Below are 112,069 nucleotides of genomic sequence, written 5' to 3'. Positions count from 1 at the left end.
GCTGTCATCGGCGTGGCCTGCTCCGACGCCTACGCTGCCCGAGACGTCCTCGGGCACCACGGGATGCGCTCCGGCATGACCTCACAGCAGGAACAGGAAGTCGCCGGCGTGCTCGCCGCCTCGGGGTTCGGCGCAGGAAGCCTCACAGAAGCCCACTTGGACGCCCTCACCGCAGCAGTCCGTCAAGGCGAGGGCAGCTTGCGCGCCATGCTCGGCACGGCCACGAGCGTCGTCAGCGGGCACGCCTCGACCTAGGGCCTGTACGGAGTTCTGATCTCTAGATGGGTTGGAGGCTTCGGACCCACAGCATGGCTCCGCGGAGATGAAGACCTGCCAGATAGCTGGTGGGGGTTTTGTCGAAGCGGAAGGCCAGCCCGCGCCACTCTTTCATCCGGTTAATCGCCCGTTCGGCCGTATTGCGCTGCTTGTAGAGATCTGGATCATGGGTGACCGGGCGGCCACCGCGGGAGCCGCGCTTCTTGCGGTTGGCCGCCTGGTCACTCTTCTCCGGGATGACCGCCTTGATCCGGCGCCGGCGCAGATAGGCGCGGTTGGCGCGGGAGGAGTAGGCCTTGTCGGCGGCCACCGCGCCCGGGCGGGTGCGCGGCCGGCCAATGGGCAGGCGGATCTTGATGCGCTCCAGCACGGCGCGAAACTGCGGGCTGTCTCCGGCCTGGCCGGGGGTCAGGACGAAGGACAGCGGACGGCATCGCCGGTCGGCGGACAGATGCACCTTGCTGGTCAACCCACCCCGCGAGCGGCCCAGCTTGGCCGCCGTCAGCCGGAACCTGCGCCGGCGTCGTAACCGCCCGCGTCCGTCCCCGTCCTCATCCCCGTCCCCGTCTCCGTCCCCGTCTCCGTCTCCGTCTTGGCCGGGGTCGCCGTCGTGGGGGTTTTGCCCCTTTGGCGTAGCCCCTTTTCCTGTTCGGCGGCCTCGTCCAGCGCCTCGGCCAGCTCGCCGTCCAGGACCATCCCTGCGGCGTGGTGGTGGGCGCGGGCCGTCGTGGAGTCGACGCTGACCAGGTCGAGGTCGGCCTGCCCACGGGCAGCGGCCTCGGCGATCATCGCCTGCATCAGCTGCTCGAAAACGCCGGTCCTCGCCCACGACCGGAACCGGTCGTAGACGGTGGACCAGGGCCCGTACTCGGCGGGCAGGTCCCGCCACGGACTGCCGGTCCGAAAACGCCACATCATCGCGTTGAACTGCTGCCGCAGGTCCGGGATCGGGCCTCGCTCACCCAACGGCAGGTGAGGCTCGATCAAGGACCATTCCCCATCGGTGAGGTCTCCACGCGCCATGGCGAAGGCGTACCAGGATCGCTGGCCGTAGCGCAGCGAATCCCTCTGATCTCAACTTCGTACAGGCCCTAGAAGCCAACCCGGCCGTGGTTGCGAACCCCGCGGATCAACCACGGCGGCCGCCCCGGTTTCGGGCCCGGTACCGGGCGGCGCGGCCGTGGGATGCCGACGCTGAGCGCCATCCCACGGCCGCAATGCTTCGCTCCTCCCGACCAGAAGCACCACCAGCGAAGGACACGCCATGGTTCCCCTCCCCGCTCCTGACGGCGGCTATTACGGCTGGCTGCCCGGCATCGAGAACGCCGAGTTACGCGACTGTTGGAAACCGGTGGTGCGGCTCCTGCGCAGGTTGCCGCCAACAGCGCCTCCCACCCCGGGCGCCCAGCCAGGGCAACGAATGCCGCAGGACAGCGGCGCTCGCCTTTAGCCCTTCCAGGGTGGGCCCTGCCGTCAGCCCGGACCGCCCTGGATGCGAACCCACGTCATCGCCTGGCTTCTTGGACGCTCAAGGGAGATTCATGCGTTTCGCCGGCATCTCGGTGGACTGCGGCGGCACACTGACCGACCCACGAGCGCCGTCGCCACCCGCCCTGTCGGCCACCAACCCGAGCACGGGAGACTGGTGGGGACGGCGGGAGGGCTCGTGTGCGGAGGGCGGTGGGTGGGTGGAACACTGTCTGCGCCGGCCGGACGACGAACCTGACGCTCCATAGCGGCCACGAACGGAAATCCCAGACCCCAGCCCCGGACCATCGCACCTGGATCAGCCGCGCACCTGGAGCTGCTGTCTCACCAACTGCGTGAGAGCACCCCGGCCGCCGAAGAGCGCGCGCGCCTGGCCTCCCCCGCGGTGCTGCACCTCGCGTCCGCTGGGCTGGCGTGATCAGTTCAACAAGTAGCGGTAGCCCTCTTTTCCGTACGCTCGGACGCGTTCCGGTGGCCACGCCCTTCATCCCGGTGAAAGGATCACTCCCCATGAGCTACGGCCATCCCGTGCCGGTGCGCTACGAGGGAGGCCCCCTCGACGGCGACATCAATAAGGACGACTACCCCGAGGATGATCTACGGGAGATGCTCGAGAACGAGGCGACGTTCGACTCCGCGCCCGCCACAGTGCGACATGACGCGCTCGACGTGATCGAGCGATACCGGCTCGAACGCCGCGACGGCGAGTGGGTCTACACGCACGTGGGCACGTTCGAGCGCCCGATGCAGGAGCGCAACTTCACCGCCGTGTTCGTGGGTGGTCCCAAGGACGGGGAGACGACGACGTTCCTGGCCGCGATGCGCCGGAACGCGAGAAACGCCACCCTGATGTTCCCCGGCTACACGCTGCGGCACACTGGGGACGACATCTTGTCCGGCTGGCAGATGGCCTACGACGCCGAGGAGCTCGAAGCGTGAGCGACAACGTGCCGTGCGCCACGACCGTGTGATGCCCTGCCCAGGGCGAGGAGGTTCGGAGGAGATCAGCTTTCGGAGCGCGTAACGACGAGCTCTTTCTCGCCCAAGATGCCGAACCACAGGCGCGAGAGCCGTCTGGCGCATGCCTGGTCTCGGAGCTTCCGGCCTCGGCGGCCGCGGAGGCCTTGCCTGCAACGAGCTCGGCCCCGTCCTGCCCGGGCACTGGGCGACCGGGCGCGCTGTAGAGGGAGATGTGCCGTCTGCTCTGCGGCCCGTAGGGCGCCGCCCCAGTCGCCGGTACAGCAGCGCACGCGCTTTCGTTCGGGCGTGGGCCGCGATCTCGCAGGTTCATCGCCTGGTTCGCTTGGCCGGCAGTTTGACCCCGGCTGCCCGGGGCGCCTTGGTGCGGTGGGGTAGCTGGATGCCGGCCCAGTAGCTGCACCGAGCACTCGGTACAGCCATTGGCCGAGGGCCAGGCTTTCGGGCGGTGGGGTGACGTACGTCGCTGGCACGTGGACGCTTCCGTTGTGAGCGCGTTTGTAGGCGCACAGCGCCTTGAGGTTGCGGTTGAAGCGGTGCTCGTGCACGCCCGTCGTATTGGAGGACGAGGCCACCGGTGTACTGGCGGTCTCCCCGAAAGTGCGTCGCGACCGGTCAGGACCTCGCTGAAGCCCGCTGCCGCTTCTACGCTCCCATCATGGCCGACCTCGGATTACTGCAGGCATCACTCGATCGTGAGGGGCCCGTGTTCCTACATGTGCAGATAGCGGACCGGGTCAGGGGGTGCATCGCCTCAGGCGACCTTGCCCCCGGCGCCGCCGTACCCTCAGAGGTCGATCTGGTAAGTGGATATGGCGTAACCAGGCAGACCGTTCGGCGCGCGCTTCGGCTCCTCAAGGAGGAGGGCGCAATCTACTCCATGCAGGGGCGCGGCACGTTCGTTGGGCCACCGGATGCGCCGCAATCTCCCCACAGGAAGATCCCGGTCTACCAACAGATCGCCGGCGAGCTGATCGAGCAGATCAAGGCCGGAGAGTACATTCCGAATCGCCCCATCCCCAGCGAAAAGACACTCAGCCAACGCTACGAACGGGCTCCAGGCACTATCAGGCAAGCTTTGGCATGCATGCGCGACCTCGGGTGGGTCATCACCGTGCCCCAGAAGGGCACCTACGTTGCTGAGACTCAGGACTGGCCAGAGAACAACGGCCACAAGCAGTAAGCATGTGTGGCGGTGGCTATCCCTGCGGGAAAGGTGTCCAGGGTCGGCACACCCCTGCGTCCGGCCGGCCGCCAGCACACTGGGACGGCTGCTGGCCTGCCTGGACGGCGGCGCCTTCGACGCCGCGACCTGCGCCTACCCCGCCACGTTGACCACCGCTCACCCACCAAAGACCACCGCGAGCATCCGGGCGATCACTCGGCCTGGCCGTGGACGGCAAGACCCTGCGCGCAGCCGTACCGGCGACGGCGCAGTCCACCTGCTGGCCGCCATCCGCCACGACACAGGCGACCACCCTGGTGATCGGCGAGCAGGGCCTGTCGGCCACGTACTTCGACAATGCCGACCTCACCGGCGCGAACGTCACCCGCACCGAAGCGACCGTGAAGGGCCTGGATGCGGCTGCCCTTCACTGGCACGCCGCTCGGGAACTGGCCGAGGAGACCGGCCTCGACACGGCGCCGAGTGAGCTGTCCCTGTGGCTGGTCACGCGCGGCGAGAACGGGAGCGTGGGTGATGTTCCTAGCCCCGCACCGGCCGGCATCGCTGCTGCGCGAGCGATTCGCCGCTCTGACGTCCGCCGAGGCGGCACAGGGACGCGATCCGGAACTGGAGCAGATCGCTTTCGTCCGCTCCCCGACCGAGGTGGCAGGACTCGGAGGCGTGTGCGTGGACTACCTAGGGCCGCTCGTCCGCCACTACGTCAACTCGGGCTCCTAGAAGGAAGCGCACCGGTTGCCCAAGGGCGCTCGGTGGTGTCGCCTTAGGCGACGGCATGTTCGCGAGCGTCGTTCAGTAGTTCGTCCGGCGCCCGGGTATCGGCGTGCGTTCCGGCGCCGGGTCGGGACAACCTCCCTGACAGTAACCATTTGTCACGATGAGCCGTCCTCGAGCGGAGGTATAGGAGCTGGGTTGCGCGGAGACGATCACACCCTGGCAGGTGGGGCAGGTGATTGGCTGGCTGGCTGTCATAGGAGCTCTTTCCGGGGTCGTCATGGTGGGCGTAGGCCCCCTCGGGGCACAGCCTCGTCAACGCGTCAGGGCCGCACCGGCTCAGCCGCCGCGTGGGAACTACTCACTCGAGACCGTTACCTGCGTGGGCGTTCCTCGTCTCGATGATCCTCGCCGCAGCAAGTTGGATCATGACGAGTTTGCACGCCGACGCCGCCGAATCTCCGAGCCTGTCGGCCTCGGCGTACTCCTCAATCAGCCCGTCAAGCAGGTCGGACCGCTTCGTCCGCATGCGGACCTGCTCCTCGAGATATACCGTGTTCAACAGAGTGACACCCTGTGCCGCGGCATGCTCAAGCTGCGCATTCATCGCGCGGGAGATCGACCGGTCGTCGTCGATGAGCTCCTGGAGCGTTACAACCGATTCGTGCATGTGTGACACTCTCTGGACATTCGGGACGGATAGGCATCATCCCTTTTTCCCGTTGCGGATGTCACTAGCAGAATCTGTCGCGAATGTATTCCAGGTTTGGGTCAGGCTTGATAGCCGCAGCCCAGCCAGCGAGACGTCGACCGGTGCGGCCTGACCCTGCTGTTCCCCACCACCATGACGCTGTACGGAACCGTGCAGCCAGGCGCGGTCGCCGGTTGGATCTGACCGGTCCGCCGGTCCTCTCACCCAGCGAGGGGCGGGGTGGCGAAGGAAGAGTGCGCCGATCACGTGGGCTGGAGGGGCTACCGGTCAGTGCCGAAGAGGAAGAGGCGGCCGGCCGGCCACTTGAGGAGGAGGCGGCGGGCGAGGTCGGCCAGCTTTGGGTTCCGGACCCGCTTGGTCAGGTAGCGGGTCCAGAATCCGGTGATGGTCTGCTGGGCGTGCTCGTGGGCGGGCACCGGGCTGGGGTAGAGGTCGTCGGGGACGTGTCGGCCGTCCACGGGGCAGGTGAGGACTCCGGCGGCGCGCAGCGCGCACAGGCGGTGCTGGCCGTTGGTGATGGAGTCGTGGCCGTCGTCCCAGGCGATGGGGTCGATCTCGAAGCTGTCGAGCCAGTGCTCGTCTTGCCGGGTGAGGCTGGCGGTGTCGGCTGGGGTGAGGGCGTCTCGCCAATCGCGCTCGGGACCGGCGACGGCGCGGCGGGCGATCTCGCCGATGAGCGGCCAGTTGGCTTGATGGTAGGGGCAGGCGGCGAAGTCCTGTGCGCTCAGTTGGGTGAAAAGTTCGGCGTGCGCGGCTTGGGATGCGCCGTCGCTGTGCTTGTCGTGGGGGTAGCCGCGGGCGAGGCGTTCGCCGGCGGGTGCGTGCGCGCATTTGAACAGGCCGTGGGGCCAGGGCAGGCTCGACAACGGCACCAGCCGCACCCTGTTGACGCCGTGCAGCAGTCGCCGCCGTTCGGCCGGGTCGGTGTAGCGCTGGGGGTAGAGGTCCGCTTCGTCGGCGGGCACGCGCACGGCCTGGCGCAGCCGCTCACGATGCAGGTGGGCGGCCTGCTCCTCGGCGGGGGTGAAAGGCCGGGAGGCCGGGACTTTGGGGTCGAAGGGCGGGCCGTCGCCGTCGGGATCGAAGCTGCCCTCGAAGGCGGCTCGTTCCGGGTTGACGTAGGCCAGTACCCGTACCGGGGAGTCGGCGGGCAGCAGCAGGATGTCTCTGGCGCTGCGCAGTCTGACCAGTAGGAGCCGCTGGTCGCGCCATGCGGGCTGAGCGGTGAGGTGGCCGGTGTGCTCGGGATCGAGGGCCTCGATCCATTGCACGCGAGCGAATCCTTCATCCGGGCTGCGGTCGGCAGCCGGGTGACGGGCCGCGATGGCCTCGAGATAGTCGCCGGGTCGCAGCGCGTGGGCGGGCATGGTCATCGTGGTGGCCATGCGCGGTGGGCGGCCATCCCGGCGGACGAACGGTACGACCGTGGCGTCGGCGGCCGGCGGCTGCCGGTCGGCGGTGACGACGTGCGCTCGTGTGAAGAATGGGGCAGGCAGAGATGACCACCACGGAGCGGCCTGCTCGTGGTGGTCACGGTCGGCGTCGACCTGGGCCAGGATCTGGTGATCGCCGCAGTGCAGCACGAGCGGGCCGGGCACGCCGTGGCAGAAGACGGCCACCGGCCCTCGCCCATTGAGGCCCCGGGTCCGGATCACGCCATCGGCGGGAAGGACCTCGATGCGTTCGGTCCGGGCGTAGAACGCCGACGCCTCGACGTGGAAGGGGCTGTACTGGTCAAAGATGATCCTGAGATAGTCACCGGGCGCCAGGGCGTGGGCGTCCGTGCGGTGGCGAGGGATTCGAGCAGGCATCCAAGAGGCTCCGGGTGGTCGGCTGGGCGTTGCGGGGAGGGAGCTCCCGGGCCCGCGGCGGGGATGTGGGCAGGTCCGTCCCAGGACGTGATCGCCGGCGTGTCTACGGCAGCGGAGGGCGCCGGTGACGGAACTGGCGGAGCGGGCTTTCCAAGCTCCGGGACAGCTGGTGGCGACCATGGCCCGCCCGCAGATGCCAGAAGGTGGTCAGCGGTGGCGGTTGGGATGCAAGGCGACCGGCGCTGGCAGGGGCCGCAGCGGCGTTGATGGAGGCCCTGGCCCTGGGAATTGTTCAGGACATAAGGGAGAGCGGGGGTTGCGTCCGGCCGGGGAATGTCTATCGTCGGGGCATGGCCGCCCGCCGCAATCCCAAGAAGGACAAGGCCGCCCGCCGGCGCCGCCCCGAGCGGCGCGTGGCGTCGCCGGGCCGGCGGGTGCGGATGAGCCTGGAGACGGTCACCACCTTGATGATGAACGCTCCGGCGGAGGCGTTGCCGCTGCTCGGGCTGGCCGGGGTGTGGCTGTGGAACGTCGCCGAAGACGGCAAGGGCGCCGCCTACTGTGTAGACGGCTGCCTGACCTTGCACTACGCCCTGGCCGAGTACGGCATCGCCTCGCGGGTGGAGGCGGTGATCCTCGACCTGGAGGGCAACGGCACGCACACCCGGTACGGCGGCGACGGCCCTCACTACAACCCGGACGGCACCTTCAACGGGCACGCCGTGCTGATCGTCCCTGCGGCCGACCGCCTGCTGGACCCGACCCTGCAGCAGTACCGCGAGGTTCCCGACACCGAGGCGGCCACGATCCCGCTGATGGTCAAACTCAACGGGACCAGTTTGGGCCCGGGCGGAGATGGAGGTGGCCCGCAGCGATCACCGGGTGCGTTACCACCCCGTGCCGGAGCACCTGCGCGAGGTCTGGTGCAACGCCACGATCACGGCGAACGAGGGCGCCTACCGGTGGGCGGGCGCCAACCTCGCGGCGAACGTGTTCGACATGCTGCGCAGCGAGTTCTTCCGCGACGCCACCCTCGCCTCGCCCTACCCCCGCTTGCACCGCCTGGTGCGGGCGCTGGGCGAGGCCAAAACGATCGCCGACAGGCAGGGCGGCTACCGGTTCCGCCCGGCCGGGGCGTCCGGCGAGGTCCGCCTGACCGACATCCCCTGACCCCCGTCTGCACTCTCGCACCGCTCGCACGGCGCTCATAGGTCTTCGACGTAGCCGACGGCGATCTCCTCGGGCGGGTTGGTGTACAGCTTCAGGTACCGCTCGTTGGCGTGGCCCAGGCGCCGTTCCAGCTCGGCCCGGTTGTGACCGGAGGCTTGGGAGAGCAGGTAGGCGAAGGTGGCGCAGGTCGTGCGGGCGTAGCACGCCGAGCTGCCGGTCGGCGCCTGCGACCTGCAGGTCGTGGATGGCGCCGATCTCGCCGACGATGGTGTTGATCGAGCGCGGCGACAGCCGCCCATCGGGCCGGCGGGCGGCGATGGAGGAGGCCGCCAGGAACAGCGCGGTGGAGTCGGGCGCGGCGTCGCGGTCGCGTTCATGTTCGAGGTAGTCGGCCAGCGCGGTGCGGGCGTCCAGACCGAGGAAGACGCTGCGGCTGGTGCGGCCCTTGCCGCGCACCCCGTTCAGTTTGGCCTTCTTCACCCGGCGCAGCTGGGCGGGTTCGCGCGGCTCCAGTTGGGCCAGGTCGAGGCCGGCGATCTCGGCGCGACGCAGCCCGGTGCCGAGCATGGTGTGCACGATGGCGCGATCACGCAGCGGCCGGGCGCGGCTGTCGGTGGACTGCCGCGCCCTACTGGCGGAGTTGGCCTACCACTACGGGACCTTCTTCGACCTGTTCGGTGTGGGCGAGGAGTACAAGCCGTTCCCCCTCCTGGACGGCTCCGACCCGGACGAGGGGTTCGTCCGGTTCACCGCCAAGATGCTGCTGGTGAGGTCCGAGCTCGGCCAGGCGCACGCACGCCGAAGCCGCCAGGGAACTCGCCGAGGAGCTTGTCCGGGGGCAGGTCTCCTTCATGCTCCAGTCCGGGGACTACCTCATCGTGAACCAGCGCCGCTTCCTGCACGGCCGGGAGGCTCTACGCAGCGGCCAGGAGACCGTCCCGGTCGCCGACCGGCGGCTGCTCCTCCAGTTCCTCCTGCGCGCGGAGGCCGGCGACGGCTCGGCCGCCTAGCCGGTCGACGGCACCGGTGCCCCACCGAGTCCCGCCCCGAGCCCCCGAGCCCGCGGCACGGCCAGGGGGCGGGGCCCGGCTCGGGCTCCCTTGGAAACGATCGTGCACCGGGCTCCCCGGACCCGTGTACGGGGCTAGATGCGCGAGTTGCGCAGCGACTGCCACACGGCGCCGGCCAGTGCCCGCGTCGCCTGCGGGACCGACAGATGCTCGTGTTCGCGGTACAGGACCCAGTTGTACTTGACCAAGGACATCTTGTTGGAGGACAGCGATCCCGCCTGGTGGGCCCGGTACACCGCAAGCGGCTCAGCCAGACCCCGGGCGTCAGCACCGTCCCGCATGATCGACAGCCAGAGGGCGTAGTCCTGGCGCTTGCGCATCGCCGGCATCAGTCTCGTACCCAGGACGTTGCGGTCGTACATGGCGGTGAGAGCACCGATGTGGTCCTGAACCAGCATCGCGCGGTAGTCCACGTGCTCTCGCGCACGGATCACTCGCCCGTTCGGAACCCAGTCGGTGCTCTCGCCGGCGTAGTCGGCGTCCATCTTGAAGTACGAGGTGAACGTCAACGGCGCATCGCCTTCTGCGGCGAAGGCGAGCTGCTTCTCGGTCTTCTCCGGCAACCACATGTCGTCGGAGTCGAGGAACGCGATGTAGTCCCCGCGGGCCCGCTCGATCGCGAGGTTGCGGGCCCGGCTGGCACCGCCCCGTTCGGGTGCCGACTCCGGCAGAACGCGCTCGTCATGCTCGGCGAACTCGCGAAGCAGATCCATGGAGCCGTCGGAGGACTGGTCGTCGGTGACCAGCAGCTCCAGGTCGCTGTGAGTCTGCGTGAGCACCGATCGGACGGCCGCGCCGAGGATGGCCGCCGAGTTGTACACGGGCATCACGACAGACACCAGGGGCACAGCACATCTCCTTGCCAGATCAGGAACGACGGTCCATTCAAGCACCGCAACCGAATAGGAGCTTGGTGGTGCTCGGCACGCTGACGCCGATCGGCGACGCGCTTGCCACCGGCGGGCCCGGCGCGATCGCCGAGCTGGCTGAGCGAATGTGGCGGGTCACCACCACTGCGACGATCCAAGCCGATCAGCCGGCCACCGTGATCGGGCTTCCGGACCCTGGCCTGACCGACCTGCTTGACAGCTGCGCTGACCTGGAATCGGCCGACCTGCACGCACGCATCGGGCGGCTGAGCCCGACTAGCGTACGGCGTTACCTCGATACCGGCGCTAGAGCCGAGGACCTGCTGACCGCCTTGGCCTGCGTCGCGCCGGCCGGCATCCCACAGGTCGTCCACTACCTGATCAGCGACGCGGGGCGCCGGCACGGCATGTGCGCGTCATGGGCGTCTGCGTGGAGACGATCGACGAGGCTACCCGCCACCCAGATCCTGACCGATCCGGCGATGAGCGGGCTACGACCGCGCCGCATCGGGCCAGCCGCGCTGGTGTGCGCTGGCGACCTGAAGACGGTCTTGGCCACGCTGCGCGGCGGGGGTACGCGCCCGTTGCACAGACCATCCTTGGCGCTCCGATGCCCGTGCCTTCAGTACCGAGGATGACGTGACCGTCTTCCACAACGACAGTCGCGGCCGGGTCGTGGTCCGCCCGTCGGGAATCGAACCCGGCACGCGCCTCTATCTCGAAAGCGATGCCCACACCACCGAGCGCATCTCGGCCGCGCTCAGCAGCGTGTGTCGGTGGTCAAACGGTCGGCTTCAGGTATCCGGCGGCGGTCAGCCCCGCGAAAGCCATATCGGTGTCGGTCAGCTGCCCGCTGAGAACATGCTGCACGAACTCACCGACCGGCATCAGCACGGTCTCGACGAACTCGCCGTCCTCCAGAGTCGGCTCAGCCACTTTCCGACACCCACGGGCCAAGACCGCGTGGCGGCGATGCGAGGCATACGACGCCAGATACGTCTGCATGACGACCTTGAGCGTCGCCGCCTCGTAGCCGGTCTCCTCCAGCAACTCACGGGCCGCCGCCACCTCGACCGGCTCGTCTCCGTCAGCGTTTCCGCCCGGCAACTCCAGCAAGACCCGCCGAGGCCCCGGCCGGTACTGGCGGGCGAGAACCACTTGGTCGTCCTCGGTCACTGCGACGATCGCGACGGTGGCGCCCCCCTCGAGGATGTCCCACACTCCCTTGTTGCCATCCGGATAGCCGTACTCGTAGGTACGGACTTTCAGGAACCCCGCCGGCCCGGGCATCTCACTCAGCTGCGTCCACTCGCTGACCCTGACATCACCCACACCCGGTAGCTTACGGATCAACAGGCCCTCAGCGTGGGCGCATCGCCAAGACGATGGATATGGCTGCCCGGCAACCGGTGAGCTGGCACCGCAACATGTACGGCGTCACCGACGACCTCGGCTGGCCGAACACCCTGCGCATGGCCATCAAGGTCGCCCACTAGCTCACCGACATCACCGCCGTCTCTCTGAAAGGTGCCACTCATTGAGAAGAGTCTCACCGGGATGGGTGTCTTCCGCAGGCCGCTAGGGCAAAGGCCAGGAAATCGCGATCTTGACGTGGCCCTTGGTCACCACAGGGCCGTCAGCGCTCTGATGGTCGGTGTCCACTGGGTAGATCGTGTACCTAGGGCCTGGCCCATGACGGTGAACGCGGTCCCACGTCCGCACGAGGTCGGCCCAGGTGTTTGCCAAGGCGGGAGCGTCGAGCCCGAACGCGTGGCTGCCAATCTCGACGGTGTCCTCGCGCAGTTCCCGCTTCGTGAGGTAGGCGAGGCTCTCTCCGTCGACAAAGCCGTTGCACATCGAGGAGATGAGCGGGTCCGCGAAGCTGCCGGCCAGATCCTTATCCTCGTTGTCGAAGGACAGCAGGCAGGAGCTGGCGAGGCTGGTGGCCAGCCAGGTTTGGAGCGTGTCGAGCGACTCGTCGGGCCGGACGGTAACTCCCGTCCAAACCTGCGCCTGTCCAGCTGCGAATGCACGCTCCAGGGCCTCGGGGTCGGTCGGGCAGGGATCCTCATCGAACTGAAGCCGCACCTTTCCATCCCGCAGCGGCACCCAACGCCGGGGCCGCTCGCCGTCTCCCTGCATCGGGACGAAGCCAGCGAGCTCCTTCGACGTGCTCACCAGCCAGTTACTGCGCCTAATGAAGCCGATCACGCGGGTGAAGCCTCGAACCCGCAGCGGCACCGTGAGCGTTCCTCCTTCGATGAGCTGCTCAATCCACGCAGGTGGGATGTCCGCAGCCTCGACGGTCACCACGATCGCGTCGAAGGGCGCAGAATCGGGGCAGCCGAGTTCGCCGTCTCCGAGCACCACGTGGACTGTCGAATACCCAGCCTCGTCCAGCAACCGGCGGGCGCGTTCGGTGATATCGGCGTCGATATCGACTGTGGAGACGTGGCCTCCCGGCCCGACAAGTTCGGCGATCACCGATGCGTTGTAACCACCAGAACCAAGCTCCAGAACCCGCATGCCCCGCGTGATCCCGGCCTGCTCCACCATCCGCGCCTGAATCTGCGGCGCTGACACTGAGCTGATCGCGATCCCGTCCGCGTGCCACTTCGTCCGAACGACGACGTCCGTGTCGTAGGCTTCCTCCGGCGTCGCCTCAGGCGCGAACACATGCCGGGGCACACGAGAGAACGCTGCAGCGACTTCGTCTCTGCGGATTGCTCCGAGCTCCCGCAGACGGTCGACCATGGCCGCGCGCAGCGACTCTTCTTCGGTGCTGGGCTGGGCGTCGTCCACTTGCGCAGCCTACTCATGGGAGTGCCTGGCCAGGGGCGGGATGGCGGTATGACCGCGGTTCCGCGTTTCGTGCTTGGTGTAGCTGATTCGATGAGGGTCTGCGGGATCGTGGCCGCAGGTCCGGTTTGAGTGGTCCGGCGTTTGGAGCGGTCACGGACGCATTCTGCTGCTCGGCCCGCCGGGGACGAGGTGTCACGCGAGTGGGCTGCGGCGACGGTGTGGCGCGGCGTACTGTCGTGATCATGCCGGTGCGGATGAAGCAGCCGGGCCTGGCTCCCCTTGCCGCAGTCCCACCGCCGCACTTCCCGATCACCGAGGCCAACCATCAAGATCAAGACCCCAGAAAGAACACCAAGGGCAGAGCGGCATGAGCAGACGATCCGATCGCACTCTCGGCGGGTCGCCTGTCAGGGCTGATCGCGGTGCCCCGTGGGCGGTCGGCGCGGGAGTTTCGGGACTTTTGGGACACCCCTACGCGCGCGTGCGCGCGACCGGAGTGCCTGTGACCTGCGACGCTCGCTGGCCGGGATCGGCAACGCTGTTTGGCCGGGGTCATCGCGGGTGCGGCCAGCTTCGGACGAACTGGCGCAGGAGCTCGATGTCGTGTCGTTCGTCGTCGATGGCTTGCTGCCATGCCTGCTGGTCGATCCAGCGGGCGATCGTGGCCTCGATGAGGCGGCGCAGCTCAGCGGGGTCGAGTGCTTCGGCCTCCCACTGTGCTGGGGCGACCGGGTCCAGGTCATGGCGGGCGGCGAACGCAGGCCAGCGCGGATCTCCGGCCTTGCCCGGCGCGGCGGGCAAGGCGTAGGCGAGCACCTGCTCGTGGGTGAGGGCGATCCGTTCCACGCTGGACCAGCAGCCGCTGGTCCGGGCGAGCCAGTCAGTCAGGATCGCCTCGCCGCTCGCGTCGTGATCGCCGACGTAGGCCAGCACGGCTGGCCGGGGATCGGCCGCCAGGCGCTCGCGGACCCGCCGCACATAGGTCTCGCTGGAAAAGCCGCGCAGCACCAGGACGGGCAGTCCGTACTCGAAGGTCCAGCTCGTGATCTGGGCCCGCAGAGTGTCCTTTTCCGCGGCCAGTACCAGCGTCACCGGCTGGTGCTCGGTCCGGTCACGACGGTACAGGTTGGGGACCTGTGCGAGGATCTCGCCCGGGTCGGTGTAGGCCAGCGGGGCGTGGATCTCGCGTACCGCGTCGATGAGGTCGGGGAAGCCGCCGAGGCGGCGAGCCTGGGCCAGGTGAGCCGAGAGCTTGCGATACGCCGCCGCGGTGTTCGGGATGGCGCCGGCGACGGCTAGGCGGTAGAAGCACTGACGCAGCGTCACTCCGCCCTCGTAGGCGATGATAACCAGGCGGGCCTGCTCGACGACCTCGGCCCACCGGATGCGGCTTGGGTACATGTATCCCTTCTTCCCGCCTCGGGACATCGCCGCGCTCACTCTGAGGAAGCCAGGCAGGACGCGATCGAGCACGCGCTGATCAACCGGTTGCGCGTCGCCGGGCAGGAGCGGGGCGACATCGGCGCGATCTTGCATGAGTAAGCAGGGAGCAGAACAACGGACCTCTCGCCCGGCCGAGCGCATCCGTCAGCGAAGTGTTGACAGTGCTGCACAGCCTCGCCGCCCTCGATTGTGGCGTTGGAGCCTGCCTGCGCAGTTTGCGTGAGCAAAGCGCTGTCACTCTCAAGGATGCGGCGGTTTCAGTGGACGCTTCGACGGCCACCATCCGGAGGTGGGAGGCCGGCGAGGTGATCCCGAAGCGACCGGCCCTGCGGACCCTGCTCGACCTCTACGGTGTCTCCGCCGCCCGCAGCGCCGTGGTGGAGGAGGTTGCCCTCACCAGCCGACAGGCCCGCCTGCCGGCGGTTCGTAGCGGCTGTGAACGTGGCGAGACCGTTCTGGCGTGCCTGGAAGCACAGGCCGACGCCGTATACGACTACCAGTCCTTCCTGTTGCCTGCGCTGGTACGGACGACGGCGTACATGCGGGCGATTTACACCGGTCGCGGCGCGCCGGAGCCCGTCGAGCAGGCGCTCGCACTGCACGAGCGCCGAATTGGCGCCGCCGCCAGTGGCCGCTGCAGCCTGTCGATCGTGGTCGAGGAGAGCGTACTGCGCCGTCCTATCGGCGCGACGGACGTGATGCGGCAGCAGCTCGATCACCTGCTCGAGGTGGCGAACCGTTCCTGGGCCATCGTGCAGGTGGTCCCCGCCGATGCGGCGCTTCTGGCGGGGGAAGCCTTCACCCTGGTGCGCTTGCAGGATGAACGGGGCATCGTTCACTGCGAGACAGCGCACGGCTTCCGGCTCCTCGACGACGCTCATGTCGCCACCTACACGCAAGCCTTCGCGCGCCTGCAAGCCGGAGCACAGTCTCCCGAGGCCAGCGTCGCATTGATCGCATCAGCGCATGCCGCCTGCGGCGAATAGGACCTTCCTGTGTCTGCCGGTGGGGATGATCAGGTCTTTGCGGATGTCTTCGACGCGTTCCCCGGCGGCCTTGCGGCGCAGCACGGTGTGCAGCATGTCGTCGAGGGTCACCGGGGGCGGCCGCCGTGCTTGCCCTTGCGGGCGGCGGCGTCCAGGCATTCCAGGGTGGCCTCGCGGATGGCTTCGCGTTTGGTCACGGCCATGGCGGCGAAGAAGGCGAATAGCATCCGGCCCGGACGGATCGTAGATGCCGGCGAGCGGCCCGGCGAGCATCTCCAGCACCAGGCCGTGCGCGGTCATGTGGTCGGCCAGCGCGGTGAGTTCGGCGGCGTCGCGGCCCAGTCGCTTCATCTCATACACCGTCAGGATGACCCGGCAGTGTGGGGCGTGTGCCTTGATCTGCCGGGCCAGCGTGAGCGCCGCCTCGAACTGGGGGCGTACCTTCATCCGGGTGGAGATCTTCTCGGAGAAGATCTTCTCGCGGCCGATGCCGTGCGCGGCCAGTGCGGCCAGTTGCGATTGCAGTTCCTGGGTGAGGGCGGAGCAGCGTGTGTAGCCGATCCGAATGTCGGCCGTCGGCCCATCGTCACTGAGCGGCGCGGGCGGTGGTGTGCCCCGCCGCCACGGCTGGCCCGGGCTCCGGTCGGCGGGAGCACTTCCGAAGCCACAGCATCACGTTCGAAGAGCAATTCCCCGCCCGTATCGAGGAAACGGCCCCCGCCCGCCTGGACGGCGACGGTGAATCCGCCGACGCTGCCGCCTATCTCACCACGATCGCCTGGTGGGGGCCCCGGCCCGAAGAACCGGCAGAGGGCCGACGACCTCGTCCGGCTGTTCTACGATCACGAACGCCAGCATGGCGTCCAGCACGGCTACGACTCCTTCGGCCGCCTCGTCGTCCGATGCCCCGCAGCCCACGCCTTCGCCGTCACGTGGCCCGCCCACGGACCGATCACCGTCGCCGACGTCACCGGCCTCTACCACCCTGGCTTCCACCGGCTCCCCGACGGCCGCGTCGACCTCCTGCCCATCGGCGATTCGGCAACCTGACCTTGCCCGCATGGGACAACTACATGCAGATCAGGGACAGCGAGCTTCGTGCAGACTCTGACGGGTTCACTGGCTGAGATCAATTACCGGGTCAACGTTCGGGGACGGGCCACAAGCTTCGTGCTCAGGCTGAGGAATTCGCGGACGACCGGGACGTCGCGATGGGGGGCTAATTGATCGCGGAGGTCGCTGAGCGCGTCGGAGGGACGGGAGGAGTCGGCGCCCTTGTCCTGGGTGAGTGCTTGCGTGGCGGTTGCGCCGGTCTCGGGCCAGCCGAGTTCGGCCACGGCCGCGCGCGAGCCGGCGCAGTCCGGTGAAGATGCGGTGTTCGACGCGGGCGTCGAGAGGGGGGATGACTCGACCCGCGACTCATCCCCGAAACGCCTCGATCTCGATCTCGACCAGCATCCGCTTGTCGATCAGTCCCGCCACCTTGACGCCTGTGCACGCTGGTCTGACGTGTCCGAGCATCTCCGACAGCGCCGTGCCGACCTTGTCGTAGTGGCTGTCATCCACCACGTAGTAGCGCACCATGACAACGTCCTCCCTGGTCAGGCCGGCCGCCTCGACTGCGTTGAGCGCGATGTCGAAGGCCGTCATGGCTTGCAGGTAGGCGTCGCCCTCGTGCTGTACTTCACCGTCGACCGTGGCCGTGCATCCGGAGACCACGACCCTTGGCCCTGCCACCACCGCCCTGGCGTAGCCGTACTTGGCTTCCCAGACGCCGTCCGAGAAGATCCTCGTCTCCTCGCGCACGCACCTTGCCTGAACCATCACGCGTCCCTTCGTCAGGCCCCAGCCGCGGTCTGCGGCCAGGGCGTCTGTGACCGGCCGCGGTGCGCGGGTCGGCGCCCCGCGCGGCTGCCTCGGAGGTGCAGCCGGAACCGGAGGCAGAGTTCCGCCACCCGACCAGGGGAAGGTGGCAGATGCGGCCGTCCGGCGGTACGGCCGTCCATCATGGCCGAGGACCGCTGTCTGATGGCCGGTCATGATGTCTCCCCGCCCTGCGAAGTGTTACCGCGGTCCTGTTGGAGGAGCCATAGATCGCGGAAGAGCCCGGGCTGGGTCGTCAGCTGGGCCGGCCAGGTACTGAGCCAGGCGCTCCGAAGTCGGCTCAAAGGGGAAAATCTCGTGCAGGTTGTGGTGATCGAGCTGGGTGTCCAGGAAGTTCTTGAACGGCGCGAGGTCCCCGAAATCGGTAATGAAGCCCGGCCCCTCCAGTGCCTGCGCGGTGAGGATCACCTCGACCTGATAGCTGTGACCGTGCTGCTGCGAGCACTTGTGCCCAGGCGGGAGGCCAGGCAGCCGGTGCCCGGCCTCGAAGTCAAACGCCTTGCCGATACTGTGCCTGCCGGACGGGAGTGGTACGGAACTGATGTCCATGACTCTTCTTGGGGTGAGGTTCGGCGGTTGGACCAAGTCCGGGCTTTCCAAGCCCGGACAGGGGGTAGGGCAGACGACCGGGAGTTCTCGGTTGGATCTCGGTGCCTGGACAGAGCGAAGATCCTGCCCAGGCACCGAGCTTGAGGCGGGGGCACAGGCTGGGCCGTGGCAGTCGTCGAGCTTTGCCCGGCCCGCGCCGCCGCGCATGTCGGGGTGCTCAACCGATCCGCTCCTTGAGCCAAGACTGCTCGCCGCCATGCAACTCCGCGTGACGGAGTGCGATACGGCGAGCGGCGGTCGCCACGTTCGCTGTGGAGGCATGGTTGTAGATCCACCGGCCTCGCCCGGTCGTGTGGCCGGTCCACCACCACCAGATGCCCCCGTCGGTCCAGACGACCAGGTCGGTCGAGATCAGCACCAGCGCGACACCGTCGCCGTGGCGGACCTCGGAGGCGATCCGGTGCGCTGCGTGGAGCCGATCCTGAAGCTGCTCGGCTGCCGTGTCGGCCGGTCGCAGGCCGGGCAGAAGCCACATGGTCGCCGTCATCGCTCGTCACCTCCGCCAGCCACGGTCAGCATGACGAGCTCGTGAAACGGCTGCGGCAGAGGCTGTTTCACGAGGTCGAGGTATTGGGCCATCAACCGTGTGGCCGCCGTGGCGGGAGCCCAGGCGAGCGTCCACAGGACGGTTCCGCGCGCGCTCGGGTAGGGAGTCTGCCAAAAGATCGCCTGCCCGGCCATCAATGCGACCAGATGGGGCCACAGCGACACCGCGGCCTTGTCATCGCCGCCCAGGACATGGGCGGGGACGTTGAGCCGCTCCAGCTCGGCTTGCGGCTGGTGAGCCAGCGCGAGGGCTGGTTCAGGTTTGCGGGCGGCCGGTTGGGCTGTGCTGTGGGGGTGCACGGGCTGGAGCTCCGCTCTAGTTGGGGTGCGAGTCGGCCGGAGGGCTGAGAACTTCGGTCCATTCCTGGTCGGTCATGTCTGCTGCGCCGAGTCGGTCGCTGACGGCATCCAGGCCCGCAGGCGTCAGGTGCCATCGCTGCATGAGCGCGATCACCCGGTCCCGATGCTCCCCTGCGGAATCGCCCCTATCCCATCCCACAGCCCTCCGCTGCTCATCGCTGATGGGGCCGCAACCGCGTGCTTCCAACAACCGATCCAGGCGGACGCGGGTCACGTCGTAGGGGGCGAGCGTCAGCGCCCAGCCGATGGCGATGACGAGCTCCGCGCACCGCCGGCAGGCGACTGCGCAGGTGTGATACCACCACGGGATCGTTATCTCCGTGGTCGCCGACGGCGCGGCGAGCGCGCCGCACATGGCGGTGGTGGCCAGGCCGACAGGGGCGTTCCAGATGGCCGCGTGCTCGGTGTCGTCCAGGTCCCCGGCCAGTGCGTAGTGTCCGGGCCCGGGCATGGTCGTGTCCCTGTGCTCGTGGGCGTGAGTAGCGCGCACCATGGGGCATAGCGTCTGCTCGGCCGGGGCTTCCGGGTTCACCGCGCTGACTCCGCCGCCGACGTGTTGTGGCCGCTTTCCAGCTCGGACAACTGCTCGCCGATCCGGCGGGCAGTGTCCTCGGTCTCCCATGCGGGAGCGTGGCCGGTGGCCTCGTCGGGCGCGAGGTCCACTGGATCACCGATGGCCCACCGCAACTCTCCACCGTGCTCGTCGGTCCACACGGCCAACGTGATGGCGTCGAGGCGGGGCCGCCCCCCGAGGTAGCTGATCGAGGTCTCCACGCCGTGGCTGCGCAGCTCGGCTTGCAAGCGCTGGATGGCGCGTTGGCCACGGGTCATCGCATCCAGGATCTCGCCTGCGGGCGTTCCAGGAAGGGGATGCACCACGGGGAACTCCTCTGATCGGGACGGGACGGGCCGGGGCCCCGGGAATCTGTCCGGCGCGACCTGGGGGTAGGTGGCGGGTGCCAGTGAGTGTCCCGGGACCCCGGCGTTGGGCAGACCTGGTGACCCGCCATGTACGGGGATGGGCGGCGTGGTCACGGTGGGAGTGGGCCTGCCGGGGGGTTAGTTCGTGAAGGGTGACGCTCGTACAGCGGGATGTTCGGCGAGGCGTTCGGCGGCTGCTACGCGCTCGATCATCGGGACTTCCTTCGGGTCGGAAGTGCGAGGTCAGGTGCTGTGGGCCAACCATCTCAACTGGAGGGAGGTCTGGTCACGGACGGTAGTGTCCAGGTCTTCCGGACAGCTCCACGTCGCGCTGAGCTGCTGGAACATCTGGTTGAGGCGGCGCTTTTGGACGATCCGGCGGCTTTGGCCAAGCCGCCGCGAGGCGGGGTGCGGTTACCGTGATGCGTGGAAGCCACCGCCACAGGAGCACAGATGGCCGCAATCCCCAAGTCAGGCTCACGGGCCCAACGCGAGGCTCTGCGCGAAGAAATGCTGGCGCGCGGGTGCCGCCACGCGGACATCGCCGCGGAGATGCGAGCGCGCTGGCAGATGCGCCCGCGCGAAGCATGGCGCCATGCGTACGGCTGGACCTTGCAGCAGCTCGCGGACCGCGTAAATGTGCCGGCAGCGTCCGGGCCTGATGGGGCTTTGGCCACGGACGCCTCGCTCGTCGGCAAGTGGGAAAAGTGGCCTCAGGGCGGCCGGCGCCCCACGGCGCGAGCGCTCGTTCTGCTCGCCGAGGTCTTCGGCTGCGAGGTAGACGAACTGCTCGATCTGGACGACCGACGCGAGCTTCCCGACGTCGAGTTGCGGCTGATCAGCCGCCCAGACTCCGTCGCCGAACCTCCTGCGGCCACCACTGCGGAACCGGCCGAACAGGTGCTGTCTGCCAGCACAGCCGAGTTCGTCCACCATGCCGCCGCCGAGTCGGCTACCTGGGCACAATGGGCGGAGGCCTCCAACGTGGGCGACATCGCGCTTGAACAACTCCTGTCCGACACACGAGCGCTGGCCAGCAGCTACCTGAGCGGCGACCCGCTCACGGTGTTCGGCGCGGTGCGGGCGCTTCGCGACCGCGTCTTCTCCTTGCTGGAGGGACGGCAGTACCCGCGTCAGAGCACGGATCTGTATGCCGTGGCCGGCTACTTGTGCGCCTTGCTGGCATGGATCAGCTCCGACCTGGGGCAGATCCGAGACGCAGATACCCAGGGACGCACCGCGTGGTTGTGCGCCGAGTTGTCGGGAAGCAACGACCTGCGGGCGTGGGTCCTGTCCACCCGAAGCAAGATCGCATTCTGGGACGGGCGGCTGCGTGAGGCGATCGGCTTCGCTCGCCGCGGCGCCAGCTACCAGCCTCAGGGGACGGCAGGGATCCTGCTGGCCTGCCAGGAAGCCGACGCCTGGTCCACCCTGGGCGCGGGAGGCGAAGCGCGAGAGGCGATTGTCCGAGCGGCGGACGCTCGCGGCCAGGTGGCTGGGATCGACGAAGTCGCCGGCATCTTCTCCTGCTCGGACTTCCGCCGATCCAACTACGCTTCGGCGGTCCTGCTGCGGATCGGTGCTCCAGCAGAGGCGCTGCGCGAAAGTGAGGAAGCGCTGAGCAGTCGACAGCCACAGGCGTACGGCACGGCCGCCCAGGTCCGCATCGTGCAGGGATTCGCTCACCTTGCGCTGGGGGAGCCCGATGGGGCTGCGCAGGCGCTGCGGTCGGTCCTTGCGCTGCCTCCACAACGGCGGCTCGACACGCTCACCCGCCGGGTGCGAGAGCTGGCCGTCGCCTTGGCCCGCTCTCCGCTGGCCGACAGCGGTCCAGGGCGTAGCCTCCAAGCAGAGATCGAAGCGTGGAGCCTGGAGTCGCTGCCTCGCGCACTCGCCCTTGCCCCTGGGAAAGAACTGGCCTGAGGAAATACGATCATGACTGAGCAGCACATGGCGGATCACTGGTGGTGGCGTCCCGGCTGGAGTCGCGGACGGCGCTTCTACACCTGGCACCTCACCTTCCAGCACGCCCCGGAAGTCCATCGGATCGCCGACGAATACCGCCAGGGCCTGGCCAAAATCGAGGGCCTTGACCTCGTCCCCGACCAATGGCTGCACCTGACCATGCAGGGACTCGGCTTCACCGATGAGGTGGACGAGCATGACGTGCGAGCGATTGTCCAGGCGGCGACCCGCCGCCTTGCCGCGATCCCTGAGTTCGAGCTGAAGCTCGACCGGCCCCGTATCACCCCGGAAGCTATCCGCTGGGAAGCCACGCCTGCGGCCCCTCCGGCAGCTGTGCGAAGCGCCATCAGGGAGGGCATCGCCGAAGTATGGGCGAGCGTCCCGGAACCGGAGGACGGGTTCGCCGCCCACGTGACGATCGCCTATAGCAACGCGAGCGGCCCCGCGGCCCCTGTCGCCGCTGCCCTCGCCGAGGTGAACACCGCACAAGCATCGGCTCGAATCGACAGCGCTGAGCTGATCGTGCTGGGCCGCGACCGGCAGATGTACGAGTGGGAACCGTTCGCCTCGGCGCCACTGGCCAGGCGCTAACACCGCCGGGCCATGACGTTGCGCGTCGCCATTACCGGCCACTGCGGTCTGCCGCCCGTCGTCGAGCAGCTCGTCGACCGCGAGCTCCGCGACGCCCTCACCGACCTCGACCACGGTCATGGTCTGGGACATCATGAACCCCTTCTCGTTGGTCGGCTTGGTGGCCGTTTACAGGCGCTGGTGGTCGCGGATCTTGTGGCACATGTCGGTGACGGCCTTGACGATCAGCTCGGGCTCGTCGACCTGGATGTTGTGCGCGGCCCGCTCGGCAACGATCAGCGTGCTGTCGCTGGACAGGCTGGCCAGGTCGGCTTGGATGCGTGCCCAGACGCGGTTATAGCGCTCGGCCACGTCCGGCGACCGGCTGGCGAAGTATTCGTAGTAGTAGGTGCCGGGGGCCGGGTACGGGGCCTTGGAGATGACCGTCAGCGGCATGCTGCCGAAGTGCGTGCGCTCGGCCTCCAACGCCGTGACCACTCCTGTCCGGCCCAGATCCTCCTGGACCTCCGCACGGCGCTGCCCGCTGGTGAGCTCCAGGGCTAGGCCCAGCTCGACCATCTCGGCCGGGAGCTGGTGCCGCATCCGGCGCAGCAGGTCCGGTTCCTGGCCTCGCCGGATCGCCAGACGAAGCCGGGCGCGGACCAGGCCGCACGGCGTCAGGGCGTAGGTCAGGGCCTTCTGCCAGTGCCGCAGGGGCCCGTACTGCCACCGGCCGAACTCCTCGGCCATCCAGGTCATACGCTCGGAAGGCGCGTCGACCAGCGCCATCCCCGCGACCTGGCCGCGGTGGCGGGCCGCGTAGAGCCGGGCGATCTCCCCGCCCATCGAGTGGCCGACGATCAGGTAGGGGCCGGACTCCCCGGACGCCTCCAGGACCTCGTGCAGTTCGTCGGCCAGCGCCGAGGCGCCGCGCCACTCCCACCATGGCGCGGGCTGGCTCCAGCCGAGTCCCGCCCGGTCGTACTGCCACACCCGCTGGCCGGGCGCCAGTCCCCGCCGGACGTTGACCCAGCCCAGGCCGTTGTCGGTCATGCCGGGCAGGATGACGACGGTCGGGCCGCCTTCGCCTTCGGCCTGTACATGCAGGCGGCGGCCCCGGACGGTGACGAATCGGCCGGGCGGGGGAAACCGCCGGCTGTCTGCCCGTTCGCTGAATGCCTGGTAGGCGGCACTGGCGATACCGGCCGCAGCAGCGGTGATGGCAGCCGCAGTGAGCCATCGAGGGGGCACGTTCACTCCTCTGGTCGTCGTGATGCGGGGCGTAGACCTCATTCTTGGAGCACTAACTGACGTTGCGCAGGCCGCCCGGGGGCCGACAACGCGGTTGCCGGGTGGCAAGTTCGATCGGCCGGACCCCGTCGCCTCTGGCCACCCTGGCGCGCAGTTCGGCAGGAGACGTTGCACACGCGAGGCTGACCTTGTCACCCGCCGTGTCGCGACGGAAGCGATGAAACCGCCCCCGGCCCCGTCCATCACGATCCAGCCCTCGATGGTGAACGGCTGCGGGATATCCCACCTCATCCGTCGACCACCGCAGGTACGGCTGTCCTCCAATCGCTGGCCAATGTCCGGCCGTTATCCGTGACGACCCGAAAGCCTCCGCGCTCCGGCGTCACCAGCGCCCGGCGGTCGCTGCCCTTGAAGACCTCCAACGCCGGCGCAAGAAGGCCCGGCCTGACGTACCGCCTCTCGCTCAGGGTGATCCGCACGCTCATGACGAGCAGTGCGGTAACCCCGTGATCGAAGCCGCTCCACGACGGCGGCGAGGTCCCTGGTCAGCTTGTCGGCCTGTTCGTCATTGATCTCGGCGGCTGTGGAGGTCATGAACTCAGGGTGAGCCCAGCTCGGCCGCGACTCCACCGCCTTGCGGATGCTTGCGGAAAAGCCTCTACCCGAGGGCCTCCAGGCCCTGGCTTACGCCACAGCCCGCGACGGGAACGCCTGCCGGAGGGCTCTCGCCGAGGCCGAGCAGGCGGTTGCCGCGAGCGAACGCGCCGCCTCCCCGCCCCGGCCCTGGGTGTTCCCCTTCACCGCCGCGAAGCTGGCGGGCTACCGGGCGCTGTGCGCGGTCCGGCTCGCCCAACCCGGTGAGGCGCTCACCGCGTTCTCCGAATCGCTCACCGCGACGCAGCCAGCCGAAAAACAGCGTGCAATCCTGATACTGGAAATCGCGGCGGTCAAGCGAATGAAGGGCCAGTTCGACGAGGCGTTCACCCTTGCCGCTACGGCACTGTCGACGGGTGTCCTGTACGGGGCCGAGGGGTCATCCAGGCCGCTAGGAAGTTCCGCACCTCCTACACCGGCCCGGTCCTCCCGGCCGTCCGCACGTTCGATCAGCGGCTGCTGGCCGCCATGGTCGGCTGACACAATCCGGGCATGATGTGGCGCATCGCCACCGGCCACCGCGCTCTCCCGTCCGCCGTCGAACAGCTCGTCGACCGCGAGCTCCGCGACGCCCTCACCGCCCTCGACCACCAGGAGGTGACCGGGCTGTCGTGCATCGCGGACAGCGCCGACGCCCTCTTCGCCCGCGCTGTCCTCGACGCCGATGGGCTCCTGGAGGTCGTGGTGCCCGCCCACAAGTACCGTGAAGGATTTCCCGCCGAGCATTGGCCCACCTACGACGCCCTGTTCGCCGCCGCTCGCCAGGTCCACGAGATGGACGTCGTCGAGTCCACCAGCCAATCCCACCAGGCCGCCTCCGAGCGCATGCTCGAACTCGCCGACGAACTGTGGGCGGTGTGGGATGGCCTGCCCGCGCGCGGCTTCGGAGGCACCGCTGACGTTGTAGCCGCCGCCCGCGATCGAGGACTCCCGGTTCGGATCTTCTGTCCGGATGGTGCCACGCGCTGAGCGACCTATCAGTGTCCAGAGGCAGCCATGAGCGAGTAGGGGTGTCGACTCGGCACCGCTTCTCATCGCGCCGCCTCCAAGCGGACCTTCGCAAGAAGCTCGGAGAGGGTGGCGGCCTCTGTCATTCGCTGGTCTGGGTGGCGTGCCGTCCATGTGATGCCGTCGAAGGTGGCTGACCAGTCGGGAAAGCCCTCCAGGACGGTGGCGTCCGCCGCGTGCCCGTCTTCCACTGCAAGCCTCCAGCCTGCTCTGGCTGATGAAGTCGTGTGGTAGTGATCGAACGCTGAATGGTGGGACGTCACCAGAGCTTGCTCGGGGACGTTGCGGGGCCTAGCGTGAAGCAGTCAACGTCCCCAAACGCCCCCGCGGGATCACGCCTATGGCCAACGAACGCCTGCGCGCCGCCCTACTGGCCAGCCCCTTCACCGAAGAGGCGCTGGCCGCTCACCTGGGTATAGACCCCAAAAGCGTCCAGCGCTGGATCACTCGGGACGTAACGCCTCGCCGAGCCACAGCTCACGAGGCAGCGCAAGCGCTGAACGCCCCTCTCGCCTACCTCTGGCCCGCATTGGCGGCCGACCCTCCCACCGCCTCAGAAGCGGAGATCGTGCGCCTGTATCCGCACCGCTCGGCCACTCCCCGCCAGCTCTGGCTTGATCTCCTCACCCGCGCCACCAGCCACGTGTGGCTGTTCGCCAACGCGAGCCTCTTCTTGCCAGAGGACAACCCGGAGTCCATCACCGTGCTGATAGACAAGGCCGCGGCCGGCATGTCGGTGCGGATCATGATGGGCGACCCGGACACGCCCGAGATGGCGCTGCGCGGTGTGGAAGAGCGGCTCTACGACGCGATCCCCGGCAGGATACGGATGGCCCTGGCCTACTACAGCCCCTTGATTGACGTGCCCGGCATCGAGTTCCGGCTGCACCGGACGTCTTTGTACAACTCGATCTTCCGCTACGACGACGAGATGCTGATCAACCAGCACATCTACGGCACCTACGGCTACATTGCGCCGGTCCTGCACCTGAGGAGGGTCGACGGAGGAGACTTCTTCGATACCTACATCCGCAGCTTCGAGCGAGCGTGGGAAACCTCTTATCCGATCCAGGAGTCGAACTTCCACCAGCAGAGGCAGGTTCGGCTGTCCGACAGCGCAACGCCGCCTACGCCGCAGTCACCCGAGCTTGAATCGCGGTGACCGCGCGCACAAGAGCCGCCACATCGACCAAGTCGGGGAAGGCCGCCTCGGCGCCCTCGGCCAGCAGCTCCGCCATCGTGTTCGGCCCGGTAGCCACACCGATCGCGACAGCACCACCATTCAGTGCTGCTTGGACGTCACGAACCGTGTCGCCGATCAGGATGGTCGTCGACGTCTGAAGGTCTACGCCGTACTTGGCGCGGGCCCGCTTCCGAGCCACCTCTACCAGGTTGGCCCGCACGATGTCGTCGGAGCCGTACCCGCCGACCTCGAAGTCGAGCCCTTGGTGTAGCTCGAACGCCTCGACCTTGACGAACGCATTGGGTTGGATGTTGCCGGTCAGCACGGACTGGATAACTCCCGGCACCCTGCTGAGCGCGGTGATCGCCTCCTGCGCGCCGGGCAGTCCGTAACCCAGCTCGCGCAGCCGGTCGCGGCGCGCGGCTAGTGAGGCTTGGAGGACCTCGGGCAGCCGCGTCATGTGTGACTCGGTGGCCTCGACCCCATGTCGTGAGAGGAGGTTTGTCATGATCTCCAGATCGGTACGACCGTCAGTCTCAGCTCGGAATTCCGCAGGCCGTCCGGTGAGCAGCTCGAACGCCCCGGCGTACGTCTCCTTGCTCACGCCACCGTTCTCGATGAGCGTGTGGTCAACATCCCACAACACCAGCACAGCAGGTACGGCCGAATCCACGGGGCGTCTCCGATCTGTCAGCAGAGCCCACATCGTAGCCAGCGCTGCTCTCACAGCGCAGAGGAGCAGGGCGATTGGTCATGCCGCCCGTTGGGGTCAGGGTACTCACCCAGCCTTGGGCGTGACGCCGGGGAAGTCCTGGCCGGATTTGCCGCGGGTGAAGATGGTCACCTGGTGGCCGCGCTTGAGAGCCTGCTCGGCCACGCGGCCGAGGAACCAGGTACCCCCAAGGATCAGCATTCGCATGGCCACGATCCTGACTCATGGCCGCTTGGCCCGGCGCTGCAGCTGGCCTGCGCCTATCCCGACGTGGTGGGCGCGGTGGAATACCAGGTCCAGTGGGAGCCGCGCCGTCAGGCCCACTTCACCACACCGCTGCCCGTCGCTGAGGGGCGCGTCCGCCTGCCGGACGAGCCCGGGCTGGGCCGCACCCCGCGCCGGGCGGCGCCATGAGAGCCAGCGAGCACGGGCCGGTCATCACGGTCAGCGGGCACGTCCGCCACACCAGCAGCCCCACCAGTACGGGGTTCGGTACGGGGCCAGCTGTAGCGGACGGTCTGCACCTGGTGTGCGCTGCGCGGTTGGACGGCTACGACACCTTCCTGTCCGGCGAACTCCTCCTGCCCGACGGTCGGCAGGTGAACGTCCGCATCCTGTCCTTCGACGACCTCACCGTGCTGCTGCCCCGCCAGCAGGTGCCCAACTGGGCCGACGGGCAGGCGTGGAACGGCACCCTGCGCCTTCGCGCGGCCAGGAAAGCCGCCGTCCCCGACGACGTCGCCGAGGCGATGCGCGCGGCGGGCCTGGTCGAGGCCGCCTACGATCCGGCCGAGCTGACGCATCTGCTGACCTGGCTGGCCGAAGCCGCCGATCCGCAACTGCGCCGTCAACGCCTGACCGTGATCGTCGCGTCGTTGGCCGCACGCACCACCGCCGGCTCAACTGCCGAGCCGTGCGATCCTACCGGGGCCGCATGATGGCCACCCCGCCACCGCTCGGGCCCGCCCCGCAGCTGATCACCCTGGACATCGGCTACACGCTGGGCGCCCCGGGCGGCTCCTCCCTGACCGTCGTGCTCGCCGAGGACCTCCCGCTGCCCGAGGCCGAGGCCCGGCGAATCGTCCAGTGCCACCTGCACACCCTGGACGTACTGGACGACGAGACCATCAGCCGGGTAAGCCAGGACCTGCACATCCCCGCTGGCGCCTTCCCCCGCGATCACCGGCTACCCCGCTTCGACTTCTGGCCGGGCGCGATCGAGGCGGTGGCCGAGCTCGCCCGGCTGCTTCCGGTGGCCACGCTGTCCAACATCACCCGCGCCGACGACGCAGCCTCGGCGGTCGCCCAGACGCTACGGCCCTACCTCAGCGGCCACCACCCCTCCTACCTGCTGGGTTACGCCAAACCCGACCCGCGCGCCCTGCGCGCGGTGGCCGCCGCCCACGGCGTGTCACCCGAACAGATCATCCACCTGGGTGACAGCGTCGAGTGCGACGTACGCACCGCCCTGCAGGCCGGCGCCCGCGCGGTATGGATCAACGAATGGATCACCGATCATCCGCTGGCCCTGCCAGCCGAGCTGGCTGATGACGCGGGGCGCCTGCACGTCGCACCAACATTGACCGCCGCTGTCGCCTACGTGCGTGGCCTGCTGAACCCCTCCACACCGCCATCACCGACACTGGACAACAAGGGAGTCGTTCTATGAGCAAGTTCGCCGGCACCGCCCGCTACTACCGGCTGTATCGGCTGGGCATCCCGGCCGAGGCCGTTCAGCTGCTAAGGGCCGAAGCAGACCGCCTGGCGCCGACGCGCCGCCTGCTGGACCTGGGAACGGGAACCGGCCAGGTGCCCGCCGCCCTGCACCAGACCTTCACCGAGATCGACGCCGTCGAACCGGACGCTGACATGGTCGCCCAGGCCAACGCGGCCCTGCGATCCCTGATCCCGGAGGTGCGCCTGCACCACCAGCAGGCCGAGGACTTCACCCCGCCCTATCTCGGCTGGCGCGCCGACCTGGTGACGATCTGCCGCGCCTTCCACTGGATGGATCAGGACGCGCTGCTGAAGAAGCTCGACACCTACGTGGCCGAGTCCGGCGTGGTCGCCGTGATGGGCGACGGCAGCCTGTGGACCGCCCGAAACCCCTGGACCGACGCGCTGCGCACACTCATCCAACACTTCCTCGGTGAACAGCGCCGCGCCGGCGACCAGACCTACGCCCACCACGACCGGCCGTACGCGCAAGTGCTGGCCGACTCGGCGTTCTCCCGGGTGAGCGAGCACCCCATCGCGCTCAAGCGCGTCTGGACGCCGGAGCAGGTGATCGGCTACCTGTATTCGACCTCGTTCGCCGCCCGGCCGTTGTTCGGCGAGGCGATCGAGGAGTTCGAGGAGGAGGCGACGACGCTGCTGCAGGAGTTCGCCGCAGGCGGCCCGCTGCTGGAGGAGGTCGAATTCCAGGTGGTGCTGGCTCGCCGCCCCACCCAGCGCTGACACCCTCCGTCCCGGACGGGACCCCGGCCCAGCCGCGGCCGAACCCGTCCGGCACCTGTTTCTGCCGACCGGCCGCTCCCGGCTGGAGGCCGCCCGAGCGCGAGGCCATCCGCGAGGCCACCTGGAAGGCCTGGACGCCGCCGCCCCCGTCATCACCGACGACATGCTCCACACCATCCTGCGGCGCAAGGCTCGCCGGCTCGGTGTCGCCTGCGGGGCCGGTTCCAGTGCGGAGGTGGACGGCGATGCCAGTGGTTAAAACCTCCACACGAAATGACTGGGTGAGCGTTTCTGCAGGGAAACCACGGGCCCCGGGGGCGAACGCCCCCGAGGCCCGTTTTCATTGATCCACCAAGAAGGCCCGCAGCCCGTCCGGGCTGCGGGCGCCGTTGCAGCGCAAGGGGGTCAGTACCGCAGGTGCGCGGCGGTCACTCCGCCGTCCGCGCCCGCGCAGGCAGCCTGTAGCGCCGCCTGGTGCACCTGCTCGGCGGAACGGCCGGCCAGCGCGACGGGGCTTCCGGTGAGGGTGTACCACTCCTCGGCCCCGGTGTACTGCACCTGCACCCGGACCGCCTGGGCGTCGTCGACGGCGGCTTCGGTACGGATGGTGAGGTCACCGGTCACCACCCCGACCTCCTGGGTCATGACGCCGCCGGACCCGGCGGTGACCTGGTCTTCGTAGTGGGTGTTACCGGCCATGGCGGGCGCCGTCGGCCGGGCAGGTGTCCAGCATCCCGGCCAGGGCGGTCTTCTCCTCGGCCGTCACGGCCAGAGCGTAGCGCTGCTTGATGTCCACCCAGGCCCGGGAGTAGGTGCACCAATAGCCGCGCAGCGCGGGCTTCCACTGCGCGGGGTTCTGGTCGCCCTTAGCGCGGTTGCTTGCCGCGCTGACCGCGATGAGCTGCGGGTTTTGCAGGTCGTTCGCGAAGGCCTTGCGCTGGGCGGTGGTCCAGGTGTCGGCTCCGCTGCGCCAGGCGTTCGCCAGGGGCACCATGTGGTCGATGTCGACCTGGGAGGCGGCGGTGAGAGTACGGCCGTCGTACTCGGAATACCAGCTGCCGGCCGTCGCGCGGCACTGCTCGTCGCGCTGGACGCCCTGGCCGTCGCGGGCCAGCACAACCTCGCGGGTGTCGCACGCCTCTCCTTGGCCGCTCCAGTGCGGGAACTTGGCGCGGCTGTAGCCAGTCATCGGTCGCGGCTCTGCCACCAGCAGGACATCCAGTGCCGTCCGGGCGTTCGCCGCGGTGATGGGGGTCGGCAGCCCGGCCGGGTGAGCGGGGACCAGAGCGCTGCGGGCAGCGGCGCCAGCGGGGGTGGCGAGGACGGCCAGAGCGAGGGGCAGGGTGAAGACGGCGGCGGTGCGCCGCATCCAGGTAGACATGGATCACAGCTATCAGAGATCGTCGCTCTATGTGCTGCATCTGTGACTTTGAGTACCCGGAGTGGTGTGGGCGGTGAAGTAGGTCCTGCCGCCAGAGGCAGCGGTGAAGACCTCCCCTGCCTCGTCAAATAACTAATGTCGGCAGACGTGCGCCATGCCGACACGGCGCGGAGGCCGCGTCGTCCGCCGATCCACCCGACGCTACGCCGCAGAGTTCGACCTTCCCTCAACGAGGCCACCCCGCTGGCGCGCGGGCCGGTATGTGGGGTGCGCCGCGGCGGCTGTCAGCGGCGGTTGGTGGAGAATGGCAGCCGGTCCAGGCGGCGGGCGACGAAGCAGGCCAGGTAGCCGGCGAACAGGTGGGTAAGCAGCGGCGACAACTCCTCGCGCGCCACGCCGCGTAGCGGCAAGACGACTTCGGCCTGCTCGGTCAGGGCCATGTCACGGTCGTCGACCACGGCGATCACGGTGCGCCCGTAATCGCGGGCGCGGGTGGCCACCGCCAGTGCCCGGTCGCGGCTGCGGCCCGGCGCGGCGATCACGAAGGTCGGCATGTTGCGGGGGCGGGCCAGGACCTCGACGTGCTCCCACTCCTCCAGGTCCTGGCCAGCGGCGAACACGCCGGCGGTTTCGATGAGTTTGGCGGCGGCGAACAACGCGGTGCCGTAGCCGGGTCCGCTGCCGGTCATCATCATCACCGGTGCGTCGGCTATCCGGTCGGCGAGTTGTTCGCAGCGCCGCTCCACGGCGGCGACGGTGGCCTCCACGGCATCGGCGGCGTCTAGCACTTCCTGCTCCAGGACACCCTCTTGCGCCGCTTGGTGGCCGCGTACCCGGCCCAGCTCGATCGCGATCAGTAACAGGCCCAGCAGGCTGGCCTGGTAGCTCCGTATGCCGGGACAGGGCCGAACACCTGCCAGGGGCAGCAGTAATGCGGCGTCGGCTGCCTGCGCCAGAGGGCTGTTCGCAGTGCCGGTGACGGCCAGAGTGCGGGCGCCGTGCTCACCGGCCCGTTCCAACGCCTGGATGACGCGCTGGTTGCAGCCGGAAGCGGAGATACCGATCATCACCGCGCCTTCGGGCAGCGCTTTCGCCTCTTGCCAACAGGTGCCGTACTCCAGCATGCGCAGCGCGCTCACCGGCTCACACGGCAAGCCCGCGAACTGATGGAAGGCCATCTGCGTGGCCACGGCGGCATGGTAGGAGTCGCCGCTGCCAGTGAGATAGACCCTCGAAGCCGTCGCTCCGGTACCGCCTGACAGCAGGTCGCGCACCTGTGCCAGTGCAGGACCGTGCAGGTCGCGCAGGTCGTCGGCCAGGGCACCGCTCTGGCGGAGCATTTCCTGCAGGGTGTAGACCGGCTGGGAGGGGGAGGTCATCGCAGGCTTCCTCGCCTTCTGATGCGCGGGTGGCCGCTGGTCGGCGGTGGTCGACGTCGATCATCAGGCAAGCCCGCGCACGATCTGGACGTAGGCCTTGACCTTGTCAACGTCGATGGGACCGCCCCAGCCGTCGCGTTCCAGGCAAGTGCCGACGAACGCGCCGTCAGCCCCGTCAGCCGAGGCCAGCAGCCGGGCGGCGTTGCCGTGATGGGTGTGTCCGGCCAAGATGATCGGCAGTGCGGGAACGGCGGCGCGTACCGCTGCGATCATCTCCAGCGTGACGTCGTCGTCGGGGTGACACAGCGACACCGCATCCGCGCCGACCTGCCGGGCGGCCTGAGCGACCTGAGCCACCGTCTTGCCGCCGCCGAACCAGGTGTAGTGCATCGACTCCACCTCAGCGATGATCTTCACATTCCAGGCGTTGATCTTCTTGCGGTAGTCCATCACCGCCAGCGGGTCGGCCTGGATCATGCCGTGTGTGCTCAGTGTGGCTCCCACGATCGCGCCCACCCGCACGAAACCGCCACCGGCGACCTTGGCCACGGCCAGCGACGCTTGCACCGCGTTGCGCATCAGCTGCACACCCACCTGAAAACCGGAACCGACGGCGTCGGCGACGGCGCGCGTGATGAGAGTGATCGCGGCGATCCGCGCCGGGTCACTCTCCTCCCCCACGGCGTAGACCCGATCCACGGTCTGGATCAGGCAGCCGTCCGCCCCGCCGTCGTACAGCGCCCGCGCCGAGTCCACGGCCGTGCCCAGGATCTGCTCAAAGCTACCGTCGTGGTGAAACGGCGTACCAGGCAGCGGCTTCAGATGAACCATTCCCAGGATCAGTTTGCCGCTGGGCCAGCGCGGCTCGTCCTGCTGCACCATATTCACTCCCCAACCACGGGCGGACGACGAGATCAACGAGCCTGAACTCAGACTCTCATCCCGCCCGCGGGTCGAACAGACCCGTCGCAGTGACCAACCGCTACGACCATCCAGGCCTGGTGCGGCGTCGATGCGGTCAGGGCGGGATTGTGGATCTGTTGGGTCCTGGGTCGGTAGCCTGCGTGGGTGGCCGGTGAAGCACCAACAGCATCATTTGGCCCCTCTCTCGTGCTCAGCGACGGTGAGCTGTCGGCGTTGGAGGTGGCCTTCGACCTCGGTGGTATGCGTGAGACACCTATCCACTTGGCTGATGGCCTCATGAATCCGAATTGGCGACTGTCCACTGGTCGTGGCCAGTTCGCGCTCAAGCGAGTCATCGACGTGCCGGTGGAGATCGCGCGACGTAACCTGCATGTGATCGGGCTCCTGGCCCGCGAAGGCATACCGGTCTGCGCCCCCGTGCCGTCTACGAGTGGAGATCTGGTCGTCGAGGTAGGTGAGCACGGCTACAGCCTTTTCCCGTGGGTGGCGGGCAACCACGTGCGCGGTACCGCTCTCACGCTGACGCAAGCGGAGGAGCTTGGCGCTCTGCTCGGCAGGATCCACCGATCCCTCAACATGCTGCCCGGCGAGGCTGGTCTTCCGGGTCTTCCTCCGAAGGTACGCGCCAGTGTCGAAGCGCCGGAAACGGCGCTGGCCGAGGCCGACAGGTTCGCCTGCATCATCAGGGCCAAGAACACCGCAGACGCCTTCGACGAGCGCGTTCTTGAGTTTGTCGAGCAGCGCAAGGTGCTGGTGAACAAGTACGCCGGCACCCGCCCGCCCGACGATGCGCCGCAGGGTCCGCTCGGTTGGACGCATGGCGACTACCACCACTTGAACATGATCTGGCGAGATGGGCAGGTGGCGGCGGTTCTCGATTGGGACCGGATCCGTGTGCAGCCCCTGGCTGCCGAGGTCACCCGATCGGCCATGCTGCTGTTCGCACTCGATGTTGGTCCGCTGGATCTGCGTCGGGTGACGGCTTTCGTGTCCGGCTACCGGCGGGAAAGCCCGGTGACGGTGGCAGAGCTGGCGGATGCGGTTGAGCGACTGTGGTGGACGAGGATGTGCGATTTTTGGCAGCTGGTCTTTCACTACGACCGCTGTAACCACACCACCGATCACCTGTTCTTCTCCGCGACGGCGCTGTTGCACTGGTGGAGCGACCACCGTCAAGAGGTGCAGGCCGCGTTCGCCGTCGCTTAGGTCGAGCCCCGCTGACGCTCCCGTCGGTCCATGCCGATGCCGTCCGTGAAGTCGATCGGCCCGCATTGGCCCTGACAATCGACGTGAGGAATGTGGGCATAGCTCCCGATCGGCCAAGCGCCTTCCGCGCCCTGGCTTCAGGTGACGATATCTCCCGCTGTCGCAGGGACTGGGCCGGCGCAAGAGGGATCGTCAGCTGAAGGCACGTACGCGGAAGGCGTTGCGGATGCCGGACAGCTTGCCAGGCAGGCGTACGCCGCGTTGGATGTGCTGGTGTCGGAACGGAGCGGGTGAGGCTGGATGCGAGGGGGCGTGGATGACACCTCGGGGGACGCCGGTGGCGGCCCCTTCAGTCCGGTGCGCGCGGCGCACCAGGATCACGACAGTGTGGTGGAGCTGACCCGGGAGCTCGTACGTGTTCCCAGCCGGGGCGGCATCGACGCGTACGAGCCGGTGCTGGACCACATGGCCGGTTGGCTGGCCGCTCACGGCCTGCCGTGCGCGCAACTGGCGGGCCCGGGCGGAAGCGTGGTCGCGCTGGTGTGCGAGGTGGTCGGCGACGCCCCGGGCCCTTGTTACGTGCTGGACGCCTGCCTGGACACCGCGCCGTTCGGTGATGAGGCGGGCTGGGCCTACCCGCCCACCTCCGCGAAAGTCCATGACGGATGGCTGCATGGCCGGGGCTCCTCGGACTCCAAGGCCGGGGCGGCGATCTTCGCCCATATCGCCGCCCGGCTCCGCCAGGCGGCCCGCACCTGGCGGGGCAGCGTGGTGTTGCTGTTCGACGTCGATGAGCACACTGGCGGCTTCGGCGGCGCGAAAGCCTTCTTCGAGGGGCAGGCTGTGCCGCGCCGCGTCGACGGGGTGATGATCGGCTATCCCGGCCTGGCCCACGTCGTGACCGGTGGCCGCGGCGTGCTGCGCGCCCGCGTGCAGGTGCACGGCATCGCCGCCCATTCCGGCGGCAGCAGGGCCGCGCCGTCGGCCATCCTCAAGGCAGCCGAGGCGACTAGGCGCCTGCACCAGGCGCCGCTGCAGGGTCCCGGCGGGCCCGGCTTTCCGCTGCCGCCGAAGCTGACCGTCACCGCGATCCACGGCGGCGAGGGCTACTCCACCATCCCCGACCTGTGCGTCCTTCACATCGATGTCCGCCTCACCCCGGCGTTCGAGGCCGAGCAGGCGCTGGACCTGCTGCGCTCGACGCTCGCCGGCCTGGACGCGGATTGGCCGGACACACCGCCGACCGACCTGTCCATCACCACCCAGTGGCCCGCCTTCGCCCTCCCCGAACACGAGCCGCTGCGCGCGGCGCTGCTGGCGGCGGCCAAGGCCACCGGGCTCCACCCGCAGGCCAAGGTGGCCGGGCCGTCCAACATCGGCAACTACCTGGCCGGGCTGAACATCCCCGCGATCGCCGGGTTCGGCGTGGACTACCGTGGCCTGCACGCCACCGACGAGCAGATCCGCCTGGACTCCATCCCGCCCGTCCAGGCCACCTATCACCGAGCCCTGCTGTCGCTACTGCCAGCCTGCTGACCGGCGGCGCACCCGGCTGCGACGCCCTTTGTCGGCCACCAGGATCTCGCCCACGTCCTGACCGCCCACATTCAACAGTGGGACGCGGCGGGCCGACCCGGCATCAGCGACTGGACCGTGGGGTTCGCCTGGTCGTCCGATGCCCACGCTGCGTCACTGCGGCATCCCACCGCCTGGGCTCGCTGACCACGATCGTTGCCTCTCCCTGTCACCAGCGGCGGGTGATGGCGCGGGGTCACGTGCCAGAGGAGGACATGTCCGTCGGCGGCGGTTGCATCGGCAGGCCGAGCGGGCTGGCGCCCAGTAGGTCCATTAGGCACGCCGCCCACAGGTGCTTGGCCTGATCAACATCGGCCTCGGTCAGCCGATCGGCGTCGGCCAGAGCGCCCGAGGCGAGCAGGTTCGCCCAGGCGGCCCGCGCCGGCCGGTCTCGATCACATGATCGGCACAGTTCGGCCAGACCGCGGCCCCACCGGCGCAGGTCCACCGACATGAGGCTGTTTGCCCGCAACGAGAGCAAGGGGGCAGCTCGTCGGTGTCGACCGTGTGCATGGCGACTCCGGGCTGATCATCCATCGTGCGACGGTAACACCACCATGGGTGACAGAGGGAGGGTCTGCTTCGGCTCCTCAGACAGCCTCACCTGGCTTTGGCCGGGTCGGCCCGTAGAGAGATTCCGTACGGAATCCGGCGTCTAGCGTTGTCGGGCCTGGTCGGAGAATGGCGTGGCTTGACATAAAGAGACATATCGATCAGCGTGACCTGCGGAAACAGCCTGCTGATCGTTATCGCGCCGGACTTATCCCAGCATGTTCGAGCCGAAACAGACGCCGTGATCTACACCGTGAGCTGGTCCGGTAGCGCGTCGGTGGTGTTGATGATCTCGGGCAGCCCATACCGTTCCCGCAGGTCCTCCATCGCCTCCCAGTGCGCCATGGGCGGCTTCTCTCCAGCGGAGATCATGGTGGTGGCCACGTCACGCACGCGGACGATCAGCGAGTGAGCGAGCGCGAGCGTCTGCGTATGGCTGCCCGCGTAGGGCAACGCCACCGCGCCCGCCTCGGTGACCACGGCGATCCGCTGCTCGACCAGCCAGCGCGCGAACGAAGAATCTGCAGGCCGGATCACCACGTGGCTGTAGGCCCCGCTGGACCCGAGCAGAGCGGCGGAGGGGTCGGCCTGCGCCGCCTCGAAGTAGGCGATCAGCAACGCTTTCTCGAACCGCTCGAACGTCATGATCAGGACCCTGCCCGCCTTGCAGTCACCGCCACCCAAGGTGCCGGTCAAGCCCCGGTAGCGGGCACAGCCCCCCACCAGGCCCAACAGCGCTATACGCCGGATTCCGTACGGAATCTCTCTGCGGGCCGGGTCAACGCAACGGCGCGCTTGGGCGCGCGCGGTTCCGCAATTGACAGCGTCTTGGCGGAATCCACTGGCGACCGCAGGATTTCCTGACAGTATGGGGTGTCAGGAAATCCTGACGATCTTCGGAGGGGGGAACGTGGGCTACCAGAGCGACGACGGAAAGCACGAAGGGTGGTGTGCCGCCGTCTTCCCGGACGGCCGGGTCTCGACCGGCTCGAAGAACGGCGGGGCCAAGGTGTACCCGGTCGGGCCGGACGGCCGCATGGGCACCGGCCCCGGGGACGTCGCGGACGGCCGGACCGCGATCGGCTGGCGCGGCCACTGCGAGTGCGGCTGGCAGGGCCCGCTCTGGGAGCGCGTGGCCACCGCAGAGGAGCAGAACACCATCGACCGCAAGATCTGGTGGCCCGACCTCGACCAGTACGGCGACGCCCCGGCCGACGTCCAGGACGCGGTCTGGAACGAATGGGGAACCCACCTCGACCCCAACAGCATCACCGCCGTCCGCAAGGCCGCCGAAGCCGTCCGCGAAGCCGAAGTCCGCCTCGACGCCGCGGTGCGCGCCGCCCGCGACGACGGCCGGTCCTGGACAGAGATCGGCGAGGCGGCCGGCATGCGACGCCAGTCCGCCCACGAACGATGGGCGAACTGACCATGACGGACAACTCCGCCAACCAGAAGAAGGCGCGCGGCGAGCTCGCCCAGCACGCCTTCGAAACCGCAGGCCGCGTCCAGCTGCTCGCCGAGCACATGGAGATCGTGGGCTGGCGCATCGACGGTTACAGCACCGACCAGCTCAAAGAGCTGGCGAACCTGCTCCGCGGCACGGCGATCCGGGCCGCGCTGGCCAGCGACGACGCCACGATCGTCAGCATGGTCATGGGCAAGCCGATGAAGAAGCTCGACCCCGACGAGAACGGATGAGTCATGCGGCAAGGTCTAGACGTCGCGCCACAGGTCGCGGAGCTGCTTTCCTCCGAGGACCTGGACCGGCTCGCCCGCGCGGCCGCCGCCTCCTACGAGTGCTGGATCTGCATGCGACCGGGGAAACTGCCCGAGCTGCCCACAGCCGTGCTCATCATCCGCGACGGCCCGGTGGCCTTAGCCAAGCTCACGCACCAATCCTGTGCACGGTCGGGGCTGATGGACGCGCCCGGCCTGACCGCCGTGATGTCTGACCCCGCCAGGGCGGTCAGCGTCGACGCGGTGGCGGCGTTCCTGCCCTACCAGGCAGGCCACCGCCCAGCCCTGCTGCTGGAGGCCCGCGCGACGGTGAGCACGGACGCCGGACGGGGTGAGCGCGTCGACCGGGTGGCCGGCTGGCTGCTGGAGCACGGCTTGCACCTGGTGGCCGCCACCGGCGGCGAGGTCGAGGCAGCGCCCAGATGGGCCGTGCACCTGCGCGGCGGCGGCACCGGGCTGCGGGTGATCGGGCCGATCGGCGAGCTCTACGACGGCGACCTGCAGGCGGACCCGGCCTGGCAGCGCGAGGCCACCACGCAGGGCCGGCGCCTGCTGCTGGCGGGCGGCGACTTAGGTCTGGACCAGGCGCCGCAGAGCATGGAGGAGGTCATCGCCCGCGTGGACGCCGTCGCCGGGCTGGGACGGCTGACCGGTGGCCTGGTGGCAGTCGAAATTCACTGACCCCGTTCCTCCGGTACCGCGGACCATGTCCCCGGTCCTGGAGACAGCCGCTGCGACGCCTACCCCGGAGGCGTCGACCGATTGGAGCCGCGACGCTGAACACCCCACTCCCCGGCATGCCCGTCCGTGGCCCGGGGCGACTGCTGTCAGAAGTCGTCGTCGCCCAGCTTCGCCGCCCAAAACAGCGTGTTCTCGCAGCCCTGGAGATAGCCGGCCGTGCGACCCTCCTGCCACCGGCGGCCACGCTCGCTGCTGCCGCTCATCGCCTGGTGGGCGTACTCCGCCTCGTTCGCGATGTCGTCCATGCTCGGCGGGCCGTCGAGTGTCGTCCCGCTGATGGGCGATTCGGCCGCTTCGCCCATCACCCACAGCAGGCTGGCCCGCGCACCACGCCTGTGCTCACGCTGCCCGGACTCCTGGTAGTACGGGTCGTCGAGCTCACGCAACTGCGCGGCCAGTTCCTCCCGCGTTCGCGGGGCCGGGGCGTCGTCGAACATGCCGTCGTGCGGCGTGGCGTTCATCGGGACTGCCTCCGCAGTGGGGGACGTGACGGCTACGACATGTACCACCCCGCGCATGATCGGATGCAACTCTTCTCCACAGGATCAAGGCACCCTCTACACGGCCGCACTGCCCCGCCCGAGCCATCTTTGACCCGGTGGTTGCCCCTGCCTGCCCCAGCGATGAGCCATCGACCGGTAGACGTGGCCGCATGAGCAGCAGACACACTCCGTGGGACAAGGAAGCCGCCGCCCGCGTGCAGTCCGCGGCCGCCAAGAACCCCGACAGCCCCAGCGCCCGCGACGGCCTGGACCGCGAAGCGCAATCACAAGCCGACAAGAACGAGGACCAGGAGGACGACCAGGACGACGACGCCGCCTGACACCAGCGCGCCCGATCGTCACCGCGATGCACCCATGCATCTGCGATGTATGGGACGCCGAGTTGCCGAAGATCATGGGCGGAGGTGGGACGATCGGCAGACCTCGGTCCCGTCCTGAAGGGGCTGGGGGCCCCGCGTGCGTGGCCAAGGCCTACCGGGCCCGTGAGAAGTTTCGCCGCCGAGTACGAGGTGATCGTGGCCCAAGCCCGCGCCTAGCGGGGCACCGCGAGCACCGAGCAGCTCGCCGTGGTGGCCGCGTAGCCCCGCTGCGCCCTGATACCTCTGCGCGTCATTCTCGGTGTCGGCCAGGCAAAGTTATCTTCCAGGGGCGCACAGGCACCCACAGCTGCTTCGGTCCGCGATGGCAAGATCGCGCGTATGACGGCTCAGACAGGCACGAACACAGCTTCGGAGCAGGACGCGCCTTCCCCCGGCAAGACCAGCCCCGGCTCCGATCCCTCTCCTGACGACCTCGACTACTACCTCCTGGCACGGTCTGAGGTCCTGCACCTGGCGGACCTGTACGCCTTCCGGCGCGCGCTGCAGCTCATCCACAGCATCATCCCGTGCGACGAGTGCCCCGAGACCATGTTCGCGGACGTCTGGAACAGCCTGACGAACGAGCTGGACCTGGAAAACCGCGATCAGGTATTCGAGGCCGTTCTCCGCCTCGCGGCCAGCATGGTCGACGAGCTGTGCGGCGACCAGCATGGCGAACCCCCGCCCAGCTGTCAGGCGCGCCTGGACGTGCTGCAACGGTACGCAGGCGTCTTCCTGCTTGACCTTCACGCCGCACCAGCCACGCCACGCCGAATCACCGCCGACAGCGGCGAGGCAGCAGGAGTCCCGGCACGCTGACACCCCTGCGCGTCATGGTGCGGTGGCACAGCGGGTGATTCTGTCGGTCCTGCGACGTACAACGGCCGCATGGACACCTTCGATGTCGTCTTGACGTTCAGGGGCCAGGGAAAGGCTCGGCTCGCTGACCAGCGGGAACCCCGTAAACTCCGGATTCCGTTCCAAATCTCTCTGACCCCCGCGAAATCCCAGATAACATGCGAACCCAAGGGTCGAGACCGGGCCGTTGGGTGGTTTGGGAGGTTATGCACTCTCGGGTTTGCCGGAGCCCAAGGCCGTCTGCGGTCAGCCGGGCACCGGGCGGCGCCCAGGACTCGGCGACGGCGGCTGTCCCGGCCCGGCGAGCAGCTCGGACACCTGAGGTTGGGCCGGTACGGAAACCACTACCTCGCGCCCGGTGAGCGCCGCCGTTGGCGTCGGTCGTGATGTGCCAGCATGAGCCGGTGACCAAGCCACTGCCGCGGCCTCACCACCCCGGCGGGGCTTCGGCGCGCTCGTCCTCGCCGGGCGGCTCGAACCGGGCGTAGAAGTCATTCAGCGTCTCGGGCGTCACCGTCAAGGCGTCGGCGTCATCGCGCAGATTGCGTTCGGCCAGCCGCCGCAGCAGCTCGTGGCGGGGCAAGTCGAAGTACAACAGCCGCCACCGGCCCCCAGCCTCCTCGACGAGCTTCTTCCACTCCTGGCGGTCGCGCCGCAGCCACAATCCATGGTCGACGACGACATCCGTCCCGGCTTTCACCAGCTGGGCCAGGCGCTCACGAACCTCAGCGAGCACCGGCGCCTCCCGGGCGAAGTACTCCGGCTCGGGGTAATCCACGCCATAACGGCCGTGACGCCGGTAGACAAGCTCGTCCACCGACAGCCGCAACGCCCCGGCCGGCTCCAGAACCTGCCGGGCGTAGGTGGTCTTGCCCGAACCGGTCAGCCCGACCAGCAAGTACACCACCGGCCGGGTGTCACCGCCGCCGGCCCTCGGCCCGCGCATCTTCGCTGCCCCTGCCATCCCGTCGATCCCCTGGCCCGACGCTGCTGTCCCTTGCCCCAGCTTGCCACGATCCCCGGCCCGGTGCCGCACAGAGCCCATCCCCACCGAACGGAGCCCCGCCGTGATCTCAACTCCCGTGCTCAGCGCTCTGCGCGCCTACATCCGGCACGCCCCCGGCCGCCTGGGCAAAGCGGCACTGATCGAGCAGACGCTGAATCAGCACCTTGAGCGGCGCCCCGTCACCGCCACTGCCCGGACCCGGTTCGGCGCCCTCTTCCCCGTCACCACCAGCGACCTCATCCAGCGCTACCTGTACCTGTTCGACATCTGGGAACCCCACCTGACCGCATGGCTACGCCACCGGCTGCGCCCCGGCGACACCTTCGTCGACGTCGGCGCGAACATCGGCTACTTCACCGTGCTTGCCTCCCGCCTGGTCGGCCCCTCCGGGCACGTCGTCGCCATCGAGGCCTGCCCGCAGTTCCACCAGGCGCTGACCCAGAACCTGCAAACCAACAAGTGCGGCAACGTCCGCAGCGTCAACACCGCGGTCTACGACGCCGCCACGTGCCTGACCTTCTACCTTGAGCACGCGACCAACCTCGGGGCCACCACCATCATCCGCCCCCGCACCGCGCACTCATCCTTCGCGATCCAGGCGCGGGCCCTGCCGCAGATCCTCACCGACACCGAACTCGCTCAGGCCCGCCTGATCAAAATCGATGTGGAGGGAGCCGAAGGCGCGGCCGTACGCGGACTAACCCCGCTCCTCGATCGGCTCCGGCCCGACGCCGAATTCATCATCGAGGTCACCCCCGACGGCTGGACAAGCTCGGACACAGCATCGACGACGTCCTTCAGCCCCTGCTCGCACACGGCTTCCACCCCTACGCTGGCACCAGTCGATCACCGAGATGAGCGACCTGGTCTTCTCCCGCATCGACGCCGACACACTGACGTGAGGTGCCATATCCAGGGTTGAGTGCGCAGGAAACAGCGGCTGGACCGCGGTGACTCCCCGAAGCTCGACGTGGCCAGCGGCGCCGATCGCACGTCCACCGCTGCCGGTGCACATGGCAGACCTTGGTCACGGGATGTCAGCCAGCCGGACTTCTGCGCCACCTCGCTGCCGGAAGCGGTAACCGTGCCCGTCCGCGACCGATTCGGCTCCCTCCAGGGCCTCCACCAGGCGGTGCAGCCTCGGGTAGGGCGAGGCCAGTGTTTTGTCCCGGAGGTGTTCCAAGCGCAACATGTCCAGGACGTTCGCTGCCAGGTTCGCTCCCGCCTGCCGAAATTTCGCGTCGTGCGCGACCGCCCCGGGGCCACGCCAGGCGTTGCGCTGCTCCTCGGGCACGGGGTGATACACCACCAGGTGGTCGCCGCGGTCGAGCGGCAGAACTGCGGCGCCGAAGGCTACGCCCTCCGGCAAACGCCCCATCAGCAAGCCAGCCCGTTCAGTGTTGGGCACCTCCGCGTACTGCTGCAGCGTCGCATCCAGGAACCGGCCAGCCTCCGGCACCACCAGCACGGTGTGCCCATTGAAGGTACCGTCGCTGTTCCAGCAAGGCCCATCCCCGCCGTACAGGGTGTGCGAGTCGCTTCCCTCCACCTCCAGGATCACGGCCTCTATCCGGGAGCTGATCCCGTACTCCGCCAGCGCGTAGTGCAAGGTCAGGCAGCCCGCCACGCAATAGGCGGCGCTGGGAGCGTCCTGGGCGAGGTTCCACAGCCATACTCCCGCGACGCCGACCAGCGGCAGCGCATCCGGAGAGGCGGCGAGCATCAGCTGGGAGACTGTTTCCACGCTGATGCGCGCCTGGTTGCCAGCGGAGGGGTGACGGGTGGGGCGACGACGTCGGGCGGACTTATCCTTCTTCGGGTTCCGACGGCGAGCCACGCCTTCGACGATAGACAGCCCTCTGCCAGAAGCAACCCCAAGCTCATATCCACAGCTCGATCCACCACCCGCCTCCTACCGGGGGCGGGCAATGCACTGGTGGAAGAAGCAGCGGACGGGCGAGGTAGTCCTCGATCGGCCAGAAGATCAACGCCCCGGCGCGGGCCAGATACATGCCTAGCTGGTGGATGGGGGTAACGCTACCGACGGCGGGGACGGGCACGCTAGGTTCGCCGATATGACCGACGATGGGCTCGACTCGGCGCGGCAGCGCACGGTGGAGCTGGTGGCCGCGCTGGAACGGGACGACATCGAAGGGCCGTATGGCGCCCGCGCCATGCTGACCCACCTGGGCCGGGCCGGGGAGCTCAGCGTCATGCTGATGACGTGGGCGCAGGTGCTGGCCATGTTCGGCCCCAGCGCCGACCACATCTTCGCCGGCCGCGCCGCAGCGAACCAGCCGTGGTTCCCGCACGCCATCGCCCTGGTCGATACGGCCATCACCGCTGAACGCGAGGGCCGCGACAGCCTGCCCGCGATCGCCGCGCCGCTGAAGCGGGCCCTGGCCGATCTGGAGGACGAGCAGATCTGGCAGCTGACCTGGGCGATGCTCATCGAGGTCCACGCCCGCACCTCCACGACCGGCGGCCTGACGGTGCTGCAGCAGGTGCGCCGGATCCACCAGGAGGCGTGCGAGCCCGGCAGCGGAGAGGAACGGCTGGCCGGGCGCTGCGCCGTCATCATCGCCACGGCGATGCACGGCCGCCTGGTCCAGGCCCACGAGGCCCTGACCGCCTTGCTGGCCACCTCACGCACCACCGTCGCCGAGGTGGTGTCGCTGTGGCTGTTCCTGGCCGCCACGCTGATGACCAAGCCGGGTGAGGTCCTGCTGCAGCTGGACGCCACCGGCACCCCGCACGGCCTGATCGACCCCGCGCTGGCGCTGGACGCCGGCGTTGACGAGCAGACCCGCAGAACGGCCTCCGTCATGCGGGTGGCGACGCGGGCGATCACCGGGATCCGGGCCGGCGATCTCGGCCCGATGGAGGACCTGGCCCGCCTGAGCGAGGCGGAGCGGATGATCCTGGCCTGGAACCTGGCGGGCAGCCTGGCCCTGCAGCTGCGCCGCCAGCAGCCGTCCGGCCGTCAGGAGGTGTAGTCCTGGCGGATCATCGCGGCCAGGATCTGGCTGTACACCATCAGAACGCGGTGCCGCTCGGTGACAGAGGCCACGGCCGCCCGCGCGTCCGCCCACGCGGCCAACGCCTCCGTCATGTCGGGCAACGGGCCGGCCGCCTCCTGCCGTACGACGTCGCGTAACGGCTCGGCGATCGGAATCGCGCCATAATCGGCCTCGCCACGCTGGCGCTGATCCCATTCCAGTCGCACGGCCACACCGACGGCCTCGTGCAGGCGCACGGCCAGCGCGCGTTCCGCCTCGCTCGGACGCCAGCCCTCGCGCGTGAGCATCCGCTCGACCCGGCCGAAGACGGCAAAGGCCGCACGCATCTCGGCGACATCCTCCGTCATGGCGGCAGTCTCCCGCACCCGCTGACGCTGCGCACCACGGTGGGCCTGACCACCGCGAATAGCGGCCCGTCGGCGAGCGCCGTGGCGGCCGACGAAAACCGGGGCGCGTGAACGGCTGGCGGCGTAGCGTCACGGCCGTGACAGACCAGGACGCCAAGGCCGCCCCGCCCAGCGAGGACACCGACCCGGTGCTCGCGCTGGCCAGGGCCTGCGAGCGCTTCGCCGCGCACGTGAGCCTGCTGACCGACCAGATGACGGCCGCCGAGCTGAGCCTCGAGGACGTCGGGCGGGTTCAGCACGTTGTGCACCGAGCCCTCGCGCCGGCCGCGCCGGCCGCTGGATTGACCACTGGCCTGCAGCGCCCCACCGGCGGATGCACGCCATCGGCGAGTACACCATCGCCGACCTGATGAAAGTGTTCTCCATCGGCCGCGCCACCGTCTACCGCGTCCTGGACCGTGCCCCCGGCTGGCTCGACGAAAAGCTCGAAGATCAGGCAGTGTCATGAATAGCGCGCTCGGCCCAACCCCGAAGCCAGCGCCGACTCCGACAGACGGGAGCCCCCGTGGAGATCAACCAGCGGCAACTCGATGAGATCCTGGCCGATTTCTCCGCACTCGGCCGAGCCACCTATCTCGACGATCCGGTCCTGAGCTTCGGCTACGCCGCCACTGAACAAGATGACCTGGGCATACCCCGGTTCAGTCCAGAGCTGCCGCAGGTTCCCGTCGCCCTGGTCCAGCGGCACCAGGCGCTGTGGACCCACCCCGACAACGACGGGCCACAGCAGGAGATCTGGACCGAACACGCGCTGTCGCAAGGGATGCGGCGCATCGGAGACCACGGGGTGCATCACCTTCCGAACCTGGAAGGGTGGCTGATCGCCGAATGGCCACGCGACGGTGGGCTCCAGCTTCAGCAACCCGACGGCGCCCTGTTCGTGTACGCGCTTTGCGCGCTCGACCCAGCCTGGATCGCGGCGGCCCAGCACTACCACGAGGTGCTGGTACTGCACGGACCGAATCTCGGCCTGCGCGTCCCACCCGATCTCGCCGACGCCGAGCATCAACGCAAAACCGAACTGGCGGCCGCCCGGAAGGACGGGCTGGTCACCGGCGGGCTCATGCGCTGGGGGCAAGTCCGAACCCTGTGAGCAGCATGGAACGGGTGCCGTCGCCCGGTGGGGCCTGTGGATGCGGCCTGCCTGCAGTGTGCGGGGAGCAAGTGCCCGGCCGGGCGACGCAAGGTCCGAGCGCTGTGCCAGGCGCACGGCCGCCCACCCCGACAAGTTCGCCATCGACCCACCTAAGCGTGACCAGCCATACCTCCGAGCAGGATCAGCCGTAATTCCACAGGTTCTCGACGTCGATGAGGTCGGTGTCCAGGGTGACGGCGGCACCATGGTGATTGGATGCCTCCGCGGGGGTGTCCAGGATCCGGCCGTTGAGGAGGGCGGGCGCGACCGGTGAGGTGACCAGGATCCAGTCGATCCGGTCGCTCTTACCGGTGCGGCCCAGCAGCTGGTCGTTGCTGGTTTTGCCGTGAAGGTGGACCATGGCGTCGACGTAGCCGTTCTCCGCCATGATCTGAGCGACGTCGGTGTTGGGGACATGCGGCGGATCACCGAGCGGGTCTTTGAACCGGCGAGCGACGTTGTAGATCAACATCGACTCAGGAGAAGCGAGCGAACCGAACGGCGGATAGTTGAAATCGGCGCCAAGGACACCGAAAGGGCCGGCCCGGTACCCGCGGACGGCGAACGTCTCCGCCTCGATCATCGCCTTGATCTTGCTCATCGGGGTGATGTGCGCGACCCCGACGGTGAGCAGGGACGGAAGCCCGACATCGAAGCCTGCGATCGCCATGCCATGCGTGAACTCGTCGCTGAAGTCGGGGTTCCAGAACAGCCACGGCCCGAGCTTGTCGCGCCGGTAGAGCATCGCGGTCGCGTATCCCGACCTTGACGGCGACAGCGGCAGCGCCTCCAACCCGAGGTCGCGGGCCGCACGGCCGAGCCGCTCATGACCGTTCTCGGCCCAGTGGTTGCATTCGTTGAGCAACAAGACGTCCGGCGCCGCGTCGGCCAGCCGCTCCAAGATCAGCGGCCACCGATCCCGGCGCTCACCCTCGCTGTCGCGTACCCCGCCATGACCCAGGTTCTGCAGCACGATGGAGATCTGCACAAGACGACGGTATTACGTTCTCACGTTGTAGGTTCGGTTCTCCTCAGGGATGGGTCCGCCCGGCGTCCGGCCGTGCGGGAGTCGAGGGCTGGCGGTCAGACGGGGAAGGCCCGGCTGCTCGGGCTCGTTGGGTGTGCGGGAGCAGCGGGAGCAGATCTCGCCCTTGTCGCAGCGGTAGACCTGGCCGCCGCAGCCGTCGCAGACCATGTCGCCGTCGCCGTCGTAGTGCCAGACGAGCGGCACCTTCAGCCACTCGGTCTCGAGCCAGGCCAAGGCGGCGTCCCGGGCGTTCTCCCACGACGAGTAGGGCGACAGGCGGAAGATGTCGTCGTACCGCACCCTGCGGATCTCCATGCACCACGTCCAGCACGGCCCGCGCCCCCAGACGGCTTTTATCTGGAAGATGCGGACACGGTAGGCGGGAAGCTCCTGGAGGGGGTAGCGGCGAGGCAGGGGCCGACGGCGAACGCCCGCCCTGATAACCATGACGGGCGGCGCGGCGTAGACCTCGCTGAGTACGCCGGTCCACGTCTTCGCGGGATCATTCGGGTCGGCGACGCGAACGTAGGCTTCCTGCCGGGCTAGGCGGGCCAGTTCATGGAGCGAGCGGCGGAAGAGTGCCGCTTTGGGGGTGGTCATGGTGTTCTCCAAGAGGGCCGGGCGGGAGCGGCGCCGCCCGGCATGGGCTACGAGGGCAGAAACCGGACTTGGCTGCGGGCTTGGCGTTCTCCAGCTCGTCGCGAACCTGCTCGAGGTCCGCGTCATCCTCATGATGGCGCGGACCTCGCTGTCTGCTGGCGTGTGGCAGGGGCCGGTGAGGCAGGCCGCTACGGCAATCTCGGGTCGAACAACGGCTGGCTGGTGCCGCTGAGCAGCGCGGCCATGCGCGACAGCTCGTGTTCGAGAAGATGGCTGAGCCCCGCCCTGTCGGCGCTGAACGTCTCGATCTGAGGCTCCGTCGCAGGCCGTCGGACATGCGCGAACTCGCCGGAGGGGCGCCCGGCGGCCGCGATGCGGGCGCGCCGCCTCTCCGGGTGGCCGGGCGTCGCCACGTAGTCCTCGGTGACGATCGCAACCGCGAGCAGTCCCGGCGCGGGTGCGGCCTTGTCGTAGTAGGCGGCGGCGATGATCTGCCGATACGTGCGGACGCTGTCGTAGACGGTCCCGCGCAGGTGCCACCACTCGACGGGCACTTTGCGCGCCTCGTACCGGTCTGCCGCGGGTGCCGTGGACAGGAGGAGGTATAACGCCGGCGGTCGTTCCCAGCCGTCGCGGTCGTGGTATTCCTCCAAGTGGATGAGTGAATGCGTGAGGGATTTGATCATGGTGGCCTCTCGTGGACAAGGGGGCTGCGGCGGGAGCCTGTACCGGCCAACCCACTTGCCCGATAATACGCATAAAAACATGCAGGAGTGTTAATAATGCTGTGGCGCACGCTGTCGAGCGCCCGGCTGCTGCTTGTGGATGGAAGTCGGACCCCCTTTTCCTGGTGGGTCTTCTGTAGGGGATGAGACTGTCCCTTCGCGCGGGCGCGGGCGCGGGCGCGGGTGCGGGCGCGGGCGCGGGCGTGCGTGGGCGGGCGTGGGCGTGTGTGGAGGGGAAGAGGCGCCAGGCGGTGGGCTGGGGCGCCGGGCGGTGGGGTGGGGCGGCGGGGTGGGGCGCCGGGCGGCGGGGTGGCGTCTGGCCGGGCGTCCCTCGCGGTGGGTGGGTGGCGGGGGTGTCTGTCCTGTTCGTGCGTGGATTTGCCTCCGTAATTAACGTCCCTGTATTGTTTGATGTGTCCGAGCGGGAGGGGTGCGATCCTCCCGCCCAACATCCAGGAAGGGCCAACATGTCGGCTTTCCGCCTCACCCCCGCGATCCGCGCACTCCTCGCGCTGCTCGCCCTGCTGGTCACCCTCACCACCGCGCTCGCCGTGACCGCCACCACCGCCGCCGCCACCACCGCGACGACCACCAGCGCCGCCGCCGCGCCGAGCGGCACCCTCACCCTCAACGCCGCCACCCTCAAACAGGGCGGCACCGTCGAAGCGGTAGCGGTCACCGTGGGCACCTGCACCGCCGAACTGTCAGCCATCGCCCCCGACGGCACCAGCACACCACTCGGCACCGCCCCCGCCGACCCCCTCTGCAGCGGCACCACCTTCGCCGCCTCCTTCACCGCCGACCAAACAGGCACCTACACCGTCCGCCTGACCAGCGACGGAACCAAACTCGACACCGCCACCGCCACCGCCACCCCGAACACCACCCCCAACCCCACCCCCACCGCGACCGCCACCGTCACCACCACCCCGAACACCACCGCGACGGCCACCCCCACCGTCACCACCACCGCAACCCCGACCGCCACCCCCACCCGCACCATCACCGCCACCCCCAAGGCGAGCACGAAGGCCACCACCAAGACCAGCGCGAAAGCCACCCCGACCGTCACCATCACCAACCCCAACCCCACCAACCCCAACGGCTACGCCAACCCCTACACCTCCGCCGTCAACAACGCCCCCACCAGCAACAACACCACCGACACCGCCGACACCACCGCGACCATGCCCCCCGCCTCCCCCATCATCGCCACCACCGAAACCGCCCCCGCCCCCGCCATCGACCCCGCCGCCATGGCCGCCAACACCGCCCCCCTCACCAACACCCTCAACCTCATCGCCTACCTCATGGCGGGCGCACTCCTCCTCCTCATCACCCAGAAAGCCGCCACCCACTACCGCACCCACAAAACCAACAAGAACAACACCAAGGACAAGACCACGCAGGAGGGACACCAGACCCGCACCAGCGACGAGGACGCCCCCACCGCAACCCTCTAACCCCGCCGCCCCCGCCCCCGCACAGGGCGGGGGCGCTCAACCCGAAGCCTCGCGCTCACGTGAGCGCGAGGCTTTCTGCCGCCTCCCTCATCCCGCTGCCCATGGCGCGCCGCCCCTGCCGCATGCGCCCACCGTGCGGACCTTGATGCCCCGAACGGTGGCGCGGCGGTACGTCGTCGCTGCAGTTTCCGCAACGATCTCCCCCGCGTCACCAGTTCGGGCGTACCATGGCCATATGGACACCGCACTCGCCGAGATTCGCCCTCTCAGCGCGGACGACGTCACGCGCTGGAAGACGCTCCTGGCCGACGCCACGGGCGTGGTGCCCGACGAGACCGCGCTCGCAGACGTGCGCCGCAACTTCGCCGAGATCACGGGCGGTACCCCCGACCAGTGATCGGCGGCCGAATCTTCGACACCAGCGCGATTCTCGACTTCAGCCGTGGGCGCGGTGGAACCCAGTACACCCAGGCCGTGGTGTGGTCATCCTTGGAGGACGGCCTCGTCATCGTCGTGCCCGCCCCTGCGGTCGCCGCAGCGATCGCCCAGCTGCCCGATCACCGTCACGATGTGGTCGACGTCCTGCTGGGCATGCCGATCACCGTGGTCACCGAGATCACGCGGGGCAGCATCCCTGCTCTTGCACAAACACTCCGCGCCGCCAATGCCCGAGCGGCGTACGCCGGGACCATCGGCGCCGTCGCCCTAGCCGCCCAGCAGCGCGGATGGCCGGTTCTGACGCGGGAACCCGCACCGCTCTCCGAGCTGTGGCCAGACGTGCGACTCGAGGTCATCCCCTGATCGACCTGCAGGGCTTCTGCTCGGAAGCCATGCCAGCCACTGACGCGGTACACAAGCTCAGATTCAGCCCGCCCTACCCTCCGGGCACGGGCCGGAAACTGTCGGCGCACCGGCGTATGGTCACGCTCAGAATGTCGGCCTTGGCCGTCATACTCGACGGTCGGTGCACGATCTTTCCCTGACGCACTCCCCGGGAGACCTGGCCGCACCACTGCCCTTCCCGAGAACCGGCCCGGGGCCGCGTCGTGACCGCGGCTTACCCTCACTGCCTGGGTGTTGCCCCGGCTGCTGGCCGGTCAGACGTCCAGACGGGGTGTTCCTGTCCGACTGGCGCGCGCTAAGTGTGGGCGCCGCGCATGGCCGAGACGTCGTAGGAGAGCCGCGCCAGCATCCAGGCCGCTAGTGACCAGGCGGGGTTCCAGTAGGACAGGTCTCCTTCCTGCACGACGACCTGGACCGGTGGTTCCCAGCTCTCTTCGGCCGAGTCCGGCCCGCGCCACATGGGTGAGACATCCTCGGCGTGCTCACAGGAGACTGCAGCGCTCTCGACGAGGTCGTCCCCGATGGACACGGTAACCGTCCAATCTGTCCATGGGCTCCCTCTCAGCTCAACGATCACCATCTCGCCGCCGGGGCCGCGCAGTTCGGTCTCTGTGGTGGGCCATTCGTCGGGGAAGCTGAGTCCGGGGATGGTGCTGAACGCCTCAAGGAGGTCCTGGAAGGCCGCTTCGGGCTCGTCGAACAAGACCGTCTGGAACACCGCGGCCTCGCTTAGGGACTCCGCCCCGATTACAGCGCCGCCGTCGCGAATCTCGAACGACATCTCGGTACACACCAGAACGTCCTCGATCTTCATGCTGTTGGTGCGACCGTCGTGCAGGTACAGCACATCGACGGTACCGAGGAAGAACACGCGAGCCTGGGCGCTGTGTGCGACGCCGTGCTGAACGGCGCGTGCTGGCGGGGCGGCGGGGTCGGGTTCTTGGACTGTCACGTTCATGATCCCGGCCACAGCTGTCAGCTCCGTTACCGTCGCTGAGGTCACCGGACCGCCCGCGCCGTAGCTGGTGATGTGATCTTCGGCGAGCTCCAGCAGTTGCCCGGGGTCGCCGGTGACGGTGAAGCCGCAGGAGGCGGCCGGGTCGGTCTGGCCGAGTCGCTCTCGCAGGAAGGCAATGATCAGCCGGGTCACGCTCGCATCGTCATCGTCGAGCGTGAAGTCGAACAACGTTGGCAGGAGCTGCGGCCAGTTGCGCAGCAGCGGCGGGGTGACGCCCCATTGCGTGCACGCGTTCACAACGTCCCGGTCGCCGCTCACTAGCAAGATCTGACTTAGATCTCCGTCGGCCCGCTCGCGCAGGTCCCGTAGCCAGGCGGAGTCACTCGCTCCCGTCTTGACCGGCCCCGACTTGGAGTCTGTGGCTTTGAGGCGCCCCGGTGGGCGCTGCAGAATTTGGTCTTTCACGCCTTCGAGGGCGTTGGCCGGCGACAGCGGGATCACCACGAGGTTGTCGATCGCGCGGATCGCCGCGAGGACCCGGTCTTGGACCGCTTGAGTCTGCTGAGTGAACGGAAGCGGTGGTAGGTCGATCCCCGCCGCTCGCAGACGCGTATACGGCTGGGATGCGGCGGCGGTGAACTGCTCCCACTGCCGTCCGGCGTGTTCGGCCCATTCCCACGCCACGGGTTCGGGGATCCACACAGGGAGCCCGATCATCTTCAGCCGGGTGGCCAGCGTCGTCAGTTTCCCGATGTTCACCTGGCCGCGGTCAATGGCGTTGGTGTCCAGCGCGACCGCGCGCAGCCGCCCGCGGGCATCCAGACCGATGCCTAGCGGTTCCTGGTCTCCGCTACCTGATGCTCCACGTGCCATCAGACCAGTATCGATCATGATCGTCGCGCTGAGGCATGGTTATGCGCCATCAGGTGTGAGGCCAGTTGCTGCGCCTGCGCCGTTTGACAGGCGACCCGCCGAGAGTGTTCGCCGGGTCGCCTGCTCATGCCGCTCTGTCCCGGCTCAGTGACAGCTTGCTCCCCCGGGAACGTAAGCCATCGGACGGGGCTGATCGGGCTCGGGGTCAGCGAGTCGCCATAACCAAATGTCATCGGATGGCGCTACATCGCGATGGTCTTGGCCTCGGAGGGTGGCCAGGGTGCACTGCGGGCGATCTCCAGGATGTCGGCGATCGTGGGGATCGGTGCGTAGGGGCCGGCCATACCAATCATCAGGTTGTGAACCGTGGCGTGCTCGTCGGCCTCCTTGGCGTGCTTGACCAGCCAATCGGCCAAGGTGTCAACGTCGCCGAAGGCGAAGTAGGTCACGACATACCGGCCGTGGCGCTGCGGGTTGGGCTGCAGTAGGGCGACATGACCGTGCGCGGCGGCCAGCCCACCGTAGTGACCGAGATCAGCGCCGGGCGCGATCCACTGCGCGCGCTTGCCCCAGGCGTTGATGGCGACGAAGTAGTCATCCTCGTCGGCGACGCCCACCGGCGCCGGAAAGGTGGTTCCCACCAGCGCCGGGTATTGCTCCTGTGCGGGCTGCTGGCATCGCCGCAGGCCCTTAGCGATGTCCCGCGCCTGTTCAGGGGTCATGGCCAGTGTCCGGCGGTGGTCTCTGACGCCACATTGCAGCACCACGTGTGCCGAATGGGTCTGAAAGCGGAAGTAGGCAGCGAACAACGGCGTAAGATCATCGCCGGCCTCTCGGTGGCGCCGGTTCTGCCGGTAGGGCCGTCGTGACTGCTTGCCCATCGCTCCCCGTTTCGTGTCCGTCGGACGTCCACTGGCCAACGTCAGTGACCTCGAACGTTACGGAGAGCTCGCGAAAACACGGAGACGACACTCAGGCACTAAGACAAGATCCCCCGCAGGAGCCCGGGTTACCGGAACGGGCGGGGGAGTGGGCGTGCTCGTCACGACCGTGACGGTAGGCCGCGGAGACCGGGGCTCGCGCGCGTACGCGCGAACGACTCCCGAAACTCCTGCCGCGCGGTCAGTTCGGGCTTCCGCCGCGGCGTAGCCGGGGGCCATCTCGAACAGCGCGTTGATCTCCTCGGCGGCTGCTGACGACGACTGGCTGTGCCAGCGCCCGCCGAGCCACCTCGGCGCCCACAGCTCGTAGATGTCAGTCGGACGCGACGGTCGCATCCGCCTGGTCTGCGGGCACCAGCCGCACCGTGACGACGGTGCCATACTCGCGTGCGGCTTCGAACAAGGTGTTGATGACGTTACCGACCTGCTCGGCGCGTGAGCTGCTGATCCGCGTCCGCCACGTCGAGGTGCTCGGATCCCACTCCATGACCGGCTTGATCATCGCCTTTTGGCGCTCGAACTCCTCCGGCTTCAGGTCGGTGTTGGAGCGAGCTGTCAAGATCACGTCGAATGTGTCCATGATGTCGTTGTACGCCGCCGCGCCGACAGGATCTCTAGACCAACCGGCGTCGTCCGATGGCGGGCGGTACGCGCGGCATCCTCCACGTGGGTGGTTGAGCAGGTCAGCGGCTCGTAGCCGTACCCGGATCCGTCACTGGCGCGGGTGTGACGCTTTCGCGTGACGGCTGTGCGGTCTGCCGGGCGGCACGTCGACCAGGGCGCGCAGCAGCGCCGCGTGCTCCGCCGCGGTGACGGCCGTGCTGCGCGTCAGGGGATCGCGTGCGCCTGCGCGACGGAGCGGGGCGGCGATCGCTTCGATTCGCACGTTCGACACCGTTTCTGAGGTGATCCAGCCGTCATCCCCTGCGAGCCACCGCAGCGGCCATCTCATTCCAGTGGCGATGCCTTGCACCACGGCCTCCTGGTCGTCCTCGCTGGCGGCCAGGGACGCGGGAGTGATCAGGACGCCGGCGAGCACGGACTGAGTGACGTTCAGCGGTGGCAGCTCGCCGACGCACTCCAGCAGGTCGGCGGCCGCGCTGAGCAGTGGCGGGGCGGAGTTGTTCGGGGTGGTCATGAACGGCTCGTTTCGGAAACTTGGGGACGGAGACAGGGCTCAGCGGCCGCGTGATTGGTCATAGTCGTGGAGGACGGTGTCGGCGGGGTCGCCGAACAGCGGGCCGGGGGTGGCGAGTGGCGAACCCGCGCCGCAACGAGTGCCCGGGCCACGTGCCGGTCAGCCCGGCCGCCTTCGCCGCGGCGCCGACGACGTCAGTCACCGTCTCGGCGGTCAGCCGGCTTGGTATGCGCCGGGGGCGTGCCGGTTGCGCGCTCCGGTCGCTCATGCCGGGCGCACATGGTGCTACTCGCCGGAGTGTCGGTGGGTACGGGCGTGTCCTGTTGGCCTGGGTTTTCGGGGTGTGGTGAGGAGATTTGCCACCGTAATTAACGACCCTGTACTGTTTTTCTTGTGTTCAAGTGGGAGGGGTGCGATCCTCCCGCCCCGATCCAGGAAAGGGGCCCCATCGTGGCCGTCCGCTCGTTCCTCATCTCCCTCACCCTCGCCCTCGCCGCCCTCACCGCCGCCCGCCTCATCCCGACCACCCCCACCCCCGCGACCACCACGTCGACGGCCACGGCGACCGCCGCCGCGCTGCACCACACCGACACCCTCGCCATGGCCGCCGCCACCTTCGGCGGCGCGGTCCTGCCCGCCGTCCTGCTCACCGCCGCCGCCCTCGCCGCCATACTCGGCATCGCCGCCGCACTCGACCCCGCCGACAAGCCCCACCGCCACCACCGCGCCCGCCGCGCACCCAGCCGCCGCACCTGACCCCCGCCCTCGCGCCGCCCCCGCCCCCCGCCCCGCACACGGGCGGGGGCACCCCACCCCAACTCGACATGCAAATAACTATCCTGTACTGTTTTCAACATGAAGACGGGGGGTGCGATCCCCGCCGCGATGCCCCAGGAGGCCGCCGTGCTGTTCGACCTGCTCCGTTTCGTCTACCAGCCCTCGATCGTGGTCCCCGCGCTCGCCATCGGCATCATCGCCCTCACGCTTGCGTGCTTCCTCGCCGAATGCGCCGAACGCCGCGCCGCCGCCGAGATCGAACCCCGCGCCCTCCTGGCCTACGTCGGATACATCGACGCCGACACCGCGACCAGCGCCGAACTGCGTGACATGGTGAGCGCCGCGATCTTCAACGGCGACCTGTTCGCCTGCGACTCCTGCCCCGTCGGCCTCTCCGCATCCCGCCACCTCAGCGGGAGCGGTGAACACTTCGCCACCTGCCGCCGCTGCACCGCCGAAGCCACCAGCGCCGCCCTGTAGAAGCAGCCACGGCAGGCGGCCACGCCCGCCTGCCGTGGCTCACCCCGCCGCGATGCCCCAGGAGGCCGCCGTGCTGTTCGACCTGCTCCGCTTCGTGTACCAGCCCGCGATCGCCACGCTCGCCATCGCCGACCTTGCGCTCTTCCGCATGGCCTTCCTCATCGCGCGCGCCGAGCGCCGCGCAGCCGCCGAGATCGAACCGCGCGCCCTTCTGGCCTCCGTCGGATACATCGAAGCCCGCACCGCGACCAGCGCTGAACTGATCGACATGGTGGGCGTCGCGATCGCTAACGGCGACTTGTTCACCTGTGACGCCTGCCCCGTCGGCCTCTCCGCATCCCGCCATCTCGGCGAGAGCGGCGGATACATCGCCACCTGCCGGCGATGCGCCGCCGAGACGATCGGCGCCGCCCTGTAGACGCGGTGACGGCGGGCGCAACGCCGCCCGCCGTCATCGTGTGACCCGCTGCCCCGCCACGACAGCACCACCTGCGAACAAGGGACTCGACCTTGACCACCCAACACGTCATCCGCGACAGCCTCGCCCGCCACCCCGTCGCCCGTCCCGACGACGACGCCTCCCACCGCCTCCTGATCTGCCTGCACGGCGGAGAGCACGCCTGGGATCCAGCCCGTGACGACCTGCCCTTCGCCGGACCCGCCGTCATCCCCTACCAGCGCGACCGCACCATCGGCGGCGTCGCAGCAGAAGCGTTCCTGAGCAGCCATCCAGACCCATGGGCGGCTCATGGGGTCGTCCGCAAGCTCGCCGAAGCCGGCATCGCCGCTGCGGCCGTCCCGCGCGTTGATGAATCAGGCGATACCTTCTGGGGCGTGCATCTGGTGCCCGACGCCCCCACCGCGAACGACCCGGCCGACACCGGCAGGCACAACGAACAGTCCGCAGACCAGAGCAGCTGTCCCGGCTGCGGCGAGCCCTGCCGCCCGCGGCCGACTGCTGCCCATCGTCGAGGTCACCCAGCGACCGGTCGTGCCATGACCGCGCGCGCCCGTTCCACCGAGGGGATGCGCCAGGCGCGCCGGGCCGACAGCGAACACAAGCGGCAGCGCGCCCTTCAGGCCGTCCAGGAACTGGAGGCGGCCGGCGAGCCCATCACCTTCGCCACCGTCGCCCGACGCGCCGACGTGTCCACCTGGCTCGTCTACGCACCCGGCGTCAAGGACGCTGTCTTGGCCGCCCGTGATCGCCAGCGCGCCACGCCGGCACCCTCGGCGCAGGCCAGGCCGGAGGTTCCCGCCACCGGGCTGCGCACCGATCTGGCCCTGGCCCGCGCCGAGGTCACCCGGCTCCGTCAGGAACGCGACGCGCTACGCGCAGGGATGCAGCGCGCCCTAGGCGCACGCCTGGACCAGCTCGGCCGACAGGATCTGGTCGAACGCATCGACGAGCTCACCCGGCACAACGAGCACCTGCTGGGCGAAGTGGACAGACTGACGGCCCAGCGCGACGCCCTCCGCCAGCAAGTCCCCGCGTTGGAGGAAGACCTGGCCGCCGCTCGGACCAGCCTGCGCCGCATGATCCGCGAAGGCAACCTGCCCGGCTGCGCCGACGCCCACGAACGCGGATAGGGGGCCAGCCCTCCTCCTATGCAGTCCAAACCGGCATAGCACTGGGTCATACCTAGCCTTCGCACGCTCTGCGTGATGCCGTTGGAAGGACCCCTCAGGCAAAGCCGAAGACGGAAGAGGAGGATCGCTTTGACAGACCAATCCGATGACGCCGCCCGCCCACCTCAGCACGAGATGGATGTGACCCGCGAGAGGATGACCAGGGACCTTCAGAAAGCGTTCCGCAACAGGTGCATCGAGCGCTTCTCCATCGGCTCCCGCGAGCAGCTCGAAGAGATCGCCGAGCGCTCCCGCTACTTGACCGCCGAACAGGTCGCCGACGTTGTGGATGGCAGGACTCCACTGATCTCCGCTGAGGGGATCCTCGTCCTGCAGGCAGTGCAGGAGGATGTCGGTGCCTGGATCACCGCATGGCTAGCGTTGCTGGACCTTATCCCCCCAACGGACTTCTCGGCGCGCATCGCCCACGACATGAACCCGGTGGAACGCGCGGTCGGCGATAGCATCCACTACGCCTTCCAACGACATGTGACCGAACAGCAACGCGTTCCGTTCATGCCCGGCCTTCGAAACGCCACGATCCCTATCTTGATCTATCTCACCGACGAAACCGGGCACGAGGACGTCGAGCAGGCACTGAACATCGTTCTCGATGCGTTCGGCCTTCCCGTCACCGACGCGACTCCGGCCATGCACGGATCTTGGCTTCGAAGACTCCGGGCGATCGTTCGCGACACCGCCGCCGCCGAGCCCACCAAGCAGCTCGCCGACGAAGTCCATCGCGCTCTGCAGCTCAAGCATCTTCACCAAGCGCAGGCCCGAGTGGACCAGGAGCAAGCTGAGGCCGTTGCCAAACTCATCCAGGCGCTGGAGAGCACAGGCAGCGCAGTGCTCATGATCGGCTCAGTCATGATCCTCAAAACCAGCGGAACCATCTCATCGCGGACATTGACCCAACGAGAGCTGATCTTCCTCGAACGGAACCCAGGGCTCATCAGCGATCCCCACCAGCTACTCATGCAGCTGGCGCTTCACGCCGCAGCCACCCAACCACTTCCTGAAGAAGGACCCGCGGCGCTCCCTGGCTGATCGTGAACACCGAACCCGACATCGTGCTGCCGTCACCCCAAGGTTCCACTCCGGGCCTGCGAGCGTTGAGAGCGTGCCTCACATGCCGGAACCACACACAGCTCTCTCACCTGCGAAAACAATGATCAGCTATAGATAACGATCGTGTCGGCCTGCTGCGAGAAGCCCATGGAGCTCGCCGACGCGGAGCGGCGGCTCAACCGCGCTCACCCTGCACGCCATCCACGCCGGCCTGCTCGACGGTGAAGGCACTGACGTCGCCCAGCACCTCATCGCGGACGTATTGACCATGCTCCCCTCTGCGGCATGGGGCGACGTCCTGCAGGAGGCCGTCGCGCGAGCGGCACGCCTCCTCTTCGCCGACGACGATGCCGACGTCCGCACACACGTGGAAGGCCTGCCCGGCAGCGACTGACGACGCCAGGCAGCCGGAACCCCCACGGCAACGTCACGCCCCAGTGGACAGATAAATAACTATCCTGTATGTTTTTATCTGCCAGCAGGGGAATTGTTTCTGCTGTGTCTCCCTCTCCCCCACCTGCTCCAAGGAGGACGCCCATGGGCGCACACGACTTCACGACCTACGCCCACGGCATCAACGCCTCGAGCGCCTACGCCGCAGCGGTCGAGGAGGCAGTGGCAGAGAACGGCCACAGCCGCCACAACGGCACCATTTCCACAACTGACGGCTTCATCGTCCTGGACGACACCCCTCGCCCCATGAACGACGCCCTCGAGGTGGCGCGCCAGAAGCTCGACGACCCCCGCATCGAGAAGCGCGGCTTCTGCGGCGCCATCCCAGTGCTCGGCACCCGACGCGACATCTCTGCGCCGATCCCCGCTGTCCCCGGCGGCTACCGCACCCGTGATGAAGCGGCAGACGCCGCGCTGGCCCCGTACCTGCGCGAAGGCGAGTCAGTCGACCGCTACTACCTCCAGATGGACGTGATCCTCCACGCCGACACCGACCGAATCGTCTCCGGCAGCGTGCGCGCCCCCGTTGAGGGCGGCGAGAAGACACACGCCGGATGGCTGTTCTTCGGCATGGCTGCCTCCTGACCACCCACGCCACCTGGGGCCCCCGCCACCATGCCGGGGCCCCTCCCTTCCCCGACATCACCGAAGCCGCTGAGAAAGGCCACCCCCGAACTCGTGAGCGTCCCGACCACCACTCCCGTTGACCAGGCCACCACCCATTGGCACTACCACGCCGACGGCATCGACCTCGACGCCGTCTACCAGCAGGCCACCGAGGACAACACCGATGACTCCTATCTGGAAACCGACGACGAGGGCAGCGCCAACTGGCACACCACCATCGCCGGCACCAGCGCGTACTGCGTCCTCGGCGACACCCTCCTGACCCTGGAGGAAGCCGTCGAACGCTACCCGTCCCTGCTCGGCCACGAGAAGCTCAGCGACGGCACCCGATGCGGCGCCCTCCCCGTCGGCGGCTCCGACCGGCACGTCATGGTCCCTCTCCGCGCCCTCAGCGGCGGCTACCGCGACGAGGCCGACGCCATCACCGCCGCACTCACCCCCATCGTGCGCGCAGGCGAAAGCTTCGACATCGACGCCGTGGAGGCCAACTTCTACCGGCACGAGGACACCGGCACGATCGTGTCGGGCGTGGTGAGCGCCACCCTCACCGGCGGCCAGCCCGTTCACGCCGGATGGCTGTTCTTCGGCCTGGCCCAGCACACGCCAACCGAGAGCTGCTCCTGCAGCATCTGCCAGTGACCAACGGCCGGACCCGCCGATCAGCGCCGGGCCCGCCCCTGAGCAGCCCCCCCGCGTTGACACGCGGTGGAGATCACAGCGCGACGTAAACCCCGAAATGTGCTTGCCTCACCCCGGCCACCCCCGAAAGGACCATCCTCACATGACCGCCGACACCGGCTGCCCCGAGGACCTGCTACCCCTGCCCGACGGCGTCAGCATTCCCGCGCTCGCGTTCTGGACCATGCAAGCAACCACCCCAGGCAGCGCAGCCGCTGCTCACCTTGAGGCGCTCGCCGCAGCAGCGCGAAGCGTCTGCGGCGACATGCTTGGCGTATCCGCGGACAAGTTCGACCCGGCCGCGTTCGTCACGCACGCCGACGAGCTCCGCCAGGCGCTCGCCGCCGTCACCAACGACATCGGCCCCCTCAAGGTTCGCATCACCGCCGAGCAGACCAGCGAACTCGCCGCCAGCGTGTACCGGCTCATCACCCAGCAGTGCGAGCGCACCTGACCAGCACCAGCCCGAACGGGGCGCCCACGGATCCAGCCGCCCGGCCGCAGCCGGGGCCGGTTGCGGCCCCTGCACGCCTACGCCGGCCTGCGCCCCCGCCGCCGCACCCCCAGCATGCCGGGCAACTCCTCGGACTCACCGAGCGCACCCGCCAGTTCGACGAGAACCACTGGCGGCATCACCAGGTCGCCGGCGACGGCGACCCACCCCACCCCAATCCCCGCGCCCGCCCAACCTTCACCGTCACACCCAGGAGGTGACCACATGCCCGCCGCACCCGACCACCCCACCGCGCCGCGCGCCGACGCCGACCGGCTCGCCTCCGACGCGATCCGCCGAGCCTGCGAGCTGGCCTGCGTCATCCGCGACGACGGCCCCGACGCCGCCCTGCAGGCGATCCAGCAGATGCCCGCCGACACCATCCCCCTCGTCATGATCATGATGGCGGCGATGATCCCCGACGACCAGCCCGCCACCACGCTGCTCGCCTGGGCTGTGGACGGCTGGCCCGCCCACGCCGACCGCCTCGACCCCGCCCTGCTGCCGTACGCGACCATCCGCACCGGGCGCGGCGGACGCCGCAAAGACGAGCAGGCGTGCGGAAGCGTCGCCGCCTACCGCCGCCACAAACGTCGCGGCGAGCAGCCGTGCGACAGCTGCGAAGCAACCTGGAAGCTGAACAACCAGGCCTGCTACCGCCAGCGAGCAGATCAGCGGATCCCGCGCGAGCGCGCCAGGAAGCCACGCACGCGTACCGGCGAACCACGGCCGTGCGCGGCATGCGACGCCACAGTCGAAAAGATCGTCAAGGGCTACTGCACGCTGTGCTATTCGCGGTGGCTCTACTACGGCCGTCCTGCTGGCGGGCCGCCACCGAAAGACCAGCCTCGCCCTGCCCGCCCGCCGAAAGCGATCCCCGCCCGCTGCAAGAAGGACTTGCACGACCTCACGTTCGGCACCGTCATCATCCTCGCCACCGGCGCCTGGCGCTGCCGCGCCTGCCACAACGCCACCCGCGCTCGGTGGCTGTTCAACAGCCGACACCGCAGCCACCAGGTGATCGAAATGCCAGAAGGTCACCTGGCCTGCTTCACCTGCTCCACCCCTGACGCCCCAGCCCAGCAGCAGGGGCCACGAAGTGCACGCCCCGCCGCGGCAGCTTCACCGGGCGATCCGCCGACACCGCCCGCCGACACTCCCAATTTCCTCCTCGAAAGGCTCACCGCGTGAACTTCATCGCCCGCGCCTCCGCCACCGCGGCGCTGACCGGCTCCCTGCTCGCCGGCTGCTCCGCCGGCGAGCAGCCCGCCTGCGCAGCCGCCCAGACCGGCGCCACCCCGGCCCCCGCCGCCGGGCCCAGCCGCGGTGCCAGCACCAACACCCAGCCGAAACCGGCACGCACCCCGCCCCGGCTCACGCCGACCACCGCACCTGCCCGGCCGACGGCGACGCCGCCGGCCACGGCAACGAGCGCCCCCAGCCGCCCGGCCAGCCGGGCGGCCACAACGCCACCCGGCCACACCGTCAGCCCCACGCAGCCGCGTCCGCGCTACTCAGCGACCCCGTACCGCGGCCAGCCCACGCCAGCCTGGCACAGCCGTCACCGCCACGACCCCGGCCACGACTGGGACGACGACGACATCTGGCCGGACAGCACCGGCGACTGCGTCCCGCCCACCGTCACCGTCACCGTTCAGGAGTAACACCCGTGCTCAACCCCGCGCTGCCGCTGCGCGCCGCCCTTGCCGAACTGCTCAACCACCTGCACGGCGAACTCAGCGAGGCCTGCGGCCCCGGCTGCGTCCGCAATACCCCCCGCGTCGGCAGCGGCAAGATCAGATGCGCACCGTTCGAGGCCGCAGCCGCCGCCCTGGAGAACGCCCGCGCCGCCTCCACGACCGCGGTCGCCCTGCCGGTGCCGTCCGACACCGCCGCCTACGGCCACCCGATCAACACCGCCTTCGGACAACTCAGCATCGCCGCCGGCCGCGTCCAACTCGCCACCGCCTGCAGCGAATGCGCACACGAAGGAGTGCGCACCGCCGACCCGAACACGACGATGCTGATCGCCGCAGCCTTCGGTGACGCCGCCGAGAAGGCCACAGAGCCGGACCCCGCTGAAGTCAACCGCCTCATCGGCCAGCTCCGCCACCAGCCCGACTTCGCCGCAGACCACTCCTGGCCCGGCTACCAAGCGGCCAGCGCGATCATCACCTCCCTGCTGCGCGGACACACCATCGCCGCCAAGGCGGCCGAGTAGCGAGCACCGTCGCCCGGCTTGCGCACCCTCTCGACATGAGGGCCCGCCGCCACGGCGGCGGGCGCCCGCTCGCCGCCGACACCCAACCTCACAGCGAAGGAGACAATCAGCCGTGTTCGACGAAGAGGGCGCCCGCCCGCCCGACTGGGAGATTCGCATGCCCGCGGGCATGAAGGTGCTGAACGCCAACCACCGAATGCACTGGGGACCCGCAGCCACGATCACCCGGGCGCTCAGGCAGGCCGCGTGGGTGATGCTGCTGCAGCAGAAGATTCCCACGCTCGAGCGCGCCTATGTGCAAGCTGTGTACTGCCCGCCGGACCGGCGCGTGCGCGACGCGGCGAACCTGCAGCCGACGTACAAGGCCCTCATCGACGGGCTCATCGCCGCCTCCAAGGAGGCGCGGAAACAGCAGCTGGCCGGGCGGCTGCGATACGGGCTGCTGCGCGATGACGACGACAAGCATCTGACCGGGCCGGACCCGCGGCTGGGCGAAGTCGTCAAAGGCGGCCAGATCGTGCTGCGCATCTGGGACCTGTCCAGTGAAGCTGACACTTCTGCGCCCGACCCCACATCGTTCAGTGACGGTTTGACTTCCCCCGAAGGGTAATTATCCTGTACTATTTTGTGCGGACACCTGGTGTTCGCCGCCCGTCACCAATAGCGGGAGGAACCGTTAGCGTCCCACACTACTAAGGATTGATCCCCATGGCTGCAACGACATCGCGCACGGTGAGCACGCTCGCCAGGAAGGCCAAGCAGGCGCACAAGAAGGTGCTCAAGGTGCGCGAGGAGCACGGCAATGCCACGCACCCGCGGGACCTAGCTGCTCTGACGCTGGTGCTCGGCCACAAGCGCAAGGCCGAGCCGGTGATGCGCCATGCGAGCCTGACCCGGTCCATGTGGCACAACGAGATCAAGCCGCATGCACCTCTCAAGCTTCCCGATTGGAGCGCCGATGAGGCGCTCGCGGTCATCGACGTCCAGCGGGAGAAGATCAAAGACATCGACGTCGAGCTGGAAGAGGCGATGGACGAACGCGCGAAGTTCGTGGCCGCTCTTGCCGAGCTCTACAGCGAGGAGCTCGGCAGCCGTGGGGTCAACGCCGCGATCAGCCGCGTCACCGACTTCAACCTGCCGTTGATCAAGCGCGACCTGGAAAGGGCGGGAAAGCTCACAGCGAAGGCCCAGTCCGCTGCGGACACCGACGGACAAGCGGACGCCGGCGACACCAGCGACGACACCGCCGGCCTGGAACTCCTTCCGGCTCCGCAGGTCGCCGAACGGCTGGGTACGACGTTGAACAAGTTCCTCGCCCGGATCAAGGACGCCCGCGCTGGCGACGGCCCGATCGCCCAGCGGGGCCGCGGCCGGGTCATGCTCTTCGACGTTGAGAAGGCCCGAGCCTGGTGGGTCACCAACCGCTACGACTGGCTGAGCGCGGCCGAGCTCGCTGAGCGGTGGGACGTTGAGCCGCGAGTCGTGCGCGAGCGGCTGCGGGGCGCCTCCAACAAGGGCACCACGCCGGAGCACATCGAGGAGAACGGCCGGTACAGGTACAAGCCGGAAGCTGCGGACACCTGGTGGGAAGGGCTTCAGAAGCACGAGAAGGCCGTCGCTGAAGGCGTCGATGCCGAGGGCCGATGGAACACCGCGCGGCTCGCCCGCGAGCTGGGCGTCTCCTCCGACAAGGTCAAGGACGTGACGCGAGGCTGGCGGGAAAAGAGCGATCTGACCGAGCACGTGGTCGACGAGCGCGGACATCGCTGGTGGAACCCAGAGCCGTTCCTGGCCAAGTGGCGCGCCGGGCAGCGCACCTGACGGCGCTGCCCGGCGCATCGGCTGCTCGAACGCGAGGCGGAACCTGGTTTATCAGGTTCCGCCTCCGTCATCTCGGGGCGATGCGGCCTGGGGAACTGCGGCCCTCGGCTCGAACGCGACGGAGTGAGTCCGCACGTCAAACTGAGGTTCACGCTGGGTGCCCAGCCCTCAGCGGCCGGGTGCGCCCGATCTCCGGGCTTGTCACGGGAAGATCCCCCACTTGCCCAGATAATAATAATCCTGTACTCTTTTATGTGTAAGCAAGGGCGTGAACTATGCACCCAGGAGAGGGCAATCATGGCGAACCGCATTCAGTACGGCACCCGCAACGCCGACGGCACCATCACCGAGTACCACATCCGCCGCGTCCCCTCCTGGCATGACGCCCAGCAGTTCGCCCACGTGTCCCGCCAGCCCACCGTGGCCGTCTTCCGCGTGGTTCGCGAGGGCCCCTTCTCGGTCAACCATGTCGGCGAAGCCGTAACCGACTGGTGCGACCTGCCCGAGAACGCCGCCATCCAGTTCGGCATCGACAGCGGCGGCACCGTCCGCGAAAGCCGCCACGACAACCTGACCTGCCTACCTGACCTGCATGACCTCACGGGCGAGGGTGACCCGCATGGCCACGCCCACGGCGGCGGTGGCCGCATCGTCTACCGCGCCGTCACCCTGCACCCCCAGTACGACCGCATCGCCGCCGCCCTCACCAACTGGACTCCCCTCTACCCCGCCTCTTGACCCACGCCACGGGGCGGCGCGCACCCGCGCCGCCCCGTGGCGGGCGGAACACCTGCCGGCGACGGATCAACGACGAAGACCGGGCTGTTCGGGATATGTGCACTCTCCGTTCGCGACGGACGTTCGATGTTTCCCGAACCGCAGACGCGATCACGCCGCAGGCGAGAGGTACTCGCTGCTCTGAAATTAACTATCCTGCACTGAATAAATCGGATCATCCGTGCGGCGTATCGCACGGCCGACCGCCCACCATTCCGAAAGGACTCCCCCGTTGACCCTCGCCTCCCACGACATCGACGACCGCGAAACCCCCGACCGCTCCCACGTCAACGTCGACCTGCTGACCGCCACCCTGAACCACATCGAAACCCATATGGACCTGTGGTGGCAGGAAGACCACCGCGGACCAGGACCCGACGGCGACATCCTCGACTTCGCAGCACGCGCCGTCGACCTCGCCAACGGACGCTGGGCATACGGACCCATCCAGCGAGGACCCGCCACCCAGAACTACCTACACCCCGAACCCGGCGACGACATGACCCGCGCCGTCATCATCGACGGCCGCCCGCTCATCAGCGTCTGGGAACGCGCCCGCCGCATCCTCGGCCTCGACCAGGAGGACGCTGTCGAGCTCTTCCACCCCATGGCCGAACTCGAAGACTTGCGGGAGACGGTCACCGCCATCACCGCCGCACGTCCCGCTACCGCTGACAGCGACGCCGACACCGCACACAACGTCACGCCGTAGACACCTCGGGGCGGCCGAGCGAAACCCAAGACCTCGCACCCGGCCGCCCCGGCATCCGACGACCGCCCACGCCCCACCCGGAACCTCCCACCCTGCGCCACCTCGTCACGCAGGCACGCCAAGTCGCCGGCACACCACGCGAGCCGCCAGCCCCGGCCAAGGCGAACCCCGAATGGACGGTAACCAGCTCGGACGCTTCCATGCCGGGTCGTGATCGCCCACCTCGCCCACATCGTCTGCCCGGCCTGCCAGATGCCCATCTTCTTCAGCACCGACGACGTCGAACAGATTGAACGCGCCGTCGACCTGCACCTGCGGCACGGATGTCCTTGCTGAACACCCCGCCCGCCCGAGCGGGCCGCGGCGACCCGCGCTCCCTGCTGGCGCAGCGCATGTTCGACGACCTCATGAGCCTGGCGCCCCCCGACCGGCGCACCGTCCTGGAAGAACTCACCGAAGACGAGGCCCGCCAGGTGTACGCGGCCGCGTACACGGTCGCCGGATCGGCGTACGCTCTCTGGGCCGACGACCCGGTGGGCTTCTGCGACCAGGTGCTCGGCTCGTCCGTGTGGAGCGTCCCCCGCCGCTTCATGCACGCCCTCGTCGAACACAAACAAGTCGCCGTCCCCAGTTGCTTCGGCTCGAGCAAGACGTACTCGGCGGGCCAGCTGGTTCTCTGGCACAGCCTCATCCACCCGGTCGGCACCGGCATCACCGTGAGCCTCGCCCCGCTATGGCGCCAAGTCGTCCGCCAGCTGTGGCGAGAAGTGCGGGCCGCGCACTCACGCGCCGGCTTGCCCGGCGTCATCGACATGGCCCAGTACAAGCTGCCGGACGCGTCCGGCATGGACACCGTCGTCGCCTACGGTCTCGCTGCCGCACCATACAACGAGGCGGCCGTACAGGGGGTTCACGCTAATCACCTGCTGCTCGTCGTCGAAGAAGCTGGCGGCATCGCGCACACGATCGGGCAGAACCTCGCCGGACTCATGGTCGGCCAGGACAGCCGCATGATCGCGATCGGCAACCCCCCGACGGACGAGCAGGGCACGTGGTTCGAACGGCTGTGCAACGACCCCGACGTGCACACGGTGCCGATCAGCGCGTACGACACCCCGAACCTCACCGGCGAGCAGTTCGGCCTGTGCCAGACATGCCCCGGCGCCGACCACAGCCCGGCCGTCCACATGGTCGACGACGTGTGGATTCGCCGCACGATCCGCGTCCACGGGCCGAAAAGCAATTACGTCAGAGCCAAAATTCACGCGCAATTCCCCCTCGGCGTCGCCAACGCCGTCATACCCTCCGACTGGGTTGAGGTCGCCGTCGGCCAGGACGAGCCAACCACCGGCACCCGCCTGTGCGACCTCGGCCTCGCCGAAGAACGCGACGAATGGAAGGTGGCGGCGGGCGCCTGGGTGCGCCTCGGCGTCGATGTCGCCTCCGACGGAGGCGATGAACTCGTCGTCGCCCGCACCGTCGGCGACCTCGTCACCATCGAACACACCAGCAGCGGCCCCGAGAACGCCGACCAGGTGCAGGTGGCGCACGCCGTACTGCAGCAGATCCGCCGGGCCGAACAGCTCTGCAAGGCTCTCGGTACGTCCGACCCCGTCCGCGTCAAAGTGGACGGCATCGGCGTCGGCTGGGGCGTCGTCAGCGTGCTCCGATCGTGGAAACTCGAAGGCCTGCACAGCGCCGACGTCATCTCCGTCGTCGTGTCGGAGGCAACCGGCCGCGAACCCGACGAAGCCACGATGCGGCCCATTAACAAGCGCGCCGAAATGTGGCTGTCCGGCCGCGCGCTTGTCCGCCCAGACGAGCGCGGCGCCACCCAGGTACGGCTGCGTATCGACGACATGGCGGCTGCGCAACTATCGGCGCCGAAACTGACCACGTCCGCCGCCGGCGGCTACTCGGTCATCGAGCCGAAGGCCGCCATGAAGAAACGCGGCGTACATAGCCCCGATCGCGCGGAAGCCGCCCTCCTGTCTGTCTACGAACCGCTCGTCGTGGAAGAGGACGACCCGTGGCGCATTCTTGTCTGATGCCGGGCCACCACGCGCACACAGCAGTAAAGGTTTACAAGCAGGTCGAAAACGTTACAGTGCAAAGTTTCACGCAGCGTGTAACGCCCGTTCCGGCCGCCCTCTTTATCTGACGCAGAGTGATCGTTACCGTGGGACCTTCGCGAAAGATCCTTACCAAATGTCCAAACACATGCAGTGCCGCCGTACACCCGCACGGGCACGCAGCCTTCATCTCTCGGCTGCGCGCATCCCACCCCGGGCGAACCCCCACACCCCCTCCACGGCGGCCCGCCATGTGCAGCACCACAAGGAGAGATACGACATGACGGAACGCCCCGGCCGACACACCTGGGGAATCGCGCTGACCATAGAAAACATTCCACCCACCACCATGCGGAAGCTCGCCAACAATCCGTTTCTCACTCTGCCGGACGACCTGCGTAACCTCGACGGATTCAACGACGGCGGCATCGTCCTGGAAGTCCTCGACGCGCTGTGCGTTCGATGCCGCAAAAGTTACGAGGACGTCGCCTATGCGCCCTGCCTCGCTGACGAAAAGAACGGCGAGCATCTGCGAGGTGGCACGCGCAACAGGGCCGCCCGGCTCGTGGCCGCGCCCGGCCAGCGTGCCGACGAAGTAGCCGCCCGCCATGAACGCAAGCTGGCACGCCGCGAAAACGCCGCCCTCATCCAGGCATCCCGCCTGTCCGGCCTGTCGTAGCCGCATTCCGGAAGCGCCCGCCGCACGCCCCGACTCCGCCCGTGGGAAGACTCCCACAGGCGGAGTCAGGGCGTGTCGGGCGTTCTGCAAGACGCACAGCGACGTAAGCGACCAAAGAAGGCACACTCCGGCCCCGAGCCAGCCCCAAACCCAGGGCAGGCACCGGCACGGGGGGCCTACGAACCACATGGCGTACATGACCGGCGGCGACCACGACGACCACGAACCGCTGCCTGACGGCCGCGACCGCGCCCGCCGCGACGTCATCGGCCTCGCACTCCTCATCGTCGGCGCTCTCCTGACCACCATCGGCGCCGCCGCGCTGTGGCATCCCGCCGCCGCCCTCGTCGTCGCCGGCATGTGGCTGGTCGCAGCTGGCTGGCTCACCGCAACCAGCCGCTAACCGGGGGTGTTACGTGAGTCGTCGATTTCTACCGGCGCTGCTGCCGCCTCGCCAAGCCACGCCCGCGCGCGGCCTTCAAACCAAGAACCTCGGCGGACGCACCCTCACCGCCGAGCAGTGGCTGACCAACGCCTCCCAGTCGGCACGGCGAGCATGGCCAGTCGACCGGGCCGTGGCCGAAGGCTTCGAACGCGGCATCTGGGTGTACAAGTCAGTCGACACCATCGCCGACCATCAGTCCACGCTCGACTTCCAGCTCCGTCAAGGCGACGAGATCGTCGACGACCACCCGCTGGTGAACCTCCTCAACGACGGCAAGGCCAACCCATTGGAGACCGGGCGCACCTTCCGCTACCGGCTGTCCACGCAGATTCTCCTCAGCCCACCGGGCGCGTTCGTCGAAGTGACGCTCAGTAACGCCGGGACGCCGATCCGCCTGGACTTGCTGCCGCCGTCACGCACCAGGCCGGTGCCCGGCCTCGGCGGAAACTTGCTGTCCCACTTTGAGACGATCACGGCCGACGGCACCCGCGTCTACATCGACCCCGAACGAGTGCGCTGGTTCAGAAAGCCCCACCCGACCGATCCATACCGGGGCATGACGCCGCTGGAAGCGGCCGGATTGTCCGTCGATTTGGATTTCCTCGCCCGCCTGTATCAGGTCAGTTTCTTGCGTAACGACGGCCGACCCGGCGGCATCGTCGCCATCGAGGGCCGCAGCAACGAAGCCGACGCCCGCCTGCTGGAGTCCCGCTTCGGACGCGGCCCCACCGAAGCCGGCAAAGTCACTGTCATCAGCGGCAAACTCTCCTATGTAGACCTGGCCAGCCGACCCCGCGACATGGCGTACGGCGACATGGCCAACAAAGCGAAAGAGGAGACACTCGCGGCGTTCGGCGTCGGCGAGTCCGTCCTCGGCAACAGCAGCGGCCGCACATTTGATAACGCTGAGCAGGAATTATTCAATTTCTGGACCGTGACGATGCCGCCTCACCTGAGGCTGATCTCCGCCGGGTTCGATGACGACACCGACGATGACGTCGTTGGCGAGTTCGATATCTCCAACGTGGAGGTGCTGCGCCGCACCGCCGCCGCCCGCCGCGCCGAAGCCCGCGAGGAACTCGAAAAGGGCGCCATCAGCTTGGATGAGTACCGGCAAATCGCGGACTATGAACCGTTCGATCTGCCGCACACCCGCGCCCTGTATGTGTCCCAGGGCCGTACCCCTATCCCCACCCGGGAAGAGGACGCGGTCGCGCTCGGCCTGGCCGCTCCCGAACCCGAGGGCGACCAGCTGGTCGAACCTGGCGACACCTCAGCCGAACCCGAAGATGAGGCCGACGCCGACGTGGGCGACGTCGGGCAAACCCTCGATCTCGGCGACGACGCCACCGCCGCGGCGTTCAACCTTCTGCAGGACGCCCTCCCTGACAATCCCGTCGAAGCCAAGACGCTGCCCGCGTTCGGCACCGACGACCAGCAGCCCCTCCTCGCTGGCGTACGAGGCGACGTGCAAGACCAGCTAGAAGCCGACCTGCGCCAGCTGCTCGACGCGCTCGCACGCCGCCTCATCGAACGCACCGTCGCCCGCGCCGCCAGCCCGAAGACACGCAAGGGCACCCGCCACTGGCAGGCCGAATACGACGTCGACACACGCGTCGGAGACGCGCTGCTGGAGGCGGGCCGTGTGGCCGCCTCGGACCAGTGGATGAAGCACATCCGGGAAGTCGCCACCGACACGCTCGAGCAAGGAGCCCGCGCCGCAGCAGCCGAAATCGACGACACCACCCAAGACACGGCTGCGGACGCCGCCGCTGAGGAAGTGCTCGGCTGGCTGGCCCTGGCCACCTCCGGCCAAGCCGCCCGCCTGGCCGGCATCGTCGCAGCGACCGACATCACCGGCGCCACCATGGACGCCATCGTCGCCGCCGTCCGCGCCCAACTGCCGCGCGTGGAAGCGTGGGCGGCCAGCACCGCCGCCCGAGCGGCCACCGCAGTCGTCGCCTCCGCCCAAGCTGGAGCGGCGCGCCGTCTGGCCGGGCCCGGCGGCCGCGTCACCGCCATCTGGAAGGCAGGCAACGACACGCCGGCGCGCCCCTGGCACTCTTTTGCCGCAGACGGGCAGACAAGCGACCTGAGCGCCCCGTTCGAGATCGGCGGCGCCGCGCTGCGCTGGCCAGGCGACACCCGCGCCCCCGACGAGGAAACGCAGGGCTGCCGGTGCCGCCTGACCTGGCTGATTAGTCCAGGCTGAACAGCTTCACCGGGTACGACGCCACCAGAAACGCCACCTCACCTGGGCTGACGGTGCATGCTCGAAAGCCCAGCCAATCGAATCCATCAGCTTGGCCAATCCATGCGTGACCTTCCTCCACGTCGGGGGCATGCCGAGGAGTGCCCGCCGGCAGCCGCGAAGCGCCTCTCTGATCAGGAGGAAACCTAAACCGAGCACGCCAACCATCGTGAGGATCAAGTACCCGATGGCCATCAGGTGTTCCCTTGGCCCCATCTCCGTCCCCGGAGGAGGCGCCCACGTTGGCACCACCGTGGTGGAGGGCTCCACTAAGGGCATCTCCGATGACATCATTGGGTACAACCGGGGATAGAAGGAGCCATAGAAGATAAACCCGACGCCCACCGCCACGACGCCGAGAATCGGCACGGCGAAGGCCCCCACCCGCATGTTGAGTGTGGCCCGTTCCTGCTGGCGGATGCCCTCCAACGGCACCCGGGTACGTGACATCCGGAGTCGGTGGCTGATCTTGTCCGGGCTCGTGGCTGGCATCGGGCGGCTTTCGTACTCCCACGCCTCCGCCCGGATGAGGCCGCGCAGCATGTCATCCGCGTAGGAGTCGTCCTGCTGTTGGCGTTCGCTGATCCACCTCATTCTGTGGCCCCCCTCTCCAGCATCAGCGAGGGTCGCACGCTGATGCCGAGCTGCTCGCGAAGCCGGCCCCTTATCCGCTGAAGCCGAGTCCGCACCGTGCTGGCGTTGAGCCCAAGCTCCACAGCGATGTCGGCGGCCGTCATCTCCTCGCTGTAGTGCATGATGGCGATCATGCGGTCGCCGCCGCCTAAGGAGCTTAGAAACCTATGTGCCTGGGCCGCGATCATCCGATCGTGAACATGTTCGATCTCATCTCGCGGCGACTTGAACAGCTTGCGGAAGGCACGCCACTTGGCGTCTTCGCGTCTGAGCAGGCTGTACGCCTTACGCCGGATGATCGTCGTCATCCATGCCGCCGGGACTCGATCCTCGGGCGCAAGCTGACCGGTCGCGCTGTGATGCTTCACACACTGGTCCACGGCATGGTCAACAGCCTCTTCAGCGATCACACTGTTGCCGCGACTGTAGAAGAGAGCGCGTCGCGTCAAGGGGTCGAACCACTCCTGGAAGAACGCTTCCAGGTCGTCCTCTGCCGGTACGTCCTCTTGTCGTGGGTCATGCACCTGACCCCTCCCTGCGGGGTACGGCGGGAACTTCAGCGGCCCCGCCCTGGCTGCGAATGTCGTTGACCTGCACCTGCGTTTGCGATTCAACGCCCTGGTCAAGATGCACACTGGTGCCGGGCTGAGCGTGTACCAAGTAGCGCACAACGGCGTCGCCTCTGGCGCGCTCTCGCAGATACTCGTAAGCCGCGCTGATGGAGGCGTGGAGGAGTCCCGCAATAACAACCAGCAGCCCGGCCCAGAGGTCGAGTGTTGCCAGGGTGCCAGCGCCGAGAATCCACCCGGGCGCCTTCGACGGCGTCTTCATATCTGACTCACGCACCAGCGTGGCCACCTGTCTCACACCAGTTTCATGATTCTTTCCCGCCGCCAGTGGCGACCTGGACAGCCCTGTGGACCTGCCCGGATGCCTCACCTTGGGCCGATGCGACGTTAACGCGCCGCTTCGGCACGCTGCACCGCGACATTGCCAGGGGCAGCACGCGGGGGGCCAGGTTGACGACCGACACCGACATGGACGCGGACGCCAGGTCGATTAGCTGGGAAGAGAAGGCGCTCGGCCGGGACAAGTTCGACGGCGACAAGCACCCGCGTGACCGCAAGGGACGCTTCATCGAAACGGGCGCCACCGTGCGCGTGTGGGGCGGCGGCGTCGGCAAGGTCGTCAAGAACGTCGGCGGCGGCCGCATCGAGGTGAAGTTCCCCGACGGCAACATTCAGCGCGTCCATCGCAACTACCTGACCGTCGAGAAACGTCCGGACGGGTCCGCCCCCACCGGCAAGGTCACAGACAAGCCCGCCGAAATCCCGGTGAAGAAGCCCACCGGCGGCATCCCCGAGTACGCCCCAGAGGGCCGCGACGGACGTGCCCGCGTCCGCGACATCCGCGGCCGCCGAGCTGTCCTCATGTACGGCCGCGACCCGCGCAGCGATGACGCCGTCGTCCGCGTCGGCGTCATCTCGCAGGTGGGTCGCATCATCAACGGGCAGATGCGGGTCGAGTTGGACTCTCCCGGCGGCCGCTCCTCCCTCGTCGTTGACGACGACGCGGTCGCCCGGCTCATTCCGGACAAGCCGCTGCAGGACCTTATCGCCGCGGTGCGCCGACGAGACCCGAACGTGCAGCAGATGGGCCGCGCCCTGATCGGTGCCGCGATCCGGGACGACGACAGCGAAGCGGGAGCACCTGAGGCGGGCGCCCCGGCTGGGCGTAGGGACGCACGCCCCACTGGGGAAACTGCGGACGGGTCCGCCCAGAACAACGCCAGGCGACGCCAGGCCGCGCCGTCCACGGCTGGTGGGGCCAAGGACGAGGCCGTCAAGGACGAGACCGACGACGGCAAGACCGCGAAGGGCGAGAGCGGCAAGGACGGCGGCCGGGAAGCGGACGCGCCGCAGTCCGAACCTGACGACAAGCCCGCACAGGACGAAGCACCGGCCACCGCACCAGCCGACGCGCCCGCCAGCGACGAACCGGTCAGCGACACCCCTGCCAACGAGGCGGCACCCGCTACCACCACCGCACCCGAGTCTGCCGGACCGGACGCTCCTTCCACCCCCGTCACCGTCACCGCTGGCGACCTCAAGGCTGGCGACCGCGTTGCCTTCGACGTTCCCGTGACCGCAGCCAGCCGCGAACGCTTCACCAGCCCGAATGGCATCAGCCCCGCCACCGGCACCATCGTCACCGTTCACGGCCCCCTGCGTCGCGACCCCATCGACAATCTCGGCGGATTCACGCTGGAACTCGGTGAGAACGCCCGGTGGGAGTCACCGAACGCGATGGGCGCTCTATCCCCCGGCGGACGCGACTTCATCCTCGACGACGGCCAGGCCGTCCACCGCACCAGCCGCGGCGCCGCCCCGGGCAGACGCCCCGCGCAGCCGACGGCGGACGCCCGTCAAGACGGCCTGTTCCTCGAATCCGACCGCGCTGGCACGCAGGAGATTTTCGACCCGTACGCGCCCGACTTCGAAACCGTCGGCGCCAACTCCGGCAACGCCGCCGAACCTGTGCAAGCCGTGGCTCCCGACAAGATGGCACAGAGCGCCGCCAGAGACGTGCCCGCCGACGGCAGCCCCGTCGAGCCCGAGCCGGAGCGGGTCAGGCCGCCCGAGACTCGCGCGCAGAACATGACACCTGAGCAGTGGCAGGCGGAACTCCGCAACCGCTACGGCTCCCCCGAAGCCGCCGACGCCGTCCGCGACCTGTTGGCGATCATCAACGCCAAACCCCCCGAAGATGACGACGAGTTCGAAGACCACTTCCTAGGCGTCGCCGACGCGTACGGCGCCGCCGAGAACGCCATTATGGCGATCCGCGACCGCTTCGCTGACGAGCCCGGGTGGGCCAACAGCTACGGCCAAGTCATCTACCGGCCCAACCGCGACTGGCTGCACGACCTCATCCCGCAGGTGCGCAAGCGTGTCCGCGACCGGGCGTACGACGCACCAGCCCAGGACGTGCGGGAACGGCGGGCGCAGCTGCGCGCCATGACCGTGGACGAGCTCCACACGGAACTGGCCGCCCTGGACGCCGACTTGGCCCGGCCCGGCGTCAACCCGTTCCGCGCGGCACGCGAAGTTCAGCGGGCGCCGATCGCCGAGGAACTGAGCCAGCGCGCCCGGCAGGCGTCCATGCGCGCCCGCAGCCTGGCCGACGCCGGCGACTACGACGGCGCATTGACCGCACTCGACAACGGCGAACGCACCTGGCCACAGGCGCGCAACTGGGAGCGCATCCGCGCAGGCGTGCGCGCCCGCCGCGACGAGAACGTCTCGCAGACGCCAGCCGCCGCGGGCGAGCCGGAGACGACGGCCGCGCCGGGCGACGGCAGCGGGCCGGGACGCGTCGTCGACACCAGCTACGGCACCTATCGGTGGGAAGGAGACGACGGGCAGATGTCCGCCGTCGCCTTCCCCACCCCCAGCGACGCCGAAGCCGCCCTGGACCGCTACCGCCGCCACCAGGCCAACCCGCCCTCGACGGAACGGGCCGACACCGCCGACATCGTCATCGGCGACCACCTGTACCAGCCGGAAAACGACCTGTACGACGTCGTCGTCACCGGCATCGACGACACCCCCGGCGACGACCGGTACGCCCGCGTGCAGCACACCGACGGCCACACGTCCCGGCTGCGACTTCCCGCTGGCGACCAGCACACGCGCGCCATCAGCGCGGGCGGTCTGCGCCTCATTCCGGGCTCCGGCCGCGGCAACGGACAGCCGCGCGGCGCCGTCGCCGCCGTCCCCGACAACGGCCAGCCGTCCACTCCGGACGGGCTGCCCGCGCTCACCCCTGACCAGCGCTCCCAGCATCTCGCCAACTCCCGCCGCCAGTACGTGCCCGACCTACTCGCCGAAGCCGAACGGCACTTCAACGCCGGCCGCGACAGCGCAGGCCTTGACGCGCTCGGCCGGGCCACTGACATCGCCCCCGACCTGGCTGGCACCCCCGAATGGCAGCAGCGAGCCGACACCATGCGGCAGCGAATCCAGCAGGCGCATGACGCCCGCATGGCCGCCATCAGCGACGACGACCTCGTCGCGCAGATGGCCACCGCCCAGCGCGGCCACGAGGCCGCGCTCCGCCGCGCCGCCGAAACAGGGCAGGACGACGGCGACGTCGCCGCTACCAAGTACGAGCTCGACACCCTTCAGGCCGAAGCGGACCGGCGCGCCGCACTCCACGCCGCCGAGCCCCGCCCGGGCGGGCCCGTGAACGCCGGCGACCTCCAGCCCGGCGACCGCATCCGGGTCGTACACCGCGCCGACGGCGTCCGCCGCGTCCGCTCCACTGCGGGCAGCTACCTCACCCGCGACGACGGCGAAGCATGGATCGGCACCGTCCCAGACGGCTACGAGCCCGGCCAGCCCGTTCGCCTCACCGACGTGATCACCGAGCAGTCCGGGATCGTGCTGCCGCGCCACCTCGCCGACGTGCCGCCTATCCTCCTCGACGACCGCGTGGAACGCCTCAGCCCAGACGAGGCGGCCGCATCGATCCGCGCAGCCGACGAGCTGCGGACAGCCCAGGCCGCGCGCGCCGCCGACGCGGCCGCGAACCGGCCGCCGCAGCACCCGTCCGTGATGAGCACGCGCGACCTAGCGGTCGAGTACGGGGAAGCGAACGACGCCGTCGGCCGCCGCCTCGGCGACTACGCCGAGGCTCTCGACGGCGCCGCCGGCGGCCGCGACGAGCAGAAGGTAGGCGCCGCCGAGCAGGCGTGGGTTGCCGCAGATGACTCCCTTGCCCAGCACATCGCCGCCCTCACCCCCGAGCAGGACCCGAAGGGGTTCGTGCGGTTCCGCGCCGGCCAGGCCCGCCAGGAACTGCAGGCCCGGCTGCGGACCGTAGGCGGCTCCGCCCTGCGCGCACGTAACCCCGAACCCGACGGCCCGCAACCCGAAGCCTCACGCGTGACCCTGCCGGACGGCGTCACCGTCGCCCCAGCCGTCGGCAAGAACAACGTGGTCGACATCGCCCGGCCCGGCGACCCCAAGCACGGCGACAAGCCCCTCGGGCAGGTCGGTCAGAACGTCCCGAGCCGGTCGTTCCGCCGCAGCGCCCGCCCCACCTGGTTCTGGCGCGCCCCCGGGCAGGGCACCGCGGGGAACGGCCGCTACGCCACGCAGGAGGAAGCGGTGGCGGCGCTGATCGCCTATACCGACCTGGCCGACCGGCCTTTCGCCTCCGAGGCCGTGCACCCGTCCGACCTGGCCATCGGCGACGCCATCGTCGTCCGGGAAGGCCGCAACAAGGCCACCGGCTACTCCGGGCGTATCCCCGCCGGCGAACGCGGCGTCATCGAGCAGCTCGATCACAACGGCGACAACTCGTGGTCCATCCACGTCCGGATGCCCGATGATCGCCGCCTCGTGCACACCACGCCCGTGTCCACCGAGGACCAACAGATCGACCGCATCATCGGCGACCGGCCGCCGATCCCCGTGCAGAACGTGTCCCCGGCTGTGGTCGCGGCTGGCGCGTGGGTGATCCCGAACGGGTCCAACACGCCCGCTCAGGTGATCGGCGGCGACTACGGCATCGACGGCGGCGTGCTCCTGCGCGTCCGCACCGCCGACGGCCGCGACGAAATCATCGACACCCGCGCCGACAGCAGCCTGCGGCGCGCCTTCCCCGCTGACGACACCGGCGACGTGTGGGAGGACCTGTCGCAGTCGCGGCTCCAGCCCGCGCCCGGTAACCGGCTGGCCGCGCACACGGTGCCGGCGTGGCAGCTCGGTCCCGGCGACGTTATCGACCTCGCTGGCAGCGACGGCGGCGGTGACGGGCCGGGTTTGCCGGCGTACGTGGCGCGCGTCATGCGCGGCCGCGACACGATCGCGGTCGAAGCCGTGGACTGGCGCGGCGAATCTCACTGGACCACGTACGGCCCGGATGAGCAGACGCGCCACCTCGTTGAGATCCCGGCAGATGCCACGCTCGAGCAGGTCCCGCCCAAGGCGATACAGCCCGGTGACCGGCTCATCATCCCTCTGCCCGGCACGCTCGACGGCTCCCGCTTGGAGCGCGTCACCCGCGTCGCCGACGGCTGGGTTCACACCGTCGATGACTCCGGCACCGCGTCCATGGTCCCGCTCGGCGACGACCCCATCTGGCGGCTCCCCGGCAAGACCCCTGCCCCCGCCAAACCGAAGGCGAAGACGAGGAAGCGCAGCCCGAAGGACGCTGCCGAGGCGGTGGAGGGGCCGCCGACGGCGCGGGTACGGCTACGGTCCGACATTCGCAAGCGCGTCCTCAGCCTCGGCATCGACACCAGCACCGACGCGACCCCGCAGATCCGCGAAGCCGCCGCGATGCTGCGCGCCAGCGAGCCGATGACCGGCGACCACATGCGCGCCTTCGGCAACCACCTGCGCGCCCTGTCCGACGACCAGTCCCTGCCAGCGGCGCGGCGACGGGCGCTGCAGCGGGCCGCCTCCTGGGTCGACGGCTCCTACGCACGTCTGAACGGATACCCGGAACCGCCGCACGACCCGCACCGCGCCACCCCTGAGCGCTCACGCGCCGACAACCTCACCGAAGGAGACACGATCGCCATCCCGGAGCTGGACGGCACCGTCACGTACGGTCGCGTCGTCGCCACCCGGCCGATCGCTCGCTTCCCCCTCATGACCGTCACCATCGAACGCGACAACGGCGACCGCGAACAGCGCATCCTCGCCTCAGGCGTCGACGTGTGGCTGATGCCGGACCTCCCCCCGGATGAGGACGTCGCCCCCGACGCGCCGGACCCGATCGAACACATCAGCCCCGATCGGCTCGAAGCCGGCGACACCATCCGCTACCAGGGCCGCGACCTCGGCGTCGTCGACCTGTGGCGGACATCGCCGCCGCTTGCCGCGACCGACACTTGGCAGGCCGCCCTCGACAACGGCACCGATGACCGCGAACAGGTGACGCTCACCGACAGCGGCGCCCCGTCCGTCGTCCGTGTTCGCCGCGGCGTCCAGTCAGCCGGGCAGCCATGGGACTCCGTCCTCGACAACAGCAGCGGCGACGGCGACATCCCCGCCAGCGACGTCCAGGTGGGCGACCGGGTCACGTTCGGCCCCGAACACAACGGCATCACCGGCACCATCGAAATGCTCAACCCAGTCCTCGACACCGACGGCAGCCAAGTAGGAGCGTCCGCGTGGGTGCGCACCCTCGACGACGACGTCGAACTGGTGCCCATCCTCGAAGGCGACGGCAGCCACGTCACCCGGCACGCACGCGGCGGCACTGACGCCCAGGCACGCATCCACCGGGAGCAGGCACGTCGGCGCGAACGCGAGCGGGAACGCCGCGTCACCGAAGCGCTCGCGAACGCTGAAACGGCCCTGTACGCCGACGCCGCGAAGACGATCGAGGCCGAGTACCAGAACCGGCGCGTGCACCCGCCGGAGACCGGCGACCGCATCTGGGCGGCCGCCCCGGACCTTGTTGAGACGGCGTGGAAGCGCCACAGCGACGACAGCGTTGCCCACCAGGTTGCCGTCTTGCTCACGGACGACGCCGACGATGAGCAGAACAGCGTGCTGGCCAAGCGAGTCGCGCCCCTCGTTGCCCAGATTCGTGAACGCGCCGCCTCGAACCTGGTCCAGTCGATCGTGAACGTGGATCCGCTACCAGGTGAGAACTACGACCAGGTGCTCGCCCGCATGCTCGACCAGTTCGCCACGCAGCCGCCCCTTGTCGGCCGCAACGTCGGCCGCATCCTCGCGGCCCGCGACCTCACCGAACTTGACGCCGTCGCCGCGCCCGAAATGCCCGACCTGCCCGACGACGTGGCCGGCCTGCCCGCACGGCTGGCCGCCTACCGGAAGGCGCTCCCAGATGACCTGGCCGACATCGGCCGTAAGGAAGTCCGCCGCCGCGTCTACATGCCGCTCAGCCTTGACGACCTCGAAGAGGCACGCTGGCCCGACCTCGACACCATCACCGCCCACATCCCCGACATCGCCGACCGCGACGGCGGCCCCGGCGAGCACGCCATGCGCCACCTGGCCGTCATCAAGGCCGCCGGCGCCGACGTCGCCGCCGACGTCGAAGCCCGCGCCCACACGGTGGACGGCTACAGCGACGCCGTCGCCGCCGCCAACACAGCCGAAACCCGCATCCAGGCCGCCCACACCGACATCGAACGCATCAAGGCCGAACACGGCCGCACCCGCAAGACCCGCCTCGACACAGCCGCGCAGAAGCTCGGCTACGACGGCATCGACGACCTCGTCTCCCAGGCGAACGCCGACCCGGCCAGCCAGGCAGCCAGGGACCGGTGGAAGGTCATCACCCCGGCCGAGTTCGGCGGCGGCGACCTGCCCGAAGTGGCCGAGCTGAAGGAGCAGATCCGCGCCGACAGCACCGCCAAGCAGGCCGCCACCACGACTGCGCGCGGCATCCGCCGCCAGGCCACCCTGGACGCGCTCGCCGCGCTCCGCGACGTCGGCGACGCCCGCCTCGACCTGCGCGACGAACGAGGCCGCCGCCGCCCCGACAACCACCGCGTCGCTGGGATGATGCGCGACGCCGAACAGCACTTCCCCGACGACTGGGTGAACACCCTCAACGCCAACGGGCCGCTCACCCTCCACTCCACAAACGAACGCCCGCACATAGACCCCGAAACCGGCGCCGTCACGCTCAATCCTGGCTGGGGCGGCGGCCGGTACGGCCGCGACCAGGCCGTCCACGAGCTCGGCCACATCTTCCAGCGGACCATCCCCGGCCTCGCCGAAGCCGAACACGCCTACACGTGGGAACGCACCGCCACCGGCACCATCGGCGAACGCCGCCGCCCCGACATGCGGCCCGTCGATGGCAACCCTGACGAGGTCGGCTACCCCGACGCGTTCCCGCACCCGTACACCGGCCGCATGTACGCGCACGGCGGCGGCGAAGTCTTCACCACCGCCGTCCAGGACCTGTTCGGCGACGGCGACTACCTCGACGACGACATGCGAGCTTGGACGCTCGGCGTTCTCTCCCTTCTCGGCACCACCCCGGACGGGCCTCAGCGTGACCCGCTCGACGGCGTCGACCTCGCGTCGCTGTCCCGCCAGGACCTGCAGGACCTCCTCGGCGGCATCCCGTGGGGGTCGCCCGCGTACAGCCGCATCATGGCCGAACTCCGCGGCCGGCCCAGCGACGGCGACGACCCGCTGGACGGCGTCAACCTGGACGAGCTGTCCGGCGAAGCCCTCGTCGGCCTCCTTGGCCGGGTCGACGACAACTACAGCGTCGCCCGCATCAGCGAAGCGCTCGACGAATGGGAGATCGAGGAGCAGGCCGAACGGGAACGCGCGCAGCGCATCGAGGCACGCATCGCCAGCGGCGCCACGGTGGACGAAGCCCTCCAGGAAGAATGGGGCGTCTCCGACGACGTGATGCGCGCCGACAACGCCCGCGCCCTGGCCGGCGCCAGCACCGGCCAGCGCACCGATGAGGTGATCCGCGCCGAGTACGACGCCTACATTCAGGGGCTGCGCGAGCGGGCCGACGCCTACCTACGCGGCGGCCGCGAGCTCAACCCGCAAGCGCAGGAGCGCGGCTACAACTCCGACCGACTGTGGACGTCCGGCAGCTGGGATGAGATTCGCGCGAACGCCAGCGACGAATTCTGGAACTGGATCCAGAACAGCGGCTGGATGAACTACACCGAGTACCGCGCTCAGTTCCTCGCCAGAGACCGCGACCTGCGCGCCGCCCGCCGCTCCCGCGAAGCGCGCGGCGCCGCCCGCCCGGACTCTCGCCGTTCCGGGACCGGCCGTCCCACCCGATAAGTTGAACCCCGACCCGGCCCGCGACCTCCCCGGCGCGCGGTCGGGCGGGCCGCCCCCCGGTCTTTTCACGTCCACCAGCCCGAACAGCAGAGGTGACCGGTGACCGAAGAATCCGCCGAAGGCAGCCCGCCCGCCACATCCACGTCCGCGGGCGGCTCGCTGGGCGTGCGCATCCACGCCGCGCTCCTGGCAGGCCGCGCTGCCGCCGGCCAAGGCCTTCCGCCAGCCGCCAACCCGTACGCCGCGACCAGCCGCGACGGTGGTGACGCCCTGACGCTGTCGCGGCTGTTCATGTTTGGTTACTGGCAGGCCGCCGGCCTGCCAATCAGCGAGAGGTGAAGCCCTTGTTCGAAGTTCACGGGTACGTCAACGGCGTCGCCTACGCGGTCACCGTGGGCCGCCCCCGCCTGGAGGCGGCCGCCACGTACGGTGTCGTATCCGGTTCCCCCGTTGCCGTTGCCCTCATCGAAGCCCGCGAAGGCGAGACGGTGACACGGCCGCACATGATGCCCGTTGTCGTGGACGCTGGCGACGCCGCCGCCGTCCTGGTCGCATTACGCGCGTGGACGGACGTGAAGAAGGTCGTCGGCGACATCCCAGCGCTAGGGAACGGCACGCCCGCCTGAAACGAAGCGGCGCCCGCAGCTTCGCCGAACCCCGGACGTGCCTGTGCAGAGCTGCAACAATCCCCGCATGACCTCGCCGCTCGACGACATCGCCCGCAACAGAGCAGCGCTCCTCCCGCCAGAGCTCAAGGAGCTCATGGACGCGCACGACGAGATGCTCAAGCGCGCCTACCGGTGCGCTGTGCTCGCGGCCGACGCGGACGCGAGCGTGCTGCCCGTAGCGGCTGACTACGTTGACGCGGTTTGCGAGCTCGACGCCGCTCTCGCAGGCTCCCCCGTCGTTGTGGCTTCCCTTCGCCAAGCCGCCCGGCGCTTCAGCGAGATGTTCGACCTCACCATCCCCAACGGGGGTAGCGCCAGCGAGGACGAAGACGCCCTCATCGACGCCGTCCAGCTCCTCCGCGAGACGCTCGCCACCGTAGACGAAGCCCTAGCCAAGAACGCCCCCCGAGGGAACTGACCAGTGGCCGCGCTCGCCGGCGCAGCCACTCGCGCCATCAGCGCGTCCGTTCCCTCTGTCTTCCGCATCGAGAGGGCCTGAGCGAGGCTCCTCCAGCCGCGTCTCTGGCGGTATCCGTCGCAGTCACCGTCGCAGAAAATAACCATCCTGTAGTAGAATTCTGGCATCAAAGGGGCGAAGGTGTCGTTGGCGGGCCGCACGGCCCAGCAGCAAGATCACCGGACCCGCCACTTCCCCCGACTCTGCGAGGACGTAACGCATGTCGAGCACCGACGCCATCTTTAATGCGATCCGCGACCAGTGGATCATCGACCACCCGGGCATAGACCCGGACGACGACCCCAACTTCCTCCGTGCCGTACGCACCGCAGAGGGACAGGACCCCGAAACGGGCGTCCCCCTCGACGAGTAGCGGCACACGCGGCCCGGCTGCCGGCCAAGCCGCACCGCACGAAAGAGGGCGGCAACCCCCATGACCACGGGGTTGCCGCCCTCTTTCGCGTCCCAGCCCAACGCGACCTAAGCCGCTCAATTCGCCACCATCCCCGGGCGAGCGGCCCACACGAGGCACCGGCCGCTCCGTACCAGCCGGGGGGACACGTTGGGCCTGATCCAGTGGGAGCGCTACGGCGTCCGCTTCACCGCGGACGGTGCGCTCGACGTTAAAGCGGTCCTCGCGCCTGGTGACACGTGGCAGCCGCGCGACTGGCGAGGCCGCTGGATCTGGATGGGCGGCCGCGTCCAGCTGCGAGGCCGGAACCGGTACGGCACTGTCATCGGCGGCGACCAACGCCGCGGCGTCACTATCGCATGGGACGACGACCACACCAGCACCGTCGCCCCGCACCTGCTGCGCGTCGATACGCCCGCGCGCGCCCGCCCCCTGCGTGCTCCGCGCGGCGACGCCCTCTTCGACCTCGCCTCGCCGCCAGCCACCAGCCCCACGACAGCGGCACGGATGCCGGCCGTTCGCGACCGTATCCCCGCCGGCGCGTGGGCGCCCGCTCCGGACGGCGCCGCCCCAGACCAGGCCGCGGTCCGCTACCTGGCCAGAGAAAACGTTCGCGCCTGGCTGACCGAAACGAACGGCAGCCCCGTCGCCTACCTCGACCAGAACGGCGACGTGCGCCGCTACATCGACATCAGCCGGTGGGAAGCGGACGTCGCCCGGCTCGGCCTCCCCGAGGCGGATCCGCCGCGCGGACCCGCCGACGGCGTCCTGGACCCGGACGCCAGTCCGACCGGCGACGCCATCACGCACGTCATGTCCCCGGACGGGGTCGTGCACGCCTGGATGGTGCGCACGACGGGCGGCGCCGTCGGTTACGTGCGCGGACGCGACGGCCGAACGCGACGGTTCGCCCAGGTAGGCCGGTGGCGGCTCGCCGCACAGTCCGAAGGCGTCAGCGTAACCGCGCGCCGCGCCACCCCGAGCCGCCGCAGCCCGGCCAGCCCAGCTTTCGAGCAGACGCCCATCCCGGACCTGTTCGGCCCCGCACCCGTGGACGCGCTACCTCACCCGGCGTCGGCTGCCCCAGCCATCAACGTCGCCGACCTCGTCCCCGGCCTGCCCGGCTACGACGAAGACGACGCCGTCGGCAAACTCCGCGAACTCATCGACGGCGCCACGTTCGGAGGCCTCACCCTCCGCTTCGTCAACGCCGCCGCCACCGTCGGAGATAACGGCTCCGGCAAGTTGCGCTGGCGAGCCGACATCTTCAACGCCAGCGGCCGCCGCGTCGGCTCCACCGACCGCATCTGGCATCGCGAAACCGACGGCACCCTGTGGGCGAAGAACGACTTCATGTCGCTGCGCCACGAAGTCCGCGGCAACGGCTTCGCCGCCCCGTACAGCCTGTTCCTCGAACGCCACTACTGGAACGCTGGCTTCTCCCACGTGGCCGTGGATGCCGGCCTCGACGACGGCGGCTACGTGTGGGCGTCCGCAGGCTTTGACTTCGCTGATGCGCACTGGGCCGCCCGACGTATCGACGCGCTGCGCGAACTCGTAGCGGCGGGCGACGGCACCCGCGACGAGCTCGCCGCCGCAAGGGCGCTCCTCGACCGCGCGGACCGGCACGCGTTCGGCGAACCGGGATTCCCATCCGCCCGGGAGATCTCCCAGGTGGGCCGCCGCCCCGGGCAGAACTTCCGCGAACAGTCCTGGATCGGGTCACGCGCCATGCGCGGCTCAGGGTGGAACGGCATCAAGCGCAACCCGCTCCTTGCCGGCAACGACACCAGCACAGCCGAGGAACGCGCGACACCCGAACGCACCGACACCCCGGCTCCCGCCGAAGTACCTCCGGCACGTGCGACACCAGCAGCCAACGGCACCGTCGGCGCTCCCGCCCAGGCCGCAACGCCCCTACGCGCCGCCGACGACCTGGCCACGCCCGTGCCCGACACGACACCAACGAGCACGCCAGCCCCACCAGCTCCGGCCCGACGGCCACGACGGCAAGGCCCGCCGATCTCCACCCTTCGGCCAGGCCAGCGCATGCGCAACGGCCGCTACGGACCCGTCGCCGACATCACCGAAGTGCACCCGAACGGGCGCGGCGCCACCGTGGTGTTCACCGACGGCTCCACCCGCGTGCTCCGCGGCCCGAACATCCCCATCTCATTCGTCGTCACCGACGAAACCCCCACCAGCGCTCCCCCACCGACGCCAGCACGACGAACCGCCGCGGCAGCCGACCCCGGCATCCCCGACGCCGACGCCCGCCCCGAAAGGGCAAACCTGTACTTCAGCAGCCCCGACGGCCCTGGTGAAGCCTGGATACAGAACGACGGCCGCACCGCCACCTTCCACGTCCGCGGCCGCGACGGCATCGTCCGCCGCTACACCAACACTGTCGCCTGGGCCAACGCCCGCGATGCCGCCGGCGCCACAGAGCCCACGCCAGCGCCCACGCCCGCCGCCCGCCCAGCCCCGCACATCCCAGACCCGCCGCCCGGCTGGCTCGCCGGCGACGTCATCCCCCGCAACGACAACCCCGACCTCAACGCCATCAAAGAGCAGCTCCAGCAGCTCGTCGCGGGCCGCTCCTTCAACGGATTCGCCGTGAACATCACCGGCGTGACCGCCTACCACAACTCCGTCACCTTTGGCGCCGACATCCTCGACGCCAACGGCAGGCGCGTCGGCCGCACCGAACGCAAATGGATACGGAACGCCGACGGCACCATGTACGCATACAACAAGTACCTGGAGCTGGACGAACACGCGCGAGGCGGAGGATTCGCCCCCGTATGGGGCGCCTACCTCGAGCAGATCTACTGGGAGTCCGGCTTCGACCGCGTCGAAGTGCTCGCCGCTCTCGAAGACGGCGGATACGTGTGGGCTTCGGCGGGTTTCGACTTCAAGGCCGCAAGCGACGCCCGCGAGCTCATGGAGAGGCTGAGCCGTCTGCTCACCCAGGACGACCCACCGTGGCCAGCCGCCGTCCGATCAGCTGCCCGCGCACTGCTGGCCCGCGCCGAACGGCACGCGTTCGGTGAACCCGGCTTCCCGTCGGCGCGTGAACTGTCCCAGCTCGGCCGTCAGCCGGGCCAGAACATTCGTGAGCACTCGTGGCTGGGCATGGCGCTCATGCGCGGACGGATGTGGTCCGGCGTGAAGCGCAGACCACAGCGGGCGGACGTGTGAGCCAGCCGGGATCATCCCACGGCGCGCCATCAACCTCCCAAACGCGACGTAAGCCGACCCAGCAGCCACCATCCGCGGTCGTGACCAGAAGCAGGCAGCTGTGGCCGTACGGGCTCGCCATCGGCGTCTTGGTCAGTCTCGCCGGAGCAGCCGCCCTGTGGTGGACGTTCCTGCGGGCCGCCGACACCGACTTTCCCGAACCGGCGCCGCTGCCGCTGCTTCAAGCAGCCAGGAGGGGGCCTGCAATGACTCTGTACGGGGCGAACGGCGCGCAGCTGACGAAGGTGGCAGCTCAGGGCAAAAAGACCAACGTGCCCGTCACTGACCCGCTGATCAAGGTGACGGAGAACCTGTACGTCGACTTCAAGCCTGACGGCACCGCCTTCCCCGGCAGCGGACGCAAGTTGAAGTTCCCGAAGGACTCCATCATCCGGCAGTCGAAGCTCGACGCGTGCTTTCCTGCGGCGATCGTGGCGACGGTCAGCCCGGTGACCGGCCCGGCCGCCGGCGGCACCCAGGTCACCGTCAAGGGCACGGACTTCACGCCCGGCAGCACCGTAACGTTCGGCAGCACTGCCGCAACCGGCATCACCGTCGTGGATGAAACCACCATTCGCTGCACCACTCCGGCGAAGGCCGCCGGTGCCGTCGACGTGGCCGTCACCACAGACGCGGGCGCGGTCACCAAGACCGGCGCGTTCACCTACGCCTAACTCGCGCTGCTCTCGATGCTGATCGAGTGGCGTCGGGCGGGCATCCGGTTCACCGCATCCCCGTCCGGCGCCGACACGAAGGCGTACCGGCCGCAGATTCGTCATCGGGCTGCGGCCGGAACGCATGCACCAGGCGGAACATGGCAAGCACGGGGGTGGCGGGGCCGCTGGATCCGCATGGGCGAGCGCGTCCAGCTCGCCGGCCACGCCCGGCGCGGCACCGCGCAGTTCTCGGCCGACGGCCGCAACGTGACCGTGTTGTGGGACGACGGCGCCACGACCCTGGTGACCGGGCACAGGCTCCGCCCACTCCCCGCCAGTCGCACAGCAACAGCGGCACCATCACCTGGCCCGGCCGCCTCCGCCGCACGAACAGCTCCGGCCGCGCCAGCCGCCCCCGCTCCCGCAGCGGTTCCGGCCGGGCCACGCCTGGCCGACCTCATCCCCGGCCAGGACACCCAGCCAGACACCGCACGAGCGGCCGCCCGCGCCGGGCTCACCCGTCTCCTCGAAGGCCGCACGTACGGCGACGGCTACACGGCCACCCTTGACGACGTCACCACCGGCACCCACACGCCAGCCAGCGGCGGCGGCCACTACGTGCGCTTCACCGTCACCATTCACGCCGCCGACGGCAGCACCGCGGGGAAGTCCACCCGCAAACTCGTCCGCGATCCCGACGGCACCCTGTGGGCCGACCACGAGTACCAGGTGCTCGAGCCCGATCATCGAGGCCGCGGTTTCGGCTCGTCCTGGAACCACCACCTTGAGCGGCTGTACCGCACAGACGGGTTCGACCGCATCGAGCTGTTCGCCAGCGAAGACGACGGCGGCTACATGTGGGCCGCTGCGGGATACGACTTCGCCAACGAATGGAGCGCTACGACCGTCATCGGCAACCTGAAGCGGGAGCTTTCCGACCTGGCCTGGGCGCGCGACTCGTGGCCGGGCCCGGCCGACGACCCCAAGTTGCAGCAGATCCTCAACGACATCGCCATGCTCGAAGAGCTCCTCGACGATGCGCGAGCGGGATACGGCCAGCCTGCCTTCCCACTCGCGCATCGCATCTCCCAAATGGGTCGTCGCCCGGGGATGAAGTATCGTCGCGACGAATGGCTCGGCTCCCGAGTCATGGCCGGAACCGAATGGGAAGGAGTGCTGCTGCTGTGACCGATCCAGCGCGTGCGCTGTCGCGGCTGAGGTTCGAGTGGCGGGAAACCCACCCGGACGGACCCGACGACCCCAACGACGATTCCGCCTTCCTTCAGGCAGCCCGGGAAATCCTGGGACTGGACGCGGGAACCGGCCGCCGCAACACGGTAGAACGGCCCACGCCCGTTTGATCAGCCTTCCAGCGCGCTCCGGCGGACAGCTGACAGACTCCGCAGCGACAGTGTCCAGCCCAGCCGGATTGCGCACCAGCCCAGGGTTACGCGCCATGAACGCCAGCTCCCGAGCCATCAGGTCACGGATGGCGAGCACCCCGTCTACCTTCAAGACGCGGCCTGCGCGTCGGGACCGCCCTCGGGAAGCCGACGCGGCCGAACGCATCGCCGACCAGCGACACCATGCGAGCCCGCGCCATGAACCCGCTTCCGCTACCTCCGGAACTCCCACCTCTACCACCGCCCATTGGGCCCCGTGGGCGCATTTTGCGAGGCATAAGGCGACCCTGGGCGAGCCCTCTTTTCCTTCCGGCCGTAGGCCGCGGCGTATCGTCGTGACATGGGGAGCGTGGCAGCCGGCCGGGTGGCGTGATGGGCCGGCACTCCGTGGGGCCGAAGGGGCTGCGCGTTACCCCGGTGAAGTTGACGCCCACGAGCGAGCACTGGCTGTTCGCCCGGATGCGAGTGCCGACCGCCAAGGCCAGCGAGATCTGGTACAAGGTCACCAGGGACGGCCACGCTGTAGACGTCCCGGGCTACTACGAGCTGCAGGAGATCGTCCCGCCCTCGCCCACGTCATCCCCCAAGTGCGCATAGTCGCCGAACAGGATCAGCCGTGGCTGCTCCACGTCCGGGCCCCACCCGCATCGGCGCCACCTTCCGCACCCTGCCCGGCGCCGGCCACTTGGCCGTGGTGACCGAGACCGGCACCGGCCTGACGGTCACCAACGGCATCGAACACATCTGGGCCCAGCCTGGTCTCCCTCCACGGCCGGCCGCTGATGCTGCTCGAGCACTACCCGGCCCGCCTCGCCTTCAAGGGCATCGAGCAACTCGATGAGGCATGGGTCCCCGCTGGCGACAGCGAACCGTGCTGGCGCCCGATCTCGCCGATCTCGCCGGACGACCCGGAGCATGTCCTGCTGCAGGTGTGGATGGACGAGCACGAACGGCCCCCCGCCTCCTCGACGAAGCCGGGAAGGCCACAGCGACCGAGCGCACCTTCCAGGGCCGTGAGATCGAACGCAGCCCTGACCAGTTCGTGGCCCCTGCCGTCACCATGGCCGGCAAGGAGCCGATCCGGTGGGAGCGGACCACCATCACCGGATACAACCCCGACACCGGCAACCTCATCCTGTCGGGAGGAGAGCAGGTCACCCAACTCTTCGACCCCCACCCGTCCGTAAACCCATCACCGAAACCCAGGAGTGGCTCTACGACATTGCACGCGGCGTCATCCACCAGAACCCGGGGGAAGCTCCATGACGGACGCACTCGACCTGCCGGAAGGCGTCTACGCCATCCCCGACCCGCACAACCCGGACACGATCACCTACTGGCGGCGCCAGAACGCCAAGACCCGGCGCGGCACCGTCCCCAAGTTCCACGCGTGGCCGCCCAAGGCTCGCAATGGCCCCATCCTCTACAAGCAGAACGTGCCCGCCGGGCTGCACGGCACTCGGCGAATGGCTGTCCGCCCGGCAACGGACGAACCGCGCCCCCCCACGACCAGGCCGTCATCGACGCCATCGCCGCCGACCCGATCGCCGTCGGCCGCCGCTTCGCCCAACCGGCCCTCTGCTGCTGCCAGTGCGCCCGCGCCCTGATCGATGCGCTGTCCAAGGCGTACGGGATCGGCCCCGACTGCGGGAAGGCATCCCGGACGAGGTCCTCGCTCGGTACTTTGCTCCTCAGGTGGGCTCAGCCCACGCTGCCAACGAAGCCAGGAAGGCCCCAATTGATCACTATCACGCCCCCCGCCGCCGCCATCGGCACCGCCGCCGTGGACCTGATGACCCTGACCGTCAACGGCAGGAGGATGACGCTCACCGTCTTCCGGCAGATCCGCGAGCAGCCACTAATCGCCGACGACGGCACACTGAACGGCCAGCCATGGGGCGTCGTCAACTACCACCCCGACCGGTGCGGCGACAGCCAACTCACCCATTGGCACATCGTGTGGCAGCGCGGCACCGAACTGCTGCGCTCCCGCGTCCACGAGAAGCCCACCTTCGACTGGCCCACCCATTTCGCCCGCGCCGACCGCGTGTTCCAGTCCCAGGAGACCGATAGGTACCTCACCCTCGCAGTCCACGAATGGGTCAGCGGCCTCACCGAGACACTGATCTTGAAGGAGGTAGACACCCTCCGGGGCTACCACCCGGCGCTGATGCTCGTCCACGACGGCCTGTCCATGCACGGATCCGTCTCCGACATAGCCATCGCGGCAGTCCAGACCAAGCGCACGGCCGACAACCTCGGTGCCCTCCCCAATTGGGACAGCCCCTTCGCCGAGCAGATAAAGGCCGATCAGCAGCGAGCCATCGACGAGGCCGAGCAGGCCCGGACCGCGCTCGAGGACGAGGTGAACGGCTGGAACCTGACCCCCGCCGAGGTCAACCACGCCTACCACGCCGCCATTGCCGCCGAACTCGAACGCCGGCAGCGCCACCGTGACATCCGCGACGAACTCGCCGAGCTACCCCAGCTCTTCATCGCGCTATGACCGAGCCGTACGACGTCGGCGAGCTCAGTCGTTAGAGTCGCGCCCCTCACGCTCCACCTTTGACGGGCGCACATCAGGAATCAAGTCCTCCCGGATTTCCTCCAGCAGGTCCGCCGCACTCTCGATTCGCAGCCGGAACGCATTCACGAACAACGTGGGCGCGCCCATCTCCTCCATGCGGCGAGCGCTGTCCAGCAGCGACCGCAACCATCCGACTGCCAGGAGATACTCGCGCTCCGCGTCACTCGCCACACGCCCCATACTCCTGCTCCTGGCGCCTTTTGCGAGGCATTCACGCGCACGCGCGCGAGCCGGGCCCTCCTGCGCGGTTGAGTGGGTCCGGCGTAGTGTCGGGCCATGGTGCGCTCGGCGAGGTGGGCGGTGTGATGGGCCGCTATCTGGAAGGGCCGGATGGTCTGCGTGTCGAGCCGGTCGAGCTCCGCGCCGGCACCGCGCATTGGATCTTCGCCCAGATGCGCGAGCCAAGCGCCCGGCCGGGCGAGGTCTGGTACAAGGTCACCCGGGACGGGCATGCGGTCGATGTCCCGGGTTACTACCAGCTGGAGGAGATCGTCTCTCTTGCGGAGCTGCGCGAGGTCGACGAGGGCGCCGGCACCGAGACTGCATGATCATTGTGTACGCAATGGGCACCTGGGTTACCGCGTCCTCCGCCCCCGGGGCAGCGCACGGCGTTGCGCCGGCGCTGTGGCGGGCTGGTCGACGCGTTCGGCGTGGGCGCGTTGCGGGCCGCGGTCGGGTGCGAGCAGCACCTCGAATACGACGCGGCGGCCGTTGCCGCGGTGGCTGAGCTGGGTGGTGCTGCCGACGACGAGATCGGGGCAGGCGCGTAGCCACGGGATGGCGATCGCGAGCACCTCGTCGGCTTCGGCAGCGTTGTCGTCCATCGCGCGGAATTGGGTCACGGGGATTCTCCTCCGGTCGTTCAGGGGGCGTCAGAGGGTGACGAGGCGGCCGTCTTGCAGGTACACGCCGATGGGGCAGCGGCAGTCCCCAATGCAGGAGACGCTGCAGATCTTGCAGCACTGGCAGTAGGGGCTGCCGCCGCAGTAGCAGCAGTGCTCTACCGGTCGCTCCACCATGCCCGAGCTGTTGCAGTCCCAGCAGAAGCTGATGCCGTCGCAGTCGCATTCGGTCTCGTCCTCGTACTCACCGCACAGCCCGGCTGGGCACTCCCATTTGCCGTCCGCGCGCATCTTGTCTTCGCGGGCGCGGTCCTCGGCGTGGCCGTCTGGCGTGCGGCGCAGGAACACCGCGGCGTCGCCGGCGAGCTCGGTCGGCCATTCCTCGACGTGGCGCTCCCAGCCGTGCCCGGCGAGCGCCTTGTCGAGGCGGGCCGGGTCGAGCGGCACGGTGTCGGGCCAGAGGGGGAACGGCCGGTAGCCGTAGACGCCGGCGTTGTCCGTCTGCCAGTAGCGGGCGGCGGTGATCTCGATCCACCAGGAACAGCCGGCCTTGACTATGCGGGCCTTGACCGGCTGCTTGGGCGCGATCGACTGGTCGGCCTCGTTGAGCTTCTGCAGCGCCTGCTGGTAGGTGAGGCCGTGTTCGGTGGCGTAGGCGGTGACCTTGGCCTTGCGGTTGCTGTGCTTGGTCACAGGGATGTCCTTCCGGCGGGGGCCACGCACCCCACCGCAGGACGAGGCCGCGTAACGCGGGAAGTCTGGCGAGGTACGTCGATCCGCTCAGGACCTTCTCTCCCCGTCATGCGCTGCCCGTCTGCGTGGGAGACGGAGGTCAGCTCCGGGGAGACGGCTGGCGTTGCAGCCGTTGACGGGAATGTACACGACGGCCGCAGCCGACGCACTTCGTTACTGGCCGGTAGCGCTAACGGCTGTACCGTGGCCTGAGCTCCAAGCTTGCAGGCTTGATTACAAGCCATCAGGCTTTTAAAAGTCCACCGCTCGGAGTTCACGGGGCGAGCAGCCGGCCAAGGGCCTGCCGCCACACGTCGCCCGGGGTGGTGACCTGGTCGGCCAGCGCCTTGTACTGCGCCCACAAGGTCGGCGCCCGGTGCTCGGTCACGACCTCGGGGTGGTTGTCCCGCCAGCGGCGCAGCTCCCCGATCGCTTCCGCGCTGGTGTGCCAGCACGCCGCGTGCACCCGGGCCACCAGGTCCGCGGGGAGTCGCGCGTTGATCTTCGCCGGCCATTGCTGATCGACGCTGCCCGGCCACCTGCCCGCTCTGGGCGCGATGTTCGGCACCGGCGGCCAGTCGTGGTCCCAGCCGCGCCGCGTCAGCTCGATCCGGACGGCGTGGGTCATCAGGGCGTCGACGGTGTCGAGCAGTTCGCCGCGCTCGCGCATGTCGGCGATGTGTGCGCGGGCGGCGGCCCGGATCGATGCTCGTTCGACGGCGGTCATGTCCCAGGTGACTTGCCATCGGGGATCGGCCAGGACCTGCCGGCGGGCGGCGGCTTCCTGGGGAATGCGCTGTGTGAGCAGGTCGCGTAGGTGCGCGCTGACGCGGGGGGTTATGGGGGTGACGCCAGACATAAAGGCAGTGTGCCTCAATAGAAGCTGGCAGGCATGAAATGAAGCCTGCAAGCTTGAAAAACCGACTGGCGGGCCGTCGGCGCGTGCTCGGGGCTGCCGTTAGCGCGAGGAGGCTGGAGAGCCTCGCGCCGGCGGGAAGTTGGGCTGGCTACTTCTTCGCGCTTGACTCGGTCCTGGCGATCTGTGGGCGCGCGAGGGGTCCGGTGGTGTGATGTGCATCACACCTAGTTGATCAAGGCGTGGAGAAGATCAACGAACGTCACCCAAGGTAGACGCTTGATCACACCCCGAAACGCTACAGGCATTAAGCGCCACCCGCCTGATGTGCCGCACCGCCCGTGCGGGCGCTTTCCGAGGCACTTCCCACGCGCATGTTCTAACGTGGTGGAAGCACCTTTCCTGAGGGAACCCGGTTGACCTCCGCGGAGTCAACCGGCTCCGATTCCCCCATCGAGAGGTGCCGATATGGGAGAGAAGAAGCCCCGCTTCCCCAAGCGGGCGAGATGGCCCGAACCGAAGAACATCGCGAAGATCATTCGCAGGGTTCTGTTCGTGGTGGAGGTCATCTGGCGCTTGGTCGGTTGAGCCCGGAGGTATCAGCTCCAAACTCAACCCATGACCAACGCAAGTAGGTAAGCAAGGGGTGTCTCGCGCTTCTGCTCGATCGACGGAACGCGAGGCGCCTCTTCCTACGCCGCCTTCACGCCTGACTTCACGCGTTAAGACGGCCAGCTATCCATCCGGCTTACCTTCGACTGTACATCGCCGACGGTGTTCGCTGCAGTGAGATGTAGGGTCCTCATTGCATCCCCTGACTTGTTCGGCCGCACTACAAAGCTCACTTCTAACGTTCTGCTCTTACAGCCGTATGCGGAGCTTCCACTCGTAGCGCTCGCGCTAAGCCTTCATCGGCTACTACGCCGAAGACGTAAGCGGCGGGATCGTCTACCTTCCCTCTCCCCGACATGGAGAGGTCCCCGCATGCCTCCGAACACCGACGACCTGCGCGCCCTGCTCGACGGCATGTTGGACCGGATGCCCGTCGACGTGTTCGTGGACGAGGCGACCCGGCTCATCATGGGGCCGTTGCACGACCACCCCGTCCTGCAGCAGATCCGCGAACGCCGCGTGGCCGCCCTCGCCTTGTGGGTGGACGCGGCCGGTGAGGCGGTCGAGCAGGTCATCACGGGCGAGCAGGCGGCCGACCTGCGCGGCCACTTCGAGCAGCTGCGCGAACGCGCCGAATGCGACAGCCGGACCAGGGTGCCCCCGCTCGGCCCCATCGTGCCCGGTCAGCAGTGGGCGACGGTGTACGGCGTGCGGCTGCTCATCGAGGACCGGGCGCCCGTGCTCGGCGAGTACATCGCCGGCAGCGGCCCGGACCGCATCAAGGGCGGGATGACGGCGATCGCCAAGCAGCTGCTCCCCGCTGGCACCGCCGTGCACGTGCACGGCTACTCCTACATCTCCGCCCACCAGTTGCGGTACGGGATCCGGGAGGAGGTGATCTCGACCGCGAAGGCGCGGCTCGCGAAGATCCTCGACGCGCCCCACTTCGTCGCCGTGCTCGCCGCGGAGGACCTGCAGCCGTATGCGTACCCGGCCGAGGCCAGTCGCGACCAGGAGGGCTGGAGGATCATGTACGGCTTCACCTTGCAGGCGATCCCGGGCGCAACACAGTTCATTGTGTTCCGGCCGGGCCCAAGCCTGCCGCCCGGGTTGCTACGTCCCGACCGGGCCGGCTGCTGGGAACGTCGCGGCGCAGTGGGCGACCTGGCCTGCCTCCAGGTCGTCCACGACCTCGGCCTGTCGCGGATAGCCGGCACGGTGTCGCTACTCACCGCCAGAGCGACCGGCCGCGTAGAGATCAACCAGGACCGCACTGCGGCCGAGGTGTACGACGTGACCCTGTGACCCACCAGCTCACCGCCGAACAGGCGGCTGCGCAGCTTGGCATCGCCCCCGAGGACCGGGCCGCGTTCGTGTGCTCGTGCCCGCATGCAAACGCTGGCTGCGGTTGAGAACGAGCTGCAGCAGCTCCGCAACGAGCTGGAGGCCGTCAACGATGTGCTCCACGCCACGGCATCGACTACCCGACCGGCGCCCGCGGCGTACGAGACCTGGCCGGGCTGATGGACGGCGCCTTCACCGCGCGGTGGCCGCCGCGACAGGTCTACAGTCCGCCAGCCCGGTAGCCGGGCATCAGCCGTACATGCGGCACGACGGCGGGCTTGTCGTCTACGAGGCCGCCAAGCTGCACCCGGCCACGCCCGTCCTCTCAAGACCCGAGCGGTGGGCGCCGTCGTGGTCAGCTACGAGCCCCCGCGAGAGAACCTGCTGGCCCGCCCCGTCTTCTTCCCGGACCCGTGCGTGTACGTCGAGGTGAAGTCGGCCGACCCGGACGATGGCGACCAGTCGCTGCCGTTCCGCTCCCGGTCGAGACGGCAGGAATGGGTGGTCACGATCCCTCTGCCGGACCCCGATGGCGCGGCCGCGGCCGTGGTGCTGATCGCTCATGCGCGCGAGGTGACCGTCACCGCGCACGGCGGATATGGGCGGCACGCCTGCAGGTGGTCGGCGAATACACCCGCAAGAAGTGACTTTCTGCAACAGAGTGGCCGGGAAACACGGGCCGTGCACCTACGGATAGTGACAAGAGCGTGGGCGGGTACGGCCCTCCCACGCATTCGGGCCGACGCGAACATCGCCCTTCCAAGCTGGTTTCTAGCCAGGTGGCTTGTAACCCGCCGGGGCAGAACGCTCCTGCATGGGAAAGGCGCGGTCGCTATGCGCCGGTATCCGTCGCATGTCGTCTATGCGACGTAAGCCCTCTCGTTTGCCACTCTGCCCGCCGTTGACCGACGGCGGAGGGGGCTCGTTGAGCACACCGTGGATGGAGCGGCTCGAACACAAAGCTGTGACAGCCGCGCCCAGGGCCGCGCAGATTGCGGCCGACGGCGAAGGTGACGGCACCGTTGAAGCACTTGTCGCCGTCACCGGCGTCCTCGATGGCGTCGGCGACATCATCGTCCCCGGCGCCTTCGCTCGCACGCTGCGCGAACGTCGGCCGAAGGGCATCTTTTCGCACGACACCAAAATCTGGACGGCGCGTACCGAGTTGGTGGAGGAGTGGCTGCCGGGTGACCCGCGGCTGCCCTCCCACGCGAAGGACGGCCGGCCGTGGCCGCGCGAGGCTGGCGCGCTGTACGTGCGGTGCCGCTTCAACTTGAAATCCGATGATGGCCGCAACGCGTACGAAAACGTTCGATTCTTCAGCGAAACGGACGAATGCGAGTGGAGCATTGGCTACCAGGTGCCCCAGGGAAAGTCCCGGAAGGACCCCAAGACAGGCATTCGCCGCATCCTCGACCTGGACCTATACGAATACTCTCCCGTCTTGTTCGGCGCGGCGAGCCAGTCGGCCACGTTGTCGGTGAAGGCCATGCGTCCCGCCAGCAACGTCAGCGGTGGAGACCGCGGCCAGGACGAGCAGCCGCGCCGCCACAAGCAGAAGGCGTCCCCGAGCGTCGGCGCCGAATGGGCCGACTTGATCGCGGACATGCCAGACGCTGAAGGCGACAGCAGCGGGCCGCGCTCCATGGTGGCTCTGCTCCTGCCCGCTGACACCGCCGCCCAACTCGCCCAGCCGGGCGGCCTGGACCCCGACCACCTGCACGTCACGCTCGCCTACCTCGGCGAGGGCGTCGATGACGAGACGCTCGCCGCTGCCGAGCAGGCCGTCGCCGACACAGCCGCAGACCTGCCAGTTCTCAGGGGCACCGTCGGCGGCATCGGCGTCTTCCCGGCCGGCGACGACGGCGTCCCCGTGTGGGCCACCGTGGACGTGCCCGGCCTGGAAACCGTCCGTGAACGCATCATCGACGCCCTGGACGCCGCTGGCGTGCCGTACTCAACCGCGCACGGCTTCACCCCGCACGTCACCCTCGCCTACATCTCACCCGGCGAGCAGCCGCCCGCACCGCTGCCGCCGGTCGACGTCACCTTCACCAACGTGTCGATCGCCGTTGACGACGACCACCGCCACTTCCCCCTCTCCGCCGCTGCGGCAGCGGAGACGAAGGACGCTCGGCTGGATGCGCTCCGAGCCGCCGGCCTTCCTATTCCGATCGCGTTTGAGGAAGCACGCGACAAGGTCCGCGACGCCGTTCACCTGTGGCTGGCCAGCCGCGGAGAACGCGGCTGGGCGTGCGTCGAGGCCACGTTCGCCGACATGGCGATCGTCACCGTCCGCCCGGACGACTCGGCCGGACACCGGCCCGAAATCGCCTACCAGGTGCCGTACTCGCTGACACCGGCCGGCGACATCTTCCTCGGCGATCTCGTCCCCGTCACGGTGACCGCCCACGGCCCCGCCGACCCGCTCGTCGCCCTGGCCGCTGTCGAGGACGCCGCGTACACCGTCAAGCACGCTGCCGAAACCTGGACGGATGTCGGCACCGGCTGGGAGGTCAAGGCTGGCCGCGTCCTGTCGGACGCGAACGCCAAGCGGCTCCGGCAGGCGATGGCCATCCTGGCCGAAGTTCTCACCAGCGCCGGCATTGACCACGACCCGGTGCCCGCGAGCAGAAAGCCGAACCAGGAGCAGGAGCTGCCGCCGGAACCGGCCATATACCCGGACTCGACCGCACCGTCGGCGCTGCCGTCGCAGATGAAGCAGCTCACCGAGCAGGAGTGGGCGGCCGCAGAAGCTGTGCTCGACTTCGCCGCGGCGCTCGCATGACCAGCACGCTCGCCGTGGTGCCGGTGACATTCGCAGAGGCACGAGCATTCGTCGCCGAGCACCACCGCCACCACCGGCCGCCGCAAGGCCACAAGTACTCCGTCGGCGTCGCCAACGACGGCGCCCTCGTCGGCGTCGCCACCGTCGGCCGCCCCGTCAACCGGCACCTCGACGACGGCGCCACCCTCGAAGTGACCCGGGTCGCCGTCATCGAAGGCCAGCGCAACGCCTGCTCGATGCTGTACGGCGCCGCATGGCGGGCCGCCCGCGCCCTCGGCTGGAAACGCCTCATCACCTACACCCAGCACCCCGAACCCGGCACGTCGCTGCGCGCCGCCGGCTGGCGCAAGGTCGCCGACCGGCCAGCGCGCGGCACCTGGTCGTGCACGTCCAGGCCCCGCACCAGCGGCGTCGCCGTGGTGGCCCGCACCCTCTGGGAGATCCCGTGACACCCGCCGCCCCCACGTCTTCCGCTTTCGCGAGCGCCGACCCGGCCAGGCCGATGACGGCGGTGTCGCTGTTCGCAGGCATCGGCGGCTTCGAACTCGCGCTGCAGCGCGCCAGCGTGAAAACGGTCGCCTCCGTGGAGATCGACGCCGCCGCGCGGGGCGTCCTCGCCCATCACTTCCCCGACAGCGCTCTGTTCGACGACGTAAGGACCGTCACTGGTGAGCAGTTACTCGCAGCAGGCTTTGACCCCGCAAACGGCATCATCACCGGAGGATTCCCCTGCCAGGACCTCTCCGTCGCCGGACTCCGCGCAGGCCTCGACGGCGGCCGCTCCGGCCTCTTCTTCGAGATCGTCCGCCTCGCCCGTGAGCTTCGACCCCGCTGGCTGCTCCTCGAAAACGTGCCCGGGCTCCTGTCATCAAACCGCGGCCGCGACATGGGGATCGTGGTCCAAGAGCTGGCCGAACTCGGGTACGGCGTGTCGTGGCGGGTTCTCGATGCGCAATACTTCGGAGTTCCCCAGCGGCGCCGTCGTGTCTTCATTGTCGGATGTCTTGGAGACATCGCCGGTGCCGAACAAGTACTTTTTGAGCCAGACAGCGGCGCTCGGCATCCTGCGCCGCGCAGAACGCCGCAACAAGAAGCTGCCGCCCGCGCTCGACGCAGCGCTCCGGCAGGTAGCCGGGCTTGGGGCGTCGCCGCAGGCACGCCTGACATTGCCGGGCCTCTAGCGGCCAACCCGGGCGGCCACCGCACCGACCTGGACGGCTCCGGCGCGTACGTCACCACCAACGGGACCGTCACACACACGCTGCGGTGCGGATACCTCATGTCCGCTGAAGACGGCACCGGGCGCGGCACGCCGATCGTCGCGTACAACCCCGACGGCGACCCCAGCCGGGCCGCCGTCCGGACGGAGCCGTCCCTGCTGCCCGCGGACGAGCCGGGACGGGACGGAGCACCGGCGGCCGTCACCACGTTGGGGGCGATCAGCCATGCCCTTACCTGCGAAGGGCACGACGCCGGCGAAGACGGCACCGGCCGCGGCACGCCGATCGTCGCCTACGACCTGGCTCAGATCACCAGCCCGGCCAACCGGTCCAACCCGGCCCCCGGCGACCCATGCCCGCCGCTGTGCACGACAGGCCGCCCCGCCGTCACCGCCATCCCGGTGGCGTTGCGAGGCCGCAGAGGCGAAAGCATGCTCGAACACGGCCAGCTCGGCGACCCCGCGTACGCGCTGCGAACCCCGGGCGGCGGCTCGTCGATGCCCATGGTCGCCACCACCTCCCGCCAGGCGGCCCAGCAGGTCGACGCCGTGGCGGCGACCGTGACCGCGAAGTGGGCGAAAGGCACCGGCGGCCCCGCTGGCGACGAAACGCAGAACCTGCTGCCCGCCTACGAGCTTAACGAGTACGGCCAGGTCGGCGACCTCACCACGGGCGGCGTACGACGGCTGACTCCGCGCGAATGCGAGCGCCTTCAGGGCTACCCGGACGACTGGACGATCCGGTCCGGCGCGAAGGAGCAGGCCGACTCGCCCCGCTACCGACAGCTCGGCAACAGCCTCGCCGTCCCGGTCGTCCGCTGGGCGGTCGGCCGTCTCGTCGTTGTCGACACCCAGTTGCGGGCGGTGAGAGCGGATGCCTGACGCCTGGCCGTTCCCGCCGCGCCTGCTCCAACGGCAGCATGTCCCGCGCTCGCGCCGGGACCACGACCTCCACGAACCTTCCACCCAGAGAGGGATTGGCCCATGCCTACTACGTCCTCGGCAACCAGCCGCACTGGTGTGCGCTCACGGAGACTGCCGCGTGTGGCCGCCGTCGTCGCTGCCATCACGGCGACGCTCCTGAGCAGCGCGGCCTGTTCCTCCACCGCAGGAAGTGGCGCCCCGTTGGAGGGTCTCACTGTTCGTAAGGACATCGCGTACGCGCCTGCGCAACCTGCTGGCAGCCGCGGCCACCTGCTCGACCTGTACGTGCCCACGCGGGCGGGCAAGGGATTGCGGCCGCTGCTTATCGTGACGGGCGGCAGCGCATGGCGTGGCGACACCGGCAAGGAGTTCGCCGCCCAGATCGCGCCGCACTTCACTGCGGCTGGCTACGTCGTGGCAGGCGTGTCCGTCCGATCCAGCTCCCAGGCACGCTTCCCCGCGCAGGTGCATGATGCCAAGGCGGCGGTCAGGTGGTTGCGCGCGTACGCTCCCCGATACGGCATCGACCCCTCCCGGTTCGCGATCATGGGTGACTCCTCCGGCGGCTATGCAAGCGCCATGGTCGCGGTCACTGGCGACGTGCCTCACCTTGAAGGCAGCGTGGGTGTCACTGGCGTGTCCAGCAGAGTGCAGGCGGCCATCGACTTGTACAGCCCGACCGACTTCCCGACGATGAACGGGCAGATGCTTCCAGGTGCCTGCGAGGCGTTCAACCAGCAGATGAGTGTGACGGACTGCCACGATGACCCGGGCTCGCCCGAGTCGCAGCTCATCGGCTGCGCCATCCAGACCTGTCTGACCCGCGCCCGCGAGGCCAACCCGATCACCTATGTTTCGACCACCGATCCGCCCATCCTTATTGCGCATGGGCAGGCGGATACCCTGGTGCCGCATGACCAGAGCAAGCTGCTGTACCAGGCGGTGGAGCGAACGTGCGCGACAGCCACGTGGTACTCGGTTCCCGGCGTCGGGCACTCCACCAACATCCTGGCGCCCGACGTCGCCACGCCTGAGGTGAGCTCGACTGCCGGTTGCCAAGCTCAGCCTGTCCAACAGGGGAGCCGACCGACGCTGGCCATGATCCAGTCGTTCCTCGAGAGCAGTTGGGGTTAGACCAGGCGGTGCGCCAGGTTTACTGGCTGGATGACCCTGGCGGCGCAGGCCACGGAACCTGTACGCGCCTGGTCGGGGCGATGAGGACGCGCTCTGCCAGCGGCGGCGCCGGGGCGGACCTCGGCGCCGCGGCCGACGCGTTATTCGCCGTAGTACGCCTTCAACGCCTCGTGCACCGGCTCCAGGTGCTTCCCGGACGTCTTGCGCGGCATCTGCCAGCGGAACGAGCCGGCCGAGCGGTCCTTCCACATCAGGATGCCGCCCATCCCGGGCAGATCGAACGACTCGATCACCACGTCCTTGTCGCCCTTGTCGGTTCGCTGGACGCCCTCAGGGACGCGCCCGATCCACGGGACCTGGACGGCGTTGCCGGAGGAGGCGTCGAAATCGCGGCCGCCAACCCGGACCGACCACTGGCCGCCGGCCACGGGCGGCGGAAGCCGGTCCGCCTTGTCGAGCGCCTGCACGGTGAACGCCACTGCGGTGAAGTACTTCGTGGTGGGCTTCGGTGAATCGTCTGGCCGGGTGCGGTGGAAGTAGACGCCCGTCGGCGTCACCCTCAGCCGGCCTCCCCTCTCCCCCTTGACGACTACGCTCTGGCCGAACTTCAGCAGCTTCGGCGCGAACGCCTCGGCGGTGGTGGACGACGGAGCGGCTTGCGCGGCCCCGCCGGTGACGGCGGCCGCTGTGGATGCGACAGCGGCGACGAGTAAAGCGGACAGGCGTCGTTTCAACGCCAACCTCCCTTTGGGAACGATCCAACCCCCGAGCCCGGATCACGATAGCCGGAAGATCACCCCCACAACAGATGATCACGGCTAGTTGCCGCGTGCGTAGCGCCGCGACCGAGCACAACCGACGGCCGCTTGCCGTCGCGCGGGCCGGACAGCGGCGCCAACGACCGCTCGTGAACTGCGGAAATCGTCAACGGGCTGACCTGCCCGACACGACGTAAACGCGGCAACCCCGTACATGCCAGCTCTAGATCTGAGGGCTGTCCCGGTGCTGACCGGGCGGACGGATCGCCATCCGAAAGCAGTCAGCACACGGGGGGACGGCAGATGACTGCCACCGCGTCCAAGGCGCACCTGAAGGACCTGAACGACCGGCTCCAGACCAAGGCCGCCGACATCGACCGCATCCGCTCCTCCTTCAAGGACGAGACCGGCAAGGGCCACATGGTCCTGACGAAGGAGCAGCACGCCGACTACCTGGCCGCGATCGACAACGCGACCGAGCTGAAGGCGCTCATCGTCGCCGAGCAGAAGGCCCTCGGCATCGCCGAGTACCTGGACATGCCGGCCAGCACGTCCGTCGCTGGGCAGATCGCCGCCCAGCAGGGCCGCGGCACCCAGCAGTCGCTGTCACAGGCGTGGCTGGAGTCGCCGGAGTTCCTCCAGATGAAGGCCAGCGGCTTCCGCGAGATCCGCGGCATCACCACGTTCGCGCAGGGCCTGTACAGCTTCGAGACCAAGGACACCTTCAGCCTGTCGGGCGGCACTGTCAGCCACCCGGGCTTCGGCATGGCGGAGAAGGTCGGTATCACCGAGCGGCAGCGGCGGCCCTCGCGCGTCCGCGACCTGTTTCCCGCCGAGTCCACGCAGGCCAACGTGCTGTACGGCGTGCGCCAGGTCGGGTTCGTCAACAACGCCGGTTACATCCCGGAACGGACCGCAGCCGACGGCGGCCCCGCGACCGGAGCCGCGACCGACATGTGGGGCAAGGCTCCGAAGTCGAAGTGGGATTACGAGTCCTACACCGCGCCGATCGCGGAAATCGGGCACTTTGAGGTGATCCACAAGAACACGCTGTCGGATGAGAGCCGACTTCGTGGCATCGTCGAGAGGGATCTCATAGATGGCGTCAAGCTGCGCGAAGACGAAGAGATCCTCTTCGGCACCGGCGCCGGCGAGACCATCCTCGGCATCACCAACACCCCCGGCGTGCAGTTGTACACCGGCAAGGCGTCCGACAAGCGGACCGCGCAGGTTCGCCGGGCGATGACGTTGTCGATTCTCAGCTACTTCGACCCGAACGGAATCATCCTCCACCCCATCGATTTCGAGGGCATCGAGTTGGAGGAAGACAACCAGGGCGCCTTCCGCGTAGCCGTCAGCGTTGCCATCGGCGCTGAAAAGAGGGTGTGGAGGTTGAACGTGATCGACACCGCGGCGATGCGTGTCGGCAAGTTCGTCCTCGGCAGCTTCGGCCAGGGTGCCAAGCTCTACGATCGCGAAACCGTGGTTGTGCAAGCCTCAACGGAAACGGGCAACAGCTTCCTTGAGGGCACCGTCGTGATCAAGGCCAGCGAGCGGGTTGGCCTGGTAGTTGATCGGCCCGAATCATTCGTGTACGGCAGCTTCACGCCGTACGTCGCGACTCCGTAACTGGGGTATACCGCCGTACGCCTGCCCGGCAGAGGACACGCGGTCCCCTGTCGGGCAGATGCGCTGTGTCAGGTGAAGCGGTACTTGGCCGCGTGCCATCCAAAGTGGCCATAGCGATGGCCAGATCGGATCACCTGACACCTGAGGCGGGCGGGTTGGGGCTGCGCTGGCGGCGGCTGGGCATGCCGCCAGCGCCTCATGACCGGGGGCGCTAATGTGCGTCATCGGCCCACTCGAAGATTTGATCGGAAATGCCCGCTTTTCAGAACGACAGCCCTCCGGGCAGAGGCGCTCAGAGGCTCCGTGGGGCCTTGAATGGCCTCTGTGGACCATAGGGTCGGCCGGTCGCTGTTTGGGCGCCTGTGGACATCTGGTGGCGCTGACGTTTGGGTGGAAACGCGGCGATCAAGGCTCTATGTCATGATGTGCAACCTTCGTACTCGTTGGGCGATGTGGGCGCTATGACGGGAACGGCGCACCCTACCCGCATAGCGCCATCGCGGCGGCTGCCCTTCTGCCGCGCGGGCTCACTTCATGTAGCCCCAGTCGGCGGCATCATCGGTGAGCGTCTCCGGAACGTCGGAGACCGCAGGAGCAGGACGCGCTGGCTGGATGCGGCCACTGCGAATGGTGTCGAGCCAGTCGCCCAGGCCGCGCTGCAGCGGGCCGTGCCGGTGGCGGCCGTAGTCCAGCATGCCTGGCTCGAACTCGACACCGATGTGGTCGCACACGCGCGCCATCTCGGCAGTGGGATCGGCGACGAGGTCTTCATAGCGGATGGTCATTCCCGGCAACGACCGGCGTGCGTCGGACATCGCCGCAGTGAACTGGCGCAGGTGGGCGGCGGCCGCGTCGGGTGGGTGGCCGAACGCGTTGCTCCACGACGCGACGATGGCGGCGGGGTGACGCAGCAGGAACACATACCGTGCGTCTGGCCAGCAGGCGGCCAGGCGCTTCCACATGAGCACGTGATCTGGATGCTTCACCACCAGGATCGAGCGTCCAGAGCGATCCAGTTGCTCATGTAGGAGCCGGTCCCACAGCAGATGTTCCGTTGTCGTCTGGTCATGGCCGAGTAGGGCGAGCGCCGCGGCGGGGACACCGGCCGGGACGTGGACGGCGATGTCGCCGAGCGGCAACTCATGCGGGGCGTGCACGCGGGAGTGGCTGTCCAGGATGAGTCGCAGCAGCGTGGACCCGGAGCGCGGCGGCGACAGGACGAACACCGGGCTTGGCAGTAGCCGTCCGCTGGGCTGCGACGCGACGGTAGCGGCGCTCCTGCGTACCATCCCGGATTCGCTGATCAGTTCAGTAGTCACCGGGGGAGGCTACTCATGTCGCTCGCTGTGGCAACGACGCCGGCCGTCAAGGCCGGGTTGTCCACATTGAGTCTCAACGCGTTCGACGCGCCGGCGAACTCGCTGCTGGTCCTTACGTGGGCGGGCCCGTGGGCGAACTTCACGGTCGCGGGCGGCAGCCTGACGTGGACGTCACGGAGAATCTCCGCGAACCGGTATGCGCAGATGTGGACTGCTTCAGTGCCGGCCGCCAAGACGGGCCTGGTCATCCAGCTCACCGGCTCAACCTTCAGCGATGTGCTGGGCGGGGCCAAGGCTTGGCTCGTGACCGGCGCCGACGCATCGCCAGTGGGTGCAACCGGCACGGGGACGAGCACCGCCAACACGCTCAACGCGGCCGCGTACACCACCACCCGATCCGGCAGCCTCTGCTTCTTCGCCGCGTACGAGAACGCGACAAACTACCCCTCCCCCACCCTGCCGACGACGACCGACGTAGGTGAGGCGTACTCCATCCGCGACGTGTACGGGACCAACGGCGGTGGCGTGGTCGGCAGAAAGGCGGCACCGGCCACCGCTGCCGGCCAGGCGGTCCAGATCAACGCGGACGCTGCGGGAACCGCAGCAGCCGCCTGGGAATGGGCGGCCATGGAGATTCTGCCGCCCACTGACTCCAGCCCGCCGAACGCGCCCACCGGGTTGCGGGTAACCGAAGTGACCGGCACCTCCTTCACTCTCGCCTGGGACGCCGCCTCGGACCCGTCTGGCATCGCCGGCTATGGCGTCTACCTCGACGGCATCAAGGTGGCCGGTCCGTAGCCGTAGCCGCAGCCGGGGCCGCGCCCTCCCTGCTCAGCGAATGAACCACCAGAGCGCGCGGCAAGGCCACAACGAGATCGGGGGGAATCAAGGGTGGCGAACAGGGTCGCGAAAACCTATAGCGGCGGTGCTACCGGCGGAACGCACGAGATCACGTTCACGCCGGCCACGCCAGGCGCCCGGCTGATCCTCGTGATCAGCTCGTATTTCACACTCGATGCGCTACCTGAGGGCTGGACACAGGACCATTACTCCACCAGCTTCAACCACGTCTACGTGCTGTCGCGGATCGCCACGGGAACGGAAACGTCCGTCGCCCTGACCATGCGGGACACGCGGCTGCACGCCGTCCTGCACGAGCGAGACGACTGCGCACGCAAGCTGTTCAACGTCACCTACAACACCACGTTGGCGTCGATGTCGGCCACCGCGACGGTGCCAGCCGATGCGGTCGGCCGAGTCTTCTCCGTGGTGAACGCACCTAACGGCAGCGCAGGATCGGCCCAATGGAACAACGGGCTGACCAGGCATTTCACGGCGGAAGGTGCGCAGTCGTACTCGGCGTTCGCGCACGGTGCTATGCCAGCGCCCGGTTCGCAAACCTTCACCATCAGCAACCTGATCGCCGGGACCAACACGTCGGTGTTCGCGGTAGTCGGCTACGGCTCCACCGACAGCCAGGCACCCACCGCTCCAGGCAACCTCCGGGCGACCTCTATCACTGGCACGCAGATCAGCGTGGAGTGGGACGCCGCCACCGACAACACCGCGGTGGCCGGGTACGGCATCTACAAGGACGGTCTGAAGCAAGGCACGGACCAGACCAGCCTCACCTGCACCTTCACCGCACTCGTCACGGGCCGTGCGTACACATTCGAAGTGGACGCGGTCGACCCATCGGGGAATCGGTCGGCGAAGGCGCAACTGTCCGTGATGGCCGAGGTGGACGTCACTCCGCCGACCACGCCCGCCAACCTCAGGCTCGTCGAGGCCACCCTCACGTCCCTGCAGGTGGCATGGGACGCCTCCACCGACAACGTAGGCGTGGCCGCGTATGGCGTCTACTTGAACGGGCTGCGGCAAGGCGCAGATCACGCCGAACTCGAACACACCATCATCCGGCTCGCTCGCGGCACCGAGTACACGATCGCTGTGGACGCCGCCGACTCAGCGGGCAACCGGTCACCAGCGGCATCCCTGACCGTCTCCACACTGGCCGGCGCCGACCCGTCCGCTCCGCTGGATCTGACCGCATCACCGGGCAAGGAACAGATCACCGTGGGATGGCGGGCATCCGACCCGGGAGAGCTGCCAGTGGCCCGCTACGAGGTGCTGCTCGACGGGCAACTCGTCGCCACCACGACATCGCTCGGCCTGGTCCTCGAGGACCTCGACGCCGGCGCCACATACGAAATCGCGGTCCGAGCCGTCGATACCGGGTCCGCACGCGGCCCAGCCGCGGCAGTCACAGTCACGGTTCCCCCTGCGGAGTGGGTTGCGCTGGCCAGCCCCGTCTATCGGCTGGGCAACTGGACAGGTAACGCGCGTGACGTCGCCGGCGTCGAGTGGATCGTGGAAGAGGAGGACGGCTGGGCGTCCGGCGCTGAGGCGATCACGCTGGCCCGGGACTCCGACACCTCCGACGGCGGCTTCTCCGGGCCAGGCAAGTACGGCGGCCGCACCATCGCCCTGTCCGGTGTCGCAAGAGCTCCCAGCAGGATGGCGATGCTCGCGGCGCAAGAGCAGATCGTGCAGGCGCTCTACCCGCATGAGGCCGGGATACTGCGCGTCGCTGAGGCACACATGACCCGTCAGGCGCGCGTCCGCCTCGCCAACCAGGTGGACATCACCGACATGGGCGGCCGCACGTTCACGTGGGGGCTCGTCCTCCGGGCGCCCGATCCCCGGCGGTACGCGCCCCGGCCGGTGCATGCCGAGGTGGAGTTCGCTCCGGCGCAAACCAGCGGCAGCGCCACCATCACGCTGGCCGGCGACTATCCAGGGATTCCGGCCAACCTGCGGCTGATCGGCCCCGTCGCCAACCCGGTGATCCGGCTGGACCCGCTCGGATTAGAGATCCGGGCCAAGCCCGGCACGATCCTGACCGACGAGCGGTACGAGCTGACGATCGACCTGGCGACGCGCGAGGTGTGGGCGATCGTGCCGCCTGACGTGTTTCCAGAGCCGCGCCTGGCCCGGTCCGTGCTGGCCCGCTACCCCGCACGATTCTCGCTGCAGCCAGGGATGAACACGATCACGCTGTCGGGCGCGCTGGTGGCAGGCCAGGAGAGCAAGGGGCCACGGCTGGTGATCGAGGTCGCGGACGCATGGATTTGACCGGGGGCCGCAGATGGCGCAGATAGTTGAGGGTTTCGAGACCAGCACGCCGCTGGTGGCGAGGTCGGGGACGTGGGTTCGGGCCACGGACCAGAAGCGCAGCGGCACATACTCGCTGAAGACCGCCACGGTCGCGCACAGCGGATCGTCCGATTGCGTGATGACGGTCCCCTCGGGCGCGCAGACGGTGACGTTCTGGGCGAAGCTCTCAACAGAGGCGGGCGCGGGGGGCGCGAACTGGGATCCGTTCATCTTCTCGATCGGTTCGACGGAGCGGTATCGGAACTGGGGCGAGGTCGGCTGGCTACAGGTTGGTCCGTACAGCGTCGTTGGCGCATCCGTCATCACCTTCCGCTACCAGCGAGACAACACCGGCGACGGCGTCTCGAACGCCGTCTGGATCGACGACGTCGTCTTCGAAGTGATTCCGCCGGATCCGCAACCGCCCACGTCACCCCCAAATTTGAGGGTGACGTCCATGTCGCCGCTCGACGTCGCGCTGGCGTGGGACGCGGCCACGGACAACACCGCCGTGACCGGGTACGGCGTCTATAAGGACGGTGTCCAGCAAGACGGCAACCAAACTGCGCTGACGCGCACACTGACCGGCCTTACTCCGGGCACCAGCTACACGCTTGCCGTGGACGCCGTCGACGCTGTTGGGAACCGGTCAGCGAAGACGTCGATCGTGCAGACCACGCCCACCCCTTCGCTACCTGGTGGCGAAGGGCGGACGCGCACGTTCCTCGGCCTGCCCGTCGGCCGCAACTACCTCGTTGAGATCGACGCCCTGGACGGCGCCGGGAACCGATCGGCGAAGGCGTCCCTGCTGGTCGTCACGGACAACACACCGCCGACCGTGCCCGGGGTGCTGCGGGCGACGTCAGTGTCCGGCACGCAGATCAGCGTGGCCTGGGATGCGTCCACGGACCACATCACCGGCGTCCTCGGATACGGCATCTACCTCGACGGCGTCCAGGTCGCGACGCAGCACACGGGCCTGGGGTGGACCTTCCAGGCGCTGACGCCCGGGCGGACGTACACCATCGCGGTCGACGCCGTGGACGGCGGCGGGAACCGGTCAGCCAAGGCAAGCCTGTCGCTACAGGCGCAAGTCGACACGGAACCACCGAGTGCGCCGGCGAACGTGCGAGTCACCGCGGCATCGCCGTACACGCTGGTGGTCGCCTGGGATGCCTCCACCGATTCGGGCGGCATGGCCGGGTACGGAGTCCATCTCAACGGGAACAAGGTCGGGCCAGATCAGCTCGGCCTCACCTACAGCTTCTCCGGCCTGACCCCGCAGGCGACTTACCAGGTCACAGTGGACGCCGCAGACGTGTCCGGGAACCGGTCGTCGATGGCCCAGCTGACTCACGTTGCGCCAGCCGATCAGCCGCCCGCCACGCCCACGGGCATTCACGTGACCGCGGTGTCCTATACGTCGTTCACGGTCAAGTGGGAGGCCGCCGCTGACGACGTGCAGGTGAGCGGCTACGACGTCGCCGTCAACGGGCACACGGTCCTCACGAACGCCAACGTGCTCGAGTACGCGATGTCCGGGCTGCCGGACGACACCGTGTTCGCCGTGCAGGTGCGGGCCGTGGATCACATCGGGCAGCGCAGCGTGGCATCAGCCGAGCTGACCGTGACGACACTGAACGACCACGACCCCAGCACGCCCGCCTTCACGGTCTCCGCGGATGAAGACTCGATCACTGTGGAGTGGGCCGCCTCAACGGACGACTTCGGCGTCGTCGGCTACGAGGTCAAGATGGACGGCAACGTCGTGCACACAACATCAGGTGTCGACTACAGCGTGGACGGGGTGATCACCCGCCGGCACACCGTTCACGGGCTGGCAGCCGGTCGTACCTACGGGCTGCAGGTCCGCGCCGTGGACACGATCGGGCAGCGGTCGGCCGACAACACGCTCCAGGTGCAAACCACGCCGCTGCCGTACATGCCCATCGAGACGCCGGTGTACCGGCTCGGGGACTACTGGGCGGGCAACGCACGTGACAGCTGGGGCGTCGACTGGGTGGTCACCGGCGCTGAGGGCTGGTCGTCGTCGCCGCCGGTCTCTCCCACGGGAGCCGACCTGGGCGGCACGGACGGGGCATGGGCTGGTGCCGGCAGGTACGGGCCGCGTCTGATCGTCTTGTCCGGAGTGGCGATCGCACCCACGAGGACGGCGATGCTGGCGGCCAAGCAGCGGCTAGCCCGGGTGATCGTCCCGCGGCAGCAGACGCTGCTGCGGGTGATCGATGCCCGCATGGCCCGGCAGGCGCGGGTGCGGCTCGCTGACCGGATCGAGACCACCGACCGCACAGCGCAGGTGTTCGAGTGGCGGATCCCGCTGATGGCGGCAGACCCGCGCCGGTACGCCACTGCGCCGGTGCGCGCGGCCGCCGCCGTGGCGGCATTGCCCGGCGAGGCGTCGATGGTCGTTACGTTGGAGGGCACGTATCGCACCATCCCCGCAAGGCTCCGCCTGTTCGGCCCGATCATGAACTGGACGATCACGCACGAGGAGTCCGGCACGGTCATGCGTGCCGCCCGCGGCAAGTTCGTCCCGGCTGACACCCGATACAGCTACACGATCGACCTGGGGGCACGGCAGGTGTGGGGCCACGTGCCGCCGGAGGTGTGGCCGGCGCCGCGGCCCGGGCGGGGGGGGGGGGGGGGGGGGCGGGGCGGGGGGGTGGTAGATAACGGAGTGATAAACAAAACCCAGGCCGGCGATC

The 112,069-nt window shown here is 68.9% G+C and carries 122 protein-coding genes and 2 pseudogenes (1 of these 124 only partly in view); 75 read left to right on the top strand and 49 right to left on the bottom strand.

Going from position 1 to position 112,069, the window contains the following annotated elements; all coding sequences use genetic code 11:
• A protein-coding gene (locus AB0F17_RS35485; protein WP_358031816.1) for a hypothetical protein crosses the window boundary here: on the top strand, window positions 1-255 show its 3' portion. 882 nt of this gene lie to the left of the window's left edge; 255 of the gene's 1,137 nt are visible here — the last part of the coding sequence; its start codon lies off the left edge, out of view; its stop codon occupies window positions 253-255.
• 22 nt (window positions 256-277) lie between these two features.
• Here the strand turns inward: AB0F17_RS35485 and AB0F17_RS35480 are convergent.
• A pseudogene (locus tag AB0F17_RS35480) lies at window positions 278-1,299 on the bottom strand (IS5 family transposase).
• A 975-nt stretch (window positions 1,300-2,274) separates the two neighbouring features.
• On the opposite strand from AB0F17_RS35480, the gene AB0F17_RS35475 reads away from it, so the two are divergent.
• From AB0F17_RS35475 to AB0F17_RS35465, 3 genes are all read left to right on the top strand, one after another.
• Window positions 2,275-2,703, top strand: coding sequence for a hypothetical protein (locus tag AB0F17_RS35475; RefSeq protein ID WP_358031814.1), 429 nt, complete (start codon window positions 2,275-2,277; stop codon window positions 2,701-2,703).
• 697 nt (window positions 2,704-3,400) lie between these two features.
• Window positions 3,401-3,925, top strand: coding sequence for a GntR family transcriptional regulator (locus AB0F17_RS35470; protein WP_358031812.1), 525 nt, complete (start codon window positions 3,401-3,403; stop codon window positions 3,923-3,925).
• A gap of 513 nt (window positions 3,926-4,438) precedes the next feature.
• Window positions 4,439-4,645, top strand: a complete 207-nt coding sequence (locus AB0F17_RS35465) for a hypothetical protein (RefSeq protein ID WP_358031810.1) — start codon at window positions 4,439-4,441, stop codon at window positions 4,643-4,645.
• Window positions 4,646-5,000: 355 nt separating this feature from the next.
• Here AB0F17_RS35465 and AB0F17_RS35460 read toward each other — a convergent pair whose 3' ends face one another.
• The 3 genes from AB0F17_RS35460 to AB0F17_RS35450 all read right to left on the bottom strand — a co-directional run bounded on the left by AB0F17_RS35460 (window position 5,001) and on the right by AB0F17_RS35450 (window position 7,709).
• Complete coding sequence (locus tag AB0F17_RS35460) at window positions 5,001-5,309, bottom strand: hypothetical protein (protein ID WP_358031808.1); 309 nt, start codon at window positions 5,307-5,309, stop codon at window positions 5,001-5,003.
• A 302-nt stretch (window positions 5,310-5,611) separates the two neighbouring features.
• On the bottom strand, window positions 5,612-7,162 hold the full coding sequence (locus AB0F17_RS35455) for a hypothetical protein (protein WP_358031806.1): 1,551 nt from the start codon (window positions 7,160-7,162) through the stop codon (window positions 5,612-5,614).
• A gap of 337 nt (window positions 7,163-7,499) precedes the next feature.
• A complete protein-coding gene (locus AB0F17_RS35450) occupies window positions 7,500-7,709 on the bottom strand; it encodes a hypothetical protein (RefSeq protein WP_358031804.1) in 210 nt (69 codons plus the stop codon).
• A 314-nt stretch (window positions 7,710-8,023) separates the two neighbouring features.
• Between AB0F17_RS35450 and AB0F17_RS35445 the strand changes: the two genes are divergently transcribed.
• Entirely contained in the window at window positions 8,024-8,332 is a 309-nt protein-coding gene (locus AB0F17_RS35445) for a hypothetical protein (RefSeq protein ID WP_358031847.1), read from the top strand.
• 237 nt (window positions 8,333-8,569) lie between these two features.
• Here the strand turns inward: AB0F17_RS35445 and AB0F17_RS35440 are convergent.
• Window positions 8,570-8,899: pseudogene (locus AB0F17_RS35440) on the bottom strand (tyrosine-type recombinase/integrase); the annotation flags it as partial.
• Between the two features lie 284 nt (window positions 8,900-9,183).
• Here AB0F17_RS35440 and AB0F17_RS35435 point away from each other — a divergent pair.
• On the top strand, window positions 9,184-9,342 hold the full coding sequence (locus AB0F17_RS35435; RefSeq protein ID WP_358031802.1) for a hypothetical protein: 159 nt from the start codon (window positions 9,184-9,186) through the stop codon (window positions 9,340-9,342).
• 134 nt (window positions 9,343-9,476) lie between these two features.
• Here the strand turns inward: AB0F17_RS35435 and AB0F17_RS35430 are convergent, their stop codons facing one another.
• On the bottom strand, window positions 9,477-10,250 hold the full coding sequence (locus AB0F17_RS35430; RefSeq protein WP_358031800.1) for a glycosyltransferase family A protein: 774 nt from the start codon (window positions 10,248-10,250) through the stop codon (window positions 9,477-9,479).
• A 68-nt stretch (window positions 10,251-10,318) separates the two neighbouring features.
• Here AB0F17_RS35430 and AB0F17_RS35425 point away from each other — a divergent pair, with 68 nt between their 5' ends.
• Complete coding sequence (locus AB0F17_RS35425; protein ID WP_358031799.1) at window positions 10,319-10,909, top strand: helicase-associated domain-containing protein; 591 nt, start codon at window positions 10,319-10,321, stop codon at window positions 10,907-10,909.
• A gap of 142 nt (window positions 10,910-11,051) precedes the next feature.
• Here the strand turns inward: AB0F17_RS35425 and AB0F17_RS35420 are convergent, their stop codons facing one another.
• From AB0F17_RS35420 to AB0F17_RS35410, 3 genes are all read right to left on the bottom strand, one after another.
• A complete protein-coding gene (locus AB0F17_RS35420) occupies window positions 11,052-11,603 on the bottom strand; it encodes an NUDIX hydrolase (protein ID WP_358031797.1) in 552 nt (183 codons plus the stop codon).
• Between the two features lie 246 nt (window positions 11,604-11,849).
• On the bottom strand, window positions 11,850-13,073 hold the full coding sequence (gene fxlM / locus AB0F17_RS35415; RefSeq protein ID WP_358031796.1) for a methyltransferase, FxLD system: 1,224 nt from the start codon (window positions 13,071-13,073) through the stop codon (window positions 11,850-11,852).
• 552 nt (window positions 13,074-13,625) lie between these two features.
• Window positions 13,626-14,474, bottom strand: coding sequence for a hypothetical protein (locus AB0F17_RS35410; RefSeq protein WP_358031794.1), 849 nt, complete (start codon window positions 14,472-14,474; stop codon window positions 13,626-13,628).
• Between the two features lie 203 nt (window positions 14,475-14,677).
• Between AB0F17_RS35410 and AB0F17_RS35405 the strand changes: the two genes are divergently transcribed.
• Window positions 14,678-15,502 (top strand): helix-turn-helix transcriptional regulator, encoded by an 825-nt coding sequence (locus tag AB0F17_RS35405; protein ID WP_358031793.1) that lies wholly within the window; start codon window positions 14,678-14,680, stop codon window positions 15,500-15,502.
• On the opposite strand, the gene AB0F17_RS35400 is transcribed toward AB0F17_RS35405, so the two are convergent.
• The gene (locus AB0F17_RS35400) at window positions 15,476-16,063 is read right to left on the bottom strand and encodes a recombinase family protein (protein WP_358031843.1); all 588 of its coding nucleotides are present in this window, start codon (window positions 16,061-16,063) and stop codon (window positions 15,476-15,478) included. The genes AB0F17_RS35405 and AB0F17_RS35400 overlap by 27 nt on opposite strands.
• 177 nt (window positions 16,064-16,240) lie before the next feature.
• Between AB0F17_RS35400 and AB0F17_RS35395 the strand changes: the two genes are divergently transcribed.
• Complete coding sequence (locus AB0F17_RS35395) at window positions 16,241-16,552, top strand: hypothetical protein (RefSeq protein ID WP_358031791.1); 312 nt, start codon at window positions 16,241-16,243, stop codon at window positions 16,550-16,552.
• 369 nt (window positions 16,553-16,921) lie between these two features.
• Here the strand turns inward: AB0F17_RS35395 and AB0F17_RS35390 are convergent, their stop codons facing one another.
• The 6 genes from AB0F17_RS35390 to AB0F17_RS35365 all read right to left on the bottom strand — a co-directional run bounded on the left by AB0F17_RS35390 (window position 16,922) and on the right by AB0F17_RS35365 (window position 19,732).
• The gene (locus AB0F17_RS35390; RefSeq protein ID WP_358031790.1) at window positions 16,922-17,326 is read right to left on the bottom strand and encodes a Rid family hydrolase; all 405 of its coding nucleotides are present in this window, start codon (window positions 17,324-17,326) and stop codon (window positions 16,922-16,924) included.
• 240 nt (window positions 17,327-17,566) lie between these two features.
• Entirely contained in the window at window positions 17,567-17,935 is a 369-nt protein-coding gene (locus tag AB0F17_RS35385; RefSeq protein WP_358031789.1) for a 6-carboxytetrahydropterin synthase, read from the bottom strand.
• Between the two features lie 217 nt (window positions 17,936-18,152).
• Complete coding sequence (locus AB0F17_RS35380) at window positions 18,153-18,482, bottom strand: hypothetical protein (RefSeq protein ID WP_358031788.1); 330 nt, start codon at window positions 18,480-18,482, stop codon at window positions 18,153-18,155.
• Complete coding sequence (locus AB0F17_RS35375) at window positions 18,479-18,841, bottom strand: hypothetical protein (protein WP_358031786.1); 363 nt, start codon at window positions 18,839-18,841, stop codon at window positions 18,479-18,481. Before AB0F17_RS35375 ends, AB0F17_RS35380 begins: the two co-directional genes overlap by 4 nt.
• A gap of 16 nt (window positions 18,842-18,857) precedes the next feature.
• Window positions 18,858-19,394, bottom strand: a complete 537-nt coding sequence (locus AB0F17_RS35370; protein ID WP_358031785.1) for a hypothetical protein — start codon at window positions 19,392-19,394, stop codon at window positions 18,858-18,860.
• A gap of 35 nt (window positions 19,395-19,429) precedes the next feature.
• Complete coding sequence (locus AB0F17_RS35365; protein ID WP_358031783.1) at window positions 19,430-19,732, bottom strand: hypothetical protein; 303 nt, start codon at window positions 19,730-19,732, stop codon at window positions 19,430-19,432.
• 543 nt (window positions 19,733-20,275) lie between these two features.
• On the opposite strand from AB0F17_RS35365, the gene AB0F17_RS35360 reads away from it, so the two are divergent.
• Both AB0F17_RS35360 and AB0F17_RS35355 read left to right on the top strand, forming a co-directional pair.
• The gene (locus AB0F17_RS35360; RefSeq protein ID WP_358031782.1) at window positions 20,276-21,745 is read left to right on the top strand and encodes a helix-turn-helix transcriptional regulator; all 1,470 of its coding nucleotides are present in this window, start codon (window positions 20,276-20,278) and stop codon (window positions 21,743-21,745) included.
• Between the two features lie 12 nt (window positions 21,746-21,757).
• Window positions 21,758-22,378, top strand: a complete 621-nt coding sequence (locus tag AB0F17_RS35355) for a 2'-5' RNA ligase family protein (protein WP_358031780.1) — start codon at window positions 21,758-21,760, stop codon at window positions 22,376-22,378.
• A gap of 168 nt (window positions 22,379-22,546) precedes the next feature.
• Here AB0F17_RS35355 and AB0F17_RS35350 read toward each other — a convergent pair whose 3' ends face one another.
• Together AB0F17_RS35350 and AB0F17_RS35345 are read right to left on the bottom strand one after the other, a co-directional pair.
• On the bottom strand, window positions 22,547-23,608 hold the full coding sequence (locus AB0F17_RS35350) for an alpha/beta hydrolase (protein ID WP_358031778.1): 1,062 nt from the start codon (window positions 23,606-23,608) through the stop codon (window positions 22,547-22,549).
• A 287-nt stretch (window positions 23,609-23,895) separates the two neighbouring features.
• Entirely contained in the window at window positions 23,896-24,093 is a 198-nt protein-coding gene (locus AB0F17_RS35345; protein WP_358031776.1) for a hypothetical protein, read from the bottom strand.
• 155 nt (window positions 24,094-24,248) lie between these two features.
• Here AB0F17_RS35345 and AB0F17_RS35340 point away from each other — a divergent pair, with 155 nt between their 5' ends.
• The 3 genes from AB0F17_RS35340 (at window position 24,249) to AB0F17_RS35330 (ending at window position 26,432) form a co-directional block, all read left to right on the top strand.
• Window positions 24,249-24,758 carry a hypothetical protein gene (locus tag AB0F17_RS35340; RefSeq protein WP_358031774.1) on the top strand — a complete coding sequence of 170 codons (510 nt, stop codon included), beginning with the start codon at window positions 24,249-24,251 and terminating at the stop codon, window positions 24,756-24,758.
• Entirely contained in the window at window positions 24,755-25,231 is a 477-nt protein-coding gene (locus AB0F17_RS35335; protein WP_358031772.1) for a hypothetical protein, read from the top strand. Before AB0F17_RS35340 ends, AB0F17_RS35335 begins: the two co-directional genes overlap by 4 nt.
• A 379-nt stretch (window positions 25,232-25,610) precedes the next feature.
• Window positions 25,611-26,432 (top strand): helix-turn-helix transcriptional regulator, encoded by an 822-nt coding sequence (locus AB0F17_RS35330; RefSeq protein ID WP_358031770.1) that lies wholly within the window; start codon window positions 25,611-25,613, stop codon window positions 26,430-26,432.
• Here AB0F17_RS35330 and AB0F17_RS35325 read toward each other — a convergent pair.
• The gene (locus AB0F17_RS35325; RefSeq protein WP_358031768.1) at window positions 26,398-27,126 is read right to left on the bottom strand and encodes a haloacid dehalogenase-like hydrolase; all 729 of its coding nucleotides are present in this window, start codon (window positions 27,124-27,126) and stop codon (window positions 26,398-26,400) included. The two genes, AB0F17_RS35330 and AB0F17_RS35325, sit on opposite strands and share 35 nt — an antisense overlap.
• 105 nt (window positions 27,127-27,231) lie before the next feature.
• The gene (locus AB0F17_RS35320) at window positions 27,232-27,372 is read right to left on the bottom strand and encodes a hypothetical protein (protein WP_358031766.1); all 141 of its coding nucleotides are present in this window, start codon (window positions 27,370-27,372) and stop codon (window positions 27,232-27,234) included.
• Window positions 27,373-27,447: 75 nt separating this feature from the next.
• Between AB0F17_RS35320 and AB0F17_RS35315 the strand changes: the two genes are divergently transcribed.
• Genes AB0F17_RS35315 through AB0F17_RS35300 form a run of 4 tightly spaced genes read left to right on the top strand, consistent with a single transcriptional unit; the run spans window position 27,448 to window position 29,622 of the window.
• Entirely contained in the window at window positions 27,448-27,579 is a 132-nt protein-coding gene (locus tag AB0F17_RS35315) for a hypothetical protein (protein ID WP_358031764.1), read from the top strand.
• A complete protein-coding gene (locus AB0F17_RS35310) occupies window positions 27,576-28,103 on the top strand; it encodes a hypothetical protein (protein WP_358031762.1) in 528 nt (175 codons plus the stop codon). Before AB0F17_RS35315 ends, AB0F17_RS35310 begins: the two co-directional genes overlap by 4 nt.
• Window positions 28,100-28,834, top strand: a complete 735-nt coding sequence (locus tag AB0F17_RS35305; protein WP_358031760.1) for an HAD family hydrolase — start codon at window positions 28,100-28,102, stop codon at window positions 28,832-28,834. Before AB0F17_RS35310 ends, AB0F17_RS35305 begins: the two co-directional genes overlap by 4 nt.
• Complete coding sequence (locus tag AB0F17_RS35300; RefSeq protein WP_358031758.1) at window positions 28,831-29,622, top strand: class I SAM-dependent methyltransferase; 792 nt, start codon at window positions 28,831-28,833, stop codon at window positions 29,620-29,622. Before AB0F17_RS35305 ends, AB0F17_RS35300 begins: the two co-directional genes overlap by 4 nt.
• A gap of 405 nt (window positions 29,623-30,027) precedes the next feature.
• On the opposite strand, the gene AB0F17_RS35295 is transcribed toward AB0F17_RS35300, so the two are convergent.
• From AB0F17_RS35295 to AB0F17_RS35280, 4 genes are all read right to left on the bottom strand, one after another.
• Window positions 30,028-30,321, bottom strand: coding sequence for a hypothetical protein (locus AB0F17_RS35295; protein ID WP_358031756.1), 294 nt, complete (start codon window positions 30,319-30,321; stop codon window positions 30,028-30,030).
• A complete protein-coding gene (locus AB0F17_RS35290; protein ID WP_358031754.1) occupies window positions 30,311-31,003 on the bottom strand; it encodes an HNH endonuclease family protein in 693 nt (230 codons plus the stop codon). Before AB0F17_RS35290 ends, AB0F17_RS35295 begins: the two co-directional genes overlap by 11 nt.
• A gap of 284 nt (window positions 31,004-31,287) precedes the next feature.
• Entirely contained in the window at window positions 31,288-32,382 is a 1,095-nt protein-coding gene (locus tag AB0F17_RS35285) for an SIS domain-containing protein (protein ID WP_358031752.1), read from the bottom strand.
• A 63-nt stretch (window positions 32,383-32,445) separates the two neighbouring features.
• Window positions 32,446-33,264, bottom strand: coding sequence for a BtpA/SgcQ family protein (locus AB0F17_RS35280; protein ID WP_358031750.1), 819 nt, complete (start codon window positions 33,262-33,264; stop codon window positions 32,446-32,448).
• A gap of 186 nt (window positions 33,265-33,450) precedes the next feature.
• Between AB0F17_RS35280 and AB0F17_RS35275 the strand changes: the two genes are divergently transcribed.
• Both AB0F17_RS35275 and AB0F17_RS35270 read left to right on the top strand, forming a co-directional pair.
• On the top strand, window positions 33,451-34,512 hold the full coding sequence (locus AB0F17_RS35275; RefSeq protein ID WP_358031749.1) for a phosphotransferase: 1,062 nt from the start codon (window positions 33,451-33,453) through the stop codon (window positions 34,510-34,512).
• Window positions 34,513-34,824: 312 nt separating this feature from the next.
• Window positions 34,825-36,048, top strand: coding sequence for a M20/M25/M40 family metallo-hydrolase (locus tag AB0F17_RS35270; RefSeq protein ID WP_358031747.1), 1,224 nt, complete (start codon window positions 34,825-34,827; stop codon window positions 36,046-36,048).
• A gap of 235 nt (window positions 36,049-36,283) precedes the next feature.
• On the opposite strand, the gene AB0F17_RS35265 is transcribed toward AB0F17_RS35270, so the two are convergent.
• Together AB0F17_RS35265 and AB0F17_RS35260 are read right to left on the bottom strand one after the other, a co-directional pair.
• The gene (locus tag AB0F17_RS35265; RefSeq protein ID WP_358031746.1) at window positions 36,284-36,535 is read right to left on the bottom strand and encodes a hypothetical protein; all 252 of its coding nucleotides are present in this window, start codon (window positions 36,533-36,535) and stop codon (window positions 36,284-36,286) included.
• Window positions 36,536-36,885: 350 nt separating this feature from the next.
• Window positions 36,886-37,335 carry a hypothetical protein gene (locus tag AB0F17_RS35260; protein WP_358031744.1) on the bottom strand — a complete coding sequence of 150 codons (450 nt, stop codon included), beginning with the start codon at window positions 37,333-37,335 and terminating at the stop codon, window positions 36,886-36,888.
• A gap of 214 nt (window positions 37,336-37,549) precedes the next feature.
• On the opposite strand from AB0F17_RS35260, the gene AB0F17_RS35255 reads away from it, so the two are divergent.
• Genes AB0F17_RS35255 through AB0F17_RS35245 form a run of 3 tightly spaced genes read left to right on the top strand, consistent with a single transcriptional unit; the run spans window position 37,550 to window position 39,057 of the window.
• Window positions 37,550-38,065, top strand: coding sequence for a hypothetical protein (locus AB0F17_RS35255; protein ID WP_358031743.1), 516 nt, complete (start codon window positions 37,550-37,552; stop codon window positions 38,063-38,065).
• Between the two features lie 2 nt (window positions 38,066-38,067).
• On the top strand, window positions 38,068-38,337 hold the full coding sequence (locus tag AB0F17_RS35250; protein ID WP_358031741.1) for a hypothetical protein: 270 nt from the start codon (window positions 38,068-38,070) through the stop codon (window positions 38,335-38,337).
• Window positions 38,338-38,340: 3 nt separating this feature from the next.
• Window positions 38,341-39,057 carry a hypothetical protein gene (locus AB0F17_RS35245; protein WP_358031740.1) on the top strand — a complete coding sequence of 239 codons (717 nt, stop codon included), beginning with the start codon at window positions 38,341-38,343 and terminating at the stop codon, window positions 39,055-39,057.
• 146 nt (window positions 39,058-39,203) lie between these two features.
• Here the strand turns inward: AB0F17_RS35245 and AB0F17_RS35240 are convergent, their stop codons facing one another.
• A complete protein-coding gene (locus AB0F17_RS35240; protein ID WP_358031739.1) occupies window positions 39,204-39,578 on the bottom strand; it encodes a hypothetical protein in 375 nt (124 codons plus the stop codon).
• Between the two features lie 191 nt (window positions 39,579-39,769).
• On the opposite strand from AB0F17_RS35240, the gene AB0F17_RS35235 reads away from it, so the two are divergent.
• Entirely contained in the window at window positions 39,770-39,940 is a 171-nt protein-coding gene (locus AB0F17_RS35235) for a hypothetical protein (RefSeq protein ID WP_358031737.1), read from the top strand.
• A gap of 378 nt (window positions 39,941-40,318) precedes the next feature.
• Window positions 40,319-40,798, top strand: a complete 480-nt coding sequence (locus AB0F17_RS35230; protein ID WP_358031735.1) for a hypothetical protein — start codon at window positions 40,319-40,321, stop codon at window positions 40,796-40,798.
• Window positions 40,799-41,264: 466 nt separating this feature from the next.
• Here the strand turns inward: AB0F17_RS35230 and AB0F17_RS35225 are convergent, their stop codons facing one another.
• On the bottom strand, window positions 41,265-41,801 hold the full coding sequence (locus AB0F17_RS35225; protein WP_358031733.1) for an ATP-binding protein: 537 nt from the start codon (window positions 41,799-41,801) through the stop codon (window positions 41,265-41,267).
• A gap of 103 nt (window positions 41,802-41,904) precedes the next feature.
• Here AB0F17_RS35225 and AB0F17_RS35220 point away from each other — a divergent pair, with 103 nt between their 5' ends.
• On the top strand, window positions 41,905-42,765 hold the full coding sequence (locus AB0F17_RS35220; protein WP_358031731.1) for an FkbM family methyltransferase: 861 nt from the start codon (window positions 41,905-41,907) through the stop codon (window positions 42,763-42,765).
• A gap of 105 nt (window positions 42,766-42,870) precedes the next feature.
• Here AB0F17_RS35220 and AB0F17_RS35215 read toward each other — a convergent pair whose 3' ends face one another.
• Window positions 42,871-43,680 carry a hypothetical protein gene (locus AB0F17_RS35215; RefSeq protein ID WP_358031730.1) on the bottom strand — a complete coding sequence of 270 codons (810 nt, stop codon included), beginning with the start codon at window positions 43,678-43,680 and terminating at the stop codon, window positions 42,871-42,873.
• A gap of 238 nt (window positions 43,681-43,918) precedes the next feature.
• Here AB0F17_RS35215 and AB0F17_RS35210 point away from each other — a divergent pair, with 238 nt between their 5' ends.
• On the top strand, window positions 43,919-44,839 hold the full coding sequence (locus tag AB0F17_RS35210; protein WP_358031729.1) for a hypothetical protein: 921 nt from the start codon (window positions 43,919-43,921) through the stop codon (window positions 44,837-44,839).
• Here the strand turns inward: AB0F17_RS35210 and AB0F17_RS35205 are convergent.
• The gene (locus AB0F17_RS35205) at window positions 44,827-45,210 is read right to left on the bottom strand and encodes a hypothetical protein (RefSeq protein ID WP_358031728.1); all 384 of its coding nucleotides are present in this window, start codon (window positions 45,208-45,210) and stop codon (window positions 44,827-44,829) included. The genes AB0F17_RS35210 and AB0F17_RS35205 overlap by 13 nt on opposite strands.
• A 137-nt stretch (window positions 45,211-45,347) precedes the next feature.
• On the opposite strand from AB0F17_RS35205, the gene AB0F17_RS35200 reads away from it, so the two are divergent.
• Genes AB0F17_RS35200 through AB0F17_RS35190 form a run of 3 tightly spaced genes read left to right on the top strand, consistent with a single transcriptional unit; the run spans window position 45,348 to window position 46,363 of the window.
• Complete coding sequence (locus AB0F17_RS35200) at window positions 45,348-45,620, top strand: hypothetical protein (protein WP_358031726.1); 273 nt, start codon at window positions 45,348-45,350, stop codon at window positions 45,618-45,620.
• Window positions 45,584-45,718, top strand: a complete 135-nt coding sequence (locus AB0F17_RS35195; protein ID WP_358031725.1) for a helix-turn-helix domain-containing protein — start codon at window positions 45,584-45,586, stop codon at window positions 45,716-45,718. Before AB0F17_RS35200 ends, AB0F17_RS35195 begins: the two co-directional genes overlap by 37 nt.
• A gap of 57 nt (window positions 45,719-45,775) precedes the next feature.
• Window positions 45,776-46,363, top strand: a complete 588-nt coding sequence (locus AB0F17_RS35190) for a hypothetical protein (protein WP_358031723.1) — start codon at window positions 45,776-45,778, stop codon at window positions 46,361-46,363.
• Window positions 46,364-46,547: 184 nt separating this feature from the next.
• Here the strand turns inward: AB0F17_RS35190 and AB0F17_RS35185 are convergent, their stop codons facing one another.
• The 3 genes from AB0F17_RS35185 to AB0F17_RS35175 form a co-directional block, all read right to left on the bottom strand.
• On the bottom strand, window positions 46,548-47,393 hold the full coding sequence (locus AB0F17_RS35185) for an endonuclease/exonuclease/phosphatase family protein (RefSeq protein WP_358031721.1): 846 nt from the start codon (window positions 47,391-47,393) through the stop codon (window positions 46,548-46,550).
• A gap of 12 nt (window positions 47,394-47,405) precedes the next feature.
• Window positions 47,406-48,032 carry a hypothetical protein gene (locus AB0F17_RS35180; RefSeq protein WP_358031719.1) on the bottom strand — a complete coding sequence of 209 codons (627 nt, stop codon included), beginning with the start codon at window positions 48,030-48,032 and terminating at the stop codon, window positions 47,406-47,408.
• A 188-nt stretch (window positions 48,033-48,220) separates the two neighbouring features.
• Window positions 48,221-48,718: a hypothetical protein gene (locus AB0F17_RS35175; protein ID WP_358031718.1), complete on the bottom strand. Its 498-nt coding sequence runs from the start codon at window positions 48,716-48,718 to the stop codon at window positions 48,221-48,223.
• Window positions 48,719-49,224: 506 nt separating this feature from the next.
• Between AB0F17_RS35175 and AB0F17_RS35170 the strand changes: the two genes are divergently transcribed.
• The 3 genes from AB0F17_RS35170 to AB0F17_RS35160 all read left to right on the top strand — a co-directional run bounded on the left by AB0F17_RS35170 (window position 49,225) and on the right by AB0F17_RS35160 (window position 51,021).
• Entirely contained in the window at window positions 49,225-50,220 is a 996-nt protein-coding gene (locus AB0F17_RS35170; RefSeq protein ID WP_358031717.1) for a hypothetical protein, read from the top strand.
• Window positions 50,221-50,455: 235 nt separating this feature from the next.
• Entirely contained in the window at window positions 50,456-50,617 is a 162-nt protein-coding gene (locus tag AB0F17_RS35165) for a hypothetical protein (protein WP_358031716.1), read from the top strand.
• Window positions 50,614-51,021 carry a hypothetical protein gene (locus AB0F17_RS35160; protein WP_358031714.1) on the top strand — a complete coding sequence of 136 codons (408 nt, stop codon included), beginning with the start codon at window positions 50,614-50,616 and terminating at the stop codon, window positions 51,019-51,021. Before AB0F17_RS35165 ends, AB0F17_RS35160 begins: the two co-directional genes overlap by 4 nt.
• 337 nt (window positions 51,022-51,358) lie before the next feature.
• On the opposite strand, the gene AB0F17_RS35155 is transcribed toward AB0F17_RS35160, so the two are convergent.
• The 4 genes from AB0F17_RS35155 to AB0F17_RS35140 form a co-directional block, all read right to left on the bottom strand.
• Window positions 51,359-52,894: a hypothetical protein gene (locus AB0F17_RS35155; protein ID WP_358031712.1), complete on the bottom strand. Its 1,536-nt coding sequence runs from the start codon at window positions 52,892-52,894 to the stop codon at window positions 51,359-51,361.
• Between the two features lie 242 nt (window positions 52,895-53,136).
• Window positions 53,137-53,775, bottom strand: coding sequence for a hypothetical protein (locus AB0F17_RS35150; RefSeq protein WP_358031711.1), 639 nt, complete (start codon window positions 53,773-53,775; stop codon window positions 53,137-53,139).
• Between the two features lie 373 nt (window positions 53,776-54,148).
• Window positions 54,149-54,415: a hypothetical protein gene (locus tag AB0F17_RS35145; protein ID WP_358031709.1), complete on the bottom strand. Its 267-nt coding sequence runs from the start codon at window positions 54,413-54,415 to the stop codon at window positions 54,149-54,151.
• A 132-nt stretch (window positions 54,416-54,547) separates the two neighbouring features.
• Window positions 54,548-54,973 carry a hypothetical protein gene (locus tag AB0F17_RS35140; RefSeq protein ID WP_358031708.1) on the bottom strand — a complete coding sequence of 142 codons (426 nt, stop codon included), beginning with the start codon at window positions 54,971-54,973 and terminating at the stop codon, window positions 54,548-54,550.
• Between the two features lie 450 nt (window positions 54,974-55,423).
• Here AB0F17_RS35140 and AB0F17_RS35135 point away from each other — a divergent pair, with 450 nt between their 5' ends.
• From AB0F17_RS35135 to AB0F17_RS35115, 5 genes are all read left to right on the top strand, one after another.
• A complete protein-coding gene (locus AB0F17_RS35135) occupies window positions 55,424-55,729 on the top strand; it encodes a hypothetical protein (RefSeq protein ID WP_358031706.1) in 306 nt (101 codons plus the stop codon).
• Window positions 55,730-55,828: 99 nt separating this feature from the next.
• Window positions 55,829-56,230, top strand: a complete 402-nt coding sequence (locus AB0F17_RS35130) for a hypothetical protein (RefSeq protein ID WP_358031704.1) — start codon at window positions 55,829-55,831, stop codon at window positions 56,228-56,230.
• A gap of 70 nt (window positions 56,231-56,300) precedes the next feature.
• Window positions 56,301-56,648, top strand: a complete 348-nt coding sequence (locus tag AB0F17_RS35125) for a hypothetical protein (protein WP_358031702.1) — start codon at window positions 56,301-56,303, stop codon at window positions 56,646-56,648.
• Between the two features lie 92 nt (window positions 56,649-56,740).
• Window positions 56,741-57,820, top strand: a complete 1,080-nt coding sequence (locus AB0F17_RS35120) for a DUF6262 family protein (RefSeq protein ID WP_358031700.1) — start codon at window positions 56,741-56,743, stop codon at window positions 57,818-57,820.
• A 129-nt stretch (window positions 57,821-57,949) separates the two neighbouring features.
• On the top strand, window positions 57,950-58,909 hold the full coding sequence (locus AB0F17_RS35115) for a hypothetical protein (RefSeq protein ID WP_358031698.1): 960 nt from the start codon (window positions 57,950-57,952) through the stop codon (window positions 58,907-58,909).
• A 196-nt stretch (window positions 58,910-59,105) separates the two neighbouring features.
• Here AB0F17_RS35115 and AB0F17_RS35110 read toward each other — a convergent pair whose 3' ends face one another.
• Entirely contained in the window at window positions 59,106-59,297 is a 192-nt protein-coding gene (locus AB0F17_RS35110; RefSeq protein WP_358031697.1) for a hypothetical protein, read from the bottom strand.
• Between the two features lie 170 nt (window positions 59,298-59,467).
• On the opposite strand from AB0F17_RS35110, the gene AB0F17_RS35105 reads away from it, so the two are divergent.
• From AB0F17_RS35105 to AB0F17_RS35095, 3 genes are all read left to right on the top strand, one after another.
• The gene (locus tag AB0F17_RS35105; protein WP_358031695.1) at window positions 59,468-59,968 is read left to right on the top strand and encodes a hypothetical protein; all 501 of its coding nucleotides are present in this window, start codon (window positions 59,468-59,470) and stop codon (window positions 59,966-59,968) included.
• Window positions 59,969-60,061: 93 nt separating this feature from the next.
• Entirely contained in the window at window positions 60,062-60,649 is a 588-nt protein-coding gene (locus AB0F17_RS35100; protein WP_358031693.1) for a hypothetical protein, read from the top strand.
• A 142-nt stretch (window positions 60,650-60,791) separates the two neighbouring features.
• A complete protein-coding gene (locus AB0F17_RS35095) occupies window positions 60,792-61,142 on the top strand; it encodes a hypothetical protein (RefSeq protein WP_358031691.1) in 351 nt (116 codons plus the stop codon).
• 77 nt (window positions 61,143-61,219) lie between these two features.
• Here AB0F17_RS35095 and AB0F17_RS35090 read toward each other — a convergent pair whose 3' ends face one another.
• On the bottom strand, window positions 61,220-61,354 hold the full coding sequence (locus AB0F17_RS35090; RefSeq protein WP_358031689.1) for a hypothetical protein: 135 nt from the start codon (window positions 61,352-61,354) through the stop codon (window positions 61,220-61,222).
• A 52-nt stretch (window positions 61,355-61,406) separates the two neighbouring features.
• Between AB0F17_RS35090 and AB0F17_RS35085 the strand changes: the two genes are divergently transcribed.
• From AB0F17_RS35085 to AB0F17_RS35055, 7 genes are all read left to right on the top strand, one after another.
• Complete coding sequence (locus AB0F17_RS35085) at window positions 61,407-62,372, top strand: hypothetical protein (RefSeq protein ID WP_358031687.1); 966 nt, start codon at window positions 61,407-61,409, stop codon at window positions 62,370-62,372.
• Complete coding sequence (locus AB0F17_RS35080) at window positions 62,369-62,845, top strand: hypothetical protein (RefSeq protein ID WP_358031685.1); 477 nt, start codon at window positions 62,369-62,371, stop codon at window positions 62,843-62,845. The genes AB0F17_RS35085 and AB0F17_RS35080 overlap by 4 nt, the downstream gene beginning before the upstream one ends.
• Before the next feature lie 5 nt (window positions 62,846-62,850).
• Window positions 62,851-63,402 (top strand): hypothetical protein, encoded by a 552-nt coding sequence (locus AB0F17_RS35075; RefSeq protein WP_358031683.1) that lies wholly within the window; start codon window positions 62,851-62,853, stop codon window positions 63,400-63,402.
• Window positions 63,403-63,514: 112 nt separating this feature from the next.
• Window positions 63,515-64,012, top strand: coding sequence for a hypothetical protein (locus tag AB0F17_RS35070; protein ID WP_358031682.1), 498 nt, complete (start codon window positions 63,515-63,517; stop codon window positions 64,010-64,012).
• A 98-nt stretch (window positions 64,013-64,110) separates the two neighbouring features.
• Window positions 64,111-65,223: a hypothetical protein gene (locus AB0F17_RS35065; protein ID WP_358031680.1), complete on the top strand. Its 1,113-nt coding sequence runs from the start codon at window positions 64,111-64,113 to the stop codon at window positions 65,221-65,223.
• A gap of 297 nt (window positions 65,224-65,520) precedes the next feature.
• The gene (locus tag AB0F17_RS35060) at window positions 65,521-65,961 is read left to right on the top strand and encodes a hypothetical protein (protein WP_358031679.1); all 441 of its coding nucleotides are present in this window, start codon (window positions 65,521-65,523) and stop codon (window positions 65,959-65,961) included.
• Window positions 65,962-66,232: 271 nt separating this feature from the next.
• Window positions 66,233-66,712 carry a hypothetical protein gene (locus tag AB0F17_RS35055; protein ID WP_358031677.1) on the top strand — a complete coding sequence of 160 codons (480 nt, stop codon included), beginning with the start codon at window positions 66,233-66,235 and terminating at the stop codon, window positions 66,710-66,712.
• A 105-nt stretch (window positions 66,713-66,817) separates the two neighbouring features.
• On the opposite strand, the gene AB0F17_RS35050 is transcribed toward AB0F17_RS35055, so the two are convergent.
• On the bottom strand, window positions 66,818-67,033 hold the full coding sequence (locus AB0F17_RS35050; protein WP_358031675.1) for a hypothetical protein: 216 nt from the start codon (window positions 67,031-67,033) through the stop codon (window positions 66,818-66,820).
• A 2-nt stretch (window positions 67,034-67,035) separates the two neighbouring features.
• On the opposite strand from AB0F17_RS35050, the gene AB0F17_RS35045 reads away from it, so the two are divergent.
• The 4 genes from AB0F17_RS35045 to AB0F17_RS35030 all read left to right on the top strand — a co-directional run bounded on the left by AB0F17_RS35045 (window position 67,036) and on the right by AB0F17_RS35030 (window position 72,120).
• On the top strand, window positions 67,036-68,760 hold the full coding sequence (locus AB0F17_RS35045; RefSeq protein ID WP_358031674.1) for a hypothetical protein: 1,725 nt from the start codon (window positions 67,036-67,038) through the stop codon (window positions 68,758-68,760).
• Window positions 68,761-69,064: 304 nt separating this feature from the next.
• Window positions 69,065-69,463 carry a hypothetical protein gene (locus AB0F17_RS35040; RefSeq protein WP_358031672.1) on the top strand — a complete coding sequence of 133 codons (399 nt, stop codon included), beginning with the start codon at window positions 69,065-69,067 and terminating at the stop codon, window positions 69,461-69,463.
• Window positions 69,464-69,650: 187 nt separating this feature from the next.
• Window positions 69,651-69,866 (top strand): hypothetical protein, encoded by a 216-nt coding sequence (locus AB0F17_RS35035; RefSeq protein ID WP_358031670.1) that lies wholly within the window; start codon window positions 69,651-69,653, stop codon window positions 69,864-69,866.
• A 13-nt stretch (window positions 69,867-69,879) separates the two neighbouring features.
• Window positions 69,880-72,120, top strand: coding sequence for a phage portal protein (locus AB0F17_RS35030; RefSeq protein WP_358031668.1), 2,241 nt, complete (start codon window positions 69,880-69,882; stop codon window positions 72,118-72,120).
• A gap of 6 nt (window positions 72,121-72,126) precedes the next feature.
• Here AB0F17_RS35030 and AB0F17_RS35025 read toward each other — a convergent pair whose 3' ends face one another.
• The 3 genes from AB0F17_RS35025 to AB0F17_RS35015 are packed head-to-tail and all read right to left on the bottom strand — an operon-like array spanning window position 72,127 to window position 73,650.
• Window positions 72,127-72,753: a hypothetical protein gene (locus tag AB0F17_RS35025; RefSeq protein WP_358031666.1), complete on the bottom strand. Its 627-nt coding sequence runs from the start codon at window positions 72,751-72,753 to the stop codon at window positions 72,127-72,129.
• Window positions 72,750-73,316: a sigma-70 family RNA polymerase sigma factor gene (locus tag AB0F17_RS35020; protein WP_358031664.1), complete on the bottom strand. Its 567-nt coding sequence runs from the start codon at window positions 73,314-73,316 to the stop codon at window positions 72,750-72,752. Before AB0F17_RS35020 ends, AB0F17_RS35025 begins: the two co-directional genes overlap by 4 nt.
• Complete coding sequence (locus tag AB0F17_RS35015; RefSeq protein ID WP_358031662.1) at window positions 73,309-73,650, bottom strand: hypothetical protein; 342 nt, start codon at window positions 73,648-73,650, stop codon at window positions 73,309-73,311. The genes AB0F17_RS35020 and AB0F17_RS35015 overlap by 8 nt, the downstream gene beginning before the upstream one ends.
• 161 nt (window positions 73,651-73,811) lie before the next feature.
• Here AB0F17_RS35015 and AB0F17_RS35010 point away from each other — a divergent pair, with 161 nt between their 5' ends.
• The 12 genes from AB0F17_RS35010 to AB0F17_RS34955 all read left to right on the top strand — a co-directional run bounded on the left by AB0F17_RS35010 (window position 73,812) and on the right by AB0F17_RS34955 (window position 91,949).
• Window positions 73,812-82,607, top strand: coding sequence for a hypothetical protein (locus tag AB0F17_RS35010; protein WP_358031660.1), 8,796 nt, complete (start codon window positions 73,812-73,814; stop codon window positions 82,605-82,607).
• Window positions 82,608-82,706: 99 nt separating this feature from the next.
• The gene (locus AB0F17_RS35005; RefSeq protein ID WP_358031658.1) at window positions 82,707-82,946 is read left to right on the top strand and encodes a hypothetical protein; all 240 of its coding nucleotides are present in this window, start codon (window positions 82,707-82,709) and stop codon (window positions 82,944-82,946) included.
• A 5-nt stretch (window positions 82,947-82,951) separates the two neighbouring features.
• Complete coding sequence (locus tag AB0F17_RS35000) at window positions 82,952-83,233, top strand: hypothetical protein (protein ID WP_358031657.1); 282 nt, start codon at window positions 82,952-82,954, stop codon at window positions 83,231-83,233.
• 67 nt (window positions 83,234-83,300) lie between these two features.
• Window positions 83,301-83,693 (top strand): hypothetical protein, encoded by a 393-nt coding sequence (locus AB0F17_RS34995; RefSeq protein WP_358031655.1) that lies wholly within the window; start codon window positions 83,301-83,303, stop codon window positions 83,691-83,693.
• A 259-nt stretch (window positions 83,694-83,952) separates the two neighbouring features.
• Window positions 83,953-84,105 (top strand): hypothetical protein, encoded by a 153-nt coding sequence (locus AB0F17_RS34990; RefSeq protein WP_358031653.1) that lies wholly within the window; start codon window positions 83,953-83,955, stop codon window positions 84,103-84,105.
• Between the two features lie 189 nt (window positions 84,106-84,294).
• A complete protein-coding gene (locus tag AB0F17_RS34985; protein ID WP_358031651.1) occupies window positions 84,295-87,345 on the top strand; it encodes a hypothetical protein in 3,051 nt (1,016 codons plus the stop codon).
• Window positions 87,346-87,425: 80 nt separating this feature from the next.
• Entirely contained in the window at window positions 87,426-88,058 is a 633-nt protein-coding gene (locus tag AB0F17_RS34980; RefSeq protein ID WP_358031649.1) for an IPT/TIG domain-containing protein, read from the top strand.
• A 177-nt stretch (window positions 88,059-88,235) separates the two neighbouring features.
• Complete coding sequence (locus tag AB0F17_RS34975; protein WP_358031647.1) at window positions 88,236-89,228, top strand: hypothetical protein; 993 nt, start codon at window positions 88,236-88,238, stop codon at window positions 89,226-89,228.
• Window positions 89,225-89,401: a hypothetical protein gene (locus AB0F17_RS34970; RefSeq protein WP_358031645.1), complete on the top strand. Its 177-nt coding sequence runs from the start codon at window positions 89,225-89,227 to the stop codon at window positions 89,399-89,401. The genes AB0F17_RS34975 and AB0F17_RS34970 overlap by 4 nt, the downstream gene beginning before the upstream one ends.
• A gap of 414 nt (window positions 89,402-89,815) precedes the next feature.
• Window positions 89,816-90,040, top strand: a complete 225-nt coding sequence (locus AB0F17_RS34965; RefSeq protein WP_358031644.1) for a hypothetical protein — start codon at window positions 89,816-89,818, stop codon at window positions 90,038-90,040.
• 665 nt (window positions 90,041-90,705) lie between these two features.
• Window positions 90,706-91,050 (top strand): hypothetical protein, encoded by a 345-nt coding sequence (locus tag AB0F17_RS34960; protein WP_358031845.1) that lies wholly within the window; start codon window positions 90,706-90,708, stop codon window positions 91,048-91,050.
• Window positions 90,963-91,949 carry a DUF6011 domain-containing protein gene (locus AB0F17_RS34955; protein ID WP_358031841.1) on the top strand — a complete coding sequence of 329 codons (987 nt, stop codon included), beginning with the start codon at window positions 90,963-90,965 and terminating at the stop codon, window positions 91,947-91,949. The genes AB0F17_RS34960 and AB0F17_RS34955 overlap by 88 nt, the downstream gene beginning before the upstream one ends.
• Window positions 91,950-91,973: 24 nt before the next feature.
• Here AB0F17_RS34955 and AB0F17_RS34950 read toward each other — a convergent pair whose 3' ends face one another.
• Complete coding sequence (locus tag AB0F17_RS34950) at window positions 91,974-92,210, bottom strand: hypothetical protein (protein ID WP_358031642.1); 237 nt, start codon at window positions 92,208-92,210, stop codon at window positions 91,974-91,976.
• A gap of 125 nt (window positions 92,211-92,335) precedes the next feature.
• Between AB0F17_RS34950 and AB0F17_RS34945 the strand changes: the two genes are divergently transcribed.
• Window positions 92,336-92,578 carry a hypothetical protein gene (locus AB0F17_RS34945; protein ID WP_358031640.1) on the top strand — a complete coding sequence of 81 codons (243 nt, stop codon included), beginning with the start codon at window positions 92,336-92,338 and terminating at the stop codon, window positions 92,576-92,578.
• A gap of 27 nt (window positions 92,579-92,605) precedes the next feature.
• Here the strand turns inward: AB0F17_RS34945 and AB0F17_RS34940 are convergent, their stop codons facing one another.
• From AB0F17_RS34940 to AB0F17_RS34930, 3 genes are all read right to left on the bottom strand, one after another.
• The gene (locus tag AB0F17_RS34940) at window positions 92,606-92,872 is read right to left on the bottom strand and encodes a hypothetical protein (RefSeq protein ID WP_358031639.1); all 267 of its coding nucleotides are present in this window, start codon (window positions 92,870-92,872) and stop codon (window positions 92,606-92,608) included.
• Between the two features lie 30 nt (window positions 92,873-92,902).
• Complete coding sequence (locus AB0F17_RS34935; protein WP_358031637.1) at window positions 92,903-93,565, bottom strand: hypothetical protein; 663 nt, start codon at window positions 93,563-93,565, stop codon at window positions 92,903-92,905.
• 313 nt (window positions 93,566-93,878) lie between these two features.
• Window positions 93,879-94,463: a hypothetical protein gene (locus tag AB0F17_RS34930; RefSeq protein WP_358031635.1), complete on the bottom strand. Its 585-nt coding sequence runs from the start codon at window positions 94,461-94,463 to the stop codon at window positions 93,879-93,881.
• Window positions 94,464-95,444: 981 nt separating this feature from the next.
• On the opposite strand from AB0F17_RS34930, the gene AB0F17_RS34925 reads away from it, so the two are divergent.
• From AB0F17_RS34925 to AB0F17_RS34900, 6 genes are all read left to right on the top strand, one after another.
• A complete protein-coding gene (locus AB0F17_RS34925) occupies window positions 95,445-96,377 on the top strand; it encodes a hypothetical protein (RefSeq protein ID WP_358031634.1) in 933 nt (310 codons plus the stop codon).
• Window positions 96,378-96,461: 84 nt separating this feature from the next.
• Window positions 96,462-96,596: a hypothetical protein gene (locus AB0F17_RS34920; RefSeq protein ID WP_358031632.1), complete on the top strand. Its 135-nt coding sequence runs from the start codon at window positions 96,462-96,464 to the stop codon at window positions 96,594-96,596.
• Between the two features lie 745 nt (window positions 96,597-97,341).
• Complete coding sequence (locus tag AB0F17_RS34915; protein ID WP_358031630.1) at window positions 97,342-99,204, top strand: 2'-5' RNA ligase family protein; 1,863 nt, start codon at window positions 97,342-97,344, stop codon at window positions 99,202-99,204.
• A complete protein-coding gene (locus AB0F17_RS34910; protein ID WP_358031629.1) occupies window positions 99,201-99,653 on the top strand; it encodes an XF1762 family protein in 453 nt (150 codons plus the stop codon). The genes AB0F17_RS34915 and AB0F17_RS34910 overlap by 4 nt, the downstream gene beginning before the upstream one ends.
• Window positions 99,650-101,305: a DNA (cytosine-5-)-methyltransferase gene (gene dcm / locus AB0F17_RS34905; protein WP_358031628.1), complete on the top strand. Its 1,656-nt coding sequence runs from the start codon at window positions 99,650-99,652 to the stop codon at window positions 101,303-101,305. The genes AB0F17_RS34910 and dcm overlap by 4 nt, the downstream gene beginning before the upstream one ends.
• Before the next feature lie 162 nt (window positions 101,306-101,467).
• The gene (locus AB0F17_RS34900) at window positions 101,468-102,481 is read left to right on the top strand and encodes an alpha/beta hydrolase (protein WP_358031626.1); all 1,014 of its coding nucleotides are present in this window, start codon (window positions 101,468-101,470) and stop codon (window positions 102,479-102,481) included.
• A 140-nt stretch (window positions 102,482-102,621) separates the two neighbouring features.
• On the opposite strand, the gene AB0F17_RS34895 is transcribed toward AB0F17_RS34900, so the two are convergent.
• Window positions 102,622-103,215, bottom strand: a complete 594-nt coding sequence (locus AB0F17_RS34895) for a hypothetical protein (protein WP_358031624.1) — start codon at window positions 103,213-103,215, stop codon at window positions 102,622-102,624.
• Window positions 103,216-103,542: 327 nt separating this feature from the next.
• Between AB0F17_RS34895 and AB0F17_RS34890 the strand changes: the two genes are divergently transcribed.
• Window positions 103,543-104,868: a phage major capsid protein gene (locus AB0F17_RS34890; RefSeq protein ID WP_358031623.1), complete on the top strand. Its 1,326-nt coding sequence runs from the start codon at window positions 103,543-103,545 to the stop codon at window positions 104,866-104,868.
• A gap of 527 nt (window positions 104,869-105,395) precedes the next feature.
• Here the strand turns inward: AB0F17_RS34890 and AB0F17_RS34885 are convergent.
• Window positions 105,396-106,187: a sulfotransferase gene (locus AB0F17_RS34885; RefSeq protein ID WP_358031622.1), complete on the bottom strand. Its 792-nt coding sequence runs from the start codon at window positions 106,185-106,187 to the stop codon at window positions 105,396-105,398.
• Between the two features lie 15 nt (window positions 106,188-106,202).
• On the opposite strand from AB0F17_RS34885, the gene AB0F17_RS34880 reads away from it, so the two are divergent.
• The 3 genes from AB0F17_RS34880 to AB0F17_RS34870 all read left to right on the top strand — a co-directional run.
• Window positions 106,203-106,985: a hypothetical protein gene (locus AB0F17_RS34880; RefSeq protein ID WP_358031620.1), complete on the top strand. Its 783-nt coding sequence runs from the start codon at window positions 106,203-106,205 to the stop codon at window positions 106,983-106,985.
• A 93-nt stretch (window positions 106,986-107,078) separates the two neighbouring features.
• On the top strand, window positions 107,079-109,322 hold the full coding sequence (locus AB0F17_RS34875) for a fibronectin type III domain-containing protein (RefSeq protein WP_358031619.1): 2,244 nt from the start codon (window positions 107,079-107,081) through the stop codon (window positions 109,320-109,322).
• A gap of 13 nt (window positions 109,323-109,335) precedes the next feature.
• On the top strand, window positions 109,336-112,069 hold a 2,734-nt coding region (locus tag AB0F17_RS34870), incomplete at its 3' end, for a fibronectin type III domain-containing protein (RefSeq protein ID WP_358031618.1).

Origin of the sequence: Nonomuraea sp. NPDC026600, assembly GCF_040638335.1 — a bacterium.
GTDB lineage: Bacteria > Actinomycetota > Actinomycetes > Streptosporangiales > Streptosporangiaceae > Nonomuraea.
Note: the sequence above shows the minus strand (reverse complement) of the source record. Positions and strands in the feature narration are given on the sequence as shown.

Coding starts and splice junctions, on each gene's coding strand:
- AB0F17_RS35410 (WP_358031794.1), bottom strand. CDS start 14,474: ATGTACCCAAGCCGCATCCGGTGGGCCGAGGTCGTCGAGCAGGCCCGC.
- AB0F17_RS35435 (WP_358031802.1), top strand. CDS start 9,184: ATGCTCCAGTCCGGGGACTACCTCATCGTGAACCAGCGCCGCTTCCTG.
- AB0F17_RS35285 (WP_358031752.1), bottom strand. CDS start 32,382: ATGACCTCCCCCTCCCAGCCGGTCTACACCCTGCAGGAAATGCTCCGC.
- AB0F17_RS35310 (WP_358031762.1), top strand. CDS start 27,576: ATGAGAGCCAGCGAGCACGGGCCGGTCATCACGGTCAGCGGGCACGTC.
- AB0F17_RS35250 (WP_358031741.1), top strand. CDS start 38,068: ATGACGGACAACTCCGCCAACCAGAAGAAGGCGCGCGGCGAGCTCGCC.
- AB0F17_RS35210 (WP_358031729.1), top strand. CDS start 43,919: ATGACCGACGATGGGCTCGACTCGGCGCGGCAGCGCACGGTGGAGCTG.
- AB0F17_RS35140 (WP_358031708.1), bottom strand. CDS start 54,973: ATGACCACCCCGAACAACTCCGCCCCGCCACTGCTCAGCGCGGCCGCC.
- AB0F17_RS35470 (WP_358031812.1), top strand. CDS start 3,401: ATGGCCGACCTCGGATTACTGCAGGCATCACTCGATCGTGAGGGGCCC.
- AB0F17_RS35180 (WP_358031719.1), bottom strand. CDS start 48,032: ATGACCACCCCCAAAGCGGCACTCTTCCGCCGCTCGCTCCATGAACTG.
- AB0F17_RS34945 (WP_358031640.1), top strand. CDS start 92,336: ATGGGCCGCTATCTGGAAGGGCCGGATGGTCTGCGTGTCGAGCCGGTC.
- AB0F17_RS35460 (WP_358031808.1), bottom strand. CDS start 5,309: ATGCACGAATCGGTTGTAACGCTCCAGGAGCTCATCGACGACGACCGG.
- AB0F17_RS35225 (WP_358031733.1), bottom strand. CDS start 41,801: ATGGCAGGGGCAGCGAAGATGCGCGGGCCGAGGGCCGGCGGCGGTGAC.
- AB0F17_RS35025 (WP_358031666.1), bottom strand. CDS start 72,753: ATGAGGTGGATCAGCGAACGCCAACAGCAGGACGACTCCTACGCGGAT.
- AB0F17_RS35175 (WP_358031718.1), bottom strand. CDS start 48,718: ATGATCAAATCCCTCACGCATTCACTCATCCACTTGGAGGAATACCAC.
- AB0F17_RS35290 (WP_358031754.1), bottom strand. CDS start 31,003: ATGTCTACCTGGATGCGGCGCACCGCCGCCGTCTTCACCCTGCCCCTC.
- AB0F17_RS35380 (WP_358031788.1), bottom strand. CDS start 18,482: ATGACGGCGACCATGTGGCTTCTGCCCGGCCTGCGACCGGCCGACACG.
- AB0F17_RS34890 (WP_358031623.1), top strand. CDS start 103,543: ATGACTGCCACCGCGTCCAAGGCGCACCTGAAGGACCTGAACGACCGG.
- AB0F17_RS35045 (WP_358031674.1), top strand. CDS start 67,036: ATGTCCTTGCTGAACACCCCGCCCGCCCGAGCGGGCCGCGGCGACCCG.
- AB0F17_RS35150 (WP_358031711.1), bottom strand. CDS start 53,775: ATGGGCAAGCAGTCACGACGGCCCTACCGGCAGAACCGGCGCCACCGA.
- AB0F17_RS35455 (WP_358031806.1), bottom strand. CDS start 7,162: ATGCCTGCTCGAATCCCTCGCCACCGCACGGACGCCCACGCCCTGGCG.
- AB0F17_RS35195 (WP_358031725.1), top strand. CDS start 45,584: ATGCACGCCATCGGCGAGTACACCATCGCCGACCTGATGAAAGTGTTC.
- AB0F17_RS35330 (WP_358031770.1), top strand. CDS start 25,611: ATGGCCAACGAACGCCTGCGCGCCGCCCTACTGGCCAGCCCCTTCACC.
- AB0F17_RS35165 (WP_358031716.1), top strand. CDS start 50,456: ATGGACACCGCACTCGCCGAGATTCGCCCTCTCAGCGCGGACGACGTC.
- AB0F17_RS35355 (WP_358031780.1), top strand. CDS start 21,758: ATGACTGAGCAGCACATGGCGGATCACTGGTGGTGGCGTCCCGGCTGG.
- AB0F17_RS35360 (WP_358031782.1), top strand. CDS start 20,276: ATGGCCGCAATCCCCAAGTCAGGCTCACGGGCCCAACGCGAGGCTCTG.
- AB0F17_RS35040 (WP_358031672.1), top strand. CDS start 69,065: ATGACGGAACGCCCCGGCCGACACACCTGGGGAATCGCGCTGACCATA.
- AB0F17_RS35130 (WP_358031704.1), top strand. CDS start 55,829: ATGAAGACGGGGGGTGCGATCCCCGCCGCGATGCCCCAGGAGGCCGCC.
- AB0F17_RS35280 (WP_358031750.1), bottom strand. CDS start 33,264: ATGGTGCAGCAGGACGAGCCGCGCTGGCCCAGCGGCAAACTGATCCTG.
- AB0F17_RS35035 (WP_358031670.1), top strand. CDS start 69,651: ATGGCGTACATGACCGGCGGCGACCACGACGACCACGAACCGCTGCCT.
- AB0F17_RS34950 (WP_358031642.1), bottom strand. CDS start 92,210: ATGGGGCGTGTGGCGAGTGACGCGGAGCGCGAGTATCTCCTGGCAGTC.
- AB0F17_RS34930 (WP_358031635.1), bottom strand. CDS start 94,463: ATGTCTGGCGTCACCCCCATAACCCCCCGCGTCAGCGCGCACCTACGC.
- AB0F17_RS34965 (WP_358031644.1), top strand. CDS start 89,816: ATGGGCCGGCACTCCGTGGGGCCGAAGGGGCTGCGCGTTACCCCGGTG.
- AB0F17_RS35390 (WP_358031790.1), bottom strand. CDS start 17,326: ATGGTTCAGGCAAGGTGCGTGCGCGAGGAGACGAGGATCTTCTCGGAC.
- AB0F17_RS35235 (WP_358031737.1), top strand. CDS start 39,770: ATGAGCAGCAGACACACTCCGTGGGACAAGGAAGCCGCCGCCCGCGTG.
- AB0F17_RS35340 (WP_358031774.1), top strand. CDS start 24,249: ATGCTTGCGGAAAAGCCTCTACCCGAGGGCCTCCAGGCCCTGGCTTAC.
- AB0F17_RS35370 (WP_358031785.1), bottom strand. CDS start 19,394: ATGGTGCGCGCTACTCACGCCCACGAGCACAGGGACACGACCATGCCC.
- AB0F17_RS35065 (WP_358031680.1), top strand. CDS start 64,111: ATGGCTGCAACGACATCGCGCACGGTGAGCACGCTCGCCAGGAAGGCC.
- AB0F17_RS35305 (WP_358031760.1), top strand. CDS start 28,100: ATGATGGCCACCCCGCCACCGCTCGGGCCCGCCCCGCAGCTGATCACC.
- AB0F17_RS35300 (WP_358031758.1), top strand. CDS start 28,831: ATGAGCAAGTTCGCCGGCACCGCCCGCTACTACCGGCTGTATCGGCTG.
- AB0F17_RS35335 (WP_358031772.1), top strand. CDS start 24,755: ATGATGTGGCGCATCGCCACCGGCCACCGCGCTCTCCCGTCCGCCGTC.
- AB0F17_RS34995 (WP_358031655.1), top strand. CDS start 83,301: ATGACCTCGCCGCTCGACGACATCGCCCGCAACAGAGCAGCGCTCCTC.
- AB0F17_RS34880 (WP_358031620.1), top strand. CDS start 106,203: ATGTCGCTCGCTGTGGCAACGACGCCGGCCGTCAAGGCCGGGTTGTCC.
- AB0F17_RS35240 (WP_358031739.1), bottom strand. CDS start 39,578: ATGAACGCCACGCCGCACGACGGCATGTTCGACGACGCCCCGGCCCCG.
- AB0F17_RS35230 (WP_358031735.1), top strand. CDS start 40,319: ATGACGGCTCAGACAGGCACGAACACAGCTTCGGAGCAGGACGCGCCT.
- AB0F17_RS35320 (WP_358031766.1), bottom strand. CDS start 27,372: ATGCGAATGCTGATCCTTGGGGGTACCTGGTTCCTCGGCCGCGTGGCC.
- AB0F17_RS35170 (WP_358031717.1), top strand. CDS start 49,225: ATGTCGGCTTTCCGCCTCACCCCCGCGATCCGCGCACTCCTCGCGCTG.
- AB0F17_RS35295 (WP_358031756.1), bottom strand. CDS start 30,321: ATGGCCGGTAACACCCACTACGAAGACCAGGTCACCGCCGGGTCCGGC.
- AB0F17_RS35345 (WP_358031776.1), bottom strand. CDS start 24,093: ATGAGCGTGCGGATCACCCTGAGCGAGAGGCGGTACGTCAGGCCGGGC.
- AB0F17_RS35385 (WP_358031789.1), bottom strand. CDS start 17,935: ATGGACATCAGTTCCGTACCACTCCCGTCCGGCAGGCACAGTATCGGC.
- AB0F17_RS35365 (WP_358031783.1), bottom strand. CDS start 19,732: ATGACCCGTGGCCAACGCGCCATCCAGCGCTTGCAAGCCGAGCTGCGC.
- AB0F17_RS35105 (WP_358031695.1), top strand. CDS start 59,468: ATGGGCGCACACGACTTCACGACCTACGCCCACGGCATCAACGCCTCG.
- AB0F17_RS35095 (WP_358031691.1), top strand. CDS start 60,792: ATGACCGCCGACACCGGCTGCCCCGAGGACCTGCTACCCCTGCCCGAC.
- AB0F17_RS34910 (WP_358031629.1), top strand. CDS start 99,201: ATGACCAGCACGCTCGCCGTGGTGCCGGTGACATTCGCAGAGGCACGA.
- AB0F17_RS35205 (WP_358031728.1), bottom strand. CDS start 45,210: ATGACGGAGGATGTCGCCGAGATGCGTGCGGCCTTTGCCGTCTTCGGC.
- AB0F17_RS34925 (WP_358031634.1), top strand. CDS start 95,445: ATGCCTCCGAACACCGACGACCTGCGCGCCCTGCTCGACGGCATGTTG.
- AB0F17_RS35245 (WP_358031740.1), top strand. CDS start 38,341: ATGCGGCAAGGTCTAGACGTCGCGCCACAGGTCGCGGAGCTGCTTTCC.
- AB0F17_RS35060 (WP_358031679.1), top strand. CDS start 65,521: ATGGCGAACCGCATTCAGTACGGCACCCGCAACGCCGACGGCACCATC.
- AB0F17_RS35155 (WP_358031712.1), bottom strand. CDS start 52,894: ATGGCACGTGGAGCATCAGGTAGCGGAGACCAGGAACCGCTAGGCATC.
- AB0F17_RS34960 (WP_358031845.1), top strand. CDS start 90,706: ATGACGGACGCACTCGACCTGCCGGAAGGCGTCTACGCCATCCCCGAC.
- AB0F17_RS34990 (WP_358031653.1), top strand. CDS start 83,953: ATGTCGAGCACCGACGCCATCTTTAATGCGATCCGCGACCAGTGGATC.
- AB0F17_RS35475 (WP_358031814.1), top strand. CDS start 2,275: ATGAGCTACGGCCATCCCGTGCCGGTGCGCTACGAGGGAGGCCCCCTC.
- AB0F17_RS34975 (WP_358031647.1), top strand. CDS start 88,236: ATGGGCGAGCGCGTCCAGCTCGCCGGCCACGCCCGGCGCGGCACCGCG.
- AB0F17_RS35085 (WP_358031687.1), top strand. CDS start 61,407: ATGCCCGCCGCACCCGACCACCCCACCGCGCCGCGCGCCGACGCCGAC.
- AB0F17_RS34920 (WP_358031632.1), top strand. CDS start 96,462: ATGCAAACGCTGGCTGCGGTTGAGAACGAGCTGCAGCAGCTCCGCAAC.
- AB0F17_RS35145 (WP_358031709.1), bottom strand. CDS start 54,415: ATGGACACATTCGACGTGATCTTGACAGCTCGCTCCAACACCGACCTG.